Genomic DNA, 115343 nt, shown 5'->3' with positions numbered 1-115343 from the left:
AACCGCTGAGAGTAGGTGCGTCCGTGCACGTCGTGGAATGCCTCGGCGACGGTCTTGACCCACACGTCGTCGATGTCGCCGTCCGGTGCAGCGACGCGGAGTTCGTAGCCCTGGCCGACGTATCGGCAGTCGACGCTGCGCTCGAGCGAAATGTTCTCGGCCGCAACACCGTCCTTCTCGAGCTGTGCGACGGCCAGTGCGGACAGACGCTCGACCTGCTCCTGCAGCAGTTGGATGTTCGGGTCGGCGGACGACGTCCACACCGTCGTCGGCTCCTCGTAGCGGATGTCGGTGGTGAGCAGGCCGACAGCGGAGGTGATGCCGGGGTGACCGGGCACGATGACCCGCGGAATACCGAGCTGGTCGGCGATCTGCCACGCGAACAGCGGACCGGCTCCACCCTCGGCGATCAGTGAGAAGTCGCGCGGGTCATAGCCTTTACGCACCGAGTGCAGGCTGATCGCCTCGGTCATGGAATGGGCGAGGATCTTGAAGATGCCCATCGCGGCGTCGTCGAGTGGGGTGTCGAGCTTGTCGGCGATGTGAGTCTGAATCGCTTCGCGCGCCAGCTCGGGCTTGACCTCCATTGTTCCGGACAGGAAGCTCTTCTCGCGCAGCCATCCCATCATCACCATGGCGTCGGTGGACGTCGGTTCGGTGCCGCCGTGTCCGTAGCAGGCGGGACCGGGAACGGCACCCGCGCTGCGTGGTCCGACGCGGAACATGCCGCCGTCGTCGACCACGGCGATGGATCCGCCGCCGGCACCGATGGTGTCGACCTCGGCCATCGGCACCATCGCGTGATAGTCGCCGATTCGGGTGTCGAGCAGATGCTTCATCCGCAGGGCACCGTCCGGTGCCACGCCGACATCCGCGGAGGTACCGCCGACATCGAGGGTGATGACACTGGGGAACCCGGATGCCTTACCGATGGCGCAGCCGCCGAGCAGGCCGGCGACCACCCCGCTGGTCAGAAGTGAGACCGGGATTTCGCTGGCGCTGCGGGAGGTGACGAGCCCGCCGGCCGAGGTCATGAGGTGTACGTCCTCGCCGACCTGCGCTGCCTTCGCCTTACCGGCCAGGTTCTCGATGTACTTCGAGGTCTTCGGTCCGATGAACGCGTTGAGTGCTGCGGTCGAAAAGCGTTCGTACTCGCGGTATTGCGGGGCCACCTCGCTGGAGAGGGAGATGAAGACGCCCGGGAACTCTTCTTCGATGATGGCTCGCACGCGCTGCTCGTGGGTGGGGTTGCGGTACGCGTGCAGGAATGCGACGGCGATGGCTTGCACGCCTCGCTCACGCAACAGTCGAACCTGTTCGCGCACAGCATCTTCGTCGAGCGGGGTCAGAACATTTCCTGCAGCATCGATGCGTTCGGGGACCACCCGACGGTTGCGTCGCGGCACGAGCTGCCACTTCTGCCACGGAAGATCCTGGTAGTTCGAGTAATTGAGAGGACGCTTCTTGCGCGCGATGTGCAGCAGGTCGCGGAACCCCTCGGTGGTGATCATGCCGACGTCGCAGCCGTTGTGCTCGAGCACGATGTTGGTCGCCACGGTGGTGCCGTGGAAGAACATGTCGATTTCGGACGGGTCGATGCCGGCACGTTCGGCGAGAACCTTGATGCCGTCCATCGTGCCGATGGAGGGGTCGTGATTGGTGGACGGGGTTTTGTGCACGACGACCGTGCCGTCGTCGTCCCACAGGACGAGGTCGGTGAACGTGCCGCCGACGTCGACTCCAATGCGTTTCATGCTGCGTCCGTTCTGTCGGTGCCCGAGGGGAGCGGGAAGGCGTGCTCCGCGTGTCCTACGAAGTCGTGGGGTCACTGCTGAGGTGACATGAGTCATAGTGCTGATGATTGCCGATAAAAGCAATACCTCTGATGTATTGGGTCGATTTTGTCCAGATATCGGGCTCGATTCGTGTCGTTGCGGCTTGCTCCTGGGTAAAGAGCGGATGTATCGAGGGTCGCGATCTCTGTATGTCGAGGCAGTGGCCAGGCTAAGCTCGAGCCGACCGGTACCTATCGGCTAGCAGAACGGCCCATCGACATCAGGGGGAAGACGTGGCGCAATCGGCTCCGCTCAAGGCGACAGCTAAGAGCGTCCCCGCGTATGCGGTTCTCGCCGGCCATCTTCGGAGCCGCATCCTGTCCGGTGAGCTGCAACCGGGGGAGCGGCTGCCCGGCGAGGCCGAGCTCACCGCGGAGTTCGGCGTCGGCCGTAGCACCATTCGTGAAGCGCTGCGGTCACTGGCCAGCCAGAATCTGATCGAGACGACCAGGGGGGTGACCGGGGGTAGCTTCGTCGCCGTCCCCAGCGTCGGGCACATCAGTGAGCACCTGGAAACCGGTGTGGCGCTGATGGCCGCCGCGGAGACCGTCACGGTCGATCAGCTGATGGAAGTGCGCAACCTGATGGAGGTTCCGGCTGCAGGCATCGCTGCGTTCCGCCGCACCGATGAGCATCTCGAGCAGCTCAACGCGTCGATCTTCGACCCCAACGACGTGCAGGGACCCGAGACGTTCGCCAAGAACCAGGAATTCCACCTGGTCTTGCTTCGTGCAGCCCACAACCCCCTGCTCGAACTCATCACCGCACCTGTGTTTCGTGTCCTGTCCGGCCGATTCGGTCGCGATCATGCACCCGATGGGTTCTGGCAATGCGTCGACAGCGACCACCGGGGACTGCTCGACGTGGTGGAGTCCGGTGATTCGATGGCTGCCATGGATCTGATGCGGAAGCATCTCGACCACCTCGGCGACTCGTACCGGCAGATGGATCGACTCCGTACCCCGTAAACATCTGCTCTTTTCTGGGTCGATCTATGTAAACGCCGCTGATTGCCAGTTCTCTCAAACCCTTGACGCCGTAAACGTCTGATGTTTATGGTCTAGGTAAGGCACTCGCCAAACCGACACGAGGAGACACGGTGGCAATCCATCCGGCCGTTCTGGGGCGCTTCTTCGACGACTACACCGTGGGGGACGTCTACCAACATCCCTTCGGGCGGACGATCACGGAGACCGACAACACGTGGATCACGCTGCTGTCGCTCAACACCAACCAGAACCATTTCAACGCGCACCTGGCATCACAGAACCCCATCACCGATGGGAAGGTCATCGTCAACTCCGGCTTCACAGTCTCTGTGGTACTGGGACTTTCGGTGATCGACATGAGCCAGAACGCGATCTCGAACCTCGCCTTCACCGACATCAAGATGTCCCACCCGGTCTACGCGGGCGACACCCTGTACGCCGAAAGCATCTGTACCGGGCTGCGCAAATCCGAGTCACGCCCCTACGCCGGCATCGTCTCGATGATCACCCGCGGCCTCAATCAGGATGGCGTCGAGGTCATTTCATGGAAGCGCTCGGTCATGGTCGCTACCCGCGACAGTGGCATCGGGCAAAACTACTTCCCCGAAGCGAAGAACGGCCCGCTCGAACTCCCCACGACGAAAGATTCCGACGCATGAGGCCACTCGAAGACGTCCGTATCATCTCCCTCGAGCAGTACGGCGCAGGCCCGTTCGGTAGCTTGCACCTTGCCGATCTGGGCGCGGATGTCATCAAGATCGAGGATCCCAGCGTGGGCGGTGACGTCGGCCGCTACGTTCCGCCCTACAACGAGGGCGAGGACTCGCTGTTCTTCGAGAGCTTCAATCGCAACAAACGCTCTCTCTCGCTGGATCTTTCGACCCCGAGCGGGCGAGCGGTCTTCGAGGACCTCGTCCGTACCAGCGACGCCGTCTACTCCAACCTCCGCGGTGACGTACCCGAGAAGATCGGCATCACCTACGACCAGCTCAAGCATCTCAATCCCGCGATCGTGTGCTGCAGCCTCACCGGCTTCGGTATGACCGGTCCGCGGTCGAAAGAGCCCGGCTACGACTATATTCTGCAGGGACTCGCCGGCTGGATGAGCGTCACCGGCGACCCGGATGGCCCGCCCACCAAATCCGGTTTGTCGCTGGTCGATTACTCCGGTGGCTTCGTCGCCGCCATTTCGCTGCTGTCAGGATTGCACGCAGCCCGGCGCGACGGCATCGGCGGTGACTGCGACGTCTCGCTGTACGACACAGCGATGTCTCTGCTCACCTATCCCGCAACGTGGCATCTGAACGCCGGCTTCGAGCCGATCCGGACGAAGAACTCGGCCCACCCCTCGCTGGTTCCGTTCCAGGCCTTCGAGGCGACGGACGGCTGGCTCATCGTCGGCTGCGCGAAGGAGAAGTTCTGGGACCGGCTCGTCGTCGCCATCGATCGCCCGGACCTCGGTGCCGATCCGCGGTTCAGCAACTTCTCGCTTCGTGGCAAGCATCAGGACGTGCTGCTGCCGATCCTGGAAGAGGTGTTCGCCACGAATACCGTCGATCACTGGCTCTCGAAGCTCGGCCCTGCCGGGGTGCCTTCAGGTCCGATCAACGACGTCGAGCACGCACTCACCGAACCTCACACGCTCGCACGCAATCTCGTGGTCGAGACCGAGCACCCGGTGTACAACACGGTCCGTCAGGTTGCCTCACCGGTGAACTTCGGTTCCGAGGCCAAGCAGTACCGCCGAGCGCCGCAGCGCAACGAGCACTTCGACGACATCGTGCGCGACCAACTGGGCTACGACGACGAACGCGTCGCGAAACTGAAGGCGGAGGGTGCCTTCGGTACGGCGAAGGACGAGGTTCGGGCGTGAGTTCGACGATCTTGGCAGAGTGGGCATCGAGTGTGACCGTTGCCGACCTGCCCGAGAACGTCCGGCACTCGGCGGCGCGACACCTTCTCGATGGCGTCGGCAATACCGTTGCGGCCCAACGTCTCGGCTACGGCCGACCGGGCTGGACAGTGGCCGACGCCCTCGGCGGCCCACCGGAGGCGCGGCCTCTCACCGGAACCCGAGGACTGTCTGCACCGGCAGCCGCCTTCGCGACCGGGGTGATGCTGCACTCGCTGGACTTCGACGACACCCATGCGGGCGCACTGGTGCACGCAACGGCCGTATCGCTCCCTGCGGCATTCGCCGTCGGGCAACAGGTATCAGCTTCTGGTGCGGACGTGCTGACCGCCGCAGCCCTCGGACTCGAAACCGCCTGCCGCCTCGGCGAAGTGAGCCCCCACGGCTTCCACGCCCGTGGTGTGCATGCCACGTCAGCGGTAGGACCGTTGACAGCCGCACTCGTCGCCGGGCACCTTTCGAAGTTCGACACCGAGACGTTGGTCAACGCCCTGGGAATCGCCGGATCGTCGAGTTCGGGCTTGCTCGAGTTTCTCGATACCGACGCCGACACCAAGGCGCTGCATCCCGGATCGGCCAGCATGAACGGCGTGCTCGCTGCACGGCTCGCCGCCGCGGGAGCCACCGGACCGTCCTCGGTTCTCGAAGGTCGACGCGGAATCTACGCTGCGCTGACCGATCGGCCGACGAACTTCGCGGCGCTGACCGAGGGACTCGGCACGCGGTGGGAAGCCACCCGCATCGGCATCAAGCCGTATCCCAGTTGCCAACTGATGCACGTGACGCTCGATGCGGTGTCGAAAGCGCTCGGCGACAACACAGTTCAGGCCAGTGATGTCGACGACATCGAGGTGTTCGTTCACCCCGATTCGAGTCCGTTCGTCTGCGGACCCAATACCGGGGTCGCGTCACCGCGCAGTACCTACGACGGCAAGTTCGATCTGCCGTGGAGTGTGGCCGCGCTACTGCACGACGGCGCGATCACCGTCTCGACCTATACCGACGAATCCATCGCGCGTGAGGACGTTCTGGTCACCGCCCGCAAGGTGCGGGTGACGAACCTGCCGTCCGAGGTTCCCGCGGCGGCCGCGTCGGGCAGGGCGGTTCTCACCCTCACCGACGGACGAGTGCTCGACGCCTCTGTCGGCGGCAGCCAAGGATCCGCCGGATTCCCGCTGAGTGATGACCGTCTGCTGGAGAAGTTTTTCGGCAACTGCGGCAACGACTCTCGCGCCAACGAGCTTGCCGACCGCGTCCTCGGGTTGGTCGACGAAACCGACCTGACCGCCATCCTCGACCTCGCCGCAGCCATCGCGCCGACACCCTGACACTTCAATCGACAGGACATCACCATGGACTTCACGTACGACGAGCAGCAGACGGCCTTCCGTAAAGCATTGCGCACCTTTGTCGACAAGGAAATCATCCCGGTCGCGAACGAGTGGGAAAAGACGGGGCGGTACCCCACCGAGATTGTCGAGCACATGAAGGCCATGGGCCTGTTCGGCATTACGACGCCGGAGGAGTACGGCGGCCTCGACCTCGACAAGGTCTCGTTCACCCTGGTGTACGAGGAGCTGGCCCGCGGATGGATGGGCGTCGCCGGCATTCTCGGTAGCCACAACCTGTCGTGCTGGATGATCGGCAAGCACGGCACCGAGGAGCAGAAGAAGACTCTGCTGCCCAAGCTCGCGTCCGGCGAATGGCGCACGGGGGTCGGCCTGACCGAGCCCGGTGCCGGAACCGACCTGCAGGGCATCAAGACCACTGCGAAGCGGGACGGCGACCACTACGTCGTCAACGGTGCCAAGACGTGGATTACCAACGCACGGCACGCGAATGTGCTTCCGGTATTGGTGAAGACAGATACCACCACGACTCCCGCGCACAAGGGAATGTCGCTGCTGCTGATCGACACCACCACTGACGGCTTCGAGGTGCAGCGCGACATGGGCAAGCTCGGCTACAAGGGCACCGAATCGTGTGAGATCACGTTTACCGATGTGCGCGTTCCCGTCGACGCAGTGCTCGGTGGGGTGGAGGGTCGTGGTCTGCAGCAGGCACTGTCCGGTCTCGAGATCGGTCGCCTCAACATTGCCGGTCGCAGTGTCGGAATCGCGCAGGCTGCCTATGACGCGGCCCTCGAATACGCGAAGCAGCGCACCGCATTCGGTCAGCCCATCGCTGAGTTCCAGGCCATTCAGCTCAAGATCGCCGATATCGCGACCCAGCTTCAGGCTGCACGTCTGATGACGTACTGGGCTGCATCGCAGGCAGATTCGGGTAAGCGAGTGGATATGGAAGCCGGTATGGCGAAGTACTTCGCCTCGGAGGCCGCCATCACCGCCAGCCTCGAGGCCATGCGTATTCACGGGGGCTACGGATACTCCACCGAGTTCGTCGTCGAGCGTCTCTACCGCGACGCCCCGCTGATGGCCATCGGTGAGGGCACAAACGACATCATGCGCACCGTCATCGCCAAGTCCCTCGTTGCGGGCACGGGAGTGATCGGATGAGATCGGCTCTGACGTACCTCTACGTTCCCGGGGACGTGCCGGAGCGCTTCGACAAAGCATTGGCGTCGGGCACGGACGCGGTGGTGCTGGATCTCGAGGACGCCGTCACCGCGGCGAACAAGGATCATGCCCGTGTGACGGTAGCCGAATGGGTTGCCGCCTGCGATCCAGGCGATGTACAGATCTGGGTGCGGGTGAACCCAGGGCCGTTGCAGGCGGACGATATTCGTGCGGTGCTGCACCCGAATCTGACGGGTATCTGGCTCCCGAAGGTGTCGTCTGCTCGCGAAATCGAACAAGCCGACGCCCTACTGAGCGGCAGTGACGCGGTGGTCTCGCCCCTCATCGAGACAGCCGCCGGAGTGTTCGCCGCCCTCGAGATTGCGCGTGCGTCTCGGGTCAAGTTTCTCCAGATCGGTGAGGTGGACCTGGCCGCCGATCTGGGCGTCGACGGCTCCGCAGAGTCACTGTCGTTCGTGCGCGCTCAGGTGGTGGCAGCCAGCGTTGCAGCGGGAATTGATCCGCCGCCTGCTGCGGTGTCGCGAAACTTCCGCGATGCCGATGCATTCGAGGCCGATACCCGAACGCTTGCTGGTCTCGGTTTTGTCGGTCGTGCGTGTATTCATCCGGCTCAACTCGGTCCTGTGCGAACGGTGTTCGTGCCGTCGGAGGACGAGGTTCGAGAAGCAGAGGAACTGTTGGCCGTCCTGGAACATGCAGAGTCCGGTGTGGCCGTCGACAGCAAGGGTTTTCTGATCGACGAGGCCGTTGCCCGGACCGCTCGACGAGTGGTGGAGCGGGGTGTTGCGCGGGAGACGATCAGCAGCTGACGTCAGCCGAAGGCGATGCGAAGCCCGACGCTCGCTGTGGCTCCACCGGCGCTGAGGATGAAGTTGTGTCGTCCTTCGTGGCGGAAGACCATCTGCATCGGCAGGAACCAGAATCGATTTTCGCCCGTGAAGCCGGCACCGGGGATTTGCAAGCCTCGCTGATTGACGATGTGTTCGCCGTTCGCGTCGAGCACCTCGAGCGTCGCAGGGAAATCCTTGCCGAAGTCGTCGGGCCCGGTCTGTAGCAGCGCGACCATACGGCATTCGAGCAGGCGGGTGTCGCGAGGAACCGTGCAGGTATCCCAGACACCGCCGAGAATGTCGAGCATGTCTTCGCTGACTCGCGCATACTCCGCGAAGAACAGCCCGGTGATGATCATCGGCTGCGGCTACCTCTTTCGATTAACACTGGCCTCGGATGCACAAATTTCACAATGCGTAGGGATGGATCAGTCGCTCGATGGGTTGGGGTTGGGGGTTGCCCAGACCACCGCGTACCTCTCAGACACTAACGGCCATACCATTCTCAGACCGTCTTCCACGGAGTCGACGGTAGCGGCGAGGTCGCCCAAGAGGACGAACTCGTGGGGAATCACACGACCCGCCGAATCGCGACGCTCAAGCGGATCTGAAATGCGCAGCGCGACTTCCCCGTTTTGGCGGTGCCACACGTTCGGTGAGTCTGAGAGGTTTCCGAACGCCCGTTCGTAGGCCGCGAGCGGATCGCTCTGCCCGGCATCGAGAAGGAACCGAAAACCCCAGGTTTGACCTCGAGTGGCCCAGATCAAGCTCTCAGAATATGCGATATTTTCACTCACTTCGGATTCCTGATCACCTTGTCGTTGACACCCCGCTCGAGATCGAGCCTGAACTGCGTCAGAGTCGCCCTCAGGTAGTCGTGCTGCGACCGCGCCTGCTCGTTCATTTCCTTGAGTTTCGGTCCTACCAACTTGACTGCTTCCGTCAAGATCGGCAGGGCCAGGGCCGCGACCTTGCCTGCCGTGCCCGCTTTGGCCAACATTTTCTCGATCGGCCCGAATTTCTTTCCGGCTAGTCCGGCTGCCAGCAATTCGGCACCGTCGGCAAGCGACTCAAGCACTTTAAAAGGGATACTGTGCTTCAGCTGCCACTGCACGCGACGTTCCAGCGGAAGAAGGGACGCAACAGGGAGTACTAGATCGAGCCCGACGCGTTTCGTCAGGTCGATTTCGACTGGCTGCCGATTATCGGACTTCAGCTCGAACTTGGCGGATGAGAGCAGCATGAAGTCTTCGCCGATTGATAGGGCAGCCGGAGTTTCAATGAATCCGGCAATGGTTGAGCGAAGGTGTTCAACGTCTTCGGCTGCTTCGAGGATGACCAGATCGCGAAAAGTATCCACGTCCCAGTCTGGCAGCAGATCAGCTTTCGACAGGGCCAAGATCCAGATTCGGGGAAACTCCACGATGGGCCCGTCCTCGAGCAGGTCGTTCTTGAGTCGCAACAGCCCTTGTCGAAAGTTGAACATCAGTGACTTGAGATACAGCTGTTCTTCGCCGCGATGATCGATCAATTTCTGCCCGTCCACCAAGAGAATTGCGACGTCGGACCTGAGAAGAGAACGGAAGGTGTCGGTACGCCGGTCTAGTTCTTCCGCGCTGCTGGGCTCCTCTTCGAACCACTCGCCCGGGTAGTCGTGCCAGGCGAGTCTGAGGACATCGAACGGCCTTTTCTTAGCTGAGTCGTTTTCTCCGCCTTTGAGTTTGACCGAGAAATAGTAAGTCGTGTTCTTGAAGCGTGTGGCCATCGGCGCAGACGCCTTGTTCTTCATGCCGAGGTAATTCTTGTAGAGGCGAACCCCTTGGCCGACGTCATCGGCGACAAGATCCCAAAGATCGTTCTTGTAGGTTCCCTCCTGGGTCGGGCCGAAAAACGATGAAACAAGAACGGTCTTGCCTGACCCGCTCTCGCCGAAGACGGCGATGTGCTGCTCTCGAACTTTGGGGAACTTGGCCATGCCAGGACGGTATAACACGACCTGTGGCGGCCTAGTAGCTGGCTAGCCGCCAGAGCGCACCGTAGTTGAGGCCGACACGAACTATAGGACGACTTTCACCAACTTCCGTAGGCTCGGTGCCAGCCACGGTTCATATGCGAGGGCACTGGCTCGGAACAAGCTCGGCGCGACCGTCATCGGGTCGCTACGTGAAAGCGCCGCTAGATATGGCCTCGCCTGACCGGTGCCGGGGTCACCTTGTTCGCGGCGCGACCCAGGTGGGGTGTAGCGGCTGACCGACTTCTTTGCGTCCGCCGCGACGACTGGTTATGGATCTCCATAGACGGACCTGCGGCGGCCAACTTGGGTACCTAAAGCCCGGTGTACTCATAATCGGGGGTCAAACACCGACTACAGAACTGCAGCGCTTTCGTTCTGCGCGCCCGTCGCCGACTCAGAACCACGTCGATGCAGAACCATCGTCAGTGCAATAGCGACCACGATGCCGATCAACGGCGGGATGCCAATTTCCAGTTCCCCGGACAACCACCCAAGGAAGGCCGCAAAGGCGTACACCGCGAGATGTCGCCAGTGCACCAGCGGGGGAGTGTGCCCCTCGGGTATGCCCTGACGCCAGCGGCACAGGAAGTCTCCGATGAGAACACCGCCCAACGGAGGAATGAAGGTGCCGAGCAAGCTCAGGTAGTCGACCAGATGATTGTGCACACCGACGAGTGCGAGCACGGTCCCGATGACGCAGCCGCCGATGATGAACGGTGCCTTCCGGGGATGCCGGAACATTTCCGCGCCGGCGACGCCGAAGGCATATGCGGTGTCCGCGTTGCTCTTCCACAGGTTACCGAAGAGCAGAATCAGGCCCCAGCCGACGAGTCCCAGGTTGTAGAGAACCAGAACGAAATCGCCCTCACCGAAGGTGATTGCTCCGATCGCTCCGAACAGAATCATCATTCCGTTGCCGAGAAGGAACCCGATGATGCACGCCCACGCCGCTTGCGACCCGGATCGTGCGAATCGAGTCCAATTGGGTGCCTGTGTCCCCGCGGAGACGAAAGTGCCGACGACCGTCGTGATGGCGAGCGTGACCGTCATGGTCGTCGTGGGTGCGATCGACGTCAGACCGGAGAACCCACCGACCTCGTCGAGAGAGCGGGAGACCACCCAACACGCCAAGGCAATAATCAATGGCGTCGACACGACCGAGACCCAGTACATCCCGCGGTATCCGTAGCAGGCGGTGATGCACATGAGGATGCTCGCACCGATCATGACCGCCGCCCGCGCGGCATAGGACTCCCAGCCCAATGCCTGCGAGGTGAGCTCACCGATGGTGCCGATGATGACGCCATACCAACCAATCTGCGTACCACCGAGGAGCAACGACGCGAGCTTGGATCCGCGGGTGCCGAAGCTGTAACGCGCCATGAGCACGGTCGTCAAACCTGTACGTGCACCGGCAAATCCCATCATGGCCACGTACGCGCCCAGAATCGCCGAGCCGGCGACGATCACCAGGATGAGGGTCCAGAAACTGAACGCCGTGCCGAGCGCAGCACCGGCCAGCATTGTCGGCGTGAAGATGGTAAAGCCAAGCAGCACAATGGCCAACGAGAAGAACGGCTTGCGGGCAGTGCGGGGCACGGGCGTGACGGGGTAGTCCAGGTCGACCGGTTCGTCGGCCTTCTGTGCGGTGGACTCGTGATCGGCTCGGTTGCTCATGCCTCCTCGCCGATGTCTTCGAGCCACAGGCCTGGGCGCTCCGCCAACATGCGTTCCATGAGCTGCAGACAGGCGGGGTCGTCGACGACGTCGAGCTGTACTCCATGCTCGCGCAACAGACTCTCCGACATCTCGAAGGAGCGGTTCTCACCGATGACGATTCGCGGAATCTCGTACAGCAATGCGGTTCCCGCGCACATGAAGCACGGCGACAGGGTGGTGTAGAGAACGGATTTGCGGTACACCGAAGCCGGTAGTCGCCCCGCTCGCTCGATGCAGTCGGTTTCGCCATGACGAATTGCGCTGTCCATCTGCACGCGCCGGTTCCGTCCCACCGCGAGAACTTCGCCGTCGTGCACGAGTGCCGCGCCGATGGGAACGCCGCCCTCCTCCCAGCCGATCTGTGCCTGTTCGATTGCAAGTCCGAGGAAGTACTCGTCGGTGTGCGCGGGATCGGTCAAGGGGTCCTCCTGAAGCGTCTACGAACGGTAAGGCTGATGCGTGTCATCAGTCGACCAGGCCTCGCACAGATTGCCAAGGGACAACGTGTCACTCGAGCAATAGTCGATCTGGAGCACTGTGTCCCGTCGGCGGAGCATGGACGAATGCTGCCGACTCTGCGAAACGTTCTGGCGCTGCCGTCTTTCGAAGCGGCTGCTGTCGAGATACTCACGGGCTCACCCGACACCGTGGTCGTCCGCTGGGTGCATTCGTCCGAGGTCTACGAGATGGGCGGCTTGCTGTCGGGCGGAGAGCTGTTGTTGACCACCGGACTCGGCCTCCAAGGGCGATCGGCCCAGCAGCTGACTGCCTACGTCGACCAACTGGCCGACGCGGGATGTGCCGCTCTCGCAATGGAAGTCGGGCGCTCATTTCTCGTGGCACCGCCGGAATTGGTCGAGGCCGCGCGTCGCCGAGGGGTGGCATTCCTGACGCTGCACACGATCGTCCCCTTCGAGCGGATGGTCGAGGACTTCCACGACCTCGTGATGAGGCGCCGGCTCGGAATGCAGCGCACCGGCGAGCCGGTCTGGCATCAGCTCATGGACCTCGTCGTGGCGGGGCAGGGTATGACTGCCCTACTCGACGCGATCGCACGGCTGGCCGGCTGTGGCGTCGATCTGCTCGACGCGGAGGGCCGCGTCGTCGAACACAACGCTACCGCTGCACCGCGATCGGCCGATGAAAAAACGGTCCTCGACGTGCGCGGACCCGCGGGCTCGCTCGGTCGGCTCGTGCTGGCCGGACGGACCACTGCACGGCGCTCGGCCATCGGTCACTGCGCGGCCGTCGCGGTAGCTCTGGAACTCGGTCGACATCCCGGCCTCGGTCCCCGACAGTCCCGTGCACAGGCCGTGATCACCGATCTCGTGGGAGGCAGGTCGACCTCACACGGTGACCTCGTCGAGCGCCTCGGCGCAGCCGGTTGGGCACCCACCGAAGGCCACCATGTTCTGGTGGCCGCCGTCGACGTCGATCAACGAACTCCGGCGCGCGAGCTGTTGATTCCGGTTCGAGAGGCGGTCGAGTCCGTCCTCGGGCGGTGTTTGGTCGGGGTGGCTGCGAACCACGTCGTCGTGCTCGCTCAGGGCTGGGTGCAGCCGTCGCCTGCGCGAGTTCGCTCCGCGTTCAATGAGATCGAGGCTCTGCTCCGCGGCGGATCTCATGGTTCAGCATTGCGCACGATCGGTGCGTCGGCTCCGGTCCTCGGGTTGTCTCACATCTCCGATGCGATCGGCCGAGCGCGTGAGGTGGTCCAGATCGCGCGGCGCTTCGGAACTCGCACCGGTGTTCTGTGCGCTCGCGATGTCGGTGTTCAACGGTTGCTGGGCGCGTGCGTACCGGCCATGATCACGGAGTTCGTCACCGAACAGCTCGGTGACGTGATCGCTTTCGACACAGAACACTCTGCCGATCTCGTGCGAACCCTCGATGCCTTCGTGGCGAACGGCGGTAGTAAAGCCCAGACCGCGATCGGACTGGGCATCAGGCGACAGTCTCTCTACGCCCGGTTGTCGCGACTCGACACGCTCCTGGGCACCTCGCTCGATGATCCGACGCACCTGGCCGGTCTGGGACTCGCTCTGACGGCGTGGCGTATGCAGACAGGTGTTGACCCGCAGGCCGCATTCGCGCGTACATCGCGCTGCGGAAGCTGACCCCACTCGATCGGAAACGTCGTGGACCCAGTCCTGTGAGGCCCCAACCTGTGTGCCCATCTCACGGCGTGAAGGTGGTGGCCGAAGGGGCCAACATGCCGACCACACCGGACGCCGTCCAGATCTTCCGCGACGCCTCAGTGGCGTTCGCACCTGGCAAGGCGGCCAATGCCGGAGGAGTGGCTACCTCCGCTCTCGAGACGCAGCAGAACGCATCTCGTGACTCGTGGAGTTTCGAGTACACCGACGAACGCCTCGCCGCGATCATGCACGGAATCCATCACCGAACCATCGCGACCGCCGAGGAGTACGGCAAGCCGGGCGACTACGTCCACGGCGCGAATATCGCCGGTTTCATCAAAGTCGCCGACGCGATGATCGCTCTCGGCATCGTCTGAAGCACCGCCCTCATCACCGACTGGCTTTTTATCTTCTTTCGGCTACAGTCGGCTGCACGAGCTCGAACCGAAAGAAGGTGTGTCGCTGTGATCCCCGATGGAGCAGAGGTGCGGTAGCGTTCGCGCTTTCGTCACCTCGTTCGATCCTCGGTCCCTCGACTCCGTCCTGGACCCGATTGCAGCGCCACCTCTTTCGACCACCGGCCGTTCTGATCGCGCTCGGTAAAGCCCCTCCGTCGGCGCATCGAGAAACAGCGGTCATCGAATAGTCATCTCGAATCGGCGGGCGCAGTTCTGCGTCCGTGCATCGCGCAACGACGTGCTGCTCGAGCACTCTCACAACCCCAGTCACACAGGAGAAACCGTGACCACTATCGATCACCTGCCGTTCGACACACCCGCACCCCGTAAGCAACAACTGCCGGAGCTACTGGAGAGCCGAGTGATGGCTTTCAACAACGTTCTGGTGCAACGTGCTTCGGGTGACCTGGACAACAACGACGCGTACCACCGCGCTCGCGCCGAGCTGCAGCGCATCGATCGCACGATCGCAGAAGTGAAGAGCCGCATCGCAGAATCGGACGCATCGAAGATCATCGACCGCGATATCGCCGGCCCAGGATCTGCTGTCACCGTCATGTTCGATGGTGACGAGAAGGACGTGGACACCTTTGTGCTGGTCGAACCCGCGATGGAGAGCAGCGGCCGAACCTGCTCGACCGCTTCACCTTTGGGCGCTGCCTTGGACGGGAGTCGAGTGCGTGACGTACGCACGTACTCGCTCCCCTCCGGTGCCGAAAGCACAGTGACAATCCTGGGCATCACCTGGCCGTGAGGGTGTTGCAGTGGCCTGCTCGTCGAGAAACGACTAGCTGATCAGCGCACGCACCGGCGTCGGCTCCCGGCCCAACAGGGCTGCGGTGACGGCACTCCCGGCCAGAAAGTCTCGGTCGTCGTAGAACTCGAACATTGCCCCGAGTCGATGTTGCTCATCGGCGGACATCGAGTCGCTGTGCAGCCTCATCCATTCATCGACACTCGAGGACCTGGAAGCGACCACACGGCCGGTGGCCACCTCGACCAGACGAACCACGTCTCGGACACTGAGCGCTTCCGGCCCACCGAGCTCGTACGTCGATCCGTGGTGAATGTCCGCACCCTCGACCAGAATCCGGGCTGCCACCTCGGCCACATCGTCGAGGCTGATGAACGAGAACGTGGTGTCCAGGCTGTAGGGCACAGCAAGATCGGTACTGGTGCCGGTCAGAACCGCCTCGAAGTTCTGCGCATAGGCGCACGGCTGCAGGATGGTCCAGTGCAAGCCCCGCTCCGAACTGAAAGCACGTAGCGCTTCCTCGCAGCGGGCCTTGTCCATGTGATGCGGCATCCTCGGGCTGTAGGGCCACGCCACCGAGTGGTAGACGACGTGGTCCACTCCGGCGGATGCCGCCGCGTCCAGCGCCCGCGAAAGTAGAGCAGGCTCATCCGGATGCACATTGGGCGCAATGAAATACACCCCACGGCTCCCGGTGAAGGCCTCGGCAAGGCCTTCACCGGTCTCCAAGTCCACCGGATAATCCGGCGCAGAACGGCTCAGCCGCCGCACCAGCGCAATGCCGTCGAGTGCATCTGCGACGGCTCGTCCGGTCTTGCCCGTGGCACCGACGATCGCGATGTCGGTGCCACGGGACACATCAAGCTCCATCAGTGAATCTCAGCGATCGATGAAGTCGTACTCGGCGAACTTCGCGCCACCGGAGAGGCGTTCGTAGCCCGGCCCACGATCGAAGAACGGCTCATCGAGGCCGCGTGCATTGCGCATCTCCGCACGCAGCTTCTCCGATGCCTCGACATCCGCGGTCGCCGTGCCCTCGGCAATCACGACGCCGTAGTCCGTGGCCGCGAACTCGCGAGAGACTTTGCCCCACAGCACGTCCTGCTCGACGGATTCGATGGGACGCTCGAGCGGATCGCCCCAGCCGCCGCCACCCGTCGTGCGGATACGGATGGTGTCGCCCGCCAGGATCGGCTCGGCATCGGTCAACGCGTCGAACTCACGCTCGTTGGGCTGGCCCGGATTCAGCGTTACCGAGAACGATCCGCCGGCCTTGCCGCCCTTGACGCCCCAGCACGCGAGAATCGAACGGTCGGCGATGGACATGAAATGCGCATCCTTGAGCATGCGGATGTGCTTCTCGTAACCGAGGCCGCCGCGGTAGCGTCCGGCACCGCCGGAATCCTTGGCCAGTCCCAGCTTTTCGACGATGAACGGGAAGCGGCTCTCGGTGAACTCGGTGGGCAGGTTCCGCGAATCGGGCACGACGTGGATGGTGTCCTCACCGTCCGCGTAATGCCGTCCACCGGAGCCGCCACCGAGCACCTCACGCATGAGGTACGAGTTGCCGTCGAAGTCGTCGCCATACACGCCCGTGTAGCGGATGGTCTCCTGATCGGCGGGCATGTTGCCGTCCACAGCCTTCGCGACGACGCCGGCGAGCACACCGAGCAGACGCAGGATGACGAACGTCCGAGCGTTGGTCGGGGCCGGGAAGATCGGGGTGATGAGCGTGCCCTTTTCGGGGAACTTCATCTCGATCAGCGGGATAACGCCTTCGTTGACGTCGAGCTCGGCCATACGCTCGGGGGAGTCCGCGAGGTTGCGCAGCACCGGCGCAAGCCATTTGGCCAAGAAGTTGCCGTCGGCGTAATCACCACAGTGGTTGATCGGGCCCTTGGCCTGCGGTCCGGTGCCGGTGAAGTTGAGGATGAGTCGCTCTCCGCGCTCGTCCTCGGGACCGGTTTTGGTCAACGTGATGCGCTGAACGTGCAACATGGGCTCGTCGACGCCGTCGTGCTCGGCGTAGTCCTCCCAGGTGTATTCACCTTTGGGGATCTTGCTCAGGATCTCGCGACGGTAGATCTCGGTGGTGGCATCCATCATCGAGTCGAAGCACGCCTCGACGGTGTCGATGCCGTAGCGCTCGTACAGCTCCGTCATCCGCCGAGCGCCCATCAGGCACGCGGAACATTCGGCGTCGAGGTCGGCGGCCAACGCGTCGGGCATGCGCGAGTTGCGCGTCATGATCGTCAACGCGGCCTGGTTGGGTACGCCCTGATCCCACAGCTTGATCGGCGGAACCATCAGGCCCTCTTCGTACACGGTGGTGGCACCGGACGGCATGGAGCCGGGGCAGCAGCCGCCGATGTCGTCGTGATGGCCGAAGGCCTGCACGAAGGCAACGACGGACGGCTCGGTGTCGCCGGGCTTCGTTGCGAACACCGGCACCGTGACACAGAGGTCAGGGAGGTGGCCGATGCCACCCTCGGAGAGATAGACGTCGTTGTGGAAGTAGACGTCGCCCGGCTTCATGGTCTCGAGCGGGAAGTCGCGAGCCACCGGATGCACCAGCGCGGAGTAGGAACGCCCCGTCAGCTTGCGCAGATTGCGGTCGTGGATTCCGGCGCGGAAATCGTGGGCGTCACGAATCATCGGTGACCGCGACGTCCGTGAAATGGCCGTCTCCACTTCCATTTCGACGCTCGCGAGGTAACCGGCCACGATCTCGACGAGAACGGGATCAGGCGCAGGCGCGTCGACCGGAGAGAGCCGGTAGGGCTTGTTGTTCACCATGTCGATGACGGTCATCAGTTCGCTCCGTTCGAGTCGAGAGTGCGGGTGATGCGGACGTTGCCGAACGTGTCGATGCGGGCGGAGAAGCCCGGATCGATCGGCACGGTGGAGCTGAATTCTTCGATGACGGCCGGTCCGGTGATCGTGTCACCGGCTCCGAGATCCGCACGGCTGTAGATCGCGGTCTCGTGCCAGCCGTCGAAGTACGCCTGACGCGTTCCGGTGCGGGCACTTTCGGCTCCGGTGCCGGCGGCGATTTCCGACAGTACGGGGCGCTTGATGGGGCCGATACCGCTGACGCGCAGGTTGACCCACTCGACGAACTGACTCTGATCGCCGCGGAAGTCGTACCCGTACAGCTCGCGGTGAGCTTCGTGGAAGGCCTCGGCAGCCTGATCGATCGTGGTCTGGGTGATTTCACCGTCGGCGATCGGTACGCGCACCTCGAAGGCCTGACCGAAGTAGCGCAGGTCGGCCGAGCGTCCGTAGCGACGATCCTCGGCCGCGAAGCCCTCACCGGCGAGCGCCTCGTCGGCCCGAGATGCCAGCACTGCCAGCTCCGATTCCAGATCCTCGGCGCGCAGACGGTCGTGCCGGCTGACGTGCGTCTGCACGTAGTCGTTGCGCACATCGACGGTCAGCAAACCGAACGCCGAGACGTTGCCCGGGTTCAGCGGTACCAGAACGTCTTTCAGACCCAGGATGTCCACCAGGCGGCAGGCGAGCAGCGACCCGGAGCCGCCGAACGTGACGAGGGTGAAGTCGCGGATGTCGAGGCCACGCTTGACCGAGATCTGCCGCAGCGCATTGGCCTGGTTCCAGGCCGAGACCTCGAGGATGCCGGTGCCGCAGGCTTCGACCTCGAGCGAGAGCTGTTGCGCGAGGTCTTCGATGCCCTTGCGTGCCAGGTCGGTATCGAGGGGGATCTCGCCGCCGAGCAGGTGGGGAGGAATGCGGCCGAGCAGGACGTGGGCATCGGTGATGGTGGGCGCGGAGCCGCCGTTTCCGTAACACATGGGCCCGGGATCGGCACCGGCCGAATGTGGCCCGACGCGCAGCGTGCCCTCGGGTGTCATCCAGGCGATCGAGCCGCCGCCCGCGCCGACGGTGACGACGTCGATCATCGGGATCTTCGACGGGTAATTGCCGACGCGTCCCTCGGTGGTCAGCGCGGGCTCGCCGCGGACCACGACGGTCACGTCGGTGGAGGTGCCGCCGCCGTCGCAGGTCAACACCTGTTCGACGCCTGCCGCGCTGGCCACCAGGGCCGCACCCAGCGCGCCGGCGGCCGGACCGGAGAGCACGGTGGTGATGGGCTGGTGCACAACCTCTTTGGCGGAGAGGACGCCGCCGTTGGACTTCATGACGTAGAACGGCACGTCGCGTGCATCACCGGATTCGGTGGCGAACTCCCGCAACCGGTTCGCGATGTTGTTGACGTAGCTGCGAATGTTCGGCTTCACGGCAGCGTCGACCAATGTGGTGATGGCGCGCTCGAATTCGCGGTACTCACGCAGCACCTCGGTGGAGATGGAGACCGTCGCCTCGGGGTATTTCTCGAGCAGGATGTCGCGGACACGCTGTTCGTGGTCCGGGTTGGCGTAGGAGTGCACCAGGCAGACGCCGAGGGTCTTGACCCCCTCTGCCTTGAAGAATGCTGCTGCCGCGCGCACATCGTCATCGTTGAGAGGGCGAATCTCGTTGCCGTCGAACGAGAGCCGGCCGCGGATGGTGCGGACGCGGTGTGCGGGCACGATGCGATCGGGCTTGACCCAGAAGTAGGAGTTGCCGTAGCCGTCGGGTACCGACTGGCGCGCGATCTCGAGTACGTGCTCGTAGCCCTCGGTGGTGATGAACCCCAGGTTCTCCACCTTGCCTTCGAGCAGCTTGTTGGTAGCGACGGTGGTGCCGTGGCTGACGGCGCTGAGCGAATCGCCGGATACGCCGAGCTGGCGAAGTACCTTGTCGATGCCGGTCAGGAATCCCTCGGCCGGATCACTCGGCGTCGACGGAGTCTTGGTGGTCACCATGGCTCCCGACTCCTCGTCCACTGCCACGACGTCGGTGAATGTGCCACCGGTGTCGATACCGACCCGAATCTTTCGTGGTTCCACGCTTCCTCCTCGATATGGTTCGTAGGCCACGCGTCCGTTGGTCGGATCGGCGGGTACCTGACGTGTACTCACATTCGACCCGTTCTACGTCTCAGTATCTTTGGCACAAGGTGCCAAACTCCGGCCGAGCATTTGAGCTCCGCGCGCCCTGCACCGGCGTCGAATTGGCAGTACTTGCAACGACAAAGGCCGCTCACCCCCGATGGTTGGGATGAGCGGCCTTTGTCGTGAGCCGTGACGGCGCGGAGCTACCGGTGACAGGACGAGCGAGTGAGCAGTCCGCCCAACACGACTCCGGCCAGTGCGAAGCCTGCGCCGGCTGCGGCGGCCAGCAGAGTGCCGCGGACGGACTGCGCGGCGACGGGTGCACCGGCACTCACAGCGCGTCCGGCCGCGACAGGCAGGGCAGTGGGGGTGGTGCCGGAATCGCTGGCTGATACCTCCGCGGGCGCAGCAGCGGCCTCCGGCACCCCGTTGGCGATGACGCCGTCGAGGCCGTTGAAGAACACTCCGGCCATCTTCTTTGCGACGCCGGTGATCATGCGCTGACCGACCCCGCCGACCATGCCGCCGACCACGGCGTCGGCGTCGTAGCTGAGCATCGTGCCGCCGCCTTCGGTGGGCTCGAGCTTGATGGTGACATCGGCGCGCACCGTGCCCGGTGCGCCGGCACCGGAGGCGGTCATGACGAACGACTCGGGCCGATTCTGTTGCGAGAGGACAACTTCACCGTCGTAGGTGCCTTTGATGGCTGCGACGCCTGCGGTGATCGAGAGCTTGTAGTGATCGTCGCTCAACTGCTCGAGCGACTGCACTCCGGGGATGGTCGCGGCCAGGACCCGGCCGTCCTGCATGCTGTCGTACACCTCGGCGGGAGGTGCGGCCAGCGTGGCGGTTCCTGCGATTCTCATGAAATCTCCTCGGTTGTCTGAGCGACCGCGTGGGTCAGCCGCAGCTCGTACAGGTCGGACGGTGAAATGGGCATGGAGGTGATCGAAAAGCCCTCGGCGTCTTCGACAGCGGCCGCGATGACGGCGCTGGTGGGGATGACGCCGGCTTCGCCGGCACCCTTCATGCCCAACGGATTGAGCCCGGACGGGGTCACGGTGTGGTCCATCTCGATCGTCTCGGGAACTTCGGTGACGAACGGCATCAGGAAGTCCATGAACGAGGCGTTCAGTAATTGCCCGTGCTCGTCGTAGGCGATCTTCTCGTACAACGCTCCGCCGATTCCCTGGGCGACGCCGCCGTGAATCTGGCCCTCGACAATGCGGGGGTTGATGACGTTGCCGCAGTCGTGCACCACCGCGTAGCGCTCGACGTGGATCTCGGCCGTCACCGGATCGGTCTCGACGATCGCCGCGTGGATGCCCGACGCGAACGTCGAGCGCGGGGGAGAGTAGTAACCGGTGGCTTCGAGGCCCGGCTGTTCGCCCTCCGGCACCGGCGGGATCGTCATGTCGGTGTCCATCTTCGCGAACCCGGTGGCCTGCCTCGACTCTTTGTCGAAGGCATAACGCAGCGGATTGGACAGTACGGCAACGACACCGAGGGAGATGGACGTGCCCTCTGCTCCGGGTTCGGTGCCGATCTTGCAGACGTAGCCCCCGCGCAATTCGAGCTCGACGGGGTCGAGATCGAGGGCACGCCCGGCGATGACCTTCGCTTTCTCGGCGACCATCTGCGCGGCCACGTGGAACGCCGAACCGGACATCACCGCACCACGGGAGGCGAATGTGCCGACGGCATAACCGAATCGACGAGTATCGCCGGTGGTGATCTCGACGTCGGCGATGGAGACACCCAGGTCATCGGCGACGATCTGCGCGAACGTCGTCTGATGGCCCTGGCCCTGCGTCGTCAACCCCGTTGCGCCCTTGATCTTTCCCGAGTTCTCGATGAGCACGTGCGCGCCCTCGTACGGCCCCGGGCCGGTGCCCTCGACGTAGGCACCGACACCGATACCGACGGTGCGGCCCTGCGCGGCTGCCTGCTTCTTGTATTCGGGGAAGCCGTCCCAGTCGATCAGCGCCTTGAGCTTGTCGATGCCGGCCTGGTAGTCGCCGGTGTCGTAGATCAACGGTCGACCGTCCTGGAACATCAAACCGAAGTCGTAGGGCATCTCCTCGGGCCTGATGAGGTTCTTCTCGCGTACCTCGAGTCGGTCCTTGCCGAGGTACTGGGCAATGGCGTCCATCGAGCGTTCCATTGCGAACACACCTTGCGGGCGGCCTGCTCCTCGATACGGAATGACGATGACGGTGTTGGTGTACAGCGAATAACCGTTGCAGCGGAACGAGACCGGCTTGTAGGGCCCCAGCACCTGCGTCGCAGTGTTGATCAGCACGATGATGCCGTACGGCAGGTATGCGCCGTTGTCGTGCCAGACGGTGAAGTCGAACGCAAGCAGCCGTCCCTCGTCGTCGAAACCGAGGGTGACCTCTTGAACCTGTGCACGTTCGTGCGCACTCGAGATGAAGTGCTCGCGGCGGTCCTCGACCCACTTGACCTCGTTGGAGATGCCGGCGCGGCCGAGCTGTCGAGCTGCCCAAGTCACCATCACCTCCTCCGGCCACGGGTGCATGATCTTGACGCCGAATCCGCCCCCGACGTCCGGGGCGATGCAGTGAATCTTGTTCATCGCCATGCCGAGTCGCGCCGCGACGGCCGCGCGCACCGACGTGGAGGTCTGTGTGGACGACCAGAAGGTCAGCGTCTCCTCGTCACTGTCCCAGCGCGCGTAGACGCCTTTGCCCTCCATCGGCATCGCCGCCGAACGCTCGATGTTCAGGTCGAGGGTGATCCGGTGTGGTGCAGCGGCGAGTTCGGCGTCGATGTCTCCGAAACCGTGCTGCAGGTGCGCGGCCACGTTGTCCGGAACGTCGTCGTGTACTCGGCGAGCCGCGACGCGCGCGGTGTCGATGCCCACGACGGGGTCGAGGATGTCGTAGCGGACGTCGATGACCGCACAGGCATCCTCGGCCACGTAGCGGTTCGTTGCGATGACCATGACGATGGCCTCACCGACGTGATTGACCTCGTCCTTGGCGAGCGGGAAGCCGTTGCGTGGAGCCACGATTGCCGGATGGGGGATCAGCAGCGGCAGCCCTTCGGCCATCTCGGCCGAGTCCGCTTCGAGATCGTCGTAGGTGTACACCGCGTGCACGCCCGGCATGGCCAGCGCGTCGTCGATATCGATGGCGGTGATGCGTGCATGTGCGTGCGGGGAGCGCACGAAGGCAGCGATCAGCGCCCCGTGACCGAGGTCGTCGAGATACTTGCCCTTGCCGCTGAGCAGCCGCTCGTCCTCCGACCGCGACAGCGGCTGGCCGAACAGGGGAGCGGTGTTGGTGGGAGTGTGCGGCGGGGCGGTGCGCGTGGTGCTCATGCTCGGCCCATCCGTCCGCCGACGGGACTGGTGGATCCGCGTACCTTGCGGTCGAGTGCGGCACGACTCGACTCGTCGTCGGGACCGAGCGGGAACTCGCCCGCCCGTTCGCGTTTGATCTCGGCGGCGCGCAGCACCGAGGCCTTGATGTTCTGATAGCCGGTACACCGACAGATGTTGCCGGCGATGGCCTCGGTGGCCTCCGCCTGCGTCGGCGAGTCGTTCTCTTCGAGGAACGCGGCGATCGTCGTGACGAATCCCGGTGTGCAGAAACCGCATTGCAGACCGTGGCAGTCCTTGAAGGCCTGCTGCACGGGATGCAGAGTGCCGTCCGGCTCGACGAGACCCTCCACCGTGGTGACGGTCTGCCCCTCGAGGCTGGCGGCGAGCATCAGGCAGGCCCGGACCGGCTTGCCGTCGAGGAGCACCGTGCACGCGCCGCACACGCCGTGCTCGCATCCCACATGGGTGCCGGTCTGGCGGAGGTCGTGGCGGATGGCGTCCGACGCGAGGGTGCGGGCCGGGACGACGATCGTCTGCTTGGTTGCGTTGAGGGTGAACGTCACCTGTACGTGTTGTTCACCGGTCTCCGCCATCAGATCGTCCAAGTGCTGTTCGATATCTGTTGTCTTCATCAGTGGTTCACTCCGGAATCGGCGTGCTGCGGGTGAGTGGACTTCGACGACGCGCCGTCGACTGCGGCGGCCATCACCACCCGTGCGGTCAGTGCTGCGACGAGTTGGGATCGGTACGCCGCGGTGGCATGAATATCGGACTCGGTCTCGACGCGTAGACGTGCGTCCTCGGACAATGCGTTCCACTTCGGATCACGTGCGTCGGACACCGCGGCCCCACCGATGACGTCGGTGTAGTCGACGACCTCGCCGAATTCTCCGGCGGACACATAGGTGACGTGCGCGGTGCGTACTGCGTTGTCGGCAACGGTGACGCGGGCCGCGACTCCGACGAGCGCGTAGTCACCGTGTCGGCGGGCAACCTCGTCGATGGCCGTGCCCTCGCCGGCCCGGGCGGCGGGAACCGTTGCAGCGATGGCGATCTCGTCGGTGTCGAGCGAGGACTCCAGCGGCCCGAGAAACAGGTCCTTCGCCGCGATCTCCCGGCGGCCGCGGACGGATTGCACCGTCACCGAACCGTCGAGCAACCGGATGACGGCAGGCATCTCGGCCGACGGGTCGGCATGCACGATGGATCCAACGGTGGTCCCACGGTTCCGGATGGTCGCGTGGGCCACCAGCTGCAGTGCCCGTCCGAGCAACGGCTGCGTCCGGGCGGCAGCCCGGTTCGACGCGAGCGACGCGTGTGTGGCCAGAGCCGCGAACGTGACGCCCGAGTCGGTCGACCCGGTGATGTCGTCGAGACCGTCGATGCCGGTGATGTCGATCAGGTTCCCGGGGGCGGCCAGGCGCATCGACAGCATCGGAATGAGGGACTGACCGCCGGCCAGCACCTTGCCGTCGACCTCGGCCAGGATGCGGCACGCCTCCTCGATCGACCGCGGCCGATGGTATTTCAATGGAGAAGGTTTCATATCCCGATCCTGCCTGCCTGTGCCTGGAAGTGTTTCGTCAAGAGGTGACAAACGTCACGCCCCAGTGTTGCAATCGCTCGTTACCGCAACGGCTTCAGGGTGTCGACCTCGCCGGCAACCCCGTCTCCGTCGCTACCGTCGGAACGTGCTGTGGTAGAGGAGGATCGATGTCGAGGCAACGCGTCGACCGGTGTCTTCATGTGGGCCGGGGCAATGCGAGCGCACAGGTGGTAGAGCCCTATGACGACGATCGTGCCGAGGGAGATACCGCTCAACGAGAACGAATCGCTGAAGACGAGCGAGGTGTCGCCGATCGCGATGATCAGCCCCGCGGCAACCGGCATCATGTTGAGCGGGTTGCCGAAGTCGACACCGTTCTCGCGCCAGATCTTGGCACCCAGCAGACCGATCATGCCGTAGAGGACGACGGTGATACCGCCGAGTACGCCGCCGGGGGTGGCCGAGATCAGCGCGCCGAACTTCGGCGAGAATCCGAGGATCATGGCGATGATTCCGGCCGCCGTGTATGCCGCCGTCGAATAGACCTTGGTCGCCGCCATGACGCCGATGTTCTCGGCGTAGGTCGTCGTCGGTGAGCCACCGACCGAGCTGGCCATGACCGTTGCGATGCCGTCGGCAGCGAGTGCCCGGCCCATCATCGGGTCGAGATCGTCGCCGGTCATTTCCGCGACAGCCTTGACGTGCCCTGCATTTTCGGCGATCAGCGCGATGACACCCGGGAGGACGAGAACGATGAAGGCGAGACTGAACGACGGTGCGTGAATGCCGACGATGCCGTTGGCCTCGTCGCTGAACGGCGGGAGCCCGAACCACTGCGACGCCTCGACACCCGACCAATTGACGCGGAAGTGCTCGGTGACCTCGCCGGCCGTGGCGTCGTAGGACGTGATGGGCCCGGATACGAGGTCGAGGATCCAGGACAGTGCGTACCCGAAGACCAGCGACAGCAGAATCGCGATTCGACCGAGGAACCCGCGCAACGCGACGCTCATGACGATGAGCACGAACATCACTGCGAGAGCGACCCATTGGTCCTGCGGCCAGTAGGTGCTGGCGACGACGGGCGCGAGATTGAAGCCGATCAACATGACCACCGCACCGGTGACGACCGGGGGCAGCACCCGCACCACGACGCCGCCGCCCATGAAATGGATGGCGAGTCCGGCCAGTGCGAGGACGAGACCCGATACCAGGATGGCACCGGTGACCTCGGCCGACGTTCCACCCTGCGCTCGGATGGCCGCGACACCGCCGACGAACACCGCGGACGTGCCGAGGTAGCTGGGGATGCGGCCCTTGACCATGAGCAGGAAGAAGATGGTGCAGAAGCCCGACATCAGAATGGCGAGTTGGGGATTGAGCCCCATGATGATGGGGAAGACGAATGTGGCCCCGAACATCGACACCACATGTTGGCCGCCGAGACTGATGGTGCGGCCCCAGTTCAATCGTTCGTTCGGCGCGACGACGTCACCCGGTCGAACATTCTTTCCGTCTCCGTGAATCTTCCAGATAGGCATGTCGAGCCTTTCTCCAACGTATCGAACCGGGGTGGTTCGCGGGATGGGTAAAGCATTGTCCTGCAACGTTACTGACGCATTTCCAAATCGCTACGAGCGCAATCTGCCAAGCGCTCGATGGCGGGTCCGTCACATGTGGTGGTCGGTTCCGCGCATGGCCATGATTTTCAGCGCAAGGGAAAGATCCAGGCGTAGATCGGCGCGATCGGTGAAGGGGCCCAGTATCTTTTCGAGTTTCGTTATTCGGTATCGCAAGGTGTTGTAGTGAAAGTGCAGTGCCCGAGCGGTTTCGGCGATGTTGATGTTGGTGGCCAGCAACGTCTCCAGGGTTCTGCGCATGTCGCGTGCTTCGTCGTCGTGCCCGGCGAGGTCGTGCAGGGTTTCCCGGGTGAACGATTCGAGCTCGTCGACGTTGTCCACCAGGCTCAGTAGTCGAAACACGCCGAGTTCGTCGAACGTGGTGACGGCCCAGTCCCCGGATACCTGGCGGCCGACCTTCAGCGCGGTACGCGCCTGGCCGTACCTGCTGGGGATGTCGGCCACCGTGGTGCACGGACGCGAGATCCCGACCGTGAACGGTTGCCGACCACCGCCGCCGTCTCCGCGCACTCGTTCGACGATCTCGTGCACGTCCGCGACCGTCGTCGGACGTTCGCCCATGATGATGACGGTCTCGGTGCCGAGGGCGGCGATGGCGGCCTGCGGATCTCGTTGTGCCAGAGCCCCTGCGAAAGCCGACATCTGCCGATCCACGAGTGGCCTGCGGCCGGGCGCCGGTTCGTCGTCGAGGTGTGGGATCGGTTCGATCGCGACGATCACCACCGGCCTGCCGAGATCCCAGCCGAAGCGTCGAGCATGCGCCACCGCGTGTGCGTGCTCGCCGCCTCGGCCCAGGAGAAGATCGCGCAGAAAATTCGATCGGTGTTTCTCCTCGACTGCTGACAGCGCGAGATCGCGAGTCACGACCATCGCCAACACGCCTGCGGCCGCGTCGGCAGTGTGCAGGTCCGATTCCGTCAAAGGCCGACGTGAGGAGAACAGGACGATGCGTCCGTGGTCGATTCCGTTGGCAGTGATGGCGCATACCGCGATCGAATTGCCTTGTTGCGAACGAAGACCGAGGCCGCCGTCGACGGAGTCGGTGCGCAGTCTTCCGGTGGGATCGAGGGCGGTGCTGGTGCGGAGGGCGGACAGTTCGTCGTCACTGCCTGCCGAGGCAAGTTCGCGTCCGTCCACCGTGGTGATCGACACTGCCACATCGCATTCGACCGAGGTTGCGAATGCCAGTTGTGCTACCCCGCCGCCGGCGAGCGTGATGTCGGTCAATGCCCGGCGCAGACGTTCGGACCGAAACATCGCTCGCGCCTGCGTCTTTGCGTTGTCGCGTAGGCCCGCGGTGAGATCGTGCCCGGGGTCGAGTTCGCCGCAGACCTGAACCAGCGGCAGGCCCAGTGTCTCGGCACTCACGCCGACGCAGTCCGGAACGGCGATGTCGTCGTCCACCCGCACCAGAATCCCGGCAACGCCGAGGGAATGCGCTCGGGACAGCAGCGCTGCCGTCGGCTCCGTCAGGTGCGTGAGGGCCTCGCTCGTCGTGGACAACAGGTCACCCGGCCGAATCCAGAACCGAATGCCGGCGGGGTCGTCGACATGATTGATTCTGCGTACCGGCCGGCCGAGGCCGGCGCGACCGGCGAGCAACGTGGCGTGCGCCAGCAGGTTCGAGCCCAGCACGGTCTCGACGGTATGGGGTACCTCCGTGGTGGGCGAGCGTCGCTCGTCGTGCAGTGTCAGCACCTGACGGCCGATCGAACGGGTGATGTCGCGTCGATCTCGGCAGCGGCATCGCGGTGGATCGGCCCACTGAGACTTCGCAATTCGAGCCCGGTCGTCTGCCGTGAGACCTTGAGGATCTCGGCCACGATGGAGATCGCCGTTTCCGGTGGAGTGGAAGCACCGAGATCCAGCCCGATGGGGGAGTGCAGCCGCGCCAGCTCGCTGTCGGTCACCCCGCGCTCGCCGAGCAATTCCACCCGGCGGCGGTGGGTGGACCGACTGCCCAGCGCGCCCACGTAGGCGGCACCACTGCGCAGCGCAACCTCGAGCAACGGAATGTCGAACTTCTCGTCGTGGGTGAGAACGGTGATGACGGTGCGCTCGTCCACCGGCGCAGTAGCGAGGAACGTGTGCGGCCACGCCACCACGACGTCGTGCGCGTCGGGGAATCGTGCTCGGGTGGCGAACACCGGGCGGGCGTCGACGACGGTGACGGCGAAGCCGGCGAACGTGCCCAGGCGGCACATCGCGGCGGCGAAATCGATGGCACCGAACACGTACATCCGGGGCGGTGGTCCGAACAACTCGACCATGACGGACCGCGCGCCGTCGTCGGCGATGCGAATGTCCAAGCCGGACTCGCCGCGGTGCAGTCGGTCGAGAACGGCGATACTCACGCTCGAACCGTCGGACTCGATGTCGGTGAGACCGTCGGGATCGACGGTTGCTTCCGCTCCCAGAACCGCCTGTCGCGTCGGGGCCCCGGTGGTGAGGTCGGTGAGCACGGCCACCGGCTCGCCGCTCGAGACCAGACGAGCGACGTCTTCGAGTGCGGCGCACGCGTCGCTGTCGATGAGACGAACGAACACCTCGATGGTGCCGCCGCACGTGAGGCCGACGCCGATCGCGTCGTCGTCCGCTACCCGGTAAGTCTCGGTCCTGGCCATGCCGTCGGCGAGGACGTCGTTCGCCAGCTCGTACAGGGCACCTTCGATGCAGCCCCCGGAAACGCTGCCGACGACCTGACCGGATGCGGCGACCGCCATGGCCGCACCCGCAGGGCGCGGTGACGACTGCCACGTACGTACCACCGTGGCCAGGGCGAACGGCTCACGTTCGCGCAGCCACGGGGCCACGTCGTCGAGAATGTCGCGCATGCCGCCGCCTTTCGACCGGATGAGTGATGCCCATCACGCTAGTTGCTGGCGCGGGCCGACCATGAAACACATTTCGACCAAATCGACAGCGGGTCGTTGTAAGAACCTGCCGTCGCGGTACGGATGGACGGACCGCGCGGGCTACGTCAGAGCGGCGGCGACGGCAAGAGCGTGATGCTCGTGCCACGGCTTGGCGATGATCTGTACCCCGATCGGCAGACCGCTGCTGGAGGTGGCAACGGGAATCACCACCGAGGGCACCCCGAGGATGCTGATCGCTCGGCTGCTCGCCAGCGCCTGCGACCACGACAGAGATGCACCGTCGACCTCGAAGCTCGTCTCACCGAGCGGCGGAGCGAGAATCGATGCGACGGGAAGTATCAGGACGTCGCCCATCGTGGACAACAGCTGGTGCTGCATCTCGGCGCGTCGAGCCCACAGTGCCTCGACGTCTGCGGCCGTGGTGGTTCCGACGGTAGCCAGAATGGCCCGAATGTTGGCGCTGAACTCGGCGGGGCCGTATTGCTCGATGTCCGTTTGGGTTTCGCAGCCCCGCATCCGAGTGAACAGCTCATGAGCGCCGTGTAGTGCGGTGCCGTCGTACGGCGTCACCGATCCGACGAACGGCTCTGTGCGCAGGGCTGCGGCCTCGACGGCAGCGCGAATCTCCGCATCGACAGGGATCGTGCCTTCTCCTGTGGCCCAACGAATATCGAGCTCGCGGAGGTTCACGCTCGCAGGGTCGGTCCAGGTGTACTGCGGCGACGACAGCACGCGCAGCAACAGGATCACGTCGTCGAGAGTGCGTGCCATGGGTCCGATGGTCTGCACGGTGCCGTGCATGGTCGCCGTATTCGTCAGCACTCGGTTGTTGCTCATGACACCGGGATACTGCCCCTCGGAGTCGATTCGGCCCGGTGTCGGCCTGATCGAGCACAGACCGGTGCAGTGCGCGGGCCACCGCACCGAGCCACCGAAATCGGTGCCCAGTCCCACCACGCTCATGCCCGACGCGATGGCCGCCGACTCACCGCCGCTGCTCCCGCCCGGTGACAGCTTCGTGTCGGCGGGGGAGAGCGGGTTGACGGTGTAGCCGAACAGGTCGTTGTGTGTCAGCCCGCTGGCACCGAACTCGGGTGTGTTGGTCTTACCGATCAGGATTGCGCCCTCGGCGCGCATCCGAGTAACGGCGGGAGCGTCGACGCGAGGGACGTTGTTCGCGAGCGCATGTGAACCCGCCGTGGTGCGAACTCCGGCGGTGGCGATCAGGTCCTTGACCGTGAACGGCACTCCGGCGAGGTCGCCGACCCGCTCGCCGCGGGCGATGCGGGCATCGATTCCGTCGGCTGCCAGTAGTGCCGATTCGGCAGCGACGGTGACGATCGCATTCAGCTCGGTGTTGATTCGGTCGATGTGTTCGAGGTGCTGCTCGGTCACCTCGCGTGCGGACACGGTGCCGGCCTGCACTGCTGCCGCGAGTGCGATGGCGTCGGTTCCGATCGAATTGCCCTCAGGCACTGAGTGTCTCCTCGGGTGGTGTCACAGTCCCTTCATCTCCGCGACCCGCAGTGCCAGCGCTACATCCAGGCGCAGAATCGGATCGGTGGTGAACGGGCCGACGATGGACTCCAGCTTGCCGATGCGGTAGCGGAGCGTGTTGTAGTGGAAATGCAAGACGCGGGCGGTTTCTGCCACGTTGCAGTTGGTGTCGAGCAGCGCCTGCAACGTCTGGCGCAGGTCGACGGCATCGGCGTCGTCGCCGGCGAGTGAGCCCAACACCTCGGTAGCGAAGGCCTGCAGCTCGGCTCCGTCGGTGACCAATGACAGCAGTCGATGCACGCCGAGGCCGTCGAAATGCGCTACCGAGCCGTTTCCGCGCATGCGGCGTCCTACGACGACTGCCTTGCGGGCCTGATCGTAGGCGCGCGGAATGTCGGCAACGGAGTCGATGACGCGACTCACGCCTGCGCCGAACGAGTTTCGTCCGCCGCCCTTGTCTCCGGCGACGGACGCGATCAGATCCTCGACGACGTCCCGTTCGGTGCCGGGTTCGGCCGGCATCAGCGTGACGACCTCGTTGCTGAACCCGACGACGGGAGCCCGACGATCGCGCCGGCGCACCACCTGCTGCCATGCCGCGGTCAGCCGCTCCTGCGGCAGGCGGCCGGACACGGCCGGCTTCACCGAATTGCTCACGGCAACTTCGGCGATCTCGTCCAATTGGGCAACGATGACGACCATGCTCCGGTCCACGTCCCAGTCGAGCTGGGCGCAGTACTCGATGATCTGTTCGGGGGATTCGGTTGCGCCGTTGAGGACGTCCCGCAGGAAGTCGCCGCGAAACTTGGACTCGACGGCAGAGACCGCGAGCTTCTTGATGACCGCCAACGCCACGACGGTGGCCGCGCGTTCGAGGGACTGCATCGTGACGGGACCGAGTCGCTCGGCGGCCGCCACAGCCACGATCAGTCCGTGGTCGGTGCCGCCCGCGATAATCGGTGCGACGGCAATGCGGTGCCCGCTGTCGCCCGGTACCGGTTGCAGGCCTTCGTGGAGCCGTTCGGTGAGCAGACGACCTGACGGGTCGAACAGTGGCATCTCTTCCAGAGCTGCGAGATCTGCGTCTGCTCCTGCTGTGGCCTGGACTCGACCGTCCGGAGTGCAGATGAGCACCGTTGCCTCGAACAGCGTGGCGACCTCGTCGGCGATCTGCGGTAAATCACCGCCTTCGAGCACGATCGAGGTCAGTGCTCGATGCATACGATCGGCAATATCCAACGCCCACGCCTGCCGGTCGACGAGGTGGGTGAACACCTCGGAGATGACCTCGTCGAAGCCCACATCCCGGCGAATGAGGAAGAGCGGCAGGCCGAGTCGATCTGCTGCCTCGATCATCGCGGCGGGCACGTCGCCGAAGTAGCGTCCTTCTTTGACTCCGAGCGCGGCCGCACCGCGTTCGGCGAGTCCTTCGACCAGCTCCACCAGGGCACCGGCATCGAACGGGCGGCCCGAATCTGCATGCCGCAGTGGGAAACCCGTCGTCAACAGCAGTTCGTTCGGTTTCACCCACGGCAGGATGTCGGGTACTTCGATGACGTTGACGCGTCGAACCACATTCTCGAGTCCCTGCTCGCCTGCGACAAGAGTGGACCCCGAGAGGCTGGGGAGCGCAAGCAATTCTGCGACGGTGAGCGCGTAACTCGCCGACGCCGGGAAGTCTCGTACTCGTGGCCGAAGCGCACCGACCATGTCATCCATTGTTCAACAATACTGTGTAGGGCATGTCGCGACGGCGGGGGATCAGCCGACGTGCAGTGCCGGCGGGAGGACGCGCTCGACCCACCGCGAGGCCTGCTCGTAGGCGTAGGCGAGCTGCAGAACCGCGCGGTCGGCACCGTGCCTGCCGATGATCTGAACACCCATCGGCAGACCCCGATCGTCGAATCCGACCGGGACGGCGGCGGCAGGAACGCCGGTCATCGTCCAGGGCACCACCGTTTCCATCCACCGGTGATAGGTGTCCATGGGTCGACCCGCGATGGACTGCGGCCAGTGTTGGTCCTTGTCGAACGGGAACACCTGAGCGGTGGGCGCGAGAACGAAGTCGTAGGTCTCGAACAATGTCGTCAGTGCGCTCTGCCAGTCGTTGCGAGCCTGCGCTGCCTTGGTGACATCGAGTGCGGTCAATGCGACGGCATGCTCCATCTCCCACAGCATTTCGGGCTTCATCAGCTCCCTCGTGCGCGGGTTCTCGTACAGATCGGCCATCCCGAGCTGCGCCCACCACCGCCACGTCAGGAACGAGTCCCAGATTTTTGCCGGGTCGTACGACGGCACGGTGCTCTCCACTGCGCAGCCGAGGTCCTCGAAGACGGTGAACGACGACTCGCACAGATCGAGGACACCGGGTTCGGTAGCCAGGTGACCGTTCCAGTCTCCGACCCACGCGATGCGGGCACCGCGGAAGCTACGTTCGAGAGTGCGGGTGAAGATCTCCGGATCCTCGTCGATTCCGAGGGGCGCGTTGGCATCCGGGCCCGCCATCGTCGACAGCAGATGTGCGACATCGGTGACCGATCGGCCCATCGGTCCGGCGACAGCGCCCTGTGCGATGAAGCCCGGCTCGGGAATGCGTCCCCACGACGGGCGAAAACCGACCACATTGTTGAAGGCTGCGGGGTTGCGCAGCGATCCCATGTAGTCGGTGCCGTCGGCGACGGGCAGCATGCGTAGTGCCAAGGCTGCCGCCGCACCTCCGCTGCTTCCGCCTGCAGTGCGCGAGGTGTCGTAGGGCGAGACGGTGGTTCCGTACACCGGGTTGTACGTCTGAGATCCGAACCCGAATTCCGGTGTGTTGGTCTTGCCGATCACGATGGCACCGGCCGCTTTCACGCGGGCGACGAACAGATCGTCCGCCTCGGCGATGCGATCGGCGAAGATCGGTGACCCCGATGTGAACGGTAGCCCTCGGGCTGCCGACAGATCCTTCACCGCATGGGGAAATCCGTGCATCCACCCGAGATACTGCCCGTCCGAGAGCTGCCGATCCCGCTCGCGTGCCTCGGCCAGCAGCTCGTCGCGATCACGCAGGGCGACAATGGCATTGACCGTCGGATTGTGTGCCTCGATGTGGTCGAGGTACGCCGTCATGGTCTCGACGCACGAGACCTCGCGGCGCTTGATCTTGCCGCTGAGCTCGACCGCGTCGGACATCAGAAGTTCGGCAGCGGGTCCGACGGTGGTTGCCATGGTGGTTCCTTCGTTCGAGAGAGACGCAGAAGCAGGGAGGGCCGGACGCCGCGCGAACCCCAGACTGTCGGGTTCGCGCGGCGCTGTTCGATATCGAAACCGGCGTTATCCGAGGTCGACGATCGCGGCGACGGGGCCGCCACCTTCGGGGCCCTGGTGCGCTGCCGAGACCGATACGAAGACCGCTGGGTCGCCGGTCACTGCTGCGGTGACGCCGCCGACGCACGCCTTGATCTGGCGGTGCCAATGGACGTCGGAATCGTCGAGCATGGCGTTGCGCCGTCCACGGACCGTACCGTCCTGGCTTGCTTCGCATTTGAGGAAGACGTTGACGAGCTTGCCGTCCAGATCCTTGGTGTGCGGCCGTTCGGGGAGTTCGAGACCGGCATCCTTGATCGCGTTCCAGATGCCGTCCTGATCGAGCGCGTCGTTCATCACGCTGTGTCCGATGCGGTACCGGCCGCCGATTCCGCGAGTGTTACCCACGACGACGATCTGCGCACGGTCCAACTCGACGCCCGAGGAGCACGACGCCACCGAGGAGTACAGCTCACGACTGTGCATGACGTCCTCGTCGGTCGGCATATCGATTTCACCGAGTGCGACAGCGATACCGAGAGCGGTGCCGCCGTTGGACAGATCCATCGACTCGTGGGTCTGCTCGGTCCAGACGGTCTTGCCACGGCTCTTGGCGTCACGGATGGTGTGAATCGTCAGCAGCGGGGTCTTGGTCTGCACGTAGTGCACGTCTGCGGGATCGGTGATGCCTGCGTTGGCCATCGCATCCTTGACTGCTGCAGCCACTTTGGTGATCATCGCGGTGCGGCCGATGTCCTCGGGCATCAACTGCTCGCTCATCGCGACGCCGACCGTCAGGCGCGGCTCCTCGGTCTGCACTGCCTTGTCCGACGGTACGGTCGCGAAGATGGTGGCGTGGGGGCTGATGACTCCGTCGGTGCCACCGGACCAGACGATCGGAACCTCGCCGACGTCGTGTGCGCTACGAGTTCCTTTCGCGGACAACACTTCGCGGAAAGCTCGGTCGGCGATGATGCGGGTGTAGTCGTTGACTCCGCCGTTGCCTTCCGTCTTACCGATGACTGCAATGACCCGGTCGGCGTCGAGCACCCCGTCGTCGATGAGCTTCGCCAGCTCGCTGGCATCGGACACGTTGTGGAGCGGGACCTTGCGGACCTCGATTGCGTCGGGCACTGAAATCTCCTTCATCGGGATCTGTGGGTACTGCAGAGTCGGCCGGCGTTCGCGCGGCGGGGGGGGGCTCGCCCCACGAACGTTATCGACCGTTGGACCGGGGGTGCACTGGCAAGCTTTGCCCAATCAGCGCACTTTTTTGGTTATCGGACATCCCCAGGTAGCGGTAGCGCTGCAGCCGTGAGGTCGCCAGCGCGGCAGGGTCGGCGGCAAGGAGTACGGCCAACTCGTGTTCGAGCACGGTACCGAGGCGTGACAGGAACGCCGCAGGTTCGTCGGAGGCATCCGGCCGTTCGGCCACGATCCGGTCGATCACACCGTTACGGAGCAGGTCCAGGCTGCGCACTCCCTGCTCCTCTGCCATCTCGGCTGCGCGGTCGGTGGTGTGGAACTTGATCGCCGATGCACCCTCCGGCGGCAGTGGCGACAGCCAGCCGTGCTGGGCGCACAGCACCCGATCGGCGGGGAGCAGCGCGAGTGCGCCGCCGCCGGCTCCCTGGCCGAGCAGCAGGCAGATCGTCGGTGCCTTCAGTGTCGTGAGTTCCACCAAGCAGCGGGCGATCTCGCCCGCGAGGCCACCCTCTTCGGCCTCCTTGCTCAACGCGGCACCGGCAGTGTCGATGACTGTGACGAGGGGTAGTTGCAGCTCTTCCGCCAGCCGCATTCCGCGTCGCGCTTCCCGGAGGCCGGCGGGACCCAACGGCTGATCGGCGAAAGTGCGGTCCTGGCCGAGAAGGACACACGCCGAGGCCCCGAACTTGGCAAGGGCCAGAAACAATCCGGGCTCGATCTCACCGGCTCCGGTGCCCTGCAACGTCGTCACCGTGTTCGCGGCCGATCGCACGAGGTGGCGTACTCCCGGCCGTTCCGGCCGCCGAGAACGACGGATGGATTCCCACGCAGGCACATCGTCGAGGTGCTCCAACGGGATGTTCGGAACCGGCGGAGGTGGCTCGTGTGGCGCACACAGGACGGCGAGGGCCGAAATGGCAACCTCACGGAGTTGTTCGGGAGGGACCACCGCGTCGACGAGGCCACGGGCAGCGAGGTTTTCGGCTGTCTGCACTCCCTCGGGAAACTTCTCGCCGTACAGCGCCTGGTACACGCGCGGACCGAGAAAGCCCAGGAGCGCACCCGGTTCGGCCGCAGTGACGTGGCCGAGAGAGCCCCACGAGGCAAGTGCTCCACCGGTCGTGGGATGGCGAAGGTAGACGGCGTAGGCGAGACCCGCCGACTTGTGTGCAGCGATAGCCGCCGAGATCTTGACCATCTGCAAGAAGGCGACCGTGCCCTCCTGCATCCGTGTTCCGCCGGAGGTCGGCGAGGCGAGCAGCGGAAGCTGTTCTGCTGTCGCCTTTTCGACGGCCTGTACCAATCGTTCGGCGGCCGCAGTTCCGATGGAGCCGGCGAGAAACCCGAACTCGCACAGGACGAGTGCCACCCGGCGCCCCGCGAGGGTGGCTTCGCCGGTCAACACCGACTCGTCGCAGCCGCTCGTTTCACGGGCCGCGGCCAGCTCGTCGAGATAGCCCTGATCCGCCGGTCCGTGCACCCCGATCGGGGGAAGCGGGTCGGTGTCCCATCGGACGAAACTGCCGGCGTCGACGACCATCTCGACGAGTTCGATCGCGCCGAGCCGTGCCGGCGCGCCGGTACGGGTCATGGCGTCGTCTCGAGCCAGGCGCGGATCGAGTCGCCGTGCTGGTCGAGGGTCGGCGGGGCTGCGTGCGTCGTGCGCATCGCGGCACCGTCGCAATCCTCGTCCATGCGCAACGGTGGGCCGGGCAACGAGATGGTGCCCAGGGCCGAATGGTCGACGTCGATCATCAGTCCTTGCGACCGGGTCTGTTCCCAGGTGTAGACCTCGGCCAGATCACGGACGCGTCCGGCCGGTATGCCGAGCTCACCGAGTAGTCCGAGAAGTTTGTCGGTCGGCCAGTCCGCGAAAACGGCATCGACAGCGGCGATGACGGCCTCTCTGTCGTCGACGCGTTGGGGGTTGGTGGCCCACTCCGGACGGTCCAATCCGAATGCGGGAGCGAAGCGTTGCCACAATCCCTCGCTGCCCACGGCAATCTGAACCAGACCCTCAGACGAGTGGAACAGACCGTACGGGCAGATCGACGGGTGATGTCCGCCGGTGGGGCGGGGCACCTCGCCGGCCACGGTGTAGCGAGTGCCTTGAAATGCGTGCACCCCGACGATGGAGGCCAACAAGCTGGTTCGCACGACGCGGCCGCGTCCGGTGGTGTTGCGCTCGTGCAATGCGGCCACGACGCCGTATGCGCCGTTCATTCCGGCGAGCAGATCACCGATGGGAACGCCGACCCGAGTGGGTTCGTCCTTCGACGGCCCGGTCAGGGACATCAATCCTGCTTCGCCCTGAGCGATCTGGTCGTAACCGGGGCGCGTGCCTTCTGGCCCGTCGTGGCCGAAACCGGTGATGGACAGGATCACCAGACGCGGGTTCAGCTCGTGCAAGGCCTCCATGCTGTAGCCGAGGCGAGCGAGAACGCCGGGGCGGAAGTTCTCGACGAGCACGTCGGCGCGGCGGATCAATGCGGTGAGCGTTTCTCGACCGTCGACAGCCTTCAGGTCGAGTGCGATGGACTCCTTGTTGCGATTGCACGAGAGGAAGTACGTCGAGTGTCGATCGCCCTCGTCGTCGGCGACGAAGGGTGGGCCCCAGCTTCGCGTGTCGTCACCGCCGCTGGGTGACTCGACCTTGATCACTCGCGCGCCGAGGTCCCCGAGCATCATCGCGGCATGCGGTCCGGCAAGTGCACGCGAGAGATCGACGACGAGGCAGTCGGAGAGCGGTCCGACCGTCATCGGATTGCGTTCCGAGACAGGGGAGCGATGTCGGTGTCGAACTCGAATCGATCGTTGCGAAGCGTCATGCGTCCGAGTCAACGTGCCGGTCGCGGCCCCGTCGTGGGCAAAAGTTGCCGACGCTGAGGGGTCGCTTTCGGACAGTTCGAGCGAGCGCGAGCCGTGTGGACGGATGGCCGACGAGGGGCCCATAATCTGCGACCATGGATACCCACGTAGTCGACCATCCTTTGACCGCTGCGCTTTTGACGACGATGCGCGACGTCCACAGTGACAACGCGACCTTCCGTTCGGCGCTGCGGCAGCTGACACACACGTTGGTGTACGAGGCTTTGCGTGACGCCCCGGTGGACACTTTCGCGGTCGAGACCCCGGTTGCCCGCACCACGGGTGTGCGGTTGGCGAACCCACCTCTGCTGGTTCCTGTTCTCCGGGCAGGGCTGGGCATGGTGGAGCAGGCGAGTGCGCTCATTCCGCGATCCGGTGTGGGATTCATCGGCATGGCACGAGACGAGAAGACACTGCAGCCGGTGCCGTACCTCGAGTCTCTCCCCGCAGATCTCGCCGGCACGCCGGTGTTCGTTCTCGACCCGATGTTGGCCACGGGCGGGTCCATGACCGCGACGATCGACTTGCTCGTCGCACGTGGAGCAACCGACGTGGTCGTCGTGTGCGTCGTGGTCACACCCGAAGGCCTTGCAGCGCTGGAGAAGTCAGAACATCCCGTCCGCGTGGTGTGTGCCGCCGTCGACGATGAGCTCAACGATCGGGGCATCATCGTGCCCGGACTGGGGGATGCGGGAGACCGTCAATTCGGGCCTCGGTGACGATCCGACGCAGAGGAGTCGTCGAGGTAAGTGCTGTCGTATCGAAACACCATGTCGTTTCCCGAGCGGGTCAGTTAATCGGGAAGAAGAGGTCTTCCCTGCTAGGCATCGGCTGCATCGACCTCTCGTAGCTCGAGTGCTTGAATCATGTCGGAGCCAGCGGTGGCACTAACGATCCGGCGCGCGTGAGCAGTGCGATATCGCACCCCAGAGCATCCGCGACCGCGACCACGCTGTCGAGCTGCACTGTGTTCTTTCCTCCTTCGAGTGCTTGAACGGTGGAACGACCCACCCCGGCGAGCAACGCCAACTCGGCTTGGGTCATGCGCAACTGAAGGCGACGCGCGACGAACGTTTCGGCCAGTTCTCACGAGTGCTTACGGGCTCGTCGTCGCGGTTCCGCCATCATCGCTCCTTGTGCTTGCCCTGGCATGCATATTGGAACTTATCCGAAGGTCCCGCCGACAATGGGCCTTTATGCCTGCTCTAGCAGGCAGAAAGTGTGGAAACGTCGTCTCGCAGAAGGGCTCGCTGTGCGTGCGTTGGCAAGCGGACCGATCGGTCAGGGCTACCACGACGGATTGGCGGAATTGGCGGTGCGGTTCGGCGTGGAGGTCGATGGGTAGCCGCGCTGCGTCGCGTCGACCGGTAACGCGACTCGGCCGTCGAGCGACGTCACCAATGAACGGATCGAGTCGGTGGCCGGACCACGGCCGGCGACGTTGTGCAGGACGTGCCGCCACGAAAGGCCCTCGAATGAACCGCATCAGCCGACGTATTGCCGTATTGACCGGACTTCTGGCGCTTCCGCTCGCCGCCGGTGCCACGATGGGAGTTGCAACCGCCAGTGCCGACGAATGGCACTACGGCCCTGTCTATCGCGCCGAGCAGTCCGGGGAAGGCGCGCAATACTTTTGCAACAAGGCGCAGTCACTCGAGAAGGCGTCGCAGTCGTACATCGTGGTGCCGTGCACCAACGTCGAGAACGCCGATACCTGGTACCGAATCGTGGTGAACCCCTACAACTGGGGTTGGAGCGGATAGTTCGCACTGTCGAGCGTGTGACTCACATCCCCAACACGTCGCCTGCATATCGAACCAGTTCGAGATCGTGGGCAGTAGAACGTCGAAGCTTCTGGTCTCCAGGGTCGGTGTCGAGAACGATTGTCTCGGTGCCTAGTTCGGCGAGGAACTGAACGTCTTCGAGAATTTGTTCGATGGACCCGTAGCCGAGCGGGCGGTTCGGCGATTGCACCGAAGCGTCAGAGGGTAGGAAGAAGATCCGCGGGACGAACTCCTTACCATCGTTCAGCGCGCGGGAGCCATCGATGCATCGTTGCCGGGTGGGGTGTAGGGGATGCCAGCCGGTGCCCAACGCGTTCGTCCGGTCGAGTGCGGCTGCACCGTTGCCACCGATCCACAGTGGCGGATGCGGTGTCTGCAGCGGTAGCGGTCCAGTGTGAACTCGGCGGGGTGTGCCGCTTGCTCCCATGGCCCCGTACGTTTCGGAAGACCATGCTGCACGCAGAGTTTCGAGCGTCGAATCGGTCATTCGACCTCGCCGGTCGAAGGGAACACCCAGCACATCGAATGCCTGGGTCGTCCAACCGACGCCCACTCCTACGATGAGTCGTCCACCGCTGAGCCGGTCGATTGTGGCGGTCGCGTGAGCCAGATGCGCCGGATGGCGATGGCTTCCGATCAGTACCCCGCTGCCGAGGCGAATGGACTCGGTCTGACCCGCGAGCCACGACAGCGTCGCCAGGCATTCGTAGAAGGGTGACGGCGAGCGGCCGTGAGCGTCTTCGGTCAGTACGACGTGATCGGAAAGCAGCACGTTGTCGAAACCAGCGGATTCGGCAGTGCGCGCCCACGCGAGAATTCCGTCCGGGTCGATCTGCGGCCCGAAGTTGGGAAGATTGATTCCGTATTTCATAGCGCACCGGGGACGGGTCGAGCAACACCGATCATGGGATTAACAACACCTTTCCTCGTGTTCCACCGGCGGCCAGCAGCGAATGTGCCTGTGGGGCTTGGTCGAATTCCCATTGGCGAGCGACCGGAACAGTGATCGTCCCCGCGGAGACGAGCGAGACGAATTTCTCGAGCCCCAGCCCGTCCTCGTTCACGTAGCTCTTACTCGGCGTGATGTTGCGCTGTGGCTCGGGCTGATTTCCGTCCTCGATCGAGACGTACGCTCCGCCGTCGCGCACGCTGTCGATGGCGTCGACGATGCCGGCCGTATCGACGACGGCGTCGTAAGCGCCCGCAGGCAGGTCGACGGGACTCGTGAACACCCTGCGCATACCGTGTGCGAGGAGGTTTTCGGTATCGGACTTCCGCGCGACAGCGTCGACGGTGTGGCCGCGGATCGACAGAAGCGCCGACGCTATGCCGCCCACCGCACCGGCCGCACCCGTCACCAAGACCGTCGAATGCGCAGGGAGGGTGATCTTGTCGATGAGTTGCATGGCGGTGAGGGCGGCGAGTGGGATTGCTGCGGCGTGCTGGAGGCTGATGCCGATGGGTGCGTGCGCGAACAGTGATTCGTCGGCGACGACTCGCTCGGCATAGGTGCCGAAGCGGTGCGCTGGTTGCGCGATCATTCCGATCACGTTGTCGCCTGGTGTAAATCGGGTGACCGATGGTCCGACGGCGACGACGGTGCCGGACACATCCCAACCGAGGACCGCGGGGTACGTCAGTTCGATAGGCAGGAATCCCGAGCGGGTCTTGATGTCGACCGGATTGACGGCTGCCGCAGCCACCGACACGGTGACGTCGCCCGGGCCGGCGTCGGGCTCGTCGATCTCCGCGACTGTGAGTACCTCGGGTCCACCCTTGCCGGTGATGACAACAGCTTTCATTCGACTTCCTCTCGTTCACGTAGCGCGACCTGTCCGAGGCTAGGCTATTCGTGTATCGATCGCTATACGAGTAAGCTCGGCCACACCGAGCAGTGCAATGCGCGAGAGGGAGGGGGAACAATGGCCGGGGTTCGCGGGCAGGGCCGGAAGTTCGACGTCGACGCCGCGCTCGACAAAGCGATGTTGGCCTTCTGGCGGCACGGGTACGAGGGCACTTCCGTCTCCGTGCTCACCAGTGCTATGGGCATCAACCCGCCAAGTCTCTACAGCGCATTCGGTGGCAAGGAAGAGCTGTTCTTCGCTGCTATCGACCGTTACCTCGCGACCCGCGGTGACTTCATGGGCCGGGCGTTTGCCGAGGAGCCCAACGCTGCCGAACTCATTTCCAGACTGCTGTACGAGGCAGCATCGCACTACACCGATGAGTCCTGTCCGGGGGGCTGTCTGATCATCAGTTCGGCCGTCGGGGTCACCGAGGCCAACCAGAGCATCGCAGATCGGCTGCGCGACATACGCAATGCCAACGTCTCACTGTTGGCACAACGCATTTCGGAGAACGCCGCCGACGGAATCCTGCCGCAGTCGTCGGCACCTCTCGACACAGCGGAATTCATCGGCGTCGTCATCCAGGGCATGTCGCAACGTGCCCGAGACGGGTCGACTCGGGATCAACTCGAACGAGTTGCGGACATGACTCTCGCCTCGTTGGGAATGGGCCCGCCGACAACGCACTGACGGCACCAATCGTGAGAGGCGTATCGGCTGGAGCTAGACCAGTTCGATGACCTCCAACGCACCGTCGGCGTGGGAACTCCGCAGCCTTTTCTTGTCGTACTTGCCGACGCTCGTTTTCGGGACCTCGTCGATGAAGGTCCATCGTTCCGGCAACTGCCAATGCGCGACGCGGCTGTCGAGGAACTCTTTCAATTCTTCGGCCGTCACCGACGCACCCTCGCGCACGACGACAGCGACCAGTGGCCGCTCGTCCCACTTCGGATCGGGCACACCGATGACCGCGGCCTCGCGAACGGCCGGGTGTCCCATCACCTGGTTCTCTAGTTCCACCGAGGAGATCCATTCACCGCCGGACTTGATGATGTCCTTGGAGCGATCGGTCAGGCGGAGGTAGCCGTTCTCGGAGATGGTGCCCACGTCACCGGTTCGCAGCCAACCGTCGTCGAACTTGTCGTCCGCGTCGGCGCGGTAGTAGCTGCCGGTGATCCACGGGCCACGGACCTCGAGCTCGCCGACGGTCCTCCCGTCCCACGGCAGGACCGTTCCGGCGTCGTCGACGAGTCGTGCCCGAACGCCGGCAACGAATCTGCCTTGTGTGCAACGCAAGTCGAACTCGTCCTCCGGCGATAGTCCCGCGTCGGGCCTACCGGAGGTGCCGAGCGGTGACGTCTCGGTCATGCCCCATGCCTGCGAGATGTGGACGCCGTACTTCTCGTGGAATGCCTTCATCAGACTCGGTGGGCATGCGGCACCGCCGACCACCACATCACGCAGACTCGACAGATCCGCCGGATGCTCGTCCAGATGAGCGAGCAGGGCCTGCCAGATCGTCGGGACAGCAGCCGCCGCCGTCGGACGAAGCGTCGACATCATCTCTGCCAACGGAGCCGGCTGCAGAAACCTGTCGGGCATGATCAGGGACGCACCGACCATCAGCGCCGCATACGGGAGCCCCCACGACATCGCGTGGAACATCGGCACGATGGCCAACACCTTGTCGGACTGCGCAATTGCCATTGCGTCGGTCATGCACGCCTGCATGGAATGCAGGTAGATCGAACGATGCGAGTACACGACCCCCTTGGGATCACCGGTGGTGCCCGAGGTGTAACACATTGCGGCAGCTGACCGTTCGTCGAGTTCGGGCCAATCGAACTCCTCCGGGTTGCCCGCCAGCAGGTCCTCGTAGCCGAGCACCTCGATACCGTCGGGTGCAGTGACCTGCGCCGGGTCGACCCCAACGACCACGAGGTGTCGCACGGTCTCGAACGTCGGCAGCAACGGCGTCAGCAGGGGGAGCAGACTCGCGTCGGCGATGATCACCTGATCCTCGGCATGATTGACGATGTAAGTGAGCTGCTCGGGGAAGAGTCGGATGTTCAGGGTGTGCAGCACTGCGCCCATCGCCGGAATCGCCATGTAGGCCTCCATATGCGGGGCGTTGTTCCACATGAATGTCGCGACTCGCTGATCATCGTCGATCCCTATCGACCTCAGGCCGTGAGCCAATTGTGCTGCCCGCCTGCCCAACTCCCCGAATGTCACCGTGGTGGGGCCGGTGTCGGTCCACGTGGTGATCTCGGCCGAGGAGTGGATGGACGTCCCGAATCGAACCAGCTGGCCGATGGACAGTGGGGTGTCCTGCATGGTGCTCTTCACGACGATCTCGCTTTCGATGTCCCGGCGCGGCTGCACGTCGTTGTGCTCCGCGTCACAACATGCACACTACGGACTCGACGCGAGGAGGGTGCGTAACTTGGTACTCATGGCCACTACTTCGGATGACGCTCGTGCCCTCGGCGACGAGGCATTCGTTTCGCTCACCACCTTCCGTCGATCCGGTGCGCCGGTATCGACGCCGGTGTGGATCGCCCGAGACGGCGACAACCTGGTCGTCATCACTCCCGCGGAGAGCGGCAAGGTCAAGCGCATCAGGAACTCCGATCGCGTGGAGCTCCGCCCGTGCAGTCGGCGCGGAGCGGTGCCCGATGACGCCGTGGCGGTAACCGGCTCGGCGACCATCGTCACCGGAGACGCCGCCTCGAGACCGACCTCGGTGCTGAAGAAGAAATACGGCTTCGAGTACCGCATCGTCATGCTCGTCGAATTGATCATTGCTCGACGCCGCAAGCCGCGGGTGATTCTGTCGATCACCACCGACTGAGGTCGAGTTACATCAGGGCGGCATCTACCGCCGCAACGATGTCGACCCAGATCTCCGACGTGGGATCGACGACGGCGAAGTGCCCGCCCGGTCCTTCGACCGAAGCAACGGAATCGGAAGTCGTGGATGCGGCGGCGTAGTACGCGCGGCTGATCTCCAAGAGATTGGGATCGTCGGCCACTGCGGACACCACCAGCTGTGGAACGCCGAGGGGCAGTCGAGACATCGGTGACGACTCCTCGTAGATGCGCTGGGCCTCGGCATAGCGGGCACCGATGGCGTTCGATACCGCACCCTCCCCGAGCCACCGCTCGTCGCCGACTTTCAGGTCGAGCACCCCGGCCAGACTCACCGCCAGGGCAGGGGCCACCCGTTCGCCGACAGAATCGGCCGCAAGTCCCAGGGCCAGTTGGCCTCCCGCGGAATGACCCATCAGGACAATTCGAGACAGATCCAGCGAGGCGGGTGCCGTCTCCAGCGCGGCGAGAGCAGCCGCGACATCTTCGGTCGTCGCATCCCACCCGTGTTCGTCGGGTCGGCGGTATTCGACATTCCAGGTGGCGTAGCCGCGTGCGGTCAGATCGACCGCCATCGCATCCATCAGGTCGAATTCCCACCGCGAACGCCAGTACCCGCCGTGAATCAGTACGGCGACGGGAAAGGGTCCGTCGCCTTCCGGCACCCGCAACTCGACGCGTTGCTCGGGGTGATCCCCGTACGGCACGATCGTGCCGGGGTGGAAGCGATGAAAGTAGACAGTGTCGATCGCGAACCGGAGGCCGTCGAGACCGCGGCCCCGGATATGGGCGCGAATCCCCTCGGACCGATCCGGCGCGCACTGACCGAAGTCGACGCGAACGACGCTGCTGTACAACGACGTATCGACCTGTGCTCCATCGCCGGGAACGACGACGACCTCATCGGAACCGGTTGCAGCGTCGACAATTCCGCCCGACAGACCGCGGGCGGACAGCGCCCTCGCGACCAGCTCTTGCGCGGTCTGCAGGTCGGCGAACACTCCGGGCGCGGCAACGATATCGATGTGCTTCGAGTCTTCCGTCATGGGTTCACGCTACCCAGACGGCGTCGACCGAGCCCGTGTTCGCCCACGGGCTCGGTTGAAAGACGCCGATCAGGCGTCGACGGCCGCGTTCAGCTCACGCAGCCGGGGGAGTGCGCGGTTGGTGAGCAGATCCTCGCGGGTCTCGGCAGAGACAGCCATGCTGTCCTTCCACAGTGACCGGCCTGCCATCGCTCCGCGCGCACCGTTGGCGACGGCGATGCGGACCTGCTCGATGAACGTCTCGTGATCGACGCCCGCCGACAGCACGGCCCACGGAACACCCTGTGCCGCTTCGGTGACGGCAGCGCAGGCCTCGGCGGAACCGGGGTAGGGGAGCTTGAGCACCTTGGCACCGCACTCGACCGAAATGCGCGTGGAATCAGCGATGATCTTGCCGAAGCCGGCCTTGTAGTCCTCGTCCGACTCGCCCTCGAGCTGGTACGTCAAGATCTCGACGATGAGCAGCAGACCCTCGGCCGAGCAAGCTTTGACGAGGTCGCGGATCTCCTCGGCAACACGGGAATCGACGCCCTGCTGCTCGGGGCGCATGTAGAACAGCATCTTGGCGACATCGCCGCCGAGGTCACGCACCACGCGCGGGGTCACGCCGTCGACGAAACGGGTGTAGCGCAGACCGCCGGTCTCCTCGAAGCCCGACGCATCCATGCCGACCACCAAAGCGGTGCCCCGTGAAAGCACACCGTCGTCGACGATCTTCGGCAGTGCCACCTCCGGGTCCAGCAGGATGGCCGGCGCGTGGTTGCCGAGGTAGCGAACCAGATCGGCCTTGGCCTCGGCGAGCTGCTCGACGGTGATCGAGCCCGGCCCGTCGACGGCGTCCTTCATGACGGCCTTCATGCCGTTGCGCTGATCTCCCGCGACGATGAGCATGTTGCCGTCTTCGGTGGAAATGGCAGCCATTCCGCGACGTTCGAGGGTGGTGAGTTCGTTCATCTTCTTCTCCTGGTGGGTGTTGGGGTCGAGCGCGAGTGGGACAACGTTGTCTCACTGCAGAAATATGGGCTCAGATTTCTATGAGCGTCAGTAGGCGGGCAGCGAACAGCGCTGCACCGTAGGCGGTGTCCTGGGATCGGGTCGAGACCGAGACGCCGGGCAGCACCTGAGCTCGCGCGTCTCGCACGCTGGCCATCCCGGCCCAGCCGCCGGTGAGCAATGTCGTCCTGGCTGGCGGCACCTCGGCGTCGAGTGCCTCGATGAGTCGAGCCACTTCGTCGTTGCCGTGCAACAGAATCGAACGGAACAGCTCCGCCGAATCGATCCCGTCGGTCCGGACCGTGATGGACAGAACGCCGTCGTCGTTGCGGGCACCGGCGATGTCGATACCACCGTCGGTGAACGGCCCACCTGGAGGCAGGGCGCACACTCGCTGGTCCAGTAGGTCGCGGCCGGCACGATCGCTGATGTCGCACAGCTGCAACGCCCGTCGCATCAGCAAGCCGGTCTTGACTCCGGCAACGAGTACATGTTGGCCCGGCACCACATGGCGTACCGAGTTGATGAGATGGTCGGCGAGCCTGCTCCGCGCGGCCGTGGTCAACGGAGCGTCGAGTACCCGCAGCAGCACCTCGGCGGTGCCCATCGACACGTGGTAGCGGTCGGGCGGGATAGCTCCGCCCGACACCGCGGAGACGAGATGATCGTGACCGGCCACGGTCAATCGAGCTCCGGCAATCGTCTCGGGAAGTGTTGGTGAGTCGGCAGTTCCGAGATCGGTTCCGGCGTCGACCAGTGGCGGCATGAAGTCGGTGCCGACACCCAAGTGCGCCAACATCTCCGACCACGGCTCGCCGCTGTCCTGATCGAGTAGTCCGGTGCGCGAACTCAGCGAGTAATCGGCCACCGGCCGGCCACCGAGGGACAGTACGACGAACTCCGGCAGGTTGAACCAGCGAAGCCCGTTCAAGCTCAGTCCGTTGTCGCGAAGGTGTGCGATCTTGACGACGGAGACCTGCACGCCGACGGGAAGGCCCGTCTTGCCGGCGAACCGGTCGCGCAATTCGGCCGGCAGGTTGTCGACCTGCTGCTGACCGCGCGGATCGAACCACGCGAAAGCCGGCGCGCGGACAACGTTGTCTTCATCGAGAAGAAAGCCCGTCTCGCCCATCCCGGACACCGCGATGGCGTCGATGCGGGCGGCCGGATCGCCGGTGACGTCGGGCAGTCGACGCGCGACGGCGTCGAGCAACTGCCCGATGGTGGTCAGCAAGTCCTCGGCGGCGAGGTCGGTGGTTCCGCCCGGGCCGTGCCGCCACGGTGTGGGACTCTGCTCGATGAGCAGTTCGGTGCCGGCATCGTCGGTGACGAGTACTTTGACGCCGGTGCTCCCGAGGTCCAGTCCCGCAACAAGTCTGGGGTTCACGGAGTTGGTCTCATTTCTGTACGGGTAGAGGGAGTGCATGTGAAAGTCGTTCCACCAGAGTGGTCGGCGCAATCTGCTGCTCGGGTTCGAGATAGGGATCGTCGAACCGCTGTACCAGGCGGTCGAATGCGAGGGTGCCGATGCGATACGGATCTTGGTCGATGCAGGTCACCGATGGGCTGACGGCATCGGCGAGCGAGAAATTGCCGAACGACACCATGGCGACGTCGGTGCGACCGATCTCGTGCAGAACCGACACCACGGCGGTCGCGTGTCGAGCGTTGGCGACGAAGAACGCAGTCGGTGGATTGCGCTGCGCCAGTAGCGTCTTCACCACCGGTCGCACCGAATCTGCGGCGTGGGATACCGGAGGGGCGAGCGCGGCCTCCGGCTCTTGGCCGAGATCGGCGAGAACGTCGAGGTATGCCTGCCTGCGCAACTGCGCGGTCTGCAAGCGATCGTCGAAGCCGAGCAGGGCAATTCGCGTGTGCCCGCTTGCCACCAATTTCTCGACGGCTCGCTTGGCGGCACCGTAATCGTCCACGATGACGGAATCGAAACCAGTGATCGAGCGGTCGATGGTGACCGTGGGCAGTGTGCGACGCCGCGGTACGAGGAAGTCACTGTGGTCGCCGACCGGCGCGAGGATGATGCCCCGCACGTGTTGTCCGGCCAGAAGGGCCAGCTGATCCCGTTCGCGCTGGGCATCGAAGCCGGTGCTGCCGACGATGACGGCCAGCCCGTGTTCGAGTGCGCGATCTTCGACGGCACTGACCAAGGATGCGAAGAAGACGTCGTCGATGGAGTCGACGACGATCCCGATGGTGTTGCCCGACCCCGATTTCAGGGACCTGGCGGCGGAGTTCGGAACGTAGTTCAGTGTCTGCACCGCAGCCTCGACCCGCTCGCGTAGCTCCGGCAGGACCGTATCCACGCCGTTGACGACGCGTGAGACGGTCTTGAAGCTGACGCCCGCCAAGGCGGCGACGTCTTTTATGCTGGCGCGCTCGGTCACGTGAACTCTCGATTGGAGGAAGTGTGTCGCTGTAGCACGTATGCGAGACAACGTTGTCTTGTATGATTCCCGCTATGCCTCATGTCTGTCAAGACGTCCTCGGAATCGAACGGGAATCTCTACCGGTCCTGGTGGTTGCAGGCGCGGCGGGCAGTGGCAAAACGACGCTGGGTAGAGAGCTGGCGCGCCGTCTCGGTACGGCCCTGCTCGACCTCGACACCCTCACCAATCCGCTACTGGACGAACTGGATTCGCTGATCGAAGGCCCACACTGGAACAGTGTCGGTCCACATTCGGAGCGGATTCGCGCCGGGCGCTACGCCGTGGTGCGCGCCGCTGCCCGGGATCTCGTACAGCTCGGTCAACGACCCGTCCTCGTTGCGCCCTTCACCCGCGAATTGACGGGCGCGCCCGAATGGACGCTCCTGGTGAACGAATTGTCCCCTGCTGCAACGAAGGTGATCCACGTCGACGGATCGCCGGAGCTCCTGGCGCGACGCCGGGCCGCTCGTGGGGCGGATCGCGATGCCCACCGGCCGGTGGATCCGCCCGCTCGGACGCCGCGCATCCCGCACCTGCGCGTCGACGCCGAACTGACGACCGCGCAGCAAGCCGATCTCGTGGCCCGAGAACTCGGGCTCAGCTGATGGTGTGAGTGGTTCCGGGAGTGCAGGATTCGCGCTCGATCAGCTCGACGCCGAGGATGTTGCGTCGTTTGAAACGACGCCCAGGATTCTCGATTCGACCCAACAGTCGTTCGATGGCCAGATGGCCGAGCCGAGCCGGGTTCTGATCGATCACCGTCACCGGTGGCATCACTGCATCGGCGAGGGGAAAGTCGCCGAATCCGACGAACGCCAGATGCAGCAAATTCATCTGCTGTAGAACGGGCACGCAGGCCATCGCCACTCGCGCGTTCGACAGAAACAGTGCGGTAGGCGGACTGTCGAGTGCAGTCAAGTCGGTCAGTGCCACACGCGCATCCCCGCGGTCCAGCACACCCAGAGCGACAAGTGCCTCGTCGAACTCGATTCCCCGCGCCTGCAACGACTCTCGATATCCGGCCAATCGATTGCGGCTGGTCGGGATCCCGGCACTGTCGCCGATCACGGCGATGCGGGTATGACCCAAATCGAGCAGATGATCGGTGGCCAACACCGCCCCGCCGTGATCGTCGTCGACGAAGCTGTCGGCTTTGAGGCCGTCGGGTGCGCGGTCGACGAACACCGTCGGTGTCTTGTCGAGCCAGCGCTCCAGATATGCGTGGTCTGCACCCGTCGGCGCAATGATCAAGCCGCTCAACTGCCTCCGCAGCAGTGACTCCACCAAAGCCTGTTCCTGATCTCCGTCGTGACCGAGGCTGGTGACGAGAACTGCCATGTCGTCCTGGCGGGCCCGTTCCTCCACGGCGCGTGCGATGGAGGAGAAGAAGGGGTCGTCGATGTCGGGTACGGCGACACCGATGGCCGCCGTCTGGCCGTTGCGAAAGGAGGTCGCCATCGTGTTCGGCACATAGTTGAGCGACTCGAGCGCTTCGGCAACGCGGGCACGAGTATCGGGATCGACGTGCGGGTCGTTGTTGTACACCCGTGAGACGGTCTTGGCACTGACCTTGGCCAGTGCCGCGACGTCTTGCATGGTGGTCATGATTTACCCCGTCTGCTCGTCCTCGTCCCGTCAGCGACTGGTGTAGCCGCCGTCCACCGGCAACGACACTCCGGTCACCATGGAAGCATCATCGCTCAGCAAGAAGGCAATCGGCGCGGCAATCTCGTCCTCGGTGGCCCAGCGTCCCAGCGGCATCTGTGCCAGGAACGGCTCCTCGATCTCCGGGCGACCCCAGTAGAACGCGGACATCTCCGTCATGACGACCGTCGGATTCACACCGTTGACGCGGATGCCGTGGCGACCGAGTTCGAGTGCGGAGACCCGAGTGATGTTGTCCAAGGCCGCTTTCGAGGATCCATAAGAGATGTGTCCGGTCAGGGCGACGAGACTGGCCTGGCTGGAGACGTTGACGATGGCTCCGGTGCCTGCGGCGATCATGGCCGGCACGGTGTACTTGATGACCAGCAAAGCGCCGCGCGCGTTGATGGCGATGACCTTGTCGAAGATCGAGATGTCGGTGTCCTGAGGGGTAGCGATCTCGCCGCCGAAACCGGCGCAGTTGACCACGCCGTACAGCTCGAGGCCCGCGACGGCGTCACGAACACTGTCCTCGGACGTCAGATCGAACGCCAGGGGCGTTGCCCCGGTCTCGTCGGCCAGCTTGTCGAGCGCGTTCACGGATTGGCCCGCCGCGACGACGTCGGCACCGTCGGCCACCAAGCGCCGAACGGTTGCCGAGCCGATGCCTCCACTGGCACCTGTCACCAAGATCTTGCGGCCGTCGAACTTCGCCATGGGGTCTACCTTCACTGTTCCGAATGGTCATGTCATCGGTGTCATCTGTCCCGGAGTGGACGCGTATGTCATCGGTGTCATGGACGGTACCGCAGCGCGACGTTCCCGTCGCGAAAACGGTGGAGATCGTCCATTTGTCCTGTTCAGAGACGGTACTCCGTGGTCGGATATCGGCCTCGTACTGCGATGGCATGCATGCCGGACCGAAGGGGCATGTCACCGGTGACATGAATTTTCGCGAAACACGTGACAATGCGAGTTGTGTGGGTCACACTCGTTAACACAGCGAGCCCCGCAGGGAGCTCGACATGCCGCGCAGACCCAGTTCTCGAACCGTGCTGCACCGGCGTCGGTGGGGCGTCCTGTCCCACACCCGAACGTTTCCATTCGACCGAGGAGTACCCATGGCCACCGTTGCACCTGCTGCGACTCCGATCCTCGAAGCGAGGGGATTGTCGAGAAGCTTCGGAAACGTGCGCGCCCTCGACGACGCCGACTTCGACATCTACCCCGGTGAGGTCGTCGCCCTCATCGGCGACAACGGCGCAGGCAAGTCCACGATGGTCAAGGCCCTTTCGGGCAGCCTGGCCGTCGACACCGGAGAGATCCTGTTCGACGGCACCGCAGTCGATCTCGACAGTCCGACGGTGGCGGCAGAACTCGGAATCGAAACGGTGTTCCAGGATCTCGCGCTCGCTCCGCATCTCAACGCGCAACAGAACATGTTTCTCGGACGCGAACTGCCGGCCAAGGGGCCGCTCGGCCGTCTCGGTTTCCTCGACGTCTCCACGATGCGCAAGCAATCACAGGATGCGCTCGACGAACTCGGTGCCACCGTCCGCAGCCTCACCGTCCCGGTGGGATCGATGTCCGGCGGCCAGCAACAGGCCATCGCCATCGCGCGCGCCGTCGCCTGGGCCAAGGGCGTCGTCTTTCTCGACGAACCGACTGCCGCCCTCGGTGTGGTGCAGACGCGCAACGTCCTCGACACCATCCGCCGCGTGGCGGACAGGGGAGTGGCCGTGGTGTTCATCAGCCACTCCATGCCCCACGTGATGGAAGTAGCAGACCGGGTTCAGGTGCTGCGGATGGGCAAGCGCGTGGCCACCCTCGACGCCAAGAACACGACCATGGAAGAACTCGTCGGCGCGATGACCGGCGCAACCACCGGAGCAACACGATGAGCAACCAGACCATCTCCCCATCGCTCGAGCCGTTGCCTCCCGGCGACAGGCCGTCACGGCACTCGTTCGATCTCGTCGAGTCGCTCGGAAAGCTGGCGCGAGTGCAGGTCTTTCAGATCGTGCTGGTGCTGGCGGCGATCTGCCTGGTGTTCTCGATCATGGCCCCCGGCAGCTTCCCCGAATGGGGCAACATCCGGCAGATCATCCAGAACGTCTCCATCCTGGCCGTCCTCGGGATCGGCATGACGTTCGTGATCGTCACCAGCGGCATCGACCTCTCGGTCGGCTCGGTCCTCGTCTTCTCCGGCGTGGTGTCGGCGAAGACGATGGCCGCGATCGGCGGCGACGGCTGGGGAGTGGCGGCCGTCGGCATCGTGGTGGCGCTGGGATGCGGCCTGTGCTGGGGCCTGCTGAACGGATTTCTGATCGGTAAGGCGAAAGTGCCTCCGCTGATCGTCACACTCGGCACACTGGGCGGGGCGCTCGGTCTGTCGCAGGTCATCACCGGCGGCGTCGACATCCGCGACGTACCACCGGTTCTCGTCGACACGATCGGCTACGGAAACCTGCCTGCCACCACCATCCCGTTGATCTCGAGCATCGCCTTGGTGCTGGTCGTCATCTTCGGAATCGTTCTGCACCGCACCAAGTTCGGCCTCTACACCTTTGCCGTCGGCTCCAAGGAGCAGTCCGCTCGCCGCGTCGGCATCAAAGTGGACATGCATCTGGTCAAGATCTACGCACTCTCCGGCACCCTCGCTGGGTTGGCGGGCATACTGTCGCTGTCCCAGTACGGCACCACCGCGATCGCCGGCCAGTCCCAGACCAACCTCAATGTCATTGCGGCAGTGGTCATCGGTGGAACCAGCCTGTTCGGCGGCATCGGCACCATGTTCGGCACCGTCGTCGGTTTGTTCATTCCGGCCGTACTGCAGAACGGCTTCGTCATCGTCGGAGTACAGCCCTTCTGGCAGCAGGTAGCTGTCGGTGCCGTTCTCATCGCCGCGGTGTACTTCGACCAACGTCGACGCGACGCTGCAAGTCGAGGCCAATCGCCCAGCTCCCTCAAGAGACTCTGGTCTCGAAGTCCCTAGCTTCGGACCGGCCCTGAACTCCCTCACTCGCAACCCTTTACAAGAAAGTCGACCATGATCACATCACGCACCGCCGTCGTTGCACTGAGTGTCGCTTCGGTCTCCGCCATGTTCCTGGCGGGTTGTTCGTCCGACTCCGGAAGCGGTGGCGGCAGCGGCAAGATCGCCTTCATCCAGGGCGTCAGCGGCGACGAGTTCTACATCAGCATGCAGTGCGGAATCGAGGCCGCGGCCAAGGACGCAGGCGTCACCGTCGACACCCAGGGGCCGGTGAAGTTCGACCCGACGCTGCAGAAACCGATCGTGGATTCGGTTGTGGCATCACGGCCGTCGGCCATTCTCATCGCTCCCACCGACGTCGCCGCCATGCAGGCACCCCTCGAGGCAGCCTCCAAAGCCGGCATCAAGGTCGTCCTTGTCGACACCACCCTCGAAGACCCGTCCATCGCGGTCTCCTCCATCTCGTCCGACAACAAGGGCGGTGGCGCAGAGGCATTCAGCGCCATCGAGCGGCTCAGCCCGGCAGGCGGCAAGGTACTGGTGATCTCCACCGATCCCGGAGTCTCCACCGCCGACGCCCGAGTGGAAGGCTTCGAGGAAGCCGTCGGAGCGAACTCGGCCTTCGACTACCTGGGCGTGCAGTACAGCCACAACGATCCGGCCGAAGCAGCCCGTCTGGTCTCGGCCGCACTGGCCAAGGACCCCGACATCGTCGGCATCTTCGCCGCCAACACCTTTGCGGCCGAAGGCACCGCAACCGGAGTTCGGCAGGCAGGCAAGCAGGATCAGGTCAAGATCGTCGGCTTCGATGCGGGCCCGGCGCAGGTCAAGCAGCTTCGTGAGGGAACGGTGCAGGCCCTGATCGCTCAGCAGCCCGGCACCATCGGCACCGATGGCGTCGAGCAGGCCATGGCGGCCATCGACGACAAGCCGGTCACCGCCGAGATCTCCACCGGTTTCCACGTCATCACCGCCGACAACATCGACGGCGAAGGCGCACAGTACGTCTACAAGTCGTCCTGCTGATTCACCCCTGAACTGCGGTGGTGCTCCTGGTGGCAGAACCTGCCCGGGAGTGCCACCGCTCACCACGTCCGTTTCATCTTCAGCCGACTCGAGGACCGAAGTCATGACCGAGCTTCGTCGCACCACGTTGGAACACCTACCGGCGACCGTCGCGAGGCCCGCGTACGACGCGGACGAACTGCACTGCGGTGTGGTTCATTTCGGTGTCGGTGCGTTTCATCGCGCACATCAGGCGGTCTACTTCGACAGATTGCTCGCGGCCGGGCACCTGGACTGGGCGCTGTGCGGGGTGGGAGTACTGCCCCAGGACAAGAGAATCGGAGAGGTCCTCGACGACCAGGACTACCTCTACACACTCGTGACCGTCGACCCCGACGGCATACGTGAGGCCCGAATTGTCGGCTCCGTCGCCGATTTCGTTTTCGCACCCGACGATCCGCAGGCCGTCATCGATGTGCTCAGTTCACCGTCCACGATGATCGTGTCCCTGACCATCACCGAAGGCGGTTACGGCGTCGACGATCTGACGGGAGCGTTCGAGCCCACCGATCCGTCGGTGCTGGCGGATCTCGAGGATCTCTCCACACCGACGAGCGTCTTCGGTTTTCTGACCGTGGCTCTCGCCACCCGTCGATTCCACGGAGTCCCGCCGTTCACCGTGATGTCGTGCGACAACATCGTCCACAACGGAGCGGTCACTCGCACCGCGCTGACGTCCTTCGCGCGCCACCACGACAGCGACTTGGCCGACTGGATCGATGCCACGACCGCGTTCCCCAATTCGATGGTCGACCGCATCACCCCGGCCACGACGCCCACCGTCATCGAGGATGCTCGACGTGACTTCGGCATAGACGACCGCTGGCCGGTTCAATCGGAATCGTTCTCGCAGTGGGTACTCGAAGACACCTTCTCGTTCGGGCGGCCACCGTTCGACGAAGTAGGAGTGCAACTCGTCACCGATGTCGCACCGTACGAGCACATGAAACTTCGGCTGCTCAATGGATCCCACCAGGCCATGAGCTACCTCGGCATCCTCGCCGGGTACACCCACGTCCACGAGGTGATGGCGGATCCGGACATGCGCGAATTCGTCGCGTCGTACATGCGTGCGGAGGCTGCCCCGACGCTCGCGCCGGTACCGGGAATCGACCTCGACGCCTATATCGAGCAACTGCTGTTACGATTTTCGAGCCTGGCCGTTCGAGACACCCTCGAACGTCAGATCGTCGACGCCTCCGCGCGGATTCCCAAGTTCGTGCTGCCGGTACTGCGAGATCGGTTGGCGCACGATCGGACCGTCGATCATTGCGCGTTGATACTCGCCGGATGGTGTGGGGTGTACGAGCGTGGGGACGTTCCCATGATCGACGCCGATGCGGAGCGTCTGCAGCGACTGTCGTGGGAGGACCACGACAATCCCGGAGCATTCCTGACCAATCGCGCAGTGTTCGGGGACCTCTCGGTTAGTCCGCGACTACGAGGTGCGTACCAGCGAGCCAAGCGTTCGCTGCAGGACAACGGTGCCAGGGGCGCGGTACGACGACTGCTGGAACAGTCGTCGGTGAGTCACACCTTGTAGTAGACCATCTGGTGACTGGTGGCCAGCAAAACCCCGCCCTCGGTCCACAATTCGGCAGTCTGGTCGAAGTAGCCCTGGTGAAATCGGCGTGCCCGTGCGGTGCCGAGGACGTATCCGTCGGAATGCTGCTCGAGATCCTCGGGCGTAGCGAAGTAATGGGTAGTCAACGAGATCGTCCCAGCCGGAACATACTTGCCGAGCCGCTGGAAGATCCGCGGATAGAACACATCGCTCAGCGAGGTCAGGGCCGCGAAGTCCATTGGCCGCGGTGGTGTATCGCGGATCCACAGAGTTTCGGTCGAGTCAGCGGACTCCTGATCGCTCAGTGCGCCGTGCACGAAACGCATCTCGTAGTTCTGTGCCCACGCGATGGCGTCGGGAAGACCGCCCTGCTTCGTGTCGGCGGGGGAGGGAACGTCAGGGACCGCCGCCTCGATGTTGTCCCAGGTCTCCCGACGCGAACCGAACACCGCGGTCGCGGTCGTCGCCACCGCACCGTTCTGAGTCAGTTCGAGATACCAGTGCTGGTTGCTTCGGTTGGTCCGCACCGGGCGGGCGGAGATCTCGAAATCACCCTCGGCAACCGGTCCGGCGAAATTCACAGTCAGCGAGACCGGCGTTCCCTGGCAGTCGGGATGGAGCTCGATGGCCCGGATGAACGTGGCCGCGGTGATGCCACCGAACGGGCCGACCATGTTGTTGTACGACGGCGACGTACGTCCGGCGTACGTGCCTTCGCCGACACTCTCGAGTGCGACTGCTACGTCGAACGGGTGCATTGACTCTCCTACGGCCTCGGACGGTGTGCCATCCGATCGTAGTGTCGCCGAGAATCAGTCCAGGTCCTGGCCACGCTTCTCCGGCATCCACACCATCGTCAAGAACGAGATCACAGCTGCTGCAGCGAGATAGTAGAAGAACCAGTCGGCGTGGCCTGCGTCGGACAAGGCATTGACCAGTAGGGGAGCGGTGCCACCGAACAACGCAACCGTGAGGTTGTACCAGGCCCCGATACCGACACCTCGAAGCTCTGCCGGGAAGGCTTCGGCCAGAACGGCAGGAATGATGGCCGAGCACATCGCGAACAGCAGCAGGCCGACGCAGAAGACGATCAGCAGTTTGACGAACGACGGCCCGATCAGCTTGGAGAGCGGGATGATCAGAATCGCGAACAGCGCAGCGTAGGTAAGCAATTGCGGCTTGCGGCCGATGCGGTCCGCGAGAGCGCCCATGGGGTACTGCAACGCGACGAACATCGCTGTCGCAATCGACAAGGCCACGAACACGTCGTTGGCCTCCGCTCCGCGCTGCTTGACGGCGTAGGGCGTCATCGCGGAGAAGAACGTGTAGTAGGCGAGAGTGGCGAGGAGAACGAATCCCACGACTTGCAGGACGGCACGAGGATGGTGCTTCATGGTCATCCACAACGGGTTTCGCACAGCCTTCGCCTTCACTGCGTTGCGTTCTTGGTTGTCGGCTTCGGCCATGCCGCGTCGCATCCAGAGTCCCACTACTCCGAGCAGCCCGCCGATGACGAACGGTACGCGCCAGCCCCACGAGCTCAGTTGGTCGTCGTCGAGCACGAAGGTCAGATACGCGCCCAGTAGTGAGGCAAGGAGAATGGCCGTGCCGGTGGAGATGTAATAGAAGGACGAGTATCGCCCCCGCCGATCGTTCGGGGCAATCTCGGCGAGGTAGGCCGACGCATTGGAGACTTCACCGCCCATCGACATGCCCTGGACGATCCGGGCCAGCAACAGCAGAATCGGAGCGATCCACCCTGCCACGGAAAACGTGGGGAGGACCGCGATCGCGAACGACCCACCCGACATCATCGCGATCGTCAGGATCATTGCCTGACGTCGCCCTCTGAGATCGGAGAAACGTCCGATCAGCAAGCCCCCGAGCGGCCTGAAGAAGAACGCCACCGAGTACGTCGCCAAGGTGCTCAACAGAGCCACAGCCGGGTTGTCACCGGAGAAGATCTGGGTCGCGAAGTAGATCGAGAATGTCGCATAGACCGTCCAGTCGTACCACTCGACGGCATTGCCGATACTGACTGCGAGTAGTTGCTTCTTGGGCATCACGTGCCGAGTGGACGTCGATTCGGACTTCACTGACATGGCGATCTCCTTGTCGGGGGCGTGCGTCGAAAAGCCTATGCCTCCACAGCTACCGGGTGCGGAACCACCGAGCCCGATTCGCTCAGGGAATGATTCGTTGCCGCCGGAGATCTGTGACGATGCCGGCGAACATCGCCTCGGTGTCCACGAAACGATGAAAACCCATACGGCGGGCCTTGGAGCCGTCGGATATGACGTCGTAGTCCCAGGAGAACACGAAGTCGCCGAACGCCCAGGACGACACATCGCGGTACGGAGTGGGCTTCAGCTCGTGTTCGGCAACGATCGAATTCCACAGCGGCTCTTTGTCGGCCATGACGTCGGCCAGTGACATGGGCAGTGGGGTTGCAGTGTCCAACCCGAAGATGTCCGCGATGCGCGGCCACATGTCGTTCCAGCGGAACAGGTCGCCATTGGTGATGTTGAATGCCTGGTTCGCGCACGCCGGCGTAGTTGCGGCCCAGACGGTCGCTTCGGCGAGCAACGACGCATCGGTCATTTCCAGCAGAGATCCGAAAGCGCCGGGCTTGCCCGGGAACCGCATGGGCACGCCCAGCTTCTTGCACATGGTGGCGTAGACAGCGATGACGGTGGCCAGATTCATCGGATTCCCCAGCGCTACACCGCACACCACCGATGGCCGGATAGCCGACCAGGACCACCTCTTTCCGACCTGACGGCTTTCGAGGAACTGTTGTTGGTCGACGTTGAACTCGGGCGGCATGTGCGGTGGATCGGATTCGCGCGCAGGGGTTTTGAACGGTCCGAGATGCGCGCCGTAGACCTTGTAACCCTGCATCAGGCTGACATGTTCCAGGTTCGGAGAACTGTCCTCGATCACGGTGACCACGTTGACGAGCATCGCCAGATTGGGAGGCACCAGCTCGGCCCACGTGGGGCGTTCCTGGTACGCGGCGTAGAAGATGTGCGTGACGTCTGTCAGGTGCGAGAGTCGGCGTCGAGTCTCGTCGCCGTCGAGCAGGTCCACCGCAATGTGCCGGACGCGTTCGCAGTCGATACCGCCGCGGCGGGACAGGCCGATGATGTTCCAATCCCCGGTCCGCTGCAGGTGTTCGACCAGATTTCCGCCGATCACGCCGTTGGCCCCCACGACTACTGCTGTCTTCATCGGCTTCTCCTTATCTGAATATCGCGATATTGCGATGTCCGAGTAAGTAGACCACAGATCGCGATATTGCGATATTGGAGTACGCTTCGAGGGTGGCTGACGAACTGAATCCAGCGGAGCTTGCGGCAGTGTTCGGTGCTCTCAGCAACCCGGCGCGATTGGCGATCATGCAATGGCTCAAGGAGCCGAGCGACTTTCCGCCGCAGCTCGAACCGGCCGAACAGGTAGGGGTGTGCCTCAAACACATTCAGTCGAGGGCCGGCGTCTCGCAGTCGACTGCCTCGCAATACATGGCGGTGCTACAACGCGCCCACCTGGTGACCAGCACCAAAATCGGGCCCTGGGTGCACTACAAACGCAACGCCGAGTACCTCGACCGATTGGCCGAAACGATCAAGACCGATCTGTGACGTCTCCACTGCGTCGGCGCGACCTCTGTATGTGGCCTGCCAGCAGGTTGATGATGCCGGACAGTACGAGGCTGCCTCCGGGGTAGAGGACGAGCCCGGGAGAAAAGATGACGGGTTCCGATGCGTCCTTGACCATGTAGGCGACACCGATACCTGTCAGGGCAAATCCGAGGATGGTGAGCAGTGCAATGATGCGCCGACTCTGACGGGCCAGCCATGTCGAAATGAGGGCTGCGAAACCGGCGAATACGAAGAGGAAGATAGACACGAAGATCAGCGCGCTCCACTTTGCCACGGTAGCCACCACGAACATGCCACCGCCGATGAAAAAGAGGACCAGCTCTGGAACGGGTTGTCGCTGAGGAGGATCGACAGTCACAGCTTTTTGCCTCTCGCGAGATCCACCGCGTGAGTGAGCGGTGCTGCCTCGAACACTAGACCGTGCGCAGCTGCAGCCGCTGCGGAACGCTCACTCAGTACGACGGGGTCGGTCGCCCGGGCGATCGCCGCGAGATCGATGCGTTGTAGGAGCTTCTTCGTCACGGGTCGCTTGCTGTCCCAGAAGGCCAGAGCAGCAATGAGATCGGTAGCTTCGGGCCCGGTCAGTAACGCGTGGGCGACGGAGCAGGCTGCGGGGTCCTCGAAAGGGAGCAGATAGGTGGCATCGTCGAACACCGCTGGTTTGCCGTCGTAGGGACCGACCATCCTGAATTGTGGAATCTTGTGGAACCCCGAAATCGCAATCTTGAACGGCGCGAACGTGTACGGGCCTACACCGAAGATGCAGAACCGGGCTCTATTGCGATAGATCGACGACTTCCGCCCGTCGAGCGTCGCGGCGTTGGCGTTGAGGTATGCCCACAACTTCGGTGCGGTGTGCGCCAACTGCTCGGTGTCGTCACCGGTATGCGACTGCGGCACGATCATCCACCTGGATACCGAGTCCAGCTTGTCGCGGTAGACATCGGTGCACTTGAAGAGAGGGAACAGGTAGTCGGCTTCGATGTCCACGCCGGTTCCCAGTTTGGTTCGCGGGCCGCCATTCTCGGCCAACTCCATCACCGCGGTGGCGTCGTGCTTGATGCCTTGCCGCCACACCAGAGGGCTGGTGCCGTCGAAGTGCTTGCTGCGCTGATATGCATCGACGTTCGCGACGAGTTGGCCGTCGACGACTCCGATTCTGTTGTCCGGCTGCGACGCATCGATGCTCGGAAATGTCTCTGCGGTGTAGTCGGTCTGGCCCGGCCCGAGTTCGACAAGGAACCAGCAGGCATCGACCCCTGCGTCGAACCACTTTTTGGCATCGACCATTCGTAGGCTCGAACCGGTCACCGGAAGCTGATGCCGAGCACAGTGCAGCAGAACGTTTCGAGCTACCTGGGTCTTGCAGATCATCGCGATGGTTGCGGGTCGATCTGCGAATTCGGTGAGCAACTTGATCCAAATGAACTCTGCGATATCGAAGTTGGAGCTGCCGGTGATGGCGTCGATGCCGCGAGCGTTCTTCGTGTTCGTGCGTGCGGGTCGATTGGCGGAATCGAGCACCGACAGTTGCGAGTTGGTGACCCACGGTGGGTTGCCGATCACGAGGGTCGCGCCGGGCCCCGAACTCCACTCGATATCTCGGGCCAGATCGAAGTCGAAGATCGACGCTGTGATGATCCTGCCGAATTGTGCTGCTGACGAAGCATACTCGGGCTGCACCTCGATCCCGATGCGCTCTGCTTCGGGGTGACTTTGGGCTATCACCGACAGGAAGTTCCCGACACCGCAGGTGGGTTCGAGGACGCGGGTCCAGTCGCGACGAGGCAGGGCGTTGACCAAGGCGCGCGCCAACTCGGTCGGAGTCTGAAAGTCTCCGAACTCGTTGTTGGGCATCGATGCCTCCGGCAGTGGTGCGGATAGGTTCCTTCTGTGGCACTCAACCACACCACTGCCGGAGGCATTAAAGTGAACGGGGATGAAGTACTCGCGCGTTGCACTGTCGCTGACAACTCTTGTATTCATCGGTGCCCTCATGTGTGTCGCCGTGACTGCAGGTGACGTGTTACCTGCACACTTCACCGGCTCCGGAAGGGTCGACCGCGTGGAGTCCAAGTCATCGTTTCTGCTCACCACGGGTGGCATCGGGTTCGTGCTGATCGGGTTCTTCGCGAGTGTCGGGTGGTGGCTCCCCAGACTTCCGGCCCAGCTCGTGAACTTGCCGAGTCGGCGAATGCACGACTACTGGACTGCGCCCGAAAACAGGCCCACGCTCAATCGCAAAATGGCAGAGGATCTCGACTGGATGGGTGCGGCAACCGCCTTGTTGCTCGCGTGGATCGTCGGGGTGTCCGGTAGTACGGTGGGCGACTCGGTCAGCGTCTGGGTTCTCGCGGTACCGACGACGCTGTACCTGCTGGCCATTCTGGGATACGTGGTGTTCATCATCAAAGGTGGCCGGTACCGCGTTCCGAAGGACTGACTCAGGGAAATGGTTGCAGCATTGCCAGTTTGGTGCCCGACTGCACCAGATAGCCGCCATCGGCGGCGTCGACCAGCGACTCGAAGCTCATCGATTCGTCGTCCGGAAACATCATCGATGTGGACGCTGTCCACTCGGTCTCACCGGTAGTGATGTCGACCGCGGACAGATCTGTGCCGGACGAGGTCAACAACAGATCGCCATCGTGTCCGAGAACGTTGCCGTTCAGGTCGGCCTGCCACAGATGCTCGCCGTCTCGCAGATCGAGCGCTGTGGTGCCGCTGGATGACTGCAGCAACCCGACATGGCCGATGATGTACCTCAGGGTGGCGTAGGTGCGGGGCTCGTTGAGTTCGTCTCCGGGAGAGTCGTACGACAAGGCGTCGTCGCGCCACAGTTGCTCACCTGTGGTGCGGTCGAAGGCCGCATCGACGAGAACGATCGGGATCGACGTGTCGGTGGGCTCGTCGATCGAAGGCTGTTGCACGATAGAGCTATCCGATCGGGCTAGGACCGTGCCGTCCAGTCGGAATGCGACGGACCCTTGCGATTCGGAACCCGTACCCTCGCAGTCTTGTAGCGAGGCAATGGCCAGGTCGCCCATGGTGCGTCCCACTGCTCCGAGGCAATCCTCCAGGCTGTCCGTCTTCCACAGTTGCCGGCCGGTCGAGGCGTCGAACGTGGAGAAATCGCCTCCGACATCGAACGTTCCGATCTCTCCATTCACCTCGAGCGCGGTGGCGTAGTCGTCCTCCCAACCGGCCCAAGCATGCAATGGAGCCGTCCAGTCGGCGCTCAGATTTTCCAGCGTTCCGCGGTGCAGGAGTACGTCGTCGTCTTCGAGGTTGCCCGATGTCGTGTACACGCGGTCGTTCGCCACGGTGACGGCGAAAAGATCGAGATCGGTGGGATAGTTCCGCGATTCGCCGGTGGCCGGATCGAAGGTGACGTAGCCCGGAGTTTCGCCCCAGATGGGCTGGTGGCACACGAGTCGTCCGTCGAGCGGCTCGTCGGCGCATGCCGCCAGGTCCGGGGCCGGGGTCTTCCACAGAACTGTGCCGTCGGTGGTGTCGATTCCGACCATGACGGCCTCGTTGTTGCCGGATTCCGACGACACGACGGCCAGTGTGAGAGCTGTACGGCCGATCACTATCGAGCCGAGACCCCAGGCATACATGGAACCGGTACGAGGAGAGGCGAAGGTAGCTCCCTCCAACCCCATGTCCGCCGCATCGACGGCCCACGCCAGCCCGGGTGAGTCGTCCGAGGAGTCGGTGATCTTCTTGATGGTCGTCGATCGTTCCTGTGTCACAACGGCTACCGCAGCACCGACCGACAGCGTCGCGACGATCGCCGCAACGACCAATTTTCTGGTGCCGTTCCATCGCGTCATCGAAGGTCCAATCCTGCTGTGTTCGCCAGGTTTTCGAGCAGTGCCGGATCCTGCACCAGTTCAGTCGTCGACACCGAGATCTCGAGCCCTGACGGCGTGACGACGGAAACCGAGGAGCCTGGTCCGTACTCATCCGGCGACACGAGCTGGGGCTCCTCCGTTGTCGTCGAATCGGATTCGTTGTCAGGCGTGGCCCGGGTAACGCTGATCGTGAGTTGCCCGGCAGTGCTGTTCACCGTCTGACAAAGCCCCGAACTGAATTCACCGGTGTGCAACGCACCCAACGGTGGTGTCGGAGCGAGCGCCGCCGCATCTGCCCGCCGGAGAGCGTCATTGAGCCTAAGGGTCTCGTCGGGGGAGAAGAAGGCAGATGAACTGTCGTCCCAACCGGCGCTGCACTCGGTGACGTTGCCTGGCGTGCCAGGAGGTACCGGAGCTGAGATTCGCAGGTTCGGATCTGTGGCAACGCGAACGAGGTCGTCGAGTGCGAGGGTGAACGCGTTCTCGTCGTCTCCTCCGGCCAGGTAGACGGATACAGTCGAGCGGTCCGCGTGGTACGCGGTGGCCATCCGCGTGTAGGTGCGAGCACCGTTGGTTTCGCTCCACGTGTCGTCGGTATCGACCACCGTGCCGTCCGGCATTGTCCGACGTTCGTCGAGTTGGCCCGCGACGCATGCCGGCGGCTCCGCCGAATCACGCGGTCCCACACCGACGCTGAGGTACTCGGGGTTCTCGCCCCTGGACAGCTGCACCGACGCGTTCGCCGAGTCGAGGACGAAGTCCTGACCCTCCGATGTGGGAATCGGCCCGAAGTGCAGTGATTTCGACGCAGAGATGTTCGAGGGAAGTGCGGCCATCAGTGCCTCGGACATGAGATGGGCTTTGGGGCCGCTGTACCAGGGCGCGGATGGGTTGTCGTAGGACTCCTCACCGGTGCTGATCAAGCTGGAGTACGACGGTTCGGTGGAAGCCTCGACGGTGTCGCATCCGGGGATGCTCGCCGACGGATCGACCTCCGGAGTGACGTAGACGTACTCCTGTTGCGGCGGCTCGGGCGTCGGAGTCACCGAAGTCTCTGGTAGCGAGGTCAATTCGGGCTCCTCGGCTGGGGTAGTCAATCCCGCTGCGACCACACCCAATGCCACTACCGATACGATGACGAGTGTGTTGAGCAGCGCGGAATGGCTGCGTTCTGCGGACTTCGTGTCCTCGTCCATGACCCTCGCTCCTCTCGGCACCAGTGCGACGAACGTCGCGCAGTATTCATACCATTCGTTTTGCTAATCGAGGGCTTGGCTTGTCCGCTCCATACCAAACTTTAGATCAGTAAGGTTTGGTATGGTTCATCGATGGCGGATGATCAGGACTCGAGCCGATGGCCTGCGGTCGAATTCGAGCGTCGACCATGGCAGGTGTCCGATACCTACACCTCGCGCGCCCAGCGTCGGCTGCATCAGGGTGACTATCGCGCGTGCGTGCCGGCGCGTATCGCGGACGTGGACCTGACACTGCCCGCGCAGCTGATCGCGGAATCGGAGGACGCGCTCCGTGAAATCGTTCGCTTCGACCAGTACGCCTCGGTGCAACTCGGCTCCTCCGTAGAACTCGCACAGATGAGTTCGATTCTTCTGCGAACGGAAAGCTCGGCGTCCTCGCAGATCGAGAATCTGACCGTGGGAGCCAGGGCGCTTGCACTCGCCGAATTGGGCTCGTCCACCACACGGAATGCCTCGATCGTGTCGGCAAACGTCCGCGCGATGGAAGCTGCACTCGAGGTGGGCTCGTCGATCGACGCATCGAGTGTCCTGGCAATGCACCATGCGCTGATGGAGCCCAACGGCGACTCGCAGCCGGGACGGTGGCGTGCCGAGCAAGTATGGATCGGGGGATCGGACATCGGCCCGCATCGGGCAGCATTCGTACCGCCGCATCACGATCGGTTGCCGGACGCGCTGGACGATCTCTTCGATTTCGCGGCTCGCTCGGACCTCCCGGTCATCCCGCACGTGGCAGTCACACATGCGCAATTCGAGACGCTTCACCCGTTCGCAGACGGAAACGGTCGCACCGGCCGCGCGATCATCCACGGAATGCTTCGTAGGGCCGAGGTGACCGAGCGAGTGACGGTTCCGCTGTCGGCCGGATTGCTGACCGATACTGCCGGCTATTTCGAGAGCCTCGACGCCTATCGGAGGGGAGATGTGGAGGCAATCGTTCGGAGTCTCACCGCGGCGACCTTTCAGGCCGTCACCGGTGGGCGACGATTGGTCGATGACCTCGCCGCCGCTCGGGCCGAACACATCGAGCGCATCGTCGCTCGCAGCGACTCGGTCGTGTGGAAGCTCGTCGACGCGCTGGTGGCGCAGCCGGTTGTCGACAATGCTTTTGTGCGAAGCACATTCGGAGTCAGTGAGATTGCGGCTCAGCGAGCAATCGACAAGCTGGCCGAGGCGGACATACTTCACCAGACATCGAAGGGGCGACGAAACAGGGTCTGGCAGGCGGATGAGATTCTCGCTGCGCTGGACCGCTTCGCCGACGGAATCCGGCGGGTTCGGTGACCCGCACTCGGTCGATGCTCAGTGCGCACCGAGGCCGTCGAGGAGAAGTTCACCAACGAAGTTCGCGTTGTGCTGCGGGCTGTTCTGTCGTCGTGTGAAGCATCGCATCAGCAGGGTATTGGTGATGCCTGCTGCGAGATCGATTGGACTCGAGCCCTTTCGGAAGATTCCGCTGTCCTGACCCCGTGCGATGATCGCCGGCAGGTTGAGTTTCTCCTTGATCGAGATCAATCCCTCCGGCTCGCCGTACGTGTCGTGTGCGACGGCGACGAGGAGTGCATCCATGAATTCGAGTTCGTCGGCGGCGAGCTGCGCGCACCGCAGCATGTGATGTCGCAGAATCGTGAGCTCGTCGAGCCCCAGCAACTGGTCGTCGGCTACCGACTCGCGAAGACGATCGACTCGATTCTGCAGTGCTGCCACGATGATGGACGGCTTGGTCGGAAACAGCGTCTTGCAGGCCGCCCTCGGCACTCCTGCGATGTCGGCGACGTCGTCCATACGCGTCATGAAGTAGCCGCGCTTTCCGAACTCGTCGCGCGCCGCGGTGACGATCGCAGCACGCGGATCTCGAGGGAGTGGGCGATCCTCGACCGGTACACCGACTTCCCTCACGACGTCATCGAGATGCTGATGATGTCCCGACGTGTCGACGACGGCCCCGAGGAAGGCGAGTACCGCGTCGGACATCACATCGGCCGATACGGATTTGTCGCCCACCTGACTGCGGAGGCGAAATCCATCGATGATTGCGTTGACCGTCACGGCGAACGATCGGGCCATGAAGGGACGGCGAAAGGCCCCACCGTCGGGGTCGAAAAGTCCCTCGAATGCGCCCAGTACGGCTTGGTCTCGGACGTGGTAATTACTCATCAGGGTGGGGGAAGACGGCCCGCTGAAAACGTGGTCGAGAAGAGACTTGGTGACGCTCTTCCGGTCGACTATTTCCGGAAAGTACTGCACGACGAGCGCCGACACCGTCGCTCGAATCGATGCATCGCTGTCCGTCATCTGGGTGCGAACAGTCTCGTGAGCGTCGATGGGCAGCGATGTCCGGGCCAGTTGCTCGACGACCTTGTCGAGAAAGTCGGCCTTGGTGCTGAACTTGCGGAAGAACGTCGCTACAGACGAGTCGGATGCGTGGACGACGTCCTCGATGCGCATACCGCGGTCGAGAATCCTTCGAGGATCCGCGACCAACAATGTGACGGCCGCCTCGACGAAATGGGTGGCAGTCGCGTCGAGCTCGTTCATGAGGTCGGACTTTACCCAGGTGAGGCCGACGGTGACGGTGCCGGTGACAGTATTCACTCTCGGATGAGAGCTTCCTCGGTCATTTCTCGGAGTGACCGAACGGAGGGAGTGCGGTGCCATGTCTGTGTTCGTGCCGCCGGGACAGCGGAGGCACCCGAAATCAAGGATTTCTATGACAGTTCTCGACATCCGCATCGGCGAAACACCCGATCCGCGGCTCAGTGCTCGCGAAATCGAAGTACTCACCACATGGCTGGTGTCCGACTCCAAGTCGGAGGCGTCGCGGGCGCTCTATCTGTCGATGGGAACTGTGAACACCCACTTGTCCCGGATCCGAGCCAAGTACTCCGCGGTGGGGCGCACGGCACCCACCAAAGCGGCATTGTTGGCGAGGGCTCTGCAGGACGGTTTCATCGATATCGACGATCTGTGAGGTTCACTCAACCTCGACGCGCCTCGCCTTCATTTTCTTCACCACGAACCACGCGATCAGCGCCACAACGATGCCGATGACGATGTACTGGAACACGGAGGCGTAGTTCTCCACGTAGTGCCAGTTCTCGCCGAGGAAGTATCCGGCCAGCACGAAGATCGAGTTCCAGATCAGGCTGCCGAGCGTGGTGTACAACGTGAATTGCAGTACCGGCATCCGTGACACACCGGCCGGAATCGAGATGCCCGAGCGAACCACCGGAATCATGCGGCCGAAGAACACCGCCGACCGACCGTGTCTGGTGAACCAGTCCTCGGCCTTCGTCAGATCCTCGGTTCCGACGAACGGCATCTTCTCGACAATGGCGTACATCCGGTCACGTCCGAGTTTGATGCCCAGCCAGTAGAGAACCAGAGCGCCGAGCACCGATCCCGCCGTCGTCCAGAACAACGCACCGAAGAGCGTCATCCCGCCTTGAGATGCGGTGAAGCCTGCCAACGGCAAAATGATCTCGCTGGGCAGCGGCGGGAAAAAGTTCTCCGCAGCGACGGCAATACCGGCACCGGGACCGCCGATCGCCTCCATCAAACTCACCGCCCACCCGGCGATTCCGCCGAGTTCAGTGCTGGTCGCGGCAAGGGTGGAGAGCTCACTCATGACTACGACTGTACGAAACGTCTCGACCGAAAATCTGCTCACCAGGAGAAATGCCAAGAAATTGAGACATATGGAACACTTGCGAGGGTGAAACGAGCCCTCCAGGTACTGCCCGTTGTTGCCGCCGCCACACTCCTGCTGGGTGCCTGCGGGTCCTCCGATCCGGAGCCGACCCCCGCTTCCGCTCCCACTGAATCGTCAGCTCCGGTGTCCTCCGCTCCGTCGTCTGTATCGGCTTCGTCCGGCCCATCGAACGCCGGCGTCTACAACCTGCCGGGCACAGGAGTGTTCCCTGAAGGCATCACCGCCGCCGACGACACGTTCTACGTCACCTCCACTTCCGACGGTGCCGTGTTCCGCGGAACCGTCGGATCGCCGGATGTATCGGTGTTCCTGCCCGGCGGTGCGGACGGACGCACCGGTGCTGCCGGACTCGACGTGCTCGATGACGACGATCGGCCCGACTACTTGGTGATCGCCGGAGGAGCGACAGGCAAGGTGTGGGTGTACGACGCCAACTCCGGTGATTTGGTAGCCACGTTCACCAACGGTCTCGGCACCGACGCGACGTTCCTCAACGACGTTGCGATTGCCGACAACGGCGATACCTTTGTGACGGATTCACGCAGCCCGGCGCTGTACCGCATTCCGTTCGACCAAATCGTGGCTGGGACGCAGGACGCTCCGATGGAGACGTTCGTGAACTTCGACGGCAGCCCGTTCGTCTACGGGGAGGGCTTCAATGCCAACGGCATCGTCGAGAACGACGACGAATCGGCGCTGATCGTTGTGCAGTCCAGCACCGGAAATCTGTACCGGATCGACAAGACCTCGAAAGAGGTCACCCAGGTCGACCTCGGTGGGGCGACGCTCATGAACGGCGATGGCATGGAGATGGACGACGACACGTTGTATGTCGTCCGCAATCGCGACGGTCTGATCTCGAAGGTCGACCTCAACGATGATGGCCGGCGCGGATCGGTCACCGGCGAAATCACGGACCCATCGTTTGCCTACCCCACAACCGTTGCAGCAGTGGATGATCGACTACTGGTGGTCAACAGTCAGTTCGACAAGCGTGGGGGAGAACCGGTCGAGCCGTTCACCGTCAGCTCTGTTCCCCAGTAGAGCGGCTTCGCCGAATGTGCGCGGAAACTCGTAGCAGAGACCGAGTTTCCGCGCACAACGATCCGAGGGGGTTCGAGCAACGGTTCGGGCACCATGGAGGTCGGACGCGACCGACGTCGTCCGAGAGAGGGGTCTTCGTGTCGATTCGTCCGGCCGAGGTCGGCACCGTGTCGATCGTGTTGGGAGCGCTGGTCGTTCTGGTTCTCGATGCTCACACTGCATGGCAGACGCCTTCGCACCTTCGGCGCACGATCAGTGAATACGGACTCGGCGCACAGCAGTGGGTGTTCTCGATCGGGGTCGTCCTGCTCGCGTTGGGTTCTGCTTTCACTCTGCTGGCCGCGGTGCGACAACGGCTCACCCCACCCACCTCGGTAGCGTCCTTGTGTCTGATGCTGTGGACTGTCGGCCTTGTTGCCGTTGTCGCCGTGCCGAAGCAGGATTGGTCGAACGACGCGTCACTGAGCCTCGGCGGGACGATCCATCGACTCGGTGCGGCAGTGGCGTTCGTCAGCATCCCCGTCGCCGTCTTCGCGTTCTCGCGGCCCTGGATTCGTCAGGGTCCATGGACTGTCCGGGCACGAACGACACTGTGGCTGAGCGTGCTGTCCGTCTGCACGCTGCTCCCGATCGCATACGCACTCGTTGTCGGTGCCGTCGGCACGCGACCCTGGTATCGGGTGGTGACCCTCGGCTACGTGGAGCGCGTGCTCGTCGTTGCCGAAGTGATCGCATTGATCTCGCTGGCCTTGTGGGTGTGGGCAGCCGAACGTAGGAGTTTTGCCTCTGTGAAGTCAGAGGAGATCAAGGCCTCGCAGCCCGTCTAGGGAACCGATCGCGCGTTGCGTGCGTCCAACCTGTCAGTGCCGTCGGTGTCGAGAGGTTGAACGAATGCGTGTGATGTCTGGACGTCGAATTGCTGTGGCGTGCAGCGCGGTGCTGTTGCTGACGGGATGCGCCGGCTCGACGAATGGAAGCCCGGTCGCGAGCGAGGACACATCCACGTCGGCGGTGAAGCCGGGTCCACGAGAGCCATTCGATCCATGCACTATCCCGAAATCTGCGGTGACAGCAAGCGGCTTGGACGTGAGTACGGAGCGGCCGGACTTCGCAGGAATCACGACATATCCGGGTTGGAAGAACTGCACGTGGGATGCACGAGGGCCGGAGGCCTGGTACTACCTGTCCGTTATGTCGTCGATCAACTCGATCGACGAGTATCTGCGTAGCCCACAGAACGAGCGCCAACTCTCAGTCCAGGTCGGCTCGCGTGACGCAGTTCAATACAACTCCGACTACCAAGGAAACCCTCCGACTGGATGTGACATCGCACTTGACGTGAACGGAAATCTGATCATTTTCGTGGTGGACACGATTGGTTCAGAAGACACCTTGGGTGATCCGTGCGAAGAGGTTATGGAGCACGCAATCGAGTTCGAGCTGCACCTACCGAAGTGAGGAAGTAGACGCATGACCGACAGATCGTTCGGACTCACCGACAACCTCATTCATTGGCAGATGCTGCGGGACCGAGCCTTCGCAGGCGAGCTCTCGGTCGAATCGGACGTTGCCCAGCGGTGTGACAGGGCATGCGAGATTTATTTGCTCGACCTGTCCAGGATGCTCGAGATGACCAATGGTCTGTCGAGGCCTGAAGCCTTTGGCAACCTGCCGTCAGCCCAACAACTCGGAGCCAAATTCCATCGCCTTGCTGTCGGCGAAGAAGGCTCCGCTCGCTTTGTGATCAAGCAGCAGATCGAGATCATCAAGACCATGCGCGAGTTCTTTCAACACTATTTCGCGAGTGTCGAAGCCGTGGACAGTGCCACCGCGGCAACAGTCGAAGCGCTGTCGCCACCGCGATAGACGAAAAATCCCGACGACCCAGTTGCTCGGTCGTCGGGATCGGTCGTTCGAAACGTCCTGCTAGCGAGCCAGTTCCACTTCGGCTTCCTCGTCGACGAAGGGATCGCCGTTTCGCGGAGCGTTGTAGCGCTCGAGATTCAAGATGCCTTCCCGCTTGGCGACGATGGTCGGCACCAGAGCCTGGCCGGTGACATTGACCGCGGTACGGCCCATGTCGACGATCGGTTCCACTGCGAGCAGCAGGCCGACGCCGGCGAGAGGCAGTCCCAAGGTCGACAGCGTAAGAGTCAGCATCACCGTCGCGCCTGTCGTTCCTGCTGTTGCCGCTGAACCGATCACAGACACGACGATGATCAGCAGGTAGTCGGTGATGGTCAGGTCGATACCGTAGAACTGCGCGACGAACAGTGCTGCGATGGCGGGATAGATTGCCGCGCAACCGTCCATCTTCGTCGTCGCCCCGAGCGGTACCGCAAACGAGGCGTACTCACGCGGCACGCCCAGGTTGCGTTCGGTGACGCGCTCGGTGAGAGGCAGAGTGCCGATCGACGATCGCGAGACGAAACCGAGCTGGGTCGCGGGCCACACGCCCGAGTAGAAGGCGCGCACCGAAAGACCATGAGCGCGAACGATCAACGGGTACACCACGAAGAACACAACAGCCAGGCCGACGTAGATCGAGACGGTGAACACTCCGAGCGAACCGATGGCGTCCCAGCCGTAGGTGGCCACAGCATTGCCGATCAGAGCAGCAGTGCCGATCGGCGCGAGGCGAATGATCCACCACAGCACCTTCTGGACAATGGCCAGCAACGAGGCGTTGAACGCGAGGAAGGGCTCGGCCTTCTTGCCGACCTTGAGTGCAGCGATACCGATGGCAGCGGCGATCACCAGCAACTGCAGGATGTTGAAGCTCAACGACGTGGTCGCGGTACCGCTCTCGGCAACCGTGGTCTTCGCACCGAGCGCGAGGAAGTTGTTCGGCACCAAACCGGTGAGGAACGACCACCAGGATCCGACGCTGGACGGATCTCCTGCCGAGTCCGCCCCAGCGCTGGTCCGCGATCCGGGCTGGGCGACCAGACCGATGACGATGCCGATGATCACCGCGATGAACGCCGTGATGGCGAACCACCACAGCGTCTGGATTGCCAGACGTGCAGCGTTCGTGACTTCACGAAGATTGGCGATGGAACTGACGATGGCCGTGAAGACCAGCGGAATGACCGCGACGGTGAGCAGCTTGACGTAGCTCGAACCGATGGTCGAGAGGGTACCGACCAACCAGTTTTCGTTGCCATCGGCCGCGTCGGGCATCGATCGAGCGATCAGCCCGAACACGACACCGAGTACGAGACCGGCAACGATTTGTGGACCGAACGCGGTTGCCCAGGTAGGGACACGGCGCGTACGGGTAGCGCTGGGCGCAGACATGGTTATGCCTTTCGAAAAGAAGAGACGCCGACAGAGGTGGGCGAGAAAGTGCTCATCGGGACGATGTGCCCGACGGAGAGGTTGCGGTCTAGAGGACCGTCAACAGGTAGCGCTGGCTTGCAGACGCAAGTCGACGTAGCGTCGAGAGGTCAGCAGCGGATTCACTGGTAAGACGGTACTCGTCCGACAATCGCCGCGACGGGCAGGGTTCTTCTGAGGGTTCACTGTGGAATCGATGAGGGTGCGCTGCGCGATCGACGGTTCGCCGATTTCGTGAGCTACGTTGAGTTTTCCGCAGCCGACGAAACGAGATCATGAGTACGACAGCAAAGCCTCGAGGACTGGTTCGGCGACTACTACAAGCGATGTGCGCTGTTGTCGCAGCGCTGGTCGCGGTCGTTCTGGCATCGGCCGGATGGGTTGCGTACGCGACGGCGGGCAAGGTCTACGACGTCGACGACGCACCGGACGCGCCAGTAGGGATCGTTCTCGGTGCCCAGGTGCGCGACGGCAAACCGATGCGCTTTCTCGCAGGTCGGCTCGACACCGCCATTCAGTTGATGGAGGCAGGAAAGATCAAGGCAATCCTTGTCTCCGGTGATGCAGACGGCAAGTCCGGCAACGAGATTCAGGCTATGACCGAGTACCTGATCGAGCATGGAATCGACCCTGACGTCATCATCGGAGACGATCACGGCATCGATACCTACGACACGTGCGCCCGCGCGAAAGAGACGTTCGGCGTCGAACGTGGACTCATCATCAGTCAACCCCTTCACGTCTCGCGCGCCGTGGCGCTGTGCGAGGACATGGATCTGGAGGTCGACGGCGTGACCGCCGATTGCATCGACTGCAACACGCTCGCTGTTGTGCGGAACTACGCACGAGAGTTGTTGGCACGCCCCAAAGCAGTTCTCGATCTGTGGTCCGGACGCGATCCAGTCGTTGTGTCCCCGCCGAACGATTCACTTGCGACAATCACCGGCAAATGAGCGTGCCCGACGGCGGTATCGCGGTCCCGACCGTCGTACGAGAGTTGGCAGGGTACGACGGAATCGAACCTGTGTGGTCGAATGTGCTGGGAGGCATGACATTCCGCCTCGGCCAGGCGCGCTACGTCAAGTGGACGCCGGTCGAAAGCTCGATCGACCTGGAAGACGAGCGGTGTCGTCTGGACTGGGTAATTCGGTACACCCCGGTTCCGAAAGTCCTCGAAACCGGTTCGGACGCTACCGGGTCCTGGATGATGACTGAGGCTCTGCCGTGGGAGAACGCCGTCGCCGATCGCTGGATGGAGGACCCGGCCACCGCGGTCCGAGCGGCGGCAACCGGCCTTCGCGCCTTTCACGATGCCGTCCCCGTCGCGCAGTGCCCGTTCGACTGGTCGGTGGTCTCTCGTATCGGCGATCGCGAGTTGCCGGTGAAATCTCCGTCGGTCGATCGACTGGTCGTGTGTCACGGCGACGCCTGCATGCCGAACACCCTGATCGCCGCCGACGGATCCTGCGCAGCGCACGTGGACATGGGCAGCATGGGCGTCGCCGATCGTTGGGCAGACCTGGCACCGGCAATCTGGAGTACCGAGTACAACTTCGGCCGGAGCTACTGCGATGCATTCTTGGATGCGTACGGCATAGACCTCGACCGTGAACGGCTCGATTACTACTTGTGGTTGTGGGAGTCGACCTGATCGGCGACGCGGAGCGTTCGCACCGACGCGACTACAGTGAGCGAGTCGGTTCGACGACTCAGCGAACCCCGTGCTTTACAGGAGTGGACGCTTGAGCTGGATTCGCTTGAACGACGTTGCCAAGGGATACGACCAGAAGGTGATGTTGCGTGAGGTGTTCTTCCGCCTCGCCGACGGCGATCGCATCGGTCTGATCGGCCGCAACGGCACAGGCAAGACCACTCTGCTGCAGCTTCTTCTCGGCCGAGAGACCCCGGATTCGGGGACCGTCGACGTCACCGAGGGTGCTCGCATCGGCTACTTCTCGCAGTTCTCCGAATTGGACGGCGACCGCAGCATTCAAGCGGAGCTCGAATCTCTCTTCGGTGCTGTCCATGCAATCGAGACCGAGTTGGCCGAGGTCGAGGCCGCATTGGGCGGTGACCTGGACGAGAAGCAGATGTACAAGCTCGTCGACCGCCAAGCCGAACTGCTCGACGCCATGGAGAACAGTGGCGGTTGGACCTACCACCAGCAGATCGACACCGTGCTGTCGATGCTGGGATTCAACGCCGAACGACGGGAGCTGCCCGTCGATCGACTGTCCGGTGGTTGGCGCAACCGCGCGGCGTTGGCCAAGATCCTCATCGAGGCCCCGGACGTCCTGCTCCTCGACGAGCCGACGAACTTCCTCGATGTTGCCGGAATCGCGTGGCTCGAACGCTGGCTACGAGACTTCCGCGGTGCGCTACTCGTTGTCTCGCACGACCGCGCATTCCTCGAGCAGGTCGTCACCAGCATCGTCGAAATCGAGAACCATCACCTGCAGACCTATGACGGTAGCTACTCGGAATACGTGCAGCAGAAGCAGTTTCGACTCAAGAACCTCGAACGTGAGTTCAGCAACGAACAGCAGCTGCTGGCCTACGAGCAAGAAGCGATCAGTGATCGTAAGGAAGCAGTGAAGAACCCCAGCGGAGTGCTCAAACGTCGACTGGCGAACATCAAGAAGAGCAAGAGCCCCCGCCCGGTCGACACGGTGGTCACCGCAATCTACGGCGGTTTGCATGTGCACGACAACCTCGCGGAGATCACGGAAATCTCGAAAAGCTATGGCGACCAACGACTCTTCGAGAACATCTCGTTCACCGTGCATCGCGGCGACCGCATCGCCATCACTGGACCCAATGGATGCGGAAAGACCACGCTGGTCGACATTCTCGTCGGTGCCGAGCAACCCGACAGTGGCAAGATCAAATGGAAGACCAAGGCACCGTCGTTCATCTATTACAACCAGGTGCTCGCCGATCTCGATCTCGACGACACCGTGTCGCACTCGGTCAACGCGATGCCGGGCAGTCTCGCTCTGACGGCGACGAAGAAGGAAGTCCACCGCTTTCTCACGTTGCTGCAGTTCTCCGAGATGGATCTCAAATCGAAGATCGGCGTGCTGTCCGGAGGGCAGAAGGCACGAGTTGCATTGGCGCAGTGCCTGTTGTTCGGCGCAGGCGTCATCGTGCTCGACGAGCCCACCAACCACCTCGACCTACAGAGCACCCAGGTGCTCGAACGTGCGCTGACGGCCTTTCCCGGCGCGGTGATTCTGGTGAGCCACGACAGGTTCTTCGTCGAGAAGGTGGCATTTCGGCAGCTGTCGTTCGACGGCAAGGGCGGCGTCACCGAAATCGCCGGTGTGCAGATGGCGTGACCAGAGTTGCTATCCGTTGATCTTGGACGCGGACGTGCCCCACTCGGCGTCGCGCAACTCCTTCTTCCTGATCTTGCCCGTCGATGTCTTCGGCAGCTCGACGATGAACTCGACGTTGCGCGGAGCCTTGTACGACGCGATGGCCGATTTCACGTGCGCCACGAGCTCGGCTTCCGAGACGTCCACGCCGGCCACCAGCACCACGAACGCCTTCGGCCGCTCTCCCCACTTGTCGTCGGGCACCCCGATGACCGCAACATCCGCGACGGCAGGATGGCTCGCCAGTGCCTGTTCCACCTCGATGGTGGAGATGTTCTCGCCGCCGGAAATGACGACGTCCTTGGCGCGATCGAGTAGCTGAACGTAGCCGTCGGGATGCATCACCCCGAGGTCACCGGAATGGAACCAGCCGCCCGCGAAAGCCTGTGTCGTTCCGGCCGTGTCGTTGTAATACCCCTTCATGACGTTGTTGCCGCGCATGACGATCTCACCCATTTCGGTGCCGTCGGGTTCGACATCGATCAAAACCCCACCGGGGCCAGGCTTGTCGCGGACCACCCGTAAACGGTCCGCAGTGAGCATGCCGACTCCCTGTCGAGCCAAGCGACGGGCCTGTTCGTCAGCGTCCAGTTCGAGCCATTCCTGCTTCGCCTCGCACACCGAATACGGACCGTAGGTTTCGGTGAGGCCGTAGACGTGTACGAGCGTTGCTCCCAATGCTCGAATCTTGGCGATGATCGTCGGGCTCGGAGGAGCTCCCGCAGTGACGATGGTCAACGGTCGATCGAGTGAATGTGCCTCTGCAGCAGTGGCGAGAGTGGTCAACACGGTCGGCGCACCGGCCAGGTGATCGACGCCGTTGTCGATGGCCGACCAGATGGCGTCGCCGCGCACTCCGCGAAGGCACACGTGTGTGCCGGACGCGGCCGTGACCGCCCACGTGGTGCACCACCCGTTGCAGTGGAACATCGGCAGAGTCCACAGATATCGGGTGTCGACCCCGAATCCCTGGTGGTGAAGTTCCCCCAGGGAATTGAGGTAAGCACCGCGGTGGGTGTACATCACGCCCTTGGGTCGACCGGTGGTGCCCGAGGTGTAGTTGATCGTGATGGTCGACGTCTCGTCGTCGACCTCCCAATCCATCGGTTCGTCCGTGCCCCGTTCGAGGAACGCGTCGTATCGCGTGGTGTGCGGCAGCCTGTCGTACGTGCCGTCCACCGAGGGGGTCTCGACGATCTCGGTGACCGAATCTGCGATGGGATCTGTTCCGAGACCGGCCAGCAGTGCCGAATCACCCACCAACAGAACCGAACCGGAGTGATCGCAGATGTACCGAACTTCGTCCGGCGAGAGCCTGGTGTTGATCGCGACCAGAACGGCACCGGCCAGTGGCACCGCGTAATGCGCGAACAGCAGCTCTGCCGAGTTCGACGCAATGTAGGCCACCCGATCGCCGTGGCCGACCCCCGACGCGCGCAGTGCATGCGCGAGCCGGGTGACGGCGGCGGCGAACTGTTCGTAGGTGAAGGTGCGCGGACCATCCTCTACGGCGATCTTGTGGGGATGAACCTCTGCAGCGCGTTCGAGAAAGCGAAGTGGTGTCAGCGGAGTATCCAGACCGGTCATGTCAGCCAATGTAGCGCGCACTACGAGGCCAGATCTGATTTGTCGATACGTTCGCGCCCACCGGTAAGGTCGGCGCGTTCGGCGGCGGCACGGCCTGCACGTCGACCCGCATGATCGCGTGCCTCGATACGCACCTCCGTTGTCGAGGGATACATGGCCGTGAATGCCTTGTTCACGGCATCGCTGCGCTCGGCCAAGATCGGCAGCAAGGCGCTACCGTGATGCTCCGACGCCGCCTTTGTAGCTCGCTCCCGAGCTTCCAGCAAGCGCTGGCCGATACGGTGGGCGTACGCGATCAGAAAAGATTTCCTGAAGCTGCGACCTCGGGCTTCCGGTGATTCGGCGAGTTCGTCGAGTGCGCGAGAAGACTGCACGAGTAGCGATGTGAACAGCAGTTCGCACAAATCCAGATCGACTTCGAGCCCGACGATGTTGACCAGAGCGAATCGCTTGTACCACAGGGTTCGGGCACCATTTGCTTCGCAAACACTGTGCAGGAGAAGAGACTTGGCCTCCGAGTACGGACTGTCGACCAAGATGCGGCGGGTGGTCACGTCGCCGATCGAACCGCGCGGGTTGTCGGACTCGAGCAGCGCATGGTCGATGGCATAGCGGGTCATGAGATCTTGAGCCTTCGCCGAAAACGCCTCGGCCTCGGCCGGAAACTGGGTGGACTCCGCCTTTGCCAGTAACCCCCGGATCTTGCCCAGCATCTTGGGATCCGAGACGCCACTCTTGTGGGCCGATGACGGTGCGGGCGAGGATCGAACCGACGACCACTGCGATGGAATGGGAACCAGCTTGTCGAGTGAACCCAGTGAGGTCGTATGACCGAGGACGGTCAACACCGTGTTCCAGGAGTCGGACGTGGAGACCCGAGGCCTCGCACACCACCTTCGGAGGCGTTCGACGGACACGCCTGCGGTGGAATCGATTTTCAGATCGATCAGTTGCTCTCGCCAGGAATCGGGTGCGTTGGTGAGGGCAGAGGAACGCCCCGCATGGGTGGCGACCGCCTCCACCACGAGCAATCCGGCCGCGCCCCCGACCATCTTTCGAGTAGCGTGCGCGAGTTCGGCCGGCTGCCAACCGATCTCGAACAACCTGTCGACAGAGTGGTCGAGTATCCGTGCTGATACGGCGTACGCAGGATCGACTTCGGGCGTGCACTCGAGTTTCGCGAGACGGTCTGCAACCAGCCGAACGTACGCCTTCCACCCTGACCCTCGAGTGGCGTAGTCGAGGCCCATTTCGACGAGGCGAACCGGATCCGCGTCCGGCCGGATTTGACCGGTGCGGTGAATATTTTGAAAGCTGTCCAGATCGATACGACTCATCGTCGTCCCCTCCACGTCCCCCGGTGTGGTCCCCGAACTTTTCGGTGAATCGCAGAGTAGGGGAGGGGTCCGACAAGTTATTCGAACATGTCAGCGAGGAGCGAGCATCAGCAGCAGTTCTTCCACCGACGGCAGGCCGGGAATCACGGGAAGGTTCGGTACAGGAGAAGCAGCGGGCGGTGCCGTCAACTCGACGCCGCCGAGCGCTGCCAGGACGTCGTCGGTCTGTGAGCGGCGCGGTCCATACGTGTTGGAAGCCACGACGAATTCGTCACCGATCGACGCGGACGCAACCACGCTCGATCCGTCGTCGGCCCATCCCCATTTGCTACCGGTCACGCCGGGTAGTTGCTGGGTGCCCCAGTCCTGCACGGTTCCGTCGGCTGCAACCGGTGCGGCGGAGTTCATCCAGCCGAGGACCGGGCTGGCGGGGTCTGTTCGCTTCTTCGCCGCCAGGAATCGCACGGTGTCGGCTGTGCTGGTGTAGGAACTGCCCCAGAAACCGCCCCGCGAGGTAGAGGTGAGTCCGAACTCCGTTGCCGTCGAATCGATGGCCTGGGGATATTTGTTGTCGAGTACCGAGGCGGCACCGTCGTCACTGACCTGGACCATGCGTGCGGCCAGGTCGCGGTCTCGCGGCGAACCGTCTCCGAAACGCACGACGTAGTCGGCCATGTAGAGCTTGACCGTCGACAACCCCGGGCGCGCCGAATTGTTCTCTGCGCTGCCGACGTACGTACCCGTCGGAACGTGTTCGTACGAGATCGACGTCCGCGCCGGCACATCTGCCAGATCGCCCGGTGTGGGCAGAGCCTGCGCCGGTGCGGCGCACGCGAGCGCGATGGAAATTCCGACAAATGGGACAGCGGCTGTGGCTGTGATGCGACGCAGGCCCGGCATCTCGGTCTCCTCGAGGTGTTGGCCCGCCGCGAATCGGTGGCCGATGAAAGTACCTACCCTAATAGTAGACGCTTCAACCTCACCCCTGCCCGGATGAATGTGGCTTTGTTGCACTCAGAACGACTGACAGTCGCATTGATCCCAACCGGGTGGGGTGTCGGAGCCGAGCGATCAGGATCGGCGCAGTGCCAGCAATTTGTCTTTCGAGCGACGCAGCGACCCTCGACCCGAGCCCGCCGTCCATGCGCTCGGCAGATCGATCGGATCGGTCAGGCGGCCTGCGTTGAAGTCGTCGACCAGATGTCCGACGGTCTCCTGAGCACACGACTTGTTGGTGCCGATGAAGCCCGAAGGTCCTCTCTTGATCCACCCGGTGACGTACGTACCGGTCGACGGGGATCCGCCCACTTCCTCGAGGACGCGGCCGCCGAGGTTGGGGATGATGCCGACTGCGTGATCGAACGGAATTCCCGGCAGCGCGACGCCGCGGTATCCGATGGAGGTGAGGACGAGGCCGGCGTCGATCGTTTCGATCTCGCCGGTGGCGGTACTGCGCACCACATCGTCGGTGTCGGCGGTCAGACCCATGCGCTCGAACTCGACCCCGGTGACCCGATCCGTGCCCAGGATTCGAGTGGGGGAGAGCAGGTAGCGCAGCGTGACGCGCTTTCGGCCGTCGATGTGCTCGGGTGACTCGTCGACGTGCCGCAGCAGTTGCAGCTTCTGGGCGACGGCGTGAGGCAGGTCGTTGGTGCCGGCCAGTCGTACCGTCACCGGATCCAGTGCGAGCTCGCTGCGGTCGACGGTGAGATCGATATCGGGGACGGTCAGCAGTCCCGCGAATTCGGGCACGGTGAATGCGGATTGCGCCACGCCGCGCCGACCGACGACCATCACCTCTCGAATGGCACTGTGGCGCAGCGCTTCCAAGGCGTGGGGGGCGATGTCGGTCGCGGCGAGTGCGTCGGGGTCCATGGTCAGGATCCGGGCCACGTCGAGTGCGACGTTGCCGTTGCCGATGACGACCGCTCGTTCGTGTGACAGATCGAACGTGCGGTGAGCGTGATCGGGATGGCCGTTGTACCAGGCGACGAAGTCGGTCGCCGACGTGCGCCCGGGCAGTTCGGCTCCGGGGATACCGAGTTCGCGATCCGACGACGCTCCGACCGCATAGATCACGGCGTGATGGGTGTCCATCAACTCGTCGTGCGTCACGTCTTTTCCTACCTCGACGCCGAGGTGATAGGTGAATCCCTCTTGCGCCGAGATGGTTTCGAACAGCCGTGACACTTGACGCGTCTTCTGGTGGTCGGGTGCAACGCCCAGGCGTGCCAGACCGTGCGGTTGCGGAAGCCGATCGTAGACATCGACGCTGACCCCCGGCTGCGTGAGCAGCTCGTCGGCCGCGTACATCGCTGACGGTCCGGACCCGACGATCGCCACCCGGAGCGGTTGGCGATCTCTCGACACCGAGGCGGCCGGCGTGACCGGAGCCAGAATCGGCCGTGGCGGCCGCTCCTGCTTGTAGAAGTCGGCGTTGATCGTCAGGAACGGAAGTTGAGCCTCGGTCAGTTTGGCCTTGGGAACGATGGCGTCCACCGGGCAGGCCGACACACAGGCACCACAGTCGACACACGACTGCGGGTCGATGTGCAGCATTTCCGCCGTCAGGAAGTCCGGCTCGTCGGGGGTGGGGTGTATGCAGTTGACGGGGCACGCGTAGACGCATGACGCGTCGCTGCAACATGATTGGGTGACGACGTGGGGCATGTGGGGTTCCTGACGGCGGGCGCTGCTGTACGGATAACTGGCGCGTGGGGTGTCGAGAGGGCTATGCGGCGAACTGGCTGGAGCTGCGGTCCGGCTCACTACGGAAACGTGATGCCTTGCCGTCGATTCCGCACAGCTTCCACATCAGGCGAGCCGCCCGGTTCATCATTCCGGTATCGGTGGCCAGCATGCGCACATCACCGAAGTAGTCCTGCAGAGCGTGCTGCGACTGCTCGGTTCCCCAGAAGAGGTCCTTCTTGACGCTCTTCGGAATGTCGAACTTCGTCCAGAATTTCTTCGGCGGGATGACGATGACGTCGCACAGAATGCGCATCGTGACGGGGAAGGCCAGCGACAGCAGGAAGCGTCCGATCTTGGACATCTTGGGCACACGACGACGCAGGAGCTGGTGCGCGAAGGAGATGTGGCGAGCCTCCTCGGCCACGTGAATGGCCATCACGCTCTGCATGATCGGATGGATCTCTTCGCCGGAGCGAAGCACCGACTTCTGGATGTGGTCGATGGGTTCCTCGCCTGCGAGGACGCCGACGAAGAACAATTCGGGTAGCAGCGTCGCGAACAGGGGGATGAACGGCGAGAGCATCTTCATCGGTCGACTCATGCCGGGAGCGTCGGAACCCACCCGATTGACCATCTCCTGGAACATCAGGGTGTGGTTGCACTCTTCGATGGATTCGTGGGTGCAGTAGCGCGCCTCGGCCGAACCGTTGGGCAGCGAGAATACGTACTGCATCATGCCGCGGATCAGAATGTTCTCGAACTGCAGGCCGACCTTGGCGACATTGGCCTGACGCCACATGCCGATCTCGATCTGCCGGTCCAGCGGCAGGGACTTGTACCAGTCATGGCCCCCGATAGGGTCGGTCTTGGCGGGCAGTACCCAGCGGGGATCATTGGCGGGAACCGCGAACTTCTCGGACTCCCAGTCGATGTCGACGTAAGGATCGAAGTGTTTGTGCACCGAACCCTCGGACAGCAACGTGAGTGTTTCGTTGTACTGCTGCTCATCCGTGGCGTCGATGTCCACCGAAACGGACGTGGTGCCGGTCGTCAGTGTCATGGCTTCTCCAAACGTGATGCGAACATGGAGTTAATGTAACCCCAGTTAACATGAAAGGGAAGCCCGTCGAAACTTTGCTGTTCGGATGGCGCTACTGATCGTCCGAACGCTCGTCGGACACCTCCGCGACTTCGTCGGTCTCGAATAGCTGCAATTGGATCGCCGACGGATCGACCACAGGAGTGACCTGTTCGGGGGTGCTCCGCAGCACCTCCCGCAGGGCAGCCACTGCGCTGCCCCAGTTCGCGGCCTCGCGATCCGCCTCGTCCACATCGCAGTGTTCGTCGCCCAGGTCCGCGGCTACCGCCATGCCGCGCCACGATGCCTCCTGCTCGGCGCTGATGCGGAGATACGACACGACCACGTCACGGTCCGAAGAGCAGCACTCGAGGACGGTGCGTGGCTCGACAGCATCGGGCGAATCCGCGATCAGCTCAATCAACGCGAGCAGACCGTCCGGGAAGTCGTCACCTTCGAGGACCGGAGGGGTCGGTTCGCCGAGCCTGCCCCCGAAGTCCTCGGCGAACTTGTCGTCGACCTGCTCCCACACGTGCGAGAGCATCCGGACCGCCCACAGCAGGTGATCGGCCACGAACGGTGATCCGCTGACACGTACCTGGGCCACAATGCAGTCCTGGACGAGATGCAACATCACATCCGGAAGCTGCACGTTGAGATCGACCAGCAACTCGGCCGCGCGGGTGCGACCGGTGACCGCGTGCACCAACGTCGAGTTGATCTCGACGACCGGCTCGGTGGATTTGACCGTGACGTATGCGGTGCCGTTGACGAATCGCAGAGGGATGTCGCCGTCGGGGTCGTGATCGGGCGGAAAGCCGAACCAGGGTTCGAGTGCACGATCGACGAGTTGCTGCAGGTGGTCCTTCCCTTTCGGCTGCACGCACAGTGGAACGACTGCCGAGACGGGTTCGGTGCTGGCCTCGAAGCTCGGCACGTCGTAGCGTCCGGTGGCCCGCGAACTCAGAAAAGACGGGTGTGGCAGGCCCCAGATGTCACGGAACACCGCGACCGTCTTCTTCGCCAGATCATCGGACCACGAGCGATTGCGGTCGACGTGGGGTGGCGTCGGCTCGGAATCCCGAGACGTTCGAAAGCCCAACGCGTTCAGTGCTTCTCGCTGAGCGTCAGTGATGACGCGACTACTGTGTAGGTGCTCGTTGGCGGGCAGCTCGCAACGAACCATGTCGAGATCCCAGGCGTAGAACTGGACGCAGGCCGCGGTGTCCGGAACGCCGTCCGTGCTGTCGTATCGAGACTCGATCACCAAGGCGTCACCGTCGCGCATGGCGCTGACGTACTCGCCGAGCCGGCGCTGGAAGTGCATCCATGCCGAGTCGACGTCGAAGTCGAACTCGAGTGAATCGCTCATGTCGGCTCCTTACCCGAATCGCGCTGAGATAACGCGGCGTCGGTCACGCTAGCGGCGAGCACCGACAGAGTCTCGGCGCGCGCGAGTGCGTTCACGACGACGCCGAGTCCTCGAGCGGCTCGTGCGTCTCCTCGTCCAGCGCCCCGAAAGGGTGCGCCTCGGCCACCCCGTCCAGAACAGCGGGACGCAGCGCATGTGGAACCGCCAGGACCTCTTCGATTCGCACGAGAATGCCTTGCTCGATCAGAGATCGAACCCGATGGTCGATCAGCTGCGCCGTCCGCAGGTCCTCACCTTCCAAATCGGCGTAGTCCTCGCCCTCGTTGTTCAGAGGCAGCTCGTCGGTCATCGCGGCCAGCAGGGTCTGAACCGCGAACGTGTTGGCAAGCGAACGGGACACGTCGGGGTCGTCGGCGTCTCCGGACAGCTGCACTCGGACGTGTTCGGCAACCAGCTCATGAACGGTCTCCGCCTCACGCTTGGCCAGAGAGGGGGCGTTGTCGCCGAGCTTGGCCGTGTCGCCGTCGATCCGGACCAATTCGGTCGCGATGGCCGTCGACCAGTAATCGACGGCTGCAACGTCCGAGGACTCGGTGAGTCCGGCGGGGTCGAGTGGAGCCGGGCCGACGGCGGTGCGTAGATGGACGTCGTCCGACACTGCCAGTCCGTCGGCGACGCGAGCAACGATGTCATCGAGCGCAGGCAACAGCGGCAGAGCCGAAATGGCCGCAAGCTCCTGGTCGAGCGAAACGTTCGGCAGAACGATGTCGTCTGCGTCGAGCATGTCGGGCTCGTCGCCCTCGAGGAAGTCGGAGAGGTCTTCCATGCAGTGTGCGTAGTCCTCGGGGCTGCCGTCCCACAGATCGGTCTCGTCGAGGAACGTCAGATACTGCAGTGACGTCAGAACGAGGTTCACCGCCGTGTCCTCGGCGGTCTCCGATTCCTCCTGCAGGATGCGTTCTGCAGCATCCACCAGCAGGTGCGCGTCGGCGGGAATCCACGCGCTGGGGGAGAACCCGTGGCGCGCACCGGACAACTGGGTCAGTGTCGACGACACCAACCGTGAGATTGCCTCGGCCTGCTCCGACATCTCGCTCGCGTCGAGCCACTCGACGAAACCGTCGATCAGATCGCTGATCCGCTCGGATACGACACCGGTCGGTGCCGGCCGAGATTGCTGGTGACGCCGTTGCCGGGCCTTGGTCTTTTCTGCACGTTTCTGTCCGCGGTTGGCAGGCCGCTTCGATCCCATGGCTCGCAGCTTATCCGCTGACATGTCCGGTTTCGTCGCGCGACGCCTCTAGCCGCGAAGGAACGAGTCCGCAGAAGCGGCGAGTGCAGCATCGGGTGCCCGGCGATACAGCTCGGCCGGGCGACCGCCACCTGCCGTCGTCGTCGTGCTCGTTCCCTCGAGTGCGGTGATGACGTGGCGGCGAAACGTGTCTTTGGAGAACGCGCGATCGAAGACGATTTCGTACAGCGACCGCAGTTCGAGGAGCGTGAAGGTGGAATCCAGAAATCCGGCAGGGTCGATCTCTCGCGCGTAGCGAGCTCGGAGGTCCAGCACTGCCTCGGTGACCATCTCGCTGTGATCGAACGCCAGCGTCGAGCCCGGCACCACACCGTCGATGGCGACCGATTCGGCTGTCGCAGGCAGTGATCGACTCGGTGTGGCTGCGCCGTGCGCCATCGACAGCACCCAACCGCGGTCGTCGCGGCCGGGCTCGTCGAAGAGCTTGAGTTGGTGGAACTGCAGATCGACGATGTTCGCCTTGGACTCGAGTGCGCGTTCGGCGGCTTCGGTCAGGGTTTCCGACGGGCGCAGAAACGTTCCGGGAAGTGCGAGGCCCCGCTCCGAGGGCACGACAACGACCTGTAGCTGCTGTTCACGGACCGTCAGGACCGCGACATCGACCGCAACCGAAGGGCGCGGGTAATCGGTCAGAGCCTTGCCGTCTCGGTCCGTCCACGTCATGGGTTGCAGCTTAGCGCAAGTCTGATCTATTGTTAGATCAACAACGATCTAAGGGGCAGCGAATGAACTTGACCGACAATCAGCGGGATCGGGCGCGTGGGGTACTGCTCGGCACTGCAGTGGGCGATGCGTTGGGCGCGGGGTACGAATTCGGATATCCGACGCCGGAGACCGCCATTGCGATGATCGGCGGCGGCGCATTCGACTGGGCCCCGGGGGAATGGACCGATGACACGTCGATGGCACTGTGCGTTGCGAGCGCTCTCGAGATCGGCGGAGACGTCGATGAGGTGGCAGCGAACTTCCGCGCCTGGTTCGCGGTGAATCCTCCCGACGTCGGCAATCAGACCCGGAAAGTGCTGTCGCAGAGAGCGAGCACCGGATCGGAGATGGCCGCGGTCGCGGCGTCGCTGACCGGCCGGACCGGTGGAAACGGCTCGTTGATGCGGACCGCGCCCGTCGCGCTGGCCTATCTCGACGACGTGACCGGATGCCGGGCTGCTGCGGAGCGGATCAGCGCGCTGACCCACTCCGATCCTCGTGCCGGTCAGGCATGTCAACTGTGGTCGCACGCGATCCGGCACGCGGTGCTACACGGAACGTACGACGGTATCGCCGACTTCCTGCGCCACGAAGAACCCGATGTCCGGGACTTCTGGCAGCCGCTGCTCGACAGCGCTCAGGAGGGCGAGCCGACCGACTTCCCGAAGAACGGTTGGGTCGTGCACGCGCTCCAAACGGCCTGGTGGGCGATACATCGCGCGGCAGACGCATCGCTGCCCCTTCCCGCCGCACTCGAATTGTGTGTTCGAGCGGGCGGGGACACCGACACCACCGCCGCGATCGCAGGCGGACTTCTCGGCGCACGGTGGGGTGCGTCTGCGGTCCCGACGCAGTGGCGCGAGCTGGTCCACGGCTACCCGGGGCTGCGCGCCGACGACCTCGATCGCATCGCCATCGCGATCGCCGAGAAAAAGGACGACGCATGACGATCATCGACGTAGTGCATGGTGATATCACCGAGGTGGCCGCAGACGCGATCGTCAATGCGGCCAACACCCGACTCCTCGGCGGTGGCGGGGTGGACGGCGCGCTGCATCGGGCCGGAGGCCCCACGATCCTCGCGGAATGCAAGGCATTGCGGGCCACCACCTTGCCCCACGGCCTCGACACCGGTGCCGCTGTGGCCACCACCGCAGGCAGGTTGCGCGCCGAATGCGTGATCCACACCGTCGGCCCGCGCTATTCGAAGAACGAAGATAGATCCGAACTACTACGCCTGTGCTACCTGCGCAGCCTGGCGTTGGCGGCGTCGATGAATCTGAAATCCATTGCTTTCCCACTCATTTCGGCCGGCTCCTACGGTTGGCCGATGCACGACGCCATCACTCGACAGGTCCTTGCAGTCAAGTCGGCGCGGCCATCCGTCGACCTCGTCATGCTCGTCGCATACTCTCGCGAGGCTGCGGAGCTGACACGGCGGATGGTGAACTAGTTCTCGCAGCCGACCCCGTCCCCGTCGCGGTCGAGTTTGCTGCTGTATCCCGGGTCGCCGGCGTAAATAGGGGCTGCGCCTGCTGCACGCACCGCGGAGCAGTTTGCGTAGTAGGCGCTCTCCGGCACCGCTGCCAACGGCGCGGGAACGGTGTAGACGGGCTCGGGTGTGTACACCGGCTCCGGGATGTAGACAGGTTCGGGGATGTAGACGGGCTCGGGAGCGGTGGTGTACTCCGACGTCGTCGGTATTTCCACGATCGCGGCGAGGGGCTCGGTGGTGGGAGCGGCCGTGGTCGTCGTGGTCGGTGCCGGTGTGGTGGTCGTCGGACGTGCGGAGGTCGTCGTCACGGTGGGTAGCGCGGGCACGGCCGCGACCGGGGTGACGGCCACCTTCTCGGGTTCGGTCGATCCCGTCAGTCCCATGACGATCAATGCCGGAAGAACAGCGATCGCCGGTACGGCCCAACCCTTGCGTCCACGCTCAGGGGACAACCGAAGGTACGCGACGCCCGCAGCGAGCATCGATGCGCCGACGAGTACCGCACCGAACTCGAACGAGATTATGGCTCCGATCAAGAAGATCGCGCCGAAAACGATTGCCGCCCAGGCGAAGATCCTGCCGACGAGGGGTCGTCGAGAAGGAGCTGGCTCGGGTGCGGGGCGCTGGAACGGTGGTGGGTAGGCACTGGTCATGTCGGATCGTCCTCGGGTCACGGGGTGTCGGTCTCGCGGCGAAGGGTGTCCGCGAGACGGGAGCAACCCCACGTTCTTCCGAACCGGGCGGTCGCATTTCCTTCCACCATGTCGCACCGCGTGCGAGCGTCGTTACACCTCGAGCCGAGACGGCACGCCCCGGCTCAGTAGTGCTCGCGAAAACCGCCGATAGCGGTGATGGAATTGCCGTCGGGATCCGTGGCCGTGGACAGCCGAACACCCTTGTTCGCTTCGACGATGTCGGCGAAGTCGATTCCGCGCGAGTGGGCCGCCGACACGAACGATTCGAGGTCGTCGACCGCCACATTGAACAGCGACGAGCCTGCACGCTCGGAATCGACGGTCACCTGCACCCATGCTCCGGGAGCGGCCTGCCACTCCACCAGTGTCGACATCGGATTGTTGTCCGCCGGACGGTCGAACAACTCCTCGTACCAAGTGTTCGCGATATCGATGTCCCGGACCGCCACGACCGCGAAAATGTATCTGAACATGCCGTTCTCCTCCGTTGCTGTCGGGTTCTGCACATACGGACCGCTGCCGAGGGCTCGACTCACCGGACAGAACTTGTCGGTGGCTCGAGTAGGGTCGTCACCAGTCCGAATTCGGGCGTTCTCAGACGAGCAGGCAGGGGACTTCGACCGTGTTGACGCTCCACCGCGCCGAACGTGCAGGAACGCTCGCTGCAGCCCTCGCCGATGTACTGTCCGAGCCGCTGCCCGATGCCTTCGTACCCGAAATCGTGTCGGTGCCGGCGAGAGGTGTCGAGCGGTGGCTCACCCAGCGTCTGTCGAGCGTCCTGGGCGCTCCGGACGGTGATGGAATTGCCGCGAACATCGAGTTTCCGAGCCCGGCGAGGTTGGTCGCGCGCACCATCTCCGAGGTCGACGGCATCGATCCCGACGACGACCCGTGGTCTCACAGTCGAGTGCTGTGGACCGCGCTGTCGGTGATCGACGACTGCCGCACCGAACCGTGGGCCGCGGTGCTCTCCAAGCATCTGGGATCGGGGTCTGACGATCATCGGGTAGGGCGCCGCTGGTCGACGGCCGCGCACATCGCGGAGCTGTTCCGCGCCTACGGATCTCAGCGACCCCAGATGCTGCGCGACTGGCGCGCCGGACGATTCACCGACGGGCTCGGCCAGGAACTGGACGACGACCTGACGTGGCAACCGCGGATATGGAGCCTGGTGCGCGAGCGGATCGGCAGTCCGAGTCCCGCCGAGCGCCTTCCCGATACGTGTTCGACACTGCGATCGGAACCGAACGCGGTGGACCTACCGTCCAGGTTGTCGGTGTTCGGTCCGACTCGGCTGACCGCCGACCAGCTCGACATCCTGCACGCACTCGCGCACCACCGCGACGTCCACATCTGGATCCCACACCCCAGCCCGTCGATGTGGTCCACACTCGCCGACGTCCCGGCGGCCACCCGACGGCGCGACGACGTGACCGCCCTGGCCGTCGAGCACCCGCTGCTGGCGAGTCTGTCGCGCGACGTGCGGGAACTGCAGGCAACCATCGGGTCGATCGCCGATCACACCGTGCACCACGAAGGGCCCGGACCAACGCGGACCTTGCTCGGAACGATCCAATCCGACATCGCCGGCGACGAAGTGCCCTCCCACGCAACGACGGACGGCGATCCGGCGCTCGCAGACGGCACCGTGCAGATTCACGCATGTCATGGGCCTGCCCGCCAGGTCGAGGTGCTGCGCGAGTCTCTGCTGCATCTGTTCACCGACGACCCGACTCTCGAACCCCGTGACGTGCTCGTCATGTGCCCGGACGTCGAGACCTATGCGCCGCTGATCCGTGCCAATTTCGGCCAGGCCACATTGGTGCATCCCGGTCATCGACTGCGGGTCCGGCTCGCCGATCGGGGCCTGCGTCGCACCAATCCGGTACTGGATGTAGTGGCTACGGTGCTCGACTTCTCCGAGGGGCGAGTGACGGCCAGCGAACTACTCGATTTCGCGGCGAGCGGCCCGGTGCGGCAGAAGTTCTCGTTCACCGACGACGACCTCGAACGCCTCCGCGAATGGGTCGCCACGTCCGGAGCCCGCTGGGGTTTGACGGTACGACAACGAGAATCCTTCGGTTTGAACAACTTTCGGCAGAACACCTTCAAGTCCGCACTCGACCGTATCCTCCTAGGGGTAGCGGCGGACGAGAGTGGGAACGACTATCTCGACCTCGCGCTGCCCCTCGACGACGTGGACAGTAACGACATCGGGCTTGCGGGCCGATTCGCCGAGCTGGTCGACCGGCTCGCCTCGGTACTACGGGCGCTGTCCGGGCGCGCCCCGGTGACCGAATGGACGCGGCAGCTCGGCCGCACCCTCGATCTGCTTGCCGACGTGCCCACCGCCGACGAATGGCAACTGGCGCAAGCGCATCGCGAGATCGCCGAGGCCACTGAACACGGCGACACCGCCGAGCTGCGGCTGGCGGACGTGCGCGCCATGCTCGGTGGCCGGCTCACCGGCCGCCCCACCCGAGCGAACTTTCGCACCGGAGAGCTCACCGTGTGCACGATGGTGCCGATGCGATCGGTCCCGCACCGCGTCGTGATCCTTCTCGGTCTCGACGACGAGGTGTTCCCCCGCGTCGGCAGCCTCGACGGAGACGACGTCCTCGCACGCGACCCGGCCGTCGGCGAACGCGACATCCGCAGCGAGGACCGCCAACTACTGCTCGACGCCGTGATGTCCGCCGAAGAAAAGCTACTGCTCTTCTACACCGGTGCCGACCCCGTCGACGGATCGACCAAGCCGCCCGCGATCCCGCTGCGCGAGTTGATGGACGTCCTCGACGTGACCGCCGGCAAAAGCGTCGAACACCGGCATCCGCTGCAGCCCTTCGATCCTCGGAATTTCGAGCCCCGACACCCGTTCAGCTTCGACACGGTGGCGTTGGCGGGCGCCGTGTCTCAGCAGCGACCGTCCGTGCCGGTGCCGTTGTTCTTGCCAGATGCACTGCCCCCAGCGAATTCGGGCGACGTGGAACTCGCGGACGTGATCGCGTTCGTGGAGAATCCGGTTCAGGCGTTTCTGCGTCAACGTCTCGGGTTTCGAGTTCCCGAGCTCGAAGACGATCTGGCGGACAGTCTCGACATCGAACTGGATCCGTTGTCTCGGTGGAACATCGGCGATCGGATGTTGGCAGCGGTGCTGGCCGGCACGGACATCGGCGAATTCGCCGACGCCGAGTGGCGGCGAGGCACGTTGCCTCCGTTTCATCAAGGTCGACGCGAGATGTCCGACATCCGCCGAGTCGTCGGAATCATCGCCGACGCGGCCGCGCCGTTTCACGAAGGCCCGGCCGAGACCACCGACATCGTGGTCGACCTCGGTGATGGGCGACGTCTGACCGGTACCGTCACCGGCATTCACGACCGGACACTCGTGCGTTCGTCCTACTCACGTCTGGCGGCCAAGCACAGGCTCGCGGCGTGGGTGCGTCTGCTGGCGGTGGCAGCGTCCGAGCCGGGGGAGTGGAGCGCGGTCACCATCGGGCGCGCCAGCGGAATGCGTCCGCCTCGCCGGTCCCGCCTGACGACCCCTCCGAATCCCCTCGCGGTACTCCGCGACGTGGTGGACCTGCGGGATCGCGGATTGGTTGCGCCGCTGCCGATCTCGACCGGGACGGCAGCTGCCTACGCGGAGAAGCGGTTCGGCGGCGGATCGATCGAGGACGGTTACGAATCTGCCGGCTGGGCGTGGCGCGGCGATTTCGGTGATGGCACCGACCGATCGTTGCGATACGTGCACGGCCCGACGCTCTCGTTCGGAACGTTGCTCGATCCGAGCCCTCTCGACGACGAGACCGACCCCGCGAACGAGCAGAGCCGCTTCGGAGTGCTCTCCCGCCGGTTGTGGGATCCATTGCTGACCGCAGAGAACATGGGGAACGCATGACCGCCGCACGCGGATTCGACCTCCTCGGTCCGATGCCCACCGGGACGACCGTGCTCGAGGCCAGCGCCGGAACGGGCAAGACGTACGCGATCGTCGGACTTGCGGCGCGGTACATCGCCGAAGGACTGGCCGAGATCTCGGATCTACTGCTGGTGACGTTCAGTCGGGCCGCGACCCAGGAACTGCGCGATCGCACCCGCAGCCGGTTCGCGTCGATCGCCCGAGACCTCGGTGATCCGGACGCTGCGCGTGGTGCGCGCGACCCTCTCATCGCTTTTCTCGCCGCGGCAGACGACGACGAAGTGGACAAGCGGCGCCGACGACTGCGTAAAGCGCTGTCGGACTTCGACGCCGGGACGATCGTCACCACGCACAGCTTCTGTCAACGCATGCTCGACGGGCTGGGTATCGCGGGTGAGCGCGAACCCGAATCCACGTTCGTCGAGTCGGTGTCGGATCTGCTCGAGCAGGTGGTCGACGATCTGTATCTGCAGATGTTCAGCGGCGACGACGAGGCACCACCGTTCGGGCGACGCGACGCCCAACAACTGGCCGCGGCTGCCGTCGGAGATCAACAGTCGATCCTGTACCCCGACATCGACGACCTCGACGGTGACGACGGCAACCGGGAAGCCGCCCTGCGGGTGCAGTTCGCTCGGGAGGCCCGCCGTGAGGTCGAGCGTCGCAAACGTCTTCTCGGCATCCGCGACTACAACGATCTACTCGGACTGTTGCACTCGGTGTTGTCCGATCCCGTGCACGGGGAGGCAGCATGCGCGCGCGTGCGAGACCGGTTCCGTGTCGTGTTGATCGACGAATTCCAGGACACCGATCCCATGCAGTGGGACATCCTGCGCCGGGCCTTTCACGGCTACACGACATTGATCCTCGTCGGAGATCCGAAGCAGGCCATCTATGCTTTCCGCGGTGCCGAAGTGCTGAGTTATCTGGATGCGGTGCAGTCGGCCGATCACCTGTACGAGCTGACGGCGAACTGGCGTAGCGACTCCGGGCTCCTCGACGCGTTGGATCATCTCTACGGCGGTGCCGCCCTCGGACACGACGACATCGTCGTCCATCACGTCGAAGCGCGGAACCCGTTCTCGCGCATGACAGGACATCCTCCGTTGCGGCTGCGCTATCTGCCCCGAACCGGAGCAGGACCGTTGCGTTCGGGATTCCCGGCGGTGGATCGACTCCGCTCTCGGGTGGCTGCAGATGTGGCGGCCGAGATCGTGACGCTCCTGTCCGGGAACGCCGTCATGGACCGGCCGGACGGGCCGAGGACGGTCGAACCGCGGGACATCGCGGTGTTGACTCGTACGACCAAACAGGTTGCGCTGATTCGAGATGCGCTCGACGCAGTGGGTGTGCCGTCGGTGGTGTCGAGCAGCACCAGCGTCTTCGGCACCGACAGTGCTCGACACTGGTTGTGGCTACTGCAAGCGATCGAACAACCGCACCGCACCGACCGCGTCAGACTCGCAGCCCTGACACCTTTGCTCGGTTGGACTGCCGCCCAACTCGATTCCGGGGCCGAGGACGCTCTGTCGCAGGTGAGCAGCCGGCTGCGTGAGTACTCCGTGCTGTTCGACGAGGCGGGTTTCGCCGCAGTGTTCGAGCGGGTGTCGGCGCAGTCGGGTCTCGATGCTCGGTTGCTCGCGGTCGAGGCGGGGGAGCGCACGATGACCGACCTGCGGCACATCGCCCAACTGCTCAATCGCGCAGCGGTATCCGAATCGTACGGAATCACCGCTCTCACTCGGTGGCTCACCGATCGAATCAAGGAACCGGCAGCCGGCGGTTCCACCGATCGCAGTCGCCGGCTCGACAGTGACTCGGCGGCAGTGCAGATCATGACGACGCACGGGAGCAAGGGGCTGGAATTTCCCGTCGTCTACCTTCCGTACGCGTGGGACACGCTCTACTTCAGCTCACCGTCGACCCTGCTGCTGCACGAGGACGGCCACCGCATCCGGGACGTCGGCGGTCCCTCCGGGGCCGGCTACGCAGCACGAAAGCTTGTCAACGATCGTGAAGAAGCCGGAGAAGAACTACGGCTGCTGTACGTGGGACTCACCAGAGCCCAGTGCCAGGTGGTGTTGTGGTGGGCACCGGGACGCAACACTGCTACGTCGTCGTTGCACCGCATGCTGTTCGGCCGCATTCCGGGGATTGCGCAGCCGGAGCCGTCGTACAAGGTGCTCGACGACGCCACTACCGCCAACCGCGTGCAATCCTGGGTCGGTCCGTCAGCGGAGCTGATATCGATCGAGGCAGTCGGCCCCACACCACCCTCGGATCAGCAGTGGGTTCGACCCGAGGAGGAACACCGCGACGTCACTGCCGCTCGCTTCGGGCGTGCTCTGGATTTGCTGTGGCGTCGAACGTCCTACTCGGCCTTGACGGCTCACGCGCACGATGCGTCGCCCGTCGAGCCGGAGGTGGGGGTGACCAGTGAGGCCGAGCGGCCCGAGAAAGCGGATGAGCCTGTCGAACCTCCGCTGGGAAGCGCGAACCCGGACGAGCCCGTGGACGGGATCGCGTCACCGATGAACGGCATGCCGGCCGGTGCCGCATTCGGAACCCTGGTGCACGAGGCCCTCGAACACGTCGATACCTCCGCAGCCGATCTACTGTCCGAACTCGAGCAGCGCTGCAGAGCTGCCGTTGCCTCACGGATGGCAGATGTCGATCCGACGGCTCTGGCAGCCGCTCTGTTGCCGGTGATGCAGACACCGCTGGGCTTCGGGACGCTGGCCGACATCGCGCCGAACGACCACCTGGCCGAGTTGGATTTCGAGCTGCCCTTGGCCGGAGGCGACGACCCGGTGGACTCGAGCGTGACTCTGACATCGGTTGCGCAGCTGCTGCGTCGACATCTCGACCCGGCGGATGTCCTCGCGGACTACGCCGACCTGCTCGATGCAGTGGAAGCCACCCCACTGCGCGGCTTTCTCACCGGAAGTATCGACTCCGTTCTTCGGGTACCCGGCCCTCGCTACATCGTGGTCGACTACAAGACCAACCGCCTGGCCCGAGGCGATCTGACGACCGGCAATTTCACGCGCGAGAAGATGGCGCAGGAGATGATGCGGTCGCACTATCCGCTGCAGGCCATTCTGTATGCCGTTGCGTTGCACAGGTATTTGCGATGGCGTCAACCGAACTACCGGCCGGAGACGCATCTCGGCGGAGTACGGTACCTGTTCGTTCGGGGCATGGTGGGGCCGCAGACTCCGGCCGGCTGCGGTGTGTTCGACTGGGATCCGCCTGCGGCACTGGTGGTCGAGTTGTCGGATCTGCTCGCCGGAAAGGTGCAACGATGACGAGTGTCTCGACGGCGCTGCGCGGCAGCGGAATTCTGCGGTCTTTCAACGACGCCGGTGTACTGACAGCGGCCGACGTCCACGTGGCGTTGCGGCTCGGTGCCCTGGCCGGGGAAGCCTCCGAACCGGTGCTGCTCGCCACGGCTCTGACGGTGCGCGCAGTGCGATCCGGATCGATATGTCTCGACCTGCAGCGACTGCGTGATGTCACGGTGGACGAGGAATCGGACGTGGATCCAAGCCTTCTTCCCTGGCCCGATCTGTCCGACGTTCTCGACGGGTTGGCGGTCAGCCCGCTCGTGGTCGGCAGCGCCAACGGGCCGCTGACGCCGCTGAAGCTGGTGCGCACCGACCTGGGTGAACTGCTGTACCTGGATCGATATCACCTGCAGGAGAACACAGTTCGAGGCATACTCGACGCTCGATCGCAGTCGCACCCCGTCGTCGACGGTGCAAAGATCGACCGTGCGTTGGCCGAATTGTTCATCGACGAATCCGGCGCACCCACCACCCCTCCCGATCGACAACGCATTGCAGCAGCCCTGGCGGCGACGCACTGGACCACGGTCATAGCGGGCGGGCCGGGCACCGGTAAGACCCACACGGTGGCTCGAATTCTGGCGCTGTTGGTTCGAGAACACGGCAGCGATGTGAGAATCGGTCTTGCCGCCCCCACCGGCAAGGCTGCCGCTCGTCTGCAGGAGTCGGTGGCCGAGCAAGCGGGACTGCTGGGTCTCCCGGCAGAACTGAAAGCAATGACTCTGCATCGCCTGCTCGGGTGGAAACCGGGCAGCAAGACCAGGTTTCGTCATGACTCCCACAATCGACTGCCGTACGACGTGGTGGTCGTCGACGAGACGTCGATGGTGTCGTTGACGATGATGTGCCGGCTGCTCGAAGCAGTTCGACCGGAATCGCGGTTGATACTGGTGGGCGATCCCGATCAGTTGACGTCCGTCGACGCCGGAGCAGTGTTGGCCGACCTCGTCGCACGGCCGGTCACTGGCACCGAGAACCCTGTGTTGGCGCACCTGGTCGACGCGGATTTCGACGCAGCCGAGGATCCGGACGAGGCGGCGCTCAGTGCGTTCGAGCGAGACAGGTTGCGCGGCGGAGTGGTTCGGCTCAGCCGCGGTCGACGATTCGGTGGCGCGATCGCCCGTCTGGCCGTCGCAGTTCGAGACGGCCGCGGTGACGAGGTGATGAAACTACTCGAATCCGGTGACGACCAGATCTCGTTCCATGCACCCGAGGACACCGACGCATTGCGGGCCGACGTGGTCGACACCGCCGCCGAGGTCACAGCGGCGGCAACCCGCGGTGACGCCGCCGCGGCGCTGCTGGGACTGGAGAAGCATCGACTTCTGTGCGCGCACCGTGAGGGGCGGTGGGGCGTTGCGCTGTGGGATCGGCTGGCACTCGAGTGGGTGGGAGAAGCGAACAAGGCCTTCCTCGACCCCGCCTACTGGTACCCCGGTCAGCCGCTGCTGGTGACGGCCAACGATCACGAAGCGCGAATCTACAACGGAGACACGGGTGTTGTGGTGTCGGGTGAGAACGGAACTCCGATGGCTGCTTTCGCGCGGGGTCGCGGCCACGTTCTCATTCACCCGAACGTCCTCTCTGCCGTCCAGACCGTGTACGCGATGACGATTCACCGGAGCCAGGGAAGTCAGTACGACACCGTGTCGGTTCTGTTGCCCGCCGAAGCATCGACTCTGCTCACTCGCGAGTTGCTCTACACCGCGATCACCCGTGCGCGGTCGCATGTACGGGTGATCGGCACCGAGGAGGCCATCCGAGCCGGAGTCGAACGTCAGGTCCTGCGGGCCAGCGGATTGCGGCGAAGGATTCTGTAGCAGTTCAGCGACAGGCGTGCCGGTCCGATCCGGCTGCAGCTGCGATACTGCGGGCAACCAACAGCCAGGTTCGGGCCAGTCCCGTCCACACCGCGATCGAGGTGCCTGTTCCCTCGGCTGCGCTGCGGTCCGAGTGTGCGGCAGCCGAGCGATGCAGGGCGAGCGCGTGTACACCGAGTTCATCGATGTCCGCCCCCACGCACACTGAGTGCACTGTTTGCGCGTCGGCTTTTCGACCGGTCAATTGGCACAGGGTGTGCAGTGATCGCAGTTCGTCGGGAACGTCGGTGATGTCGGACGGGGGATCGGTCGGCGTCGACTCGGCACTGCCGTCCACGGCAGCGCTGGTCCGGACGCCGACGATTCCGCGCTGGAGGTCGATCGGCCCCGAGGCGGCTCCGTCTGCGGCGACGCCCCACACGCTGAGAAACGACGGATGGGGAACGTTCCACAGCTCGCGGAACGCCCGGGTCACCATCTCGGCGACGAGAGCAGCGTCTGCCCTCGAATCCGTTCGCGTGAGATCGATGACCGACCCGTCTGCGACGGGCTTGCCGCGGTCCAGCCACCCGAAGTCGAGCAGCTGAACGTCGAGGGTGACCGACTCGGGTGCCTGTGGATACAGCAGCGAGGGCAGCGACGCGATCGACACCAGAGCCCCGTCTCGAGTTGCTGCGATGTCGATGTACGGCCGGAGCCCGCGCTCGCCCGGGCTGGCTTGCGCGGCCGTCACAGTGATGTAGTCCCGCATCGGCAGCGACCGCAGGTGCGCGTGCAGATTCTCGGTGAACGTGCCCCATGCACGCGCGGTGGTGGAGTCGAAATGGTCGTTCTGCACTGCGTTCACGGTGCACACCCTCTACTCGGACGAGAACTTCATTGCTGTGCCCGTGACGGTAGCGAGGGGGTCCGACAAGAACGGCCCGTCAGTAGACGTCGCGCAGATAGCGCTTGGCGCGCTTGAGGTCGTTCACGTAGTCCTCCGCGGCGTCGGAGGAGCGCCCACCGTGTTCGGCGACGACCTCGTGGAGTGCCTCGTCGACTCCCTGCGCCATGCGTGACGCGTCTCCGCAGACGTAGATCTGTGCGCCTTCTTCGAGCCAGCCGTACAGCTGCTTTCCGGCCTCGCGCATGCGGTGCTGTACGTAGATCTTCTCGAACTGGTCGCGCGAGAACGCCAGATCCAGCCTGGTCAACAGACCGTCACGCTCGAAGTCCGTGAGTTCGTCCTCGTAAAGGAAGTCGCTCGCTCGATGTTGGTCCCCGAAGAACAGCCAGTTTCGGCCCGACGCACCGCGAGCCCGACGTTCCTGCAGAAACGCACGGAACGGTGCTACTCCGGTGCCCGGACCGATCATGATGATCGGAGTGTCGTCGGAAGGAAGTCGGAACGACTTGTTGGCCGAGAGAAACACTCCCGCTTCCTGCGCGTCGCCGACACGATCTGCCAAGTACGTCGAGCACACCCCGCCGCGATCTCGCTCGGCCGATCGGTATCTCACGGTCGACACGGTGAGGTGAACGCTTCCCTCGTGCGCTGTCGGCGACGACGAGATCGAATAGACGCGGTGCTGCAGGGGACGGAGCAGGCCCAGGAATTCAGCGGGGTCGAGAGCACCCGACCGATCGAGGTCGAGAACGTCGACTACGTCGCGTCCCCATGTCCACGCGTCGAACGACGCCCGGTCGCCGTTCTGCAGCACGTGGTCGAGTTCGGCATCACCGGCCCGCTCGGCGATGGCTTCTATCAGGTCCATCGACGGTATGCCGATTTCGTATTCGGTGGTCAGTGCCTGGGCGAGGCTGACTTCTCCGGACTTGGTGTGGACGGCCGTGTCTGCGGGGACACCGAGACGGTCGATGACGGCCGAGACCAGTGCGGCGTCGTTGACGGGTTTGACGCCGAATCCGTCTCCCGCCTCGTAGGTGATTCCGCTGTCACCGAGGTCGATCGAGAAGTGTCGTACTTCTTTTGCAGAGGTGGGACCGGACAGCAATCGGTTGCTCGACACCTGCGCGCGGTACGGATTCTTCCGATTCCACGGTGACCGCTTCGATGCTGTTCGGGTGGTGCCGAGGTCGCCGGTTCGAGCGTCGATGTCCTGTACCTGCCTTGCCGTAGCTGTCGTGATCGGTCGAATGTCGAGAGTTCGAGAACCCCGTGGTATCGAAATGCCCGAACTGATCGAAACCTTAGTAGGGACCGCTCAGTTGCGGTGCAGCACCTCGATACCGTCCACGGAGTAGACGACGTCGTATCCGGTGGTCAGTGCCCGGTCGATCGCCTGCCGATCGCCGCGTTCGTCGGTCGGCCAACCCGCGGGCCGTTCTCGGTTGACGACGATCCAATCCGGGACGGTCGAGTCGGTCGGTCGCTGCGGAAACACCGAGACGTCGTGGTCGGCGACGAGTTGTGCCACGAGGTTGTTCGACGCCGCAACGCGGTCACCGGCCGGGATCCACGCCGAGATGTCGCGGGCGGTGGCTGCTTGTGGATCGACTCGCCACTCCTCGGCGTGCACCATCCGCGACATGGGCAGGAACGGTAGTGCCACCAATGCGAATGCAGCGACGAAGGCGACGATCGCTCGTCGACCTCGTTCGGTCAGCTGGGCGTGGCGCTCGCTGCGTGCCAAGGCGTCGATCAGGGCGATGAAGACGATCACCATCAGAATGGCGTTGTAGTGGTAGATCGGTTTCCAGAAGTTGGTGTTGTCGCTGAGGAAACGCCAGGCAACCGTCGGTACTGCGACCAGCAGGAGTGGAGAGCGCAGCGCGAAGAACCCCGTGACGGCAAGCAGTAGAAACGCCGTTGCGGCACGGGAGTCTCCGGCAACCAGCCCGTGCGCGGTATCGGCGATCCCTTCGCCGATGGGCGGCAATTTCGAGCCCTGGCCGTACGAGTCGTCGGAGCTCAGCGCGGGAACGATCACCTTGACGGCCACTATCACCCAGGTCAGCCCCCACACCGCGGTCATCGCTCCCAGGATGCGCGGACGGCCGGTGGTGAACAGGGCAACCAGCGCGCCGATGACGACGACGGTCAAACCCATGTCCTCTTTGACGAACACCAGCGGAAGAGCCCAGGCCAGAGCGGGCACCCAGCGTTCGCGAACGAGAGCCACCAGGGACATTGCCAGTAACGGCATCGCGAAGGCCACTTCGTGGAAGTCGAAGTTCAGCGCGGCTTGTACGCCCCACGACAGGCCGAACGCGCCGGCAATCACTGTTCCGACGACAGTGCCGAATTTCTGCACCGCCAATCGGCTGATCGGAATCACCGCGAGCGCGAACAGAACCGCCTGAGCGACGAGCAGCGTCTCGGCATGAGGGAAGACGCGATACACCGGACCCAGCAGGGCCGTGATCGGCGAGAAGTGATCACCGAGGGTGTTGTAGCCGGTGCCCAGCAGATCGGAGGTCGGAGCCCGAAACTGCGAGTACGACGCGACCTGCTGCACGAATATTCCGAGGTCGAAGCCCGATGTGCGCAGTTGACGGTGGCCGAGAACGGACATCGTCGAGTACAGCGATGCAAGGAGTACGAACGCGACGGTCGGGACCATCACATCGGGAGACCGGAGTCTCCTGCGCAGACGGCCGATGACGCGTGTGCCGGTCGTAGTTGCGGCGACGCTATCGCCGTCGGTGACGACCTGGGATTGCTCGGTAGTGGTCACGAGATGGCATGTCTACCGGACCGACGTGAGATCTTCCTGAGAAACGCCGGTCAGCGCTTGCGTTTCTTTCCTTGCGTGCGCCGCGGCGGCTGCGAGGTCAGGTGGTAGTACAGCGCGTCCTCCGAGTCCTCCACGACGACGTCGATGTAGTCGCCCACCTCGAGGTAATCGTTGACTGCGATGCGATCGGTCGAGCCGATCACGGCTTTGACCGACCGTGCGGGGACGAGCCCACGGCGCCCGTCCGGACCGACGGCCAGGGCGTAGCGGGGGCCGGTGCGCGTGACGCGTGCCCGGATGAAATCGGGGTCCTTGGGGATCGGGTCGGGTGCCACCACGCTGCCGTCCTTCGAGGCGGCGGTCAGCGAGTCGAGCTGCGCGGCGAGATCGTCGGCCATGGCGTCGACTTGATCGAGCAGGTGCGCCATGTGCGCGGCGTAATCGGTGTGCTTCTTGGTCGGTTTGAGTGCTTCACCGGGCTTGTACATGTCCTCATGGGTCAGCTCGCCCCACGCGTCCTGCAGCCGCGTCTTGACCTGAACCTCCACCTTCACGTCGAGGTCGCCCTGATGAGTGGCCACTCGTACGACAAGCACAGCGTGATATGCCCGGTATCCGCTCGGCTTGGGAAACGAGACGTAGTCGGTGGGCGGCTGCGCGAACCGCACCGAGCATTTCGGATCGGTACACGCGCGCTCGAGTGCGGTGACGAACGAGAGCTGGTCCCGTGGGGTCTTGCACAGCACCTTGATGCCGACCAGATCGGGCAGTGCGTCGGCCACGGCGTCGGCGTCGTGCGGTTCGCTGATGCGTCCCTCGGACAGATATCGACGGAGTTTGTCGGCAGATCTGCCGGGGTCCTTGATCCGCGCGGTCTGGGCATTGAGTCTGTCTCGGTCGACATCTTCGAGTATCTCGTCGGCGATGGTCTCGAGAAAATTCTGTGCGGTGACGAGTGCGGCTTCCCACGCGCGACGACGATGCAGATACAGCTCTTCTACCAAGTCGTCGATGCTGCTGAGCGATGTCACGAGCCGAGGTTAACCCAGAGGCCCGACCAATCCCGGCGGTGGCGCGCGATCGGCCGTCGATGCGGGCGAACCCGGTTTAAGCTCTTCCGCATGACCGTGGCATCTGTGCAGAACGACGACTTCGTCGCGCAGTTCGATCCGTTCCGTCGCGAGCTGTTGGCGCACTGTTACCGCATGACCGGGTCCATCCACGACGCCGAGGACATGCTCCAGGAGACCTACATCCGCGCCTGGCGGGGGTACGCCAAGTACGAGGGCCGATCGTCGCTGCGCACCTGGCTGTATCGAATCGCAACGAACACGTGCCTCACCGCCCTCGAGGGGCGAGCCAAGCGTCCGCTTCCTACCGGACTCGGCGCGCCGAGTTCGGGCCCGACCGACGAGCTGGTGCAGAACAACGAGGTGCCGTGGCTCGAACCGATTGCCGACTCGGATCTGGCCGACTCGAACGACCCGGCCACGTTGGTGGTGGGGAGGGAGTCGGTTCGCCTCGCGTTCGTCGCGTCGCTGCAGCATCTGTCGTCGAGACAACGCGCAGTGCTGTTGATGCGCGAGGTGTTGCAGTGGAAGGCCTCCGAGGTCGCCGAGGTTCTCGCCACGACGACCACTGCGGTCAACAGCCTCCTGCAGCGGGCCCGCGAGCGACTCGAAGAGATCGCTCCGGAACTGGACAACGTGGAACCCATCGAATCTGCCGAACTGCGTCAGCTCCTGGCCCAGTACGTGGAGTGCTTCGAGCGTTACGACATCGACCGGCTGGTCACACTCTTCACCTCGGACGCGGTGTGGGAGATGCCCCCGTTCGTCGGCTGGTATCAGGGAGCCGAGACGATCGGATCGCTCATCCGAAACAACTGCCCCGCCCAGGGAGCGGGCGACATGCGGATGGTGGCGACATCAGCGAACGGTCAACCTGCGTACGGGCTCTACATGGTGGGCGAGGACGGAATACATCGACCGTTCCAACTACACGTTCTCGACGTCGACGCTCGAGGCGTCGGGCATGTCGCCTGCTTCTTCGATCTGTCGCTGTTCGATCGATTCGGACTGCCCGACCGCCTCTGAGCGACATCAGCTCGTCGGAACGGCCGAGGGGTCCATCCACATCACTTCCCACACGTGATCGTCCAGATCACGGAATGCTCGGCCGTACATGAACCCATGATCCTGCGGTTCCATCCACTTCGATCCACCCGCGGCGATGGCCGCGTCCGTGAGTGAGTCGACCTCGGCGCGGCTGTCGGCCGAAATACACATCAGTACCTCACGAGCCGACGTCGTGTCGCAGATCGAATCGGAGATGAAATCCCCGAACCTCGATGTGGCCAGAAACATCACCGTGGCCTGGTCGCTGACGATCATCGAGGCGGTGTTCTCGTCGCTGAAAATGTCGTTGAACTCGAACCCGAGACCCTCGAAGAATGCGCGGGTGGCCACGACATCGCGGACGGGCATATTGGCGAACAGCAAACGGGACATGGATGACACCTATTCGTCGGGTACCGGCACGACCGTCGAACAACGGTCGTGCCGGTACTGACAACGGTCCGTCGACAAATTCACCGGTGCCGTGCCCAGACACGACGCGACCCCGCCGAGACGTGCTCGACGGGGTCGCGGACTGCGAAATAAAGGGGGAAGGACGTTACCGGGTGATCTGCGCGAGGCGGGAAAGCATCCGCGAGAAAACTCGGCCGTCGTTGCCGAGATCGGCGTAGGGGTCTGCTGTGGTGTCCGACACGGTGTCGTCGGGCGTCACGGCAGCGAGGGTGCGCGCCAAGCGGGTGCGGCGCTCGATGGCGTCGAGGATGTTGGCGTCCAGCGTTGAAACTTCGTCGAAGAGTTGGTCGACGTCTGCGATCGCGTTGTCGGCATTGCTGGTGCCGGCTGCGAGCGAATCGATCTGAACAGTCACATCGTCTCCTTTTGTTCGCGTCCTGAGGTGTGAGTCGTTCGTCCGAGCCGAACCGTTACAACCCAAAATGTGTGAACGCGATGTTTCGTCTCGCAAACCAAGATGCCCACTGGACGGGCCTGGGCCAACCTTTACGGGGTGTGATGCTGCATACAGTTCGTTCGGTTCGATATTCTCCGGCCTTCCGAACCGAGGCGTCGGAGTGGTTGCGCTCACGCCGTTCCGGGTAGCCAGGTCGTCGATACCCCCACGTGCAAGGAGTGAGCGATGCGATACGACTACCTGATCATCGGCGGCGGAATGGTTGCCGACAGTGCTGCTCGTGGGATTCGTGAACACGGCGCAACGGGTTCCATCGGGATTTTCGGAGCCGATTCCGACGAGCCGTACACGCGCCCCGCGTTGTCGAAGAAGTTGTGGACCGACAGCGACTTCGGCCGTGATCAGGTTCCGCTCGGCACCGCCTCGGACACCGGTGCCGAGGTCCATACGGGTACGCGTATCGCGTCGGTGGACCGGTCGAAGCAGGCGGTCACGACAGCGGCCGGTGAGACCCACGAGTACGGAACGCTCTTGTTCGCAACCGGCGCAGCGCCGACGCAGATCGACCTGTCGCCCAGTCCACGAGTGATCTACTTCCGCACCTTCGCCGATTACCGGATGTTGCGGGAACTGACCGAGACCGCGGAGCACATAGCGGTGGTGGGCGGCGGCTACATCGGAACGGAAATCGCAGCAGCGCTGTCTCAACAGGGTGTCAAAGTCACCCTCGTCACGTCCGACGACGTCGTGGGCAGCCACATGTTCCCCCGCTCGCTGGCCGCCGGATTCGACAAAGGGTTCTCCGATCACGGGGTCACCGTGCGCCGAGGAACCAAGGTCACGTCGGGTGCGGAGGCGTCGGCTCGTGTCCAGCTGCAATTGGACGACGGGTCCGCGGTGGAAGCAGATGGGGTCGTGTTCGGCCTCGGTGTCCGGCCCAGCACAGACCTGGCCGAGGCGGCAGGTCTCGAGGTGGACAACGGCATCGTCGTCGACGAGTTCCTGCGCACCGCGGACGAGCACATCTACGCGGCCGGCGACGTGGCCAACTATCCGGACGCCATTCTCGGTCGCCGACGCATCGAGCACGTGGACAACGCCACCGAGATGGGCAAAGCGGCGGGCCGCAACATGGCAGGTGCCGGCGCGGCCTACACCTACACTCCGTACTTCTACTCCGACGTGTACGACGACGGCTACCAGGCAATCGGAACGGTGGCAACGTCGCTGAACACTGTGGAGGACTGGAAGACGATCGGCAAGGAAGGCGTCGTCTACTACCTCGACGACGATACCGTCGTGCGCGGGGTACTGATGTGGAATGTCTGGGAGGGGCTGGACGAGGCGCGCACCTTGCTGGCCGAGAAGAAGCCGCACACGGAGGAAACCCTGAAGGGGTTGATCTGAACTTTCTGGAACACTCGACGGCGAGCACGCCGGACCGCGGTGCGACCGAGGAGAAATCATGTCTCAGTTCGATGCAGGCGATTCGGCACAGCAGCGCGCTCGATTCGATGACCGGGTGCATCGCCTCTGTGCCGACTGTCGGCTACCCGGCCATTCCGAGCCCTTGTCCGACGCCGCCGCAACGGCCGTCGCGGCGGGCAGGGTCGACGGAGCAACCAGAACGGTGCTCATCGCTCGGTGGCGTGCGGGGCGTTCTCTCCCGTCGGTCGGGGGATTCGGAACCTTGCGGCAGTTGGTGGACGAGCGAGATCGATGGCGTGCCAAGGATTCGTCGGGTAAGCCCGGCGCGGCCTTGGTCTACAAGTTGCGAGCCGCGGAGTCGAACAAGCGGATCGAGCATCTGCGAACCACGGTGGTGATGTCGAACCGGCACTACGCCAACGGCGTCCGCGCGGCACGTAAGGAACGTCGCGAAGGTATTCATCTCGACCTGGAACAGCGCGACGCGGTCTTCGATGCATTGATGCACACGCCCGCACCCCTCAAGTACGGGGTGCTCGCCGAGCGAGGTCTGACGTTGGCGGACGCCGCAAAGGATCGAGTCAGCACGCTTGCACGTAGAACGCCCATCGACAAACGGGTGCAGTGGGCAGCCGGGGTGGTCGATCAGTTGATCGATCGCAAAGACGACCGATTCTCGGACCGCTACGACACGCTGCTGTTTCTCGCGGGCACCTCGTTCGATCGCATACATCGCTCGCCGGCGTGGCAGTCGACGTACTTCGAGTTTCAGCGAAGCCAGGTCGATCTGTTCGTCGAGCTCGCCGAAATCTCGGTCGATGCAACGTCTTTGCGCTCGGTAGGGGACGAGTTGATCCGTATTGGTCGGACGATGGTCGACGAGGACACGGCGGAACAGGTCGAATCACGTCGCCGCGCACTGGAAGTCGTATGGACCCAGTTGACGGGACGAGTGGCTGCGTTGGTTCGTTTGGCCGATCTGGTCGAGTCTTCGGAGGGTGAAGCACGTACGTCGGACGCCATGGCTCGCGCCCACAGCCTGGACGATCGAATAGACGATCTCGTCGGACGGTCGGGGAGCCGGGAGATGTCGGCAGAGAACACGCACTTCGTCGGTGATCAGGTGCACTCCCAGTGGCGCGATCAGGTGCCCACGTCGACACCCGACCGCGCCGTCGAGCTAGGCGATGATGGCGAAGAGAATGCCGGCAACCGCGAAGCTGACCACGGACAGAATCGTCTCGAGGACGGTCCACGTCTGTAGCGTCTGCTTGACGGTGAGGTTGAAGAACTTCGAGATGATCCAGAAGCCTCCGTCGTTGACGTGGCTCGCGATGATCGAGCCCGCTGCGATGGACATGGCGATCAATGCGACGGCGGGGGCCGAGTAGTCCTGCGCTGCGACGAGTGGGCCCACGATGCCACCGGTGGTGACGATCGCGACGGTGGCCGAACCCTGTGCGACACGCAGCGCACAACTGATGATGTACGCCAGGACGATGATCGGTAGACCCGCTGCCGCCATGGTGTCGGCCAGTGCAGTGCCGATCCCTGTGGCAGAGATGACCTTTCCGAAGAATGCACCCGCGCCGACGACGAGCAACAGCATGCCGACCGGGCGCAGCGACTCACCTGTGAGCTTGCTCAGTTCCTGAACGGTGGACCCGCGGCGGATGCCCAGAACGTAGAACGCGATCAGCACGGCAATGAGAAGTGCGACGGCCGGAGTGCCGAAGAATGTCAGCACTTCGAGCAGATTGCCCGGGTCGAGGAGGATGCTGCCGAAGGTCGCACCGAGGATGAGGACCAGCGGCACTGCGATGATCGCGCCGATGGTGCCCACCGAGGGAGGCGTCGTGACCACCGGTCGTGCGGTGGTGACGGCACCGGCGCCACCGTTCGAGTCGCGGGGCGAGTCGTCCCCGTCGTTGATGAAGTCGTCCGGAACCTCGACGATGATGCGCTTGCCGATCCAGTTTCCCCATACCAGGCCCGCAGCGATGAATCCGGGTATGCCACAGATGAAGCCGAACAGGATCAGCCAACCGAGATTGACCTCGAGCAGTCCACCGAGTGCCACCGGTCCGGGGTGCGGCGGCAAGAATGCGTGCGTCATCGACAAGCCGGCGAGCATCGGCAACGCGTACAGCACCAGCGACTTTCCGCCTTGGCGCGCGGCGACGTACACCAGCGGGGCGAGCACGAAGATGCCGATGTCGAAGAACACCGGAATACCGAAGATCAATCCGAGCAGGCCCATCGCGACGGGTGCGCCGCGTTCGCCGAAAATTCCGAGCAACTTGGCGGTCAACGCCTGCGCGCCGCCGGACCTCTCGAGTATGGCCCCCAGTACGGTGCCGAGGCCGATGATGACGGCGATATGCCCGAGAATTCCGCCGAAGCCGGTCTCGAGCAACGACTCGTTGCTCTTGATCGCGGTTCCGACGATTTGATTGACCGGAAGACCGGCAGCCAGGGCCAGGCCGAGTCCGACGATGAGCAGTGCGACGAACGGTTCCAGTTTGATCTTGATGATCACGACGAGCAACACGGCGATTGCTATGCCGCACAGCACCAGAAGGCCGGGTGTCGAGGTTCTCAGCCAGTCGACGGCAGAATTCATGACAGTTCTTTCTCGTTGGCGGTTTCGATGGCGTGGACGAATGCCCGGGCTCGTGCCGCGATGTCGTCCCACTGAGCGGTAGCAACAGAATTCGGCGGCACCACATCCGTGCCGGCAGTTACTGCCACTGCTCCGGCTGCCAGAAAGTGTGCGGCATTTGCGGCGTTGACGCCGCCGGACGGGACCAGACGTGCATCCGGGAACGGACCGAGCAGATCCTTGAAATAGGCCGGTCCGACGGTGCGCGCCGGGAAGACCTTCACCGCGTCTGCACCGAGGTCCAGCGCGGTCATCACCTCGGACGGGGTGAGTGCCCCCATCATCAGCGGTATGCGCGCGGCGGTCACCACGGCGGCGACGTCTGACCGCAGCCCGGGTGTCACGACGAAACTGGCACCCGAGTCCAGGGCGGCCCGGGCTTGATCGGCCGTGAGGACCGTTCCGGCCCCCACGATGGCACCCGCATCGGATGCGGCGCGGATGAGGTCGAGGACTCCCGGCGTGGTGAACGTGAGCTCCACAGCGCGAATTCCGCCGCCGGCCAGGGCGTGTGCGAGTGCGGCGGGATCCGAGATGTGCGGCGCGCGCACCACGGCGAGTGCGCGGTCTTCGAGAATTGCCGTCAGTGCATTCACGCCGTCTGCTTTCTGGCTGAGTCCATACGCAGGGCATGGCCTGCCAAGGAGTGGGTGGGAAGGAAATCGTCTATCGCGAACGAGCCGTTGACCATCACGTGGCTGATTCCCTCGGCCTGCTGTTTGGGCTCCTCGAACGTGGCGGTGTCTCGAACGGTGTCCGGGTCGAACACCACGAGATCGGCAGCATGGCCCACGGCGATCGTGCCGCGTCTGCGCAGTCGTAACCGTGCAGCCGGACGACCCGTGAGGTGATTGATGCACTCCTCGAGTGAGAGCAGTTGCTCGTCCCGCACGTAGTGGCCCAGATAGCGGGGGAACGTTCCCCACGCACGCGGATGTGGCTTTTCGCCTACGAGAATGGCGTCACTGCCGCCCATGTGGCGCGGATGCTGCATGATCTCGCGAACGTTCTCCTCGTGCCCGACGTGCTGCAGGATGGTCGTGGCCAGAGCGTCGCGGCGTAGAAAGTCGAAGAACACGTCGACCGGTTCGAGCCCTTCGTCCGCCGAGATGTCGGCCATCGTGCGACCGACGTACCGGTCGAGTTCCGGGTTCGATACTCCGCTGAGCTGAATCGTCTCCCACTCGACGGTGACTCCGTGGCAGCCGTCCGAGCCGTCGACATCGACGTCCTGCGCTATGCGGCGACGCTCGGCCGGATCGTCGAGTCGTTCCAGCGCTCGGTCCGGCCCACCCGACATCGCCCAACTCGGCAGCAGCGCAGACAGAGTCGTGGCCCCGGGTAGGTACGGATACGTATCGAGCGTGACGTCGCAGCCGTCGGCGATCGCGGAGTCGACAAGATCGAGAAATTCACGTGCCCGACCACGATTGACACCGAAGTTCATCGTTGCGTGGGTCAGATGCAGGGCGCATCCGGTTTCTCTGGAGAGATCGAGCATCTCCTGGTAGGCGTCGAGTGCACCCGCGCCGTACGACCGGGTGTGGGGAGCATAGAACCCGCCGAAGTCTGCCACTACCTCACACAGTGCTCGCAATTCGCTTGTGTCGGCATACATTCCGGGTGTGTAGGTCAGTCCGCTCGACATTCCGACGGCACCGTCCTGCAGACCCTGTGCCAGCAACTCCTGCATGTGGGTGATCTCGGACGGCGTTGCGGGACGTCGATCGGCACCGACGGCCAGGTAGCGCAGGGTTCCTTGCGGAACCAGATATGCGGCGTTCGGGGTGATGCCTCGATCGAGTCGGGCGAGATACTCCGCAACCGTCCGCCAGGAGAAGTCCAGATCGACGGGATTGCCGTTCCACCCGGCGATCTGTCGCCGGATGACGTCCAACGTCGCATCGTCGATGGGCGCGTACGCGATGCCGTCCTGTCCGATCACCTCGGTGGTGACACCCTGGCTGATCTTGGCGAAGTGCCCAGGATCGGTCAGCAACCCCAGATCGGAGTGCGCATGCATGTCGATGAAGCCGGGGGACAGGACGTGACCTGGTGCTGCATCGACGGTTCTGTCTGCACTGGAAAGGCTTCCGGGCTCGACGAGTGCTGCGATGGTGCCATCACGGACGAGAACGTCCCGACGCAGCCGCGCGGAACCGGTGCCGTCGATGACGTCGAACCCGCGAAATAGTGTGTCCGCCATCAAGTTCTGCTTCCTAGAAAAAGGTGTGTATCAGATCGACCACGAGTGGGTCGTCGCTGTCCGAGTCGTCCACGACGGGGATCAGACGCCATTTGTCGAACGCAGTGCAGGGGTGCGAGAGGCCGAGCCGCAGCACCGCCCCCACCGGAAGTGCGCCGGCGTCGTCTGCCGGTAGTCGAAGAAAAGCATGCTGGTCGTTGAGTGCCGTCACCTCCGCGGCCGGATCCAGGACTTCATTACCTCGAACACGTTGCGGGACGGGCATTCCTTCGTCGAAAGGAAAGTCGCGCTTACCTGCGTCCAGCAATGCGAGGCCGGGCTCGGGGCGTGACACCACTCGCGCCCATCCGTGCATCGCAGAAACCAACGGCGTCTCGGTTCGGGCGGGAGTCAGCGGTGAGATCTGCGAATAGAAGCCGTCGTCGTGCGCCACGTAGGCCCCGGATCGGAGCACGACGTCGGTGCGCACGCCATTGCCCGAGGTCAGAGAATGCAGGCGTTCGACCACCAGATCCTGATACGCGCTCCCGCCTGCGGTCACAATGGCGTGATCGCCGTACAGTCCTTCGGCATCGAAGGTGCGATGCAGTGCGGCGAGAGTGTCGAGGTAGGTGCGTACTGCCGCGAGACCGGCGTCGGAACGGTCGTGGCTCAGAGCACCCTCGTAGCCGCCCACCCCGGCCAGTTCGAGACGCGGTGACGCGGCGATCTGCCGTCCTACTGCGACGGCCTCCTCGGTCGTTCGCGCGCCGGTTCGTCCGTGCTCGCCGCCGAGTTCGACGACGACGGACACCGGTCGATCGCCGTGATCGGCAAGGATGCGGTTCATCTCTCGCACCGTGGCGACGCTGTCCGCCCAGCAGTAGAACTCGAACTCGGGATGCGAGTCCAGTTCGGCAGCAACCCAATTCAGAGCAACAGGATCGACTTCGGCATTGGCGAGAACGATTCTCTCTACACCGAATGCGCGTGCCACCTGAACTTGCCAACCGGTAGCGAGGGTGATGGCCCAGCAGCCCGCATCCAGTTGCTGCTTCCACAGTTGGGGAGCCATGGTCGTTTTGCCGTGGGGTGCCAGGAGGACGCCCGCCTTCTCGGTCCACTGCGCCATCACATCGACGTTCGATGCGATGCGTGTCCTGTCGAGGGTGAGTACTGGGGTGGTGAACTCCGACAGCCGCGGCGCGGTGGCCAGAAAGCTCTCGGCGCTCTGTCCCCACGATCTCGCTGGAAGCGATTTGTGTTCGGGCCCCAGGAGTCGTCGACTCAGCGCCTCGACTCCGGCAGTGTCGATCACGGCAGTCTCCTCGAGTTCTGCGTTGCGCTATATGCAACGACGGTTGCGTATCGTGTCTTTCATTTGTAGTCTGCATCCAACGATGCATTCCCGCAAGAGTTCGAGGAGACGGACATGGCAGCCCCCCGGGTGGTGTGTGTAGGCGAAGGCCTCGCTGTCCTCGTCGCGGACCCTGGCCCACTGGAACGGTCGGAGACGTTCCATCGCACGGCTGGAGGTGCGGAAGCCAACGTGGCTCGTGTCCTCGTCCAACTGGGAATCGAGGCTGCGTGGGTCTCGCGGGTGGGTGACGACGGGTTCGGCCGATATCTGGTCGCGGAACTCGACGCTGCCGGTGTGGACACGTCGGGCGTGATCGTCGATAACGGGCGGCCGACGGGCCTCTACATCAAGGAGCGCGGATCGGGGTCCGATCACCGTCACGACCTGCCTCTTGGAGGCAGCGCGATGACGTACTACCGGTCTCTTTCGGCTGCTACTGCGCTCTCGCCCAACGATATTCACGACGAGGTTCGAGCGGCGATCGACTGCGCCGACATCGTCCATTTCACCGGCATCACCGTCGCCATCTCACCCACTGCGGAACAATTGACGCGAAGCCTGATGGCCGGCCCGTCCACTGTCAGCTTCGATCTCAACTATCGGCCGGCCTTGTGGGCCGGGCGTTCGGACGACGCGGCCCGCGTCCTCGGTGAGCACGTCCGCGGTAGCGACATCGTGTCGATGGGTGCCGACGAGGCCGCTTCGGTGTTCGGGACCTCGAGTCCAGTGGAACTACGCGAGATGTTTCCCGAGCCCCGTCATCTGGTGATCAAGAACGATGCGCACACGGTGACGGCATTCGAGGGAGTCGGGCGAGTCGACGTCCCCGCATTGACACTCGACGTCGTCGAAAAGATCGGTGCAGGTGACGCTTTCGCCGGCGGCTTTCTGGCCGCGTTGCTGATGGGATACAGCGCGGCGCAGCGTGTGCGATTCGGACATCTCTGTGCCGCAGGCGCATTGACCGGCCACGGTGATGTGGCGAAAGTCCTGCCGCACGACGAACTGGCAGCACTGGCCGGAATCGACGACAATGCGTGGGCGACACTCGACTACGCGGCGGTGGCAGCGGTGCACCCCGAGGCGGCGCTGTGAGCCAGAGCTTGTCGAGGGCGCTGACGATCCTGGGTTTGCTCGGGGACGGATCGAAGTCACTCGACGAACTCGCCGCAGTCCTCGGTGTACACAAGACGACGGTGCTGCGACTGCTGCGGACCATGGAATCGGACAGGTTCGTCAGCCATGGAGCGGATCACCGGTACCAACTCGGTTCGAGGCTGTTCGAGCTCGCAAATCACGCGCTCGAGCAGCGAGACGTGCGCACCGTCGCGCGACCGCATCTCGCTGCACTGAACTCCGACACGGGCCAGACGGTGCACCTGGCCACGTACGAGGCGGGGGAGGTCATCTACATCGACAAGTTCGACGCACAGCAGAGCGTGCGGATGTACTCACGCGTCGGCCGGCCGGCACCGCTGCACTGCACCGCGGTGGGAAAGATACTGGTCGCAGGCCGCCCGCGCGCCGAACGAGAAGAGATCGCTCGACGCATCACGTACACGCCGTTCACGGAACGCACGATCAGCACACCGGAGCAGTACCTGCGCGAGCTCGAGCTCGTGGACCAGCAGGGTTTTGCGGAGGACCGTGAAGAACACGAATCTTTCGTCAATTGCATCGGCTGCGCGGTGCGCAACGGGACCGGAGACGTGGTGGCCGCGGTGTCCATGTCGGTACCGGACATGTTGCTCGACCATCAGCAGGTACTGGCTGCGCTGCCCGCAGTGCGCGGCACGGCAGCGGCAATTTCCGAAGGACTGGGCTGGCGGCCGCCCGATCGATAAGACCGCCCACTGACAAACGACAGTTCGATGGAAGGAACATCATGAGCGAAAAGATCGAAATCCGCACCACCGGTGCCCCGGCCCCGGCACACACCTTCTCCCAGGGGGTGCGGAAAGGGCCGTTCGTGCAGGTTTCGGGTCAGGGCCCGGTGGATCCGGCGACGAGCGAATACCTGTTCCCAGGTGACGTCGCCGCGCAGACCACTCGAACCTTGGAGAACGTCAAGGCAATCGTGGAAGCCGGCGGCGCGACGTTCGACGACGTCGTCATGCTGCGCGTGTACCTGACCAAGCGTGAGGACTTCTCGATCATGAACGACGCCTATGGCGAGTTCGTCTCGGCGCACACGACAGGCGACGTGCTGCCGAGCCGCACGACCGTGTTCACGGGGCTCCCGCGCGAGGAAATGTTGGTCGAGATAGACGCCATCGCCGTCGTCTGACTGCACGCCCGACCTAGATGTTCACACGAAAATTACATCTGACCAGGCGATTTGCGTAAGCGTTGGTCTTCGCGTAACTTTTGTCGAGTCAGAGCGACACGGACACCGACCCGGTCTTCACAAACCGGGACAACGAGGTTGTACGGAGTACGTCCTGAACAACCCAGACAAGGCAGAGGTTATCAGCCATGTCTGGGGTTCGAGCGTGTAAGCCCCGGACGTTGCCGTTCACACGGTGACCATGGTGTGTGCGTGTTCTTTGAGAACTCAACAGTGTGTCGATGAATGTCAGTGCCGAATTTTATTTGGTGAAAGCATTCGATGTATCTGCCATCCGCTTGTGGTGGTTGTTGTCGGGTGTTGTTTTAAAATGCTAGTTGAGTTTTTTGCTAGTGATTTGACTCTTTATGTTTATGACTGATTTGCAGTTTCGACTGTTGATCGAGAGTCTTTTACGGAGAGTTTGATCCTGGCTCAGGACGAA

99 protein-coding genes and 2 pseudogenes (1 of these 101 running past the window's edge) are annotated in these 115343 nt (G+C 63.8%); 40 read left to right on the top strand and 61 right to left on the bottom strand.

Annotated elements, in window-relative coordinates:
* Positions 1-1754: the 5' portion of a hydantoinase/oxoprolinase family protein gene (locus tag CH278_RS25675; RefSeq protein ID WP_094623205.1), read on the bottom strand. It extends 328 nt beyond the left edge of the window; only the first 1754 of its 2082 coding nucleotides appear in the window; the start codon lies at positions 1752-1754; its stop codon lies off the left edge, out of view.
* A gap of 314 nt (positions 1755-2068) precedes the next feature.
* Here CH278_RS25675 and CH278_RS25670 point away from each other — a divergent pair, with 314 nt between their 5' ends.
* From CH278_RS25670 to CH278_RS25645, 6 genes are all read left to right on the top strand, one after another.
* Positions 2069-2803 (top strand): FadR/GntR family transcriptional regulator, encoded by a 735-nt coding sequence (locus CH278_RS25670; RefSeq protein ID WP_048320031.1) that lies wholly within the window; start codon positions 2069-2071, stop codon positions 2801-2803.
* A gap of 131 nt (positions 2804-2934) precedes the next feature.
* The gene (locus CH278_RS25665; protein ID WP_032384862.1) at positions 2935-3483 is read left to right on the top strand and encodes a MaoC family dehydratase; all 549 of its coding nucleotides are present in this window, start codon (positions 2935-2937) and stop codon (positions 3481-3483) included.
* Complete coding sequence (locus CH278_RS25660; protein ID WP_094623204.1) at positions 3480-4697, top strand: CaiB/BaiF CoA transferase family protein; 1218 nt, start codon at positions 3480-3482, stop codon at positions 4695-4697. Before CH278_RS25665 ends, CH278_RS25660 begins: the two co-directional genes overlap by 4 nt.
* The gene (locus CH278_RS25655; protein ID WP_094623203.1) at positions 4694-6064 is read left to right on the top strand and encodes an MmgE/PrpD family protein; all 1371 of its coding nucleotides are present in this window, start codon (positions 4694-4696) and stop codon (positions 6062-6064) included. Before CH278_RS25660 ends, CH278_RS25655 begins: the two co-directional genes overlap by 4 nt.
* A 24-nt stretch (positions 6065-6088) precedes the next feature.
* On the top strand, positions 6089-7252 hold the full coding sequence (locus tag CH278_RS25650; RefSeq protein ID WP_032393088.1) for an acyl-CoA dehydrogenase family protein: 1164 nt from the start codon (positions 6089-6091) through the stop codon (positions 7250-7252).
* Positions 7249-8082, top strand: coding sequence for an HpcH/HpaI aldolase/citrate lyase family protein (locus CH278_RS25645; RefSeq protein WP_094623202.1), 834 nt, complete (start codon positions 7249-7251; stop codon positions 8080-8082). Before CH278_RS25650 ends, CH278_RS25645 begins: the two co-directional genes overlap by 4 nt.
* A 2-nt stretch (positions 8083-8084) precedes the next feature.
* Here the strand turns inward: CH278_RS25645 and CH278_RS25640 are convergent, their stop codons facing one another.
* The 4 genes from CH278_RS25640 to CH278_RS25620 all read right to left on the bottom strand — a co-directional run bounded on the left by CH278_RS25640 (position 8085) and on the right by CH278_RS25620 (position 12255).
* Positions 8085-8462 (bottom strand): DUF6941 family protein, encoded by a 378-nt coding sequence (locus CH278_RS25640; protein WP_094623201.1) that lies wholly within the window; start codon positions 8460-8462, stop codon positions 8085-8087.
* A gap of 434 nt (positions 8463-8896) precedes the next feature.
* On the bottom strand, positions 8897-10078 hold the full coding sequence (locus tag CH278_RS25630; protein ID WP_094623199.1) for a TRAFAC clade GTPase domain-containing protein: 1182 nt from the start codon (positions 10076-10078) through the stop codon (positions 8897-8899).
* 390 nt (positions 10079-10468) lie between these two features.
* Complete coding sequence (gene codB / locus CH278_RS25625; protein ID WP_094623198.1) at positions 10469-11794, bottom strand: cytosine permease; 1326 nt, start codon at positions 11792-11794, stop codon at positions 10469-10471.
* Positions 11791-12255, bottom strand: coding sequence for a nucleoside deaminase (locus CH278_RS25620; RefSeq protein WP_032368971.1), 465 nt, complete (start codon positions 12253-12255; stop codon positions 11791-11793). Before CH278_RS25620 ends, codB begins: the two co-directional genes overlap by 4 nt.
* 144 nt (positions 12256-12399) lie before the next feature.
* Between CH278_RS25620 and CH278_RS25615 the strand changes: the two genes are divergently transcribed.
* The 3 genes and pseudogenes from CH278_RS25615 (at position 12400) to CH278_RS25605 (ending at position 15186) form a co-directional block, all read left to right on the top strand.
* A complete protein-coding gene (locus CH278_RS25615) occupies positions 12400-13953 on the top strand; it encodes a helix-turn-helix domain-containing protein (RefSeq protein WP_094623289.1) in 1554 nt (517 codons plus the stop codon).
* Between the two features lie 59 nt (positions 13954-14012).
* A pseudogene (locus CH278_RS25610) lies at positions 14013-14351 on the top strand (NADP-specific glutamate dehydrogenase); the annotation flags it as partial.
* A gap of 364 nt (positions 14352-14715) precedes the next feature.
* Positions 14716-15186, top strand: coding sequence for a GreA/GreB family elongation factor (locus tag CH278_RS25605; protein WP_143536309.1), 471 nt, complete (start codon positions 14716-14718; stop codon positions 15184-15186).
* Between the two features lie 33 nt (positions 15187-15219).
* Here CH278_RS25605 and CH278_RS25600 read toward each other — a convergent pair whose 3' ends face one another.
* The 16 genes from CH278_RS25600 to CH278_RS25525 all read right to left on the bottom strand — a co-directional run bounded on the left by CH278_RS25600 (position 15220) and on the right by CH278_RS25525 (position 38300).
* Entirely contained in the window at positions 15220-16056 is an 837-nt protein-coding gene (locus CH278_RS25600; RefSeq protein WP_094623196.1) for an NmrA family NAD(P)-binding protein, read from the bottom strand.
* Positions 16057-16065: 9 nt separating this feature from the next.
* Entirely contained in the window at positions 16066-17997 is a 1932-nt protein-coding gene (locus CH278_RS25595) for a hydantoinase B/oxoprolinase family protein (protein WP_094623195.1), read from the bottom strand.
* Positions 17997-20096 carry a hydantoinase/oxoprolinase family protein gene (locus CH278_RS25590; RefSeq protein WP_094623288.1) on the bottom strand — a complete coding sequence of 700 codons (2100 nt, stop codon included), beginning with the start codon at positions 20094-20096 and terminating at the stop codon, positions 17997-17999. The genes CH278_RS25595 and CH278_RS25590 overlap by 1 nt, the downstream gene beginning before the upstream one ends.
* 248 nt (positions 20097-20344) lie before the next feature.
* The gene (locus CH278_RS25585; protein WP_032384873.1) at positions 20345-21007 is read right to left on the bottom strand and encodes an SRPBCC family protein; all 663 of its coding nucleotides are present in this window, start codon (positions 21005-21007) and stop codon (positions 20345-20347) included.
* On the bottom strand, positions 21004-23484 hold the full coding sequence (gene cutA / locus CH278_RS25580) for an aerobic carbon-monoxide dehydrogenase large subunit (protein ID WP_094623194.1): 2481 nt from the start codon (positions 23482-23484) through the stop codon (positions 21004-21006). Before cutA ends, CH278_RS25585 begins: the two co-directional genes overlap by 4 nt.
* The gene (locus CH278_RS25575; RefSeq protein WP_094623193.1) at positions 23481-24119 is read right to left on the bottom strand and encodes a (2Fe-2S)-binding protein; all 639 of its coding nucleotides are present in this window, start codon (positions 24117-24119) and stop codon (positions 23481-23483) included. Before CH278_RS25575 ends, cutA begins: the two co-directional genes overlap by 4 nt.
* Positions 24119-25033, bottom strand: coding sequence for an FAD binding domain-containing protein (locus CH278_RS25570; protein ID WP_094623192.1), 915 nt, complete (start codon positions 25031-25033; stop codon positions 24119-24121). The genes CH278_RS25575 and CH278_RS25570 overlap by 1 nt, the downstream gene beginning before the upstream one ends.
* 80 nt (positions 25034-25113) lie before the next feature.
* On the bottom strand, positions 25114-26574 hold the full coding sequence (locus CH278_RS25565; protein WP_052061230.1) for a uracil-xanthine permease family protein: 1461 nt from the start codon (positions 26572-26574) through the stop codon (positions 25114-25116).
* Positions 26575-26703: 129 nt separating this feature from the next.
* A complete protein-coding gene (locus tag CH278_RS25560) occupies positions 26704-28308 on the bottom strand; it encodes a helix-turn-helix domain-containing protein (RefSeq protein WP_256991820.1) in 1605 nt (534 codons plus the stop codon).
* A 56-nt stretch (positions 28309-28364) separates the two neighbouring features.
* Positions 28365-29507, bottom strand: coding sequence for an XdhC family protein (locus tag CH278_RS25555; protein WP_063216767.1), 1143 nt, complete (start codon positions 29505-29507; stop codon positions 28365-28367).
* 141 nt (positions 29508-29648) lie between these two features.
* Positions 29649-31025: an amidase gene (locus CH278_RS25550; protein WP_063216766.1), complete on the bottom strand. Its 1377-nt coding sequence runs from the start codon at positions 31023-31025 to the stop codon at positions 29649-29651.
* A gap of 21 nt (positions 31026-31046) precedes the next feature.
* On the bottom strand, positions 31047-32765 hold the full coding sequence (locus CH278_RS25545; protein WP_063216765.1) for a PucR family transcriptional regulator: 1719 nt from the start codon (positions 32763-32765) through the stop codon (positions 31047-31049).
* 42 nt (positions 32766-32807) lie between these two features.
* Entirely contained in the window at positions 32808-34256 is a 1449-nt protein-coding gene (locus CH278_RS25540; RefSeq protein WP_027497746.1) for an amidase, read from the bottom strand.
* Between the two features lie 105 nt (positions 34257-34361).
* Positions 34362-35468 (bottom strand): ring-opening amidohydrolase, encoded by a 1107-nt coding sequence (locus CH278_RS25535; RefSeq protein ID WP_027497745.1) that lies wholly within the window; start codon positions 35466-35468, stop codon positions 34362-34364.
* A gap of 82 nt (positions 35469-35550) precedes the next feature.
* Entirely contained in the window at positions 35551-37131 is a 1581-nt protein-coding gene (locus CH278_RS25530; RefSeq protein WP_094623190.1) for a carboxyl transferase domain-containing protein, read from the bottom strand.
* On the bottom strand, positions 37128-38300 hold the full coding sequence (locus tag CH278_RS25525) for a CaiB/BaiF CoA transferase family protein (RefSeq protein ID WP_094623287.1): 1173 nt from the start codon (positions 38298-38300) through the stop codon (positions 37128-37130). Before CH278_RS25525 ends, CH278_RS25530 begins: the two co-directional genes overlap by 4 nt.
* 203 nt (positions 38301-38503) lie before the next feature.
* On the opposite strand from CH278_RS25525, the gene upp reads away from it, so the two are divergent.
* The gene (gene upp, locus CH278_RS25520) at positions 38504-39127 is read left to right on the top strand and encodes a uracil phosphoribosyltransferase (RefSeq protein ID WP_094623189.1); all 624 of its coding nucleotides are present in this window, start codon (positions 38504-38506) and stop codon (positions 39125-39127) included.
* Positions 39128-39272: 145 nt separating this feature from the next.
* On the opposite strand, the gene CH278_RS25515 is transcribed toward upp, so the two are convergent.
* Positions 39273-39491, bottom strand: a complete 219-nt coding sequence (locus tag CH278_RS25515) for a helix-turn-helix domain-containing protein (protein WP_256991837.1) — start codon at positions 39489-39491, stop codon at positions 39273-39275.
* A gap of 392 nt (positions 39492-39883) precedes the next feature.
* Here CH278_RS25515 and CH278_RS25510 point away from each other — a divergent pair, with 392 nt between their 5' ends.
* Positions 39884-40171: a hypothetical protein gene (locus CH278_RS25510; protein ID WP_032364367.1), complete on the top strand. Its 288-nt coding sequence runs from the start codon at positions 39884-39886 to the stop codon at positions 40169-40171.
* A 22-nt stretch (positions 40172-40193) separates the two neighbouring features.
* Here CH278_RS25510 and CH278_RS25505 read toward each other — a convergent pair whose 3' ends face one another.
* Together CH278_RS25505 and CH278_RS25500 are read right to left on the bottom strand one after the other, a co-directional pair.
* Complete coding sequence (locus CH278_RS25505) at positions 40194-41063, bottom strand: TIGR03619 family F420-dependent LLM class oxidoreductase (RefSeq protein WP_032384882.1); 870 nt, start codon at positions 41061-41063, stop codon at positions 40194-40196.
* A 31-nt stretch (positions 41064-41094) separates the two neighbouring features.
* Positions 41095-41994 (bottom strand): NADP-dependent oxidoreductase, encoded by a 900-nt coding sequence (locus CH278_RS25500; RefSeq protein ID WP_094623188.1) that lies wholly within the window; start codon positions 41992-41994, stop codon positions 41095-41097.
* Positions 41995-42114: 120 nt separating this feature from the next.
* Between CH278_RS25500 and CH278_RS25495 the strand changes: the two genes are divergently transcribed.
* The gene (locus CH278_RS25495) at positions 42115-42729 is read left to right on the top strand and encodes a TetR/AcrR family transcriptional regulator (protein WP_032364370.1); all 615 of its coding nucleotides are present in this window, start codon (positions 42115-42117) and stop codon (positions 42727-42729) included.
* A gap of 33 nt (positions 42730-42762) precedes the next feature.
* Here the strand turns inward: CH278_RS25495 and CH278_RS25490 are convergent, their stop codons facing one another.
* Positions 42763-44388: a long-chain fatty acid--CoA ligase gene (locus CH278_RS25490; protein WP_032406985.1), complete on the bottom strand. Its 1626-nt coding sequence runs from the start codon at positions 44386-44388 to the stop codon at positions 42763-42765.
* Positions 44389-44494: 106 nt separating this feature from the next.
* Here CH278_RS25490 and CH278_RS25485 point away from each other — a divergent pair, with 106 nt between their 5' ends.
* Entirely contained in the window at positions 44495-44893 is a 399-nt protein-coding gene (locus tag CH278_RS25485) for a PPOX class F420-dependent oxidoreductase (protein WP_032406903.1), read from the top strand.
* Between the two features lie 7 nt (positions 44894-44900).
* On the opposite strand, the gene CH278_RS25480 is transcribed toward CH278_RS25485, so the two are convergent.
* The 4 genes from CH278_RS25480 to CH278_RS25465 form a co-directional block, all read right to left on the bottom strand.
* Positions 44901-45956: an alpha/beta hydrolase gene (locus CH278_RS25480; protein WP_094623187.1), complete on the bottom strand. Its 1056-nt coding sequence runs from the start codon at positions 45954-45956 to the stop codon at positions 44901-44903.
* A gap of 69 nt (positions 45957-46025) precedes the next feature.
* On the bottom strand, positions 46026-46910 hold the full coding sequence (locus tag CH278_RS25475; RefSeq protein ID WP_032406902.1) for a tagatose-bisphosphate aldolase: 885 nt from the start codon (positions 46908-46910) through the stop codon (positions 46026-46028).
* 70 nt (positions 46911-46980) lie between these two features.
* Entirely contained in the window at positions 46981-48336 is a 1356-nt protein-coding gene (locus CH278_RS25470; protein WP_032406983.1) for an FGGY-family carbohydrate kinase, read from the bottom strand.
* Positions 48337-48346: 10 nt separating this feature from the next.
* Positions 48347-49351, bottom strand: a complete 1005-nt coding sequence (locus tag CH278_RS25465) for a LacI family DNA-binding transcriptional regulator (RefSeq protein WP_032406901.1) — start codon at positions 49349-49351, stop codon at positions 48347-48349.
* Between the two features lie 74 nt (positions 49352-49425).
* Between CH278_RS25465 and CH278_RS25460 the strand changes: the two genes are divergently transcribed.
* Positions 49426-49998: an AAA family ATPase gene (locus tag CH278_RS25460; protein ID WP_072692177.1), complete on the top strand. Its 573-nt coding sequence runs from the start codon at positions 49426-49428 to the stop codon at positions 49996-49998.
* Here the strand turns inward: CH278_RS25460 and CH278_RS25455 are convergent.
* A complete protein-coding gene (locus tag CH278_RS25455) occupies positions 49991-50998 on the bottom strand; it encodes a LacI family DNA-binding transcriptional regulator (RefSeq protein ID WP_032406900.1) in 1008 nt (335 codons plus the stop codon). The two genes, CH278_RS25460 and CH278_RS25455, sit on opposite strands and share 8 nt — an antisense overlap.
* 30 nt (positions 50999-51028) lie before the next feature.
* Positions 51029-51754: an SDR family oxidoreductase gene (locus tag CH278_RS25450; protein WP_094623184.1), complete on the bottom strand. Its 726-nt coding sequence runs from the start codon at positions 51752-51754 to the stop codon at positions 51029-51031.
* A 404-nt stretch (positions 51755-52158) separates the two neighbouring features.
* On the opposite strand from CH278_RS25450, the gene CH278_RS25445 reads away from it, so the two are divergent.
* The 4 genes from CH278_RS25445 to CH278_RS25430 all read left to right on the top strand — a co-directional run bounded on the left by CH278_RS25445 (position 52159) and on the right by CH278_RS25430 (position 56640).
* Positions 52159-52938, top strand: a complete 780-nt coding sequence (locus CH278_RS25445) for an ATP-binding cassette domain-containing protein (protein WP_032364377.1) — start codon at positions 52159-52161, stop codon at positions 52936-52938.
* On the top strand, positions 52935-54032 hold the full coding sequence (locus CH278_RS25440) for an ABC transporter permease (protein ID WP_032393059.1): 1098 nt from the start codon (positions 52935-52937) through the stop codon (positions 54030-54032). Before CH278_RS25445 ends, CH278_RS25440 begins: the two co-directional genes overlap by 4 nt.
* A 54-nt stretch (positions 54033-54086) precedes the next feature.
* Complete coding sequence (locus CH278_RS25435) at positions 54087-55058, top strand: ABC transporter substrate-binding protein (protein ID WP_032368947.1); 972 nt, start codon at positions 54087-54089, stop codon at positions 55056-55058.
* 103 nt (positions 55059-55161) lie between these two features.
* Positions 55162-56640, top strand: a complete 1479-nt coding sequence (locus CH278_RS25430) for a mannitol dehydrogenase family protein (protein ID WP_094623183.1) — start codon at positions 55162-55164, stop codon at positions 56638-56640.
* Here the strand turns inward: CH278_RS25430 and CH278_RS25425 are convergent.
* The 3 genes from CH278_RS25425 to CH278_RS25415 form a co-directional block, all read right to left on the bottom strand.
* Entirely contained in the window at positions 56628-57419 is a 792-nt protein-coding gene (locus tag CH278_RS25425) for an acyl-CoA thioesterase (RefSeq protein ID WP_094623182.1), read from the bottom strand. The genes CH278_RS25430 and CH278_RS25425 overlap by 13 nt on opposite strands.
* A gap of 54 nt (positions 57420-57473) precedes the next feature.
* The gene (locus CH278_RS25420; RefSeq protein ID WP_032364381.1) at positions 57474-58763 is read right to left on the bottom strand and encodes an MFS transporter; all 1290 of its coding nucleotides are present in this window, start codon (positions 58761-58763) and stop codon (positions 57474-57476) included.
* Between the two features lie 82 nt (positions 58764-58845).
* A complete protein-coding gene (locus CH278_RS25415; RefSeq protein WP_094623181.1) occupies positions 58846-59892 on the bottom strand; it encodes an SDR family oxidoreductase in 1047 nt (348 codons plus the stop codon).
* 167 nt (positions 59893-60059) lie between these two features.
* Here CH278_RS25415 and CH278_RS25410 point away from each other — a divergent pair, with 167 nt between their 5' ends.
* Positions 60060-60302, top strand: coding sequence for an ArsR/SmtB family transcription factor (locus CH278_RS25410; RefSeq protein ID WP_371831438.1), 243 nt, complete (start codon positions 60060-60062; stop codon positions 60300-60302).
* Here the strand turns inward: CH278_RS25410 and CH278_RS25405 are convergent.
* Both CH278_RS25405 and CH278_RS25400 read right to left on the bottom strand, forming a co-directional pair.
* On the bottom strand, positions 60286-60597 hold the full coding sequence (locus tag CH278_RS25405; protein ID WP_143536308.1) for a hypothetical protein: 312 nt from the start codon (positions 60595-60597) through the stop codon (positions 60286-60288). The two genes, CH278_RS25410 and CH278_RS25405, sit on opposite strands and share 17 nt — an antisense overlap.
* An 80-nt stretch (positions 60598-60677) precedes the next feature.
* Positions 60678-62180 carry a restriction endonuclease subunit M gene (locus CH278_RS25400; RefSeq protein WP_032364384.1) on the bottom strand — a complete coding sequence of 501 codons (1503 nt, stop codon included), beginning with the start codon at positions 62178-62180 and terminating at the stop codon, positions 60678-60680.
* Positions 62181-62262: 82 nt separating this feature from the next.
* Between CH278_RS25400 and CH278_RS25395 the strand changes: the two genes are divergently transcribed.
* Positions 62263-62766 (top strand): hypothetical protein, encoded by a 504-nt coding sequence (locus tag CH278_RS25395; RefSeq protein WP_032364385.1) that lies wholly within the window; start codon positions 62263-62265, stop codon positions 62764-62766.
* Between the two features lies 1 nt (position 62767).
* On the opposite strand, the gene CH278_RS25390 is transcribed toward CH278_RS25395, so the two are convergent.
* Both CH278_RS25390 and CH278_RS25385 read right to left on the bottom strand, forming a co-directional pair.
* A complete protein-coding gene (locus CH278_RS25390) occupies positions 62768-64159 on the bottom strand; it encodes an outer membrane protein assembly factor BamB family protein (protein ID WP_094623179.1) in 1392 nt (463 codons plus the stop codon).
* Entirely contained in the window at positions 64156-65376 is a 1221-nt protein-coding gene (locus CH278_RS25385; RefSeq protein WP_052073552.1) for a hypothetical protein, read from the bottom strand. Before CH278_RS25385 ends, CH278_RS25390 begins: the two co-directional genes overlap by 4 nt.
* A 132-nt stretch (positions 65377-65508) precedes the next feature.
* On the opposite strand from CH278_RS25385, the gene CH278_RS25380 reads away from it, so the two are divergent.
* Positions 65509-66720, top strand: a complete 1212-nt coding sequence (locus CH278_RS25380; RefSeq protein ID WP_094623178.1) for a Fic family protein — start codon at positions 65509-65511, stop codon at positions 66718-66720.
* An 18-nt stretch (positions 66721-66738) separates the two neighbouring features.
* On the opposite strand, the gene CH278_RS25375 is transcribed toward CH278_RS25380, so the two are convergent.
* A complete protein-coding gene (locus CH278_RS25375) occupies positions 66739-68031 on the bottom strand; it encodes a TetR/AcrR family transcriptional regulator (RefSeq protein WP_230591865.1) in 1293 nt (430 codons plus the stop codon).
* A gap of 115 nt (positions 68032-68146) precedes the next feature.
* On the opposite strand from CH278_RS25375, the gene CH278_RS25370 reads away from it, so the two are divergent.
* The gene (locus CH278_RS25370; RefSeq protein WP_032364388.1) at positions 68147-68407 is read left to right on the top strand and encodes a LuxR C-terminal-related transcriptional regulator; all 261 of its coding nucleotides are present in this window, start codon (positions 68147-68149) and stop codon (positions 68405-68407) included.
* 3 nt (positions 68408-68410) lie between these two features.
* Here CH278_RS25370 and CH278_RS25365 read toward each other — a convergent pair whose 3' ends face one another.
* Entirely contained in the window at positions 68411-69064 is a 654-nt protein-coding gene (locus CH278_RS25365; protein ID WP_032364389.1) for a DedA family protein, read from the bottom strand.
* Positions 69065-69151: 87 nt separating this feature from the next.
* Here CH278_RS25365 and CH278_RS25360 point away from each other — a divergent pair, with 87 nt between their 5' ends.
* The 4 genes from CH278_RS25360 to CH278_RS25345 all read left to right on the top strand — a co-directional run bounded on the left by CH278_RS25360 (position 69152) and on the right by CH278_RS25345 (position 72058).
* Entirely contained in the window at positions 69152-70192 is a 1041-nt protein-coding gene (locus tag CH278_RS25360) for an SMP-30/gluconolactonase/LRE family protein (protein WP_094623177.1), read from the top strand.
* 137 nt (positions 70193-70329) lie between these two features.
* Positions 70330-71019 carry a DUF998 domain-containing protein gene (locus CH278_RS25355; RefSeq protein ID WP_256991819.1) on the top strand — a complete coding sequence of 230 codons (690 nt, stop codon included), beginning with the start codon at positions 70330-70332 and terminating at the stop codon, positions 71017-71019.
* 64 nt (positions 71020-71083) lie between these two features.
* Positions 71084-71650, top strand: a complete 567-nt coding sequence (locus tag CH278_RS25350; RefSeq protein WP_094623175.1) for a DUF3558 domain-containing protein — start codon at positions 71084-71086, stop codon at positions 71648-71650.
* A gap of 12 nt (positions 71651-71662) precedes the next feature.
* Positions 71663-72058, top strand: coding sequence for a hypothetical protein (locus CH278_RS25345; RefSeq protein ID WP_094623174.1), 396 nt, complete (start codon positions 71663-71665; stop codon positions 72056-72058).
* A 60-nt stretch (positions 72059-72118) separates the two neighbouring features.
* Here the strand turns inward: CH278_RS25345 and CH278_RS25340 are convergent, their stop codons facing one another.
* A complete protein-coding gene (locus tag CH278_RS25340) occupies positions 72119-73492 on the bottom strand; it encodes a dicarboxylate/amino acid:cation symporter (RefSeq protein WP_027497711.1) in 1374 nt (457 codons plus the stop codon).
* Between the two features lie 314 nt (positions 73493-73806).
* Here CH278_RS25340 and CH278_RS25335 point away from each other — a divergent pair, with 314 nt between their 5' ends.
* The 3 genes from CH278_RS25335 to CH278_RS25325 all read left to right on the top strand — a co-directional run bounded on the left by CH278_RS25335 (position 73807) and on the right by CH278_RS25325 (position 76869).
* The gene (locus tag CH278_RS25335; RefSeq protein ID WP_045841347.1) at positions 73807-74484 is read left to right on the top strand and encodes a SanA/YdcF family protein; all 678 of its coding nucleotides are present in this window, start codon (positions 73807-73809) and stop codon (positions 74482-74484) included.
* Positions 74481-75182, top strand: a complete 702-nt coding sequence (locus CH278_RS25330) for an aminoglycoside 3'-phosphotransferase (RefSeq protein ID WP_027497709.1) — start codon at positions 74481-74483, stop codon at positions 75180-75182. Before CH278_RS25335 ends, CH278_RS25330 begins: the two co-directional genes overlap by 4 nt.
* 91 nt (positions 75183-75273) lie before the next feature.
* A complete protein-coding gene (locus tag CH278_RS25325; RefSeq protein ID WP_179274410.1) occupies positions 75274-76869 on the top strand; it encodes an ABC-F family ATP-binding cassette domain-containing protein in 1596 nt (531 codons plus the stop codon).
* A 9-nt stretch (positions 76870-76878) separates the two neighbouring features.
* On the opposite strand, the gene CH278_RS25320 is transcribed toward CH278_RS25325, so the two are convergent.
* The 8 genes from CH278_RS25320 to CH278_RS25285 all read right to left on the bottom strand — a co-directional run bounded on the left by CH278_RS25320 (position 76879) and on the right by CH278_RS25285 (position 86948).
* Positions 76879-78495: an AMP-binding protein gene (locus CH278_RS25320; protein WP_094623285.1), complete on the bottom strand. Its 1617-nt coding sequence runs from the start codon at positions 78493-78495 to the stop codon at positions 76879-76881.
* A 20-nt stretch (positions 78496-78515) separates the two neighbouring features.
* Entirely contained in the window at positions 78516-79832 is a 1317-nt protein-coding gene (locus CH278_RS25315) for a DUF2786 domain-containing protein (protein ID WP_143536307.1), read from the bottom strand.
* 90 nt (positions 79833-79922) lie between these two features.
* Entirely contained in the window at positions 79923-80732 is an 810-nt protein-coding gene (locus CH278_RS25310) for a hypothetical protein (RefSeq protein ID WP_094623173.1), read from the bottom strand.
* Between the two features lie 171 nt (positions 80733-80903).
* Positions 80904-82502: an FAD-dependent oxidoreductase gene (locus CH278_RS25305; RefSeq protein WP_094623172.1), complete on the bottom strand. Its 1599-nt coding sequence runs from the start codon at positions 82500-82502 to the stop codon at positions 80904-80906.
* A 61-nt stretch (positions 82503-82563) separates the two neighbouring features.
* Entirely contained in the window at positions 82564-83583 is a 1020-nt protein-coding gene (locus CH278_RS25300; RefSeq protein ID WP_032364396.1) for an AurF N-oxygenase family protein, read from the bottom strand.
* Positions 83584-83674: 91 nt separating this feature from the next.
* A complete protein-coding gene (locus CH278_RS25295; RefSeq protein WP_094623171.1) occupies positions 83675-84973 on the bottom strand; it encodes a T3SS (YopN, CesT) and YbjN peptide-binding chaperone 1 in 1299 nt (432 codons plus the stop codon).
* Positions 84974-85064: 91 nt separating this feature from the next.
* The gene (locus CH278_RS25290; protein WP_256991818.1) at positions 85065-86225 is read right to left on the bottom strand and encodes a hypothetical protein; all 1161 of its coding nucleotides are present in this window, start codon (positions 86223-86225) and stop codon (positions 85065-85067) included.
* A 48-nt stretch (positions 86226-86273) separates the two neighbouring features.
* The gene (locus CH278_RS25285) at positions 86274-86948 is read right to left on the bottom strand and encodes an NUDIX hydrolase (RefSeq protein WP_027497703.1); all 675 of its coding nucleotides are present in this window, start codon (positions 86946-86948) and stop codon (positions 86274-86276) included.
* A gap of 62 nt (positions 86949-87010) precedes the next feature.
* On the opposite strand from CH278_RS25285, the gene CH278_RS25280 reads away from it, so the two are divergent.
* Together CH278_RS25280 and CH278_RS25275 are read left to right on the top strand one after the other, a co-directional pair.
* Positions 87011-87937 (top strand): ADP-ribosylglycohydrolase family protein, encoded by a 927-nt coding sequence (locus CH278_RS25280; RefSeq protein WP_094623170.1) that lies wholly within the window; start codon positions 87011-87013, stop codon positions 87935-87937.
* Entirely contained in the window at positions 87934-88443 is a 510-nt protein-coding gene (locus CH278_RS25275; RefSeq protein WP_094623169.1) for an O-acetyl-ADP-ribose deacetylase, read from the top strand. The genes CH278_RS25280 and CH278_RS25275 overlap by 4 nt, the downstream gene beginning before the upstream one ends.
* Here the strand turns inward: CH278_RS25275 and CH278_RS25270 are convergent.
* Both CH278_RS25270 and CH278_RS25265 read right to left on the bottom strand, forming a co-directional pair.
* On the bottom strand, positions 88440-89138 hold the full coding sequence (locus CH278_RS25270; RefSeq protein WP_094623168.1) for an excalibur calcium-binding domain-containing protein: 699 nt from the start codon (positions 89136-89138) through the stop codon (positions 88440-88442). The two genes, CH278_RS25275 and CH278_RS25270, sit on opposite strands and share 4 nt — an antisense overlap.
* A gap of 164 nt (positions 89139-89302) precedes the next feature.
* A complete protein-coding gene (locus tag CH278_RS25265; RefSeq protein WP_032364467.1) occupies positions 89303-89653 on the bottom strand; it encodes a VOC family protein in 351 nt (116 codons plus the stop codon).
* 149 nt (positions 89654-89802) lie between these two features.
* Here CH278_RS25265 and recC point away from each other — a divergent pair, with 149 nt between their 5' ends.
* Genes recC through recD form a run of 3 tightly spaced genes read left to right on the top strand, consistent with a single transcriptional unit; the run spans position 89803 to position 98269 of the window.
* Complete coding sequence (gene recC / locus CH278_RS25260; RefSeq protein WP_094623167.1) at positions 89803-93081, top strand: exodeoxyribonuclease V subunit gamma; 3279 nt, start codon at positions 89803-89805, stop codon at positions 93079-93081.
* Positions 93078-96410 carry a UvrD-helicase domain-containing protein gene (locus CH278_RS25255; protein WP_094623166.1) on the top strand — a complete coding sequence of 1111 codons (3333 nt, stop codon included), beginning with the start codon at positions 93078-93080 and terminating at the stop codon, positions 96408-96410. The genes recC and CH278_RS25255 overlap by 4 nt, the downstream gene beginning before the upstream one ends.
* A complete protein-coding gene (gene recD / locus CH278_RS25250; protein WP_057474885.1) occupies positions 96407-98269 on the top strand; it encodes an exodeoxyribonuclease V subunit alpha in 1863 nt (620 codons plus the stop codon). The genes CH278_RS25255 and recD overlap by 4 nt, the downstream gene beginning before the upstream one ends.
* Before the next feature lie 4 nt (positions 98270-98273).
* Here recD and CH278_RS25245 read toward each other — a convergent pair whose 3' ends face one another.
* The 4 genes and pseudogenes from CH278_RS25245 to CH278_RS25230 form a co-directional block, all read right to left on the bottom strand.
* Positions 98274-99116 (bottom strand): TY-Chap domain-containing protein, encoded by an 843-nt coding sequence (locus tag CH278_RS25245; RefSeq protein ID WP_057474886.1) that lies wholly within the window; start codon positions 99114-99116, stop codon positions 98274-98276.
* 79 nt (positions 99117-99195) lie between these two features.
* Positions 99196-100365, bottom strand: a pseudogene (locus CH278_RS25240) (sulfite reductase subunit alpha); the annotation flags it as partial.
* A 111-nt stretch (positions 100366-100476) separates the two neighbouring features.
* Complete coding sequence (locus CH278_RS25235) at positions 100477-101949, bottom strand: DUF2079 domain-containing protein (protein WP_179274409.1); 1473 nt, start codon at positions 101947-101949, stop codon at positions 100477-100479.
* 50 nt (positions 101950-101999) lie between these two features.
* The gene (locus CH278_RS25230) at positions 102000-102980 is read right to left on the bottom strand and encodes a GTP pyrophosphokinase (protein ID WP_027497694.1); all 981 of its coding nucleotides are present in this window, start codon (positions 102978-102980) and stop codon (positions 102000-102002) included.
* 90 nt (positions 102981-103070) lie between these two features.
* Between CH278_RS25230 and CH278_RS25225 the strand changes: the two genes are divergently transcribed.
* Positions 103071-104045: a sigma-70 family RNA polymerase sigma factor gene (locus CH278_RS25225; RefSeq protein ID WP_027497693.1), complete on the top strand. Its 975-nt coding sequence runs from the start codon at positions 103071-103073 to the stop codon at positions 104043-104045.
* Positions 104046-104051: 6 nt separating this feature from the next.
* Here the strand turns inward: CH278_RS25225 and CH278_RS25220 are convergent, their stop codons facing one another.
* The gene (locus CH278_RS25220) at positions 104052-104459 is read right to left on the bottom strand and encodes a VOC family protein (RefSeq protein WP_032372903.1); all 408 of its coding nucleotides are present in this window, start codon (positions 104457-104459) and stop codon (positions 104052-104054) included.
* Between the two features lie 166 nt (positions 104460-104625).
* Positions 104626-104895 (bottom strand): hypothetical protein, encoded by a 270-nt coding sequence (locus CH278_RS25215; RefSeq protein ID WP_032372902.1) that lies wholly within the window; start codon positions 104893-104895, stop codon positions 104626-104628.
* Between the two features lie 267 nt (positions 104896-105162).
* Here CH278_RS25215 and CH278_RS25210 point away from each other — a divergent pair, with 267 nt between their 5' ends.
* Together CH278_RS25210 and CH278_RS25205 are read left to right on the top strand one after the other, a co-directional pair.
* The gene (locus CH278_RS25210; protein ID WP_094623164.1) at positions 105163-106344 is read left to right on the top strand and encodes an NAD(P)/FAD-dependent oxidoreductase; all 1182 of its coding nucleotides are present in this window, start codon (positions 105163-105165) and stop codon (positions 106342-106344) included.
* Between the two features lie 58 nt (positions 106345-106402).
* Positions 106403-107629 (top strand): hypothetical protein, encoded by a 1227-nt coding sequence (locus CH278_RS25205; protein WP_094623163.1) that lies wholly within the window; start codon positions 106403-106405, stop codon positions 107627-107629.
* On the opposite strand, the gene CH278_RS25200 is transcribed toward CH278_RS25205, so the two are convergent.
* The 4 genes from CH278_RS25200 to CH278_RS25185 are packed head-to-tail and all read right to left on the bottom strand — an operon-like array spanning position 107546 to position 112530.
* Positions 107546-108988, bottom strand: coding sequence for a GntP family permease (locus tag CH278_RS25200; protein ID WP_094623162.1), 1443 nt, complete (start codon positions 108986-108988; stop codon positions 107546-107548). The two genes, CH278_RS25205 and CH278_RS25200, sit on opposite strands and share 84 nt — an antisense overlap.
* On the bottom strand, positions 108985-109623 hold the full coding sequence (locus tag CH278_RS25195) for a bifunctional 4-hydroxy-2-oxoglutarate aldolase/2-dehydro-3-deoxy-phosphogluconate aldolase (protein ID WP_094623161.1): 639 nt from the start codon (positions 109621-109623) through the stop codon (positions 108985-108987). Before CH278_RS25195 ends, CH278_RS25200 begins: the two co-directional genes overlap by 4 nt.
* Positions 109620-111233 (bottom strand): N-acyl-D-amino-acid deacylase family protein, encoded by a 1614-nt coding sequence (locus tag CH278_RS25190; protein WP_094623160.1) that lies wholly within the window; start codon positions 111231-111233, stop codon positions 109620-109622. The genes CH278_RS25195 and CH278_RS25190 overlap by 4 nt, the downstream gene beginning before the upstream one ends.
* A 13-nt stretch (positions 111234-111246) precedes the next feature.
* Positions 111247-112530, bottom strand: a complete 1284-nt coding sequence (locus CH278_RS25185; protein WP_094623159.1) for an alanine racemase — start codon at positions 112528-112530, stop codon at positions 111247-111249.
* A 114-nt stretch (positions 112531-112644) separates the two neighbouring features.
* Here CH278_RS25185 and CH278_RS25180 point away from each other — a divergent pair, with 114 nt between their 5' ends.
* The 3 genes from CH278_RS25180 to CH278_RS25170 are packed head-to-tail and all read left to right on the top strand — an operon-like array spanning position 112645 to position 114859.
* Complete coding sequence (locus CH278_RS25180; protein ID WP_094623158.1) at positions 112645-113667, top strand: sugar kinase; 1023 nt, start codon at positions 112645-112647, stop codon at positions 113665-113667.
* The gene (locus CH278_RS25175; protein WP_048319940.1) at positions 113664-114416 is read left to right on the top strand and encodes an IclR family transcriptional regulator; all 753 of its coding nucleotides are present in this window, start codon (positions 113664-113666) and stop codon (positions 114414-114416) included. The genes CH278_RS25180 and CH278_RS25175 overlap by 4 nt, the downstream gene beginning before the upstream one ends.
* 41 nt (positions 114417-114457) lie before the next feature.
* Positions 114458-114859, top strand: a complete 402-nt coding sequence (locus CH278_RS25170; RefSeq protein WP_032372898.1) for a RidA family protein — start codon at positions 114458-114460, stop codon at positions 114857-114859.
* Positions 114860-115343 lie beyond the last annotated feature (484 nt).

The sequence above is a fragment of the Rhodococcus sp. 05-2254-5 genome, from assembly GCF_002258575.1.
GTDB lineage: Bacteria > Actinomycetota > Actinomycetes > Mycobacteriales > Mycobacteriaceae > Rhodococcoides > Rhodococcoides fascians.
Note: the sequence above shows the minus strand (reverse complement) of the source record. Positions and strands in the feature narration are given on the sequence as shown.

What these genes read in the sequence shown, in the direction of transcription:
- CH278_RS25440 (WP_032393059.1), top strand. Translation starts at nt 52,935, where the DNA reads ATGAGCAACCAGACCATCTCCCCATCGCTCGAGCCGTTGCCTCCCGGC.
- CH278_RS25335 (WP_045841347.1), top strand. Translation starts at nt 73,807, where the DNA reads ATGAGTACGACAGCAAAGCCTCGAGGACTGGTTCGGCGACTACTACAA.
- CH278_RS25510 (WP_032364367.1), top strand. Translation starts at nt 39,884, where the DNA reads ATGAACCGCATCAGCCGACGTATTGCCGTATTGACCGGACTTCTGGCG.
- CH278_RS25380 (WP_094623178.1), top strand. Translation starts at nt 65,509, where the DNA reads ATGGCGGATGATCAGGACTCGAGCCGATGGCCTGCGGTCGAATTCGAG.
- CH278_RS25220 (WP_032372903.1), bottom strand. Translation starts at nt 104,459, where the DNA reads ATGTCCCGTTTGCTGTTCGCCAATATGCCCGTCCGCGATGTCGTGGCC.
- CH278_RS25280 (WP_094623170.1), top strand. Translation starts at nt 87,011, where the DNA reads ATGAACTTGACCGACAATCAGCGGGATCGGGCGCGTGGGGTACTGCTC.
- CH278_RS25345 (WP_094623174.1), top strand. Translation starts at nt 71,663, where the DNA reads ATGACCGACAGATCGTTCGGACTCACCGACAACCTCATTCATTGGCAG.
- CH278_RS25395 (WP_032364385.1), top strand. Translation starts at nt 62,263, where the DNA reads ATGAAGTACTCGCGCGTTGCACTGTCGCTGACAACTCTTGTATTCATC.
- upp (WP_094623189.1), top strand. Translation starts at nt 38,504, where the DNA reads ATGGATACCCACGTAGTCGACCATCCTTTGACCGCTGCGCTTTTGACG.
- CH278_RS25445 (WP_032364377.1), top strand. Translation starts at nt 52,159, where the DNA reads ATGGCCACCGTTGCACCTGCTGCGACTCCGATCCTCGAAGCGAGGGGA.
- CH278_RS25450 (WP_094623184.1), bottom strand. Translation starts at nt 51,754, where the DNA reads ATGGCGAAGTTCGACGGCCGCAAGATCTTGGTGACAGGTGCCAGTGGA.
- CH278_RS25270 (WP_094623168.1), bottom strand. Translation starts at nt 89,138, where the DNA reads ATGACCAGTGCCTACCCACCACCGTTCCAGCGCCCCGCACCCGAGCCA.
- CH278_RS25595 (WP_094623195.1), bottom strand. Translation starts at nt 17,997, where the DNA reads ATGACCGTCATCGACATGGTGAACAACAAGCCCTACCGGCTCTCTCCG.
- CH278_RS25480 (WP_094623187.1), bottom strand. Translation starts at nt 45,956, where the DNA reads ATGACGGAAGACTCGAAGCACATCGATATCGTTGCCGCGCCCGGAGTG.
- CH278_RS25485 (WP_032406903.1), top strand. Translation starts at nt 44,495, where the DNA reads ATGGCCACTACTTCGGATGACGCTCGTGCCCTCGGCGACGAGGCATTC.
- CH278_RS25210 (WP_094623164.1), top strand. Translation starts at nt 105,163, where the DNA reads ATGCGATACGACTACCTGATCATCGGCGGCGGAATGGTTGCCGACAGT.
- CH278_RS25570 (WP_094623192.1), bottom strand. Translation starts at nt 25,033, where the DNA reads ATGAAACCTTCTCCATTGAAATACCATCGGCCGCGGTCGATCGAGGAG.
- CH278_RS25585 (WP_032384873.1), bottom strand. Translation starts at nt 21,007, where the DNA reads ATGAGAATCGCAGGAACCGCCACGCTGGCCGCACCTCCCGCCGAGGTG.
- CH278_RS25555 (WP_063216767.1), bottom strand. Translation starts at nt 29,507, where the DNA reads ATGCGCGACATTCTCGACGACGTGGCCCCGTGGCTGCGCGAACGTGAG.
- CH278_RS25295 (WP_094623171.1), bottom strand. Translation starts at nt 84,973, where the DNA reads ATGAGCGATTCACTCGAGTTCGACTTCGACGTCGACTCGGCATGGATG.
- CH278_RS25660 (WP_094623204.1), top strand. Translation starts at nt 3,480, where the DNA reads ATGAGGCCACTCGAAGACGTCCGTATCATCTCCCTCGAGCAGTACGGC.
- CH278_RS25575 (WP_094623193.1), bottom strand. Translation starts at nt 24,119, where the DNA reads ATGAAGACAACAGATATCGAACAGCACTTGGACGATCTGATGGCGGAG.
- CH278_RS25320 (WP_094623285.1), bottom strand. Translation starts at nt 78,495, where the DNA reads ATGACCGGTCTGGATACTCCGCTGACACCACTTCGCTTTCTCGAACGC.
- CH278_RS25460 (WP_072692177.1), top strand. Translation starts at nt 49,426, where the DNA reads ATGCCTCATGTCTGTCAAGACGTCCTCGGAATCGAACGGGAATCTCTA.
- recD (WP_057474885.1), top strand. Translation starts at nt 96,407, where the DNA reads ATGACGAGTGTCTCGACGGCGCTGCGCGGCAGCGGAATTCTGCGGTCT.
- CH278_RS25290 (WP_256991818.1), bottom strand. Translation starts at nt 86,225, where the DNA reads ATGGGATCGAAGCGGCCTGCCAACCGCGGACAGAAACGTGCAGAAAAG.
- CH278_RS25180 (WP_094623158.1), top strand. Translation starts at nt 112,645, where the DNA reads ATGGCAGCCCCCCGGGTGGTGTGTGTAGGCGAAGGCCTCGCTGTCCTC.
- CH278_RS25630 (WP_094623199.1), bottom strand. Translation starts at nt 10,078, where the DNA reads ATGGCCAAGTTCCCCAAAGTTCGAGAGCAGCACATCGCCGTCTTCGGC.
- CH278_RS25350 (WP_094623175.1), top strand. Translation starts at nt 71,084, where the DNA reads ATGCGTGTGATGTCTGGACGTCGAATTGCTGTGGCGTGCAGCGCGGTG.
- CH278_RS25265 (WP_032364467.1), bottom strand. Translation starts at nt 89,653, where the DNA reads ATGTTCAGATACATTTTCGCGGTCGTGGCGGTCCGGGACATCGATATC.
- CH278_RS25475 (WP_032406902.1), bottom strand. Translation starts at nt 46,910, where the DNA reads ATGAACGAACTCACCACCCTCGAACGTCGCGGAATGGCTGCCATTTCC.
- CH278_RS25285 (WP_027497703.1), bottom strand. Translation starts at nt 86,948, where the DNA reads ATGACGTGGACGGACCGAGACGGCAAGGCTCTGACCGATTACCCGCGC.
- CH278_RS25340 (WP_027497711.1), bottom strand. Translation starts at nt 73,492, where the DNA reads ATGTCTGCGCCCAGCGCTACCCGTACGCGCCGTGTCCCTACCTGGGCA.
- CH278_RS25170 (WP_032372898.1), top strand. Translation starts at nt 114,458, where the DNA reads ATGAGCGAAAAGATCGAAATCCGCACCACCGGTGCCCCGGCCCCGGCA.
- CH278_RS25525 (WP_094623287.1), bottom strand. Translation starts at nt 38,300, where the DNA reads ATGACGGTCGGACCGCTCTCCGACTGCCTCGTCGTCGATCTCTCGCGT.
- CH278_RS25300 (WP_032364396.1), bottom strand. Translation starts at nt 83,583, where the DNA reads ATGACACTGACGACCGGCACCACGTCCGTTTCGGTGGACATCGACGCC.
- CH278_RS25305 (WP_094623172.1), bottom strand. Translation starts at nt 82,502, where the DNA reads ATGCCCCACGTCGTCACCCAATCATGTTGCAGCGACGCGTCATGCGTC.
- cutA (WP_094623194.1), bottom strand. Translation starts at nt 23,484, where the DNA reads ATGAGCACCACGCGCACCGCCCCGCCGCACACTCCCACCAACACCGCT.
- CH278_RS25370 (WP_032364388.1), top strand. Translation starts at nt 68,147, where the DNA reads ATGACAGTTCTCGACATCCGCATCGGCGAAACACCCGATCCGCGGCTC.
- CH278_RS25385 (WP_052073552.1), bottom strand. Translation starts at nt 65,376, where the DNA reads ATGGACGAGGACACGAAGTCCGCAGAACGCAGCCATTCCGCGCTGCTC.
- CH278_RS25600 (WP_094623196.1), bottom strand. Translation starts at nt 16,056, where the DNA reads ATGGAGCTTGATGTGTCCCGTGGCACCGACATCGCGATCGTCGGTGCC.
- CH278_RS25255 (WP_094623166.1), top strand. Translation starts at nt 93,078, where the DNA reads ATGACCGCCGCACGCGGATTCGACCTCCTCGGTCCGATGCCCACCGGG.
- CH278_RS25420 (WP_032364381.1), bottom strand. Translation starts at nt 58,763, where the DNA reads ATGTCAGTGAAGTCCGAATCGACGTCCACTCGGCACGTGATGCCCAAG.
- CH278_RS25365 (WP_032364389.1), bottom strand. Translation starts at nt 69,064, where the DNA reads ATGAGTGAGCTCTCCACCCTTGCCGCGACCAGCACTGAACTCGGCGGA.
- CH278_RS25540 (WP_027497746.1), bottom strand. Translation starts at nt 34,256, where the DNA reads ATGGCAACCACCGTCGGACCCGCTGCCGAACTTCTGATGTCCGACGCG.
- CH278_RS25425 (WP_094623182.1), bottom strand. Translation starts at nt 57,419, where the DNA reads ATGCACCCGTTCGACGTAGCAGTCGCACTCGAGAGTGTCGGCGAAGGC.
- CH278_RS25275 (WP_094623169.1), top strand. Translation starts at nt 87,934, where the DNA reads ATGACGATCATCGACGTAGTGCATGGTGATATCACCGAGGTGGCCGCA.
- CH278_RS25545 (WP_063216765.1), bottom strand. Translation starts at nt 32,765, where the DNA reads ATGGATGACATGGTCGGTGCGCTTCGGCCACGAGTACGAGACTTCCCG.
- CH278_RS25415 (WP_094623181.1), bottom strand. Translation starts at nt 59,892, where the DNA reads ATGAAGACAGCAGTAGTCGTGGGGGCCAACGGCGTGATCGGCGGAAAT.
- CH278_RS25495 (WP_032364370.1), top strand. Translation starts at nt 42,115, where the DNA reads ATGGCCGGGGTTCGCGGGCAGGGCCGGAAGTTCGACGTCGACGCCGCG.
- CH278_RS25410 (WP_371831438.1), top strand. Translation starts at nt 60,060, where the DNA reads ATGCAATGGCTCAAGGAGCCGAGCGACTTTCCGCCGCAGCTCGAACCG.
- CH278_RS25225 (WP_027497693.1), top strand. Translation starts at nt 103,071, where the DNA reads ATGACCGTGGCATCTGTGCAGAACGACGACTTCGTCGCGCAGTTCGAT.
- CH278_RS25530 (WP_094623190.1), bottom strand. Translation starts at nt 37,131, where the DNA reads ATGACCCGTACCGGCGCGCCGGCACGGCTCGGCGCGATCGAACTCGTC.
- CH278_RS25650 (WP_032393088.1), top strand. Translation starts at nt 6,089, where the DNA reads ATGGACTTCACGTACGACGAGCAGCAGACGGCCTTCCGTAAAGCATTG.
- CH278_RS25330 (WP_027497709.1), top strand. Translation starts at nt 74,481, where the DNA reads ATGAGCGTGCCCGACGGCGGTATCGCGGTCCCGACCGTCGTACGAGAG.
- CH278_RS25500 (WP_094623188.1), bottom strand. Translation starts at nt 41,994, where the DNA reads ATGAAAGCTGTTGTCATCACCGGCAAGGGTGGACCCGAGGTACTCACA.
- CH278_RS25430 (WP_094623183.1), top strand. Translation starts at nt 55,162, where the DNA reads ATGACCGAGCTTCGTCGCACCACGTTGGAACACCTACCGGCGACCGTC.
- CH278_RS25205 (WP_094623163.1), top strand. Translation starts at nt 106,403, where the DNA reads ATGTCTCAGTTCGATGCAGGCGATTCGGCACAGCAGCGCGCTCGATTC.
- CH278_RS25565 (WP_052061230.1), bottom strand. Translation starts at nt 26,574, where the DNA reads ATGCCTATCTGGAAGATTCACGGAGACGGAAAGAATGTTCGACCGGGT.
- CH278_RS25455 (WP_032406900.1), bottom strand. Translation starts at nt 50,998, where the DNA reads ATGACCACCATGCAAGACGTCGCGGCACTGGCCAAGGTCAGTGCCAAG.
- CH278_RS25645 (WP_094623202.1), top strand. Translation starts at nt 7,249, where the DNA reads ATGAGATCGGCTCTGACGTACCTCTACGTTCCCGGGGACGTGCCGGAG.
- CH278_RS25390 (WP_094623179.1), bottom strand. Translation starts at nt 64,159, where the DNA reads ATGACGCGATGGAACGGCACCAGAAAATTGGTCGTTGCGGCGATCGTC.
- CH278_RS25190 (WP_094623160.1), bottom strand. Translation starts at nt 111,233, where the DNA reads ATGGCGGACACACTATTTCGCGGGTTCGACGTCATCGACGGCACCGGT.
- CH278_RS25310 (WP_094623173.1), bottom strand. Translation starts at nt 80,732, where the DNA reads ATGCCGGGCCTGCGTCGCATCACAGCCACAGCCGCTGTCCCATTTGTC.
- CH278_RS25505 (WP_032384882.1), bottom strand. Translation starts at nt 41,063, where the DNA reads ATGAAATACGGAATCAATCTTCCCAACTTCGGGCCGCAGATCGACCCG.
- CH278_RS25400 (WP_032364384.1), bottom strand. Translation starts at nt 62,180, where the DNA reads ATGCCCAACAACGAGTTCGGAGACTTTCAGACTCCGACCGAGTTGGCG.
- CH278_RS25200 (WP_094623162.1), bottom strand. Translation starts at nt 108,988, where the DNA reads ATGAATTCTGCCGTCGACTGGCTGAGAACCTCGACACCCGGCCTTCTG.
- CH278_RS25315 (WP_143536307.1), bottom strand. Translation starts at nt 79,832, where the DNA reads ATGAGTCGTATCGATCTGGACAGCTTTCAAAATATTCACCGCACCGGT.
- CH278_RS25435 (WP_032368947.1), top strand. Translation starts at nt 54,087, where the DNA reads ATGATCACATCACGCACCGCCGTCGTTGCACTGAGTGTCGCTTCGGTC.
- codB (WP_094623198.1), bottom strand. Translation starts at nt 11,794, where the DNA reads ATGAGCAACCGAGCCGATCACGAGTCCACCGCACAGAAGGCCGACGAA.
- CH278_RS25615 (WP_094623289.1), top strand. Translation starts at nt 12,400, where the DNA reads ATGCTGCCGACTCTGCGAAACGTTCTGGCGCTGCCGTCTTTCGAAGCG.
- CH278_RS25640 (WP_094623201.1), bottom strand. Translation starts at nt 8,462, where the DNA reads ATGATCATCACCGGGCTGTTCTTCGCGGAGTATGCGCGAGTCAGCGAA.